The following is a 113,522-nucleotide window of genomic DNA, read 5'->3' on the forward strand; positions in this document are numbered from 1 at the left end:
GCCCCTTAACAACCCACTTTTTCGGGTTCCCCCCCCCCCGCCCCCCCCGCCCCCCCCCCCCCACCCCCACCCCCAAAAACCCCCCCCGGGGGGGGGGGGCCCCCCCCCCCCCCCCCCCCCGGGCCCCACCCTCGGCCTCGTTGATCAAGAGGTTTGCGTCATCCTGCCTGGCGTGTCATGACGCAAACCTCTTGATCACCGGGGACTTCCTCCGGCTTGCCCCTCGGCGTCGTGCAGGACCGCGCAGTGGCCGGAACGCCAACGACGATGGGTCAGCCCGCCGTACGAACGGCAGCCTGACCCACACCGTGAACGTTCATGGTCAGAGCACTAGCAGGGCTTGGCGTACCAGTACGGGTCGAATTCCACCCAGCTTGCGCCGGCTCCGTCGACGAAGCCGTGGGCCTCATTGCCGTTCTGGTCCAGCAGATAGGCCCAGTAGCTCGGAGTCTGGTTGTTGTAGACGGACCCCCAGCCGTTCCAGTTGAACAGCGCGTAGTTGCCACAGGCGTAGATCACGAACATGCGGCCGCGGAAATCGCCCTCGGTGTAGAGGCACAGGGCGGTGTAGGGGCAGGAGCCAGCGGCCTGCGAGGAGATCCCGGAAACGCTTGCGTTGTTGTTGTCGTCGGGGCCGGCCCGGAGGGCCTGCGCGGAGATTCCGGCAACGCTCGCGCGGTTGCTGTCGTCGGGGGTGGCGTGGGCGGCCGAGGGCACCGTGAGGGTGGCGACGACAGCGGCGAGTGCGGCGATGAGGAACAGCCGTGGTTTCATGCGACTACAGTGATCGACAGATAACGCTGCGTCAATATGTTGGATCTGTGGGGAAAATAACGCATGCGTCCCGTTCTCGTGGCCATCAACACCCACCACCGTCCGGACGGATGCCACCCGGCGTGTCACCAACCCGGTGAACGTTCATGGACAACGCACTAGCCGTCGATGCGGGTGATGTTGCGGATCTTGTTGGACGCGTCCAGGGCGGCGACCTTGTACGCCTCGGCCAGCGTCGGGTAGTTGAACACCGCGTCGACCAGATAGTCGATCGTGCCGCCGCAGCCCATCACCGCCTGACCGATGTGGACGATCTCGGTGGCGGCGGTGCCGAACACGTGTACCCCGAGCAGTCGACCGTCGTCGGGGGAGACGAGCAGCTTGAGCATGCCGTACGAGTCGCCCACGATCTGACCCCGGGCCAGCTCGCGGTACCGGGCGATGCCCACCTCGAACGGCGTCGAGCTCTCGGTCAGCTGCGCCTCGGTCTGCCCGACGAAGCTGATCTCCGGAATCGTGTAGATGCCGATCGGTTGCAGGCCGTGCATCTCCCGGATCGGTTCGCCGCAGGCGTGCTGCGCGGCCAGCCGGCCCTGCTCCATCGAGGTGGACGCGAGCGCGGGAAAGCCGATCACGTCGCCGACGGCGTAGATGTTGTCCACTGAGGTGCGGTAGTTGGCGTCCACCGTGATCCGGCCACGTCGGTCCGCCTCCAGCCCGGCCGCCTCCAACGCCAGGTCGTCGGTCTGACCCTGCCGCCCGGCCGAGTACATCACCGTGTCCGCGACGATCTTCTTGCCGCTCTTGAGGATGCACAGCGCCGCCGTCTGGTGCTTCTCCACGGCGGCGACCTCCTCGCCGAAGCGGAACGCCACGGACAGGTCGCGCAGGTGGTACTTGAGTGACTCGACGACCTCGTCGTCGCAGAAATCCAGCATCCGCTCGCGGCGTTCCACAACGGTCACCTTGGTGCCGAGCGCGGCGAACATGGAGGCGTACTCCATGCCGATCACGCCCGCACCGACCACGACCATGCTGCGGGGTACGGCCTGAAGGTTGATGACGCCGTCGGAGTCCACGATCGTCCGGTCGTCGAAGTCGACGCTGTCCGGGCGGGCCGGGCGCGTGCCGGCGGCGATGACGATCTTGTCGAAGGTCACCTTGGACTCGCGGCCGGAGCCGCCGTCGACCCAGATCGAGTGCGCGTCGGCGAAACGCCCGGTGCCGGTGATCATCGCGACCCGGTTGCGGGCCAGTTGGTTACGGATGACGTCGGTCTGCCGGGTGATGACGTGTTGGGTCCGGGCGGCCAGGTCGCTGACCGTGATCTCCTCCTTGACCCGGTAGCTGCTGCCGTAGAGGTCCCGCTGGCTCAGGCCGGTCAGGTAGAGCACGGCCTCGCGCAGGGTCTTGGAGGGGACGGTGCCGGTGTTGATGCACACCCCACCGATCATGTCGCGGCGGTCCACGATGCCGACCCGCCTACCGAGCTTGGCGGCGGCGATCGCGGCCTTCTGACCGCCGGGTCCGGAGCCCAGCACCAACAGGTCGTAGTCATACACAACCGCTAGCGTCGCAAGATGTCGTGGCTGGCGCCAGACCCCGGAGTCGAGCGTTATTCGTCTGCCACCGTGCAGAGGCCGCCGTTGAGCGTGATCTCCTCGGGCAGTTGCGTGCCGGTGGCGACGAGCCCCAGCGACACGGTGCCGCCCGGCGGGATCACCGCGTTGCGGCTGGTGTTGCCCACCCGCAGGTAGCTGTTGTTGAGACGGTCGACGACCTTCGCGCCCCAGATGCCCTGGACCTGTTGGCTGGCCCAGAATCGCCACGTCATCGTCCACCCGTCGACCGCCGTCGACCCGGTGTTCTCGACGACGAGGTGGGCCACGAAGCCGTCCGGCCACTGCCGCACGACGGATCGGACCGCGCAGCTCGGTGGTGGCGGCAGGGTGGTCACGGTGACCGGTGCGGACAGGGGGGACAGGTGTCCGACCTCGTCGCGGGCCTGCACCACGAAGGTGTACGTGGTGTTCGGCGTCAGCCCGCTGATCTGGGCGCTGTTCACCGGCGGGTACTGGTACACCTCACGGACCCGGGTGAGAGTGCCGCCGGCGTCGACCCGGAACACCTCGTACCGGTCGAGCGCGACGTTCTCCACCGAGTGCGCCCACCGCAGCCGGACCGCCGTGGCGGCGACGTCGTACGCCACCGGTTGACCCGGCGCGCTCGGCGGTTGGTCGTCCCCCGGTGGCATGGTCAGCCGCAGGGTCGGGTTGGACAGCGAACTGTTGCCGGCCGCGTCCAGAGCCCACACCGAGAAGGTGTACGTGCGCGAGGGCCGCAGATCGGTGATCCGGATGCTGTTGGTGTCGGTCGAATACTGGGCGCCGGTGTCCTCGAATCGCGCGCCGACCGGGTAGCGGACCACCCCCACGTCGTCGGTCGAGGCTGCCCAGGTCAGCTCGACCCAGGTGGTGTCGATGGCGACGACAGTGATCGGGCCGGGGGCGGTGGGGCGTTCGGTGTCGTCGGCGGCGTACGCCGGGGTCGCGCCCGCCGCCACCAGAGTCACTGCCAGCGCGCCGGCCGCCAGCGCGGCGACCGTGGAACGGATTCTGCGGAACGGATGATTGGGCACGGTGATGACCTCACTTCCGGTTGACCGCAGCGGACCAGTAATTGACTGCCATTGATGTTAGGGCAGTGTCGGTCGCACCGGTGTCCCGTCAGCCGACGAGGCGGCGTTCCCAGGCCCAGGCGGCGATCTCGACCCGGTTGCGGGCCTTGAGTTTCATCTGCACGCTGGCCAGGTGGGTCTTGACCGTGCCCACGGCGATGAAGAGCTGGGTGGCGATCTCGGCGTTGGTCAGGCCCCGGGCGACGAGCTTCACCACGTCGAGTTCCCGTGGTGACAGGCCACCCGCGTCGCGCGCCGGGGCCGGTGAGCTGAGGTGTTCCAACAGCCGTACCGTGATCGAGGGGCTGATCAGCGCGTCGCCGGACACGGCCGCGCGGACCGCCTCCACCAGCAGGGCCGGGCCGGAGTCCTTGAGCAGGAAGCCGCACGCGCCGTTGGAGAGCGCGGTGTGCACGTACTCGTCGAGGTCGAAGGTCGTCACGACGACCACCCGGACCGGGTCGGCGACGCCCGGCCCCGCGAGCAGCCGCAGTGCCTCGAGACCGTCGAGGCGGGGCATCCGGATGTCCAGCAGCACCACGTCCGGGCGCAGTCGTCGGGCCAGTTCGACGGCCTGGACGCCGTCGGCGGCCTCGCCGACCACCTCCATGTCCGACTGGGCGCCAATGATCATGCCGAAGCCGGTCCGGACCATGGCCTGGTCGTCGGCGATCAGCACCCGGATCACCGGGCCACCGCCACCCGGAGCGGGAACGCCGCGTCGAGCACCCAGCCACCGGCCACGCCGGGCCCGGCGGTGATCGTGCCGCCGAGGGCGCGTACCCGCTCGGTGAGACCGATCAGGCCGAAGCCGTGCCCACGGGCCGGCGCGGTGCGTGGCGACGCGCCGTCGTCGGCGACCCGGACCAGCAACCAGTCCGGGGTACGCCGCACGGCCACGTCCACGGACCGCGCGTCGGGCGCGTGCTGGCGGGCGTTGGTCAGCCCTTCCATCACCACCCGGTACGCCGACGTCGAGACCTCCACCGGCAGTCCGTTCAGGTCGCCGTCGACGTGCAGTCGTGCCGGCGCGTTCGCCGCGCCGTTGAACCCGGTCAGCAGGGGCTCCAACTCGGTCACCCCGGCCAGCGGAGCCAGCGGCGCGTCCGGCGGGGCGTCCGGGTTGCGCAGGATCCCGACCATCCGCCGCATCGAGGCCATCGTCTCCGCTCCGGCCCGCTCGATCTGCTCCAGGGCGACGATCACCCGGTGCGGGTCCTGCTCGGCGACGAACCGGGCGCCCTGTGCCTGCACCACGATGCCGGTGACGTGGTGGGCGATGAAGTCGTGCAGATCCCGGGCGAACTCGGCACGCTGCTCGGCCCGGACCAGCGCGATCGCCCGCTCCCGGCCGGCGGCCACGATGCGCAGGTAGAGCCCCACCCCGGCGGCGCCGGCCGCGGCGAGCACCTGGAGCAGGCCGAAGATCACCAGCAGGTTCCCGGTGCCGACGCGCAGCGGCATCGCGGCGACGGCGAGCCCGGCGGCCACCGCCGCCCACGGGGCGAGCCGCGGCGCGCCCCAGCGGCTCACCACGAAGACCACGCCGATCAGCCCGGCCGACTCGGCGAGCCCCCAGGTGCGGGCGAGCAGGATGCCGCCGCCTCCGGAGAGGAGGACCACCCCTGCGGTCACGGCCAGTGAGGCGGTGGCGAGTGCCAGCGCGGCCAGCGGCAGCCGGCGGGAACCCAGCCGGTGCACCGGCAGCCACAGCGGCACCGTCGCCACCGCCAACCCCATCGGCACCAGCAGGAGCAGGAGCGTACCGATGCCAGAGTCATCCGCCGTGCTGGCCGCAAAGTCGAAGAGGGCGAGCAGACCGAAGGCCACCAGCCCGGCAGCTTGGGCCAGGCGTACCCACAGACGTCGAAGATCCGGCGTGCTCATGGTGACCCAGCGTAGCCAGCCGGGTGGAGGTGGCGGATCGGCCGAAAGGCAGACCCTGCACCGGCGATACCCGGCCCCGGGCCGATGCGCCCACCCGTCGACGGCGGCGAGTCTTTCCGGGTCACCACGCAGCCACTGGAGGAACGATGACAACCCACGCCCCGCCGGAGACCAGCCACGCCGCGGTCGCCGCGGTCGACCTGGTGAAGGTGTACGGCAGCGGCGACACCGCCGTCCGTGCCCTGGACGGGGTCTCGGTCGGCTTCGGCCGGGCCGAGTTCACCGCGATCATGGGCTCGTCCGGGTCCGGCAAGTCGACCCTGATGCACTGTCTCGCCGGCCTCGACACGGCCACCTCCGGTCGCGTCCTGCTCGGCGGCACCGAGCTGACCGGCCAGTCGGACCGGACGCTGACCCGGGTACGCCGGGAGCGGATCGGGTTCGTCTTCCAGTCCTTCAACCTGCTGCCGCAGCTCACCGCCGCGCAGAACATCACCCTGCCGCTGGACCTCGCCGGTCGGCAGCCCGACGCGGAACTCCTCGCGCACCTGGTGCGGGTGCTGGGCCTCGGCGACCGCCTGAACCACCGGCCCAGCGAGCTGTCCGGCGGCCAGCAGCAGCGGGTGGCGCTGGCCCGGGCGCTCGTGGCACGACCCGAGGTGGTCTTCGCCGATGAGCCGACCGGCAACCTCGACTCCCGCTCCGGCGCGGAGGTGCTCACCATCCTGCGCGACTCGGTACGCGACCTCGGCCAGACCGTCGTCATGGTCACCCACGACCCGATCGCCGCCGCGTACGCCGACCGGGTGGTGCTGCTCGCCGACGGGCGGCTGGCCGGCGAGATCGACAAGCCGAACCAGGTGTCGGTCACCGACGCCCTGCGTGACCTGGCGGCCCGCCGATGAGGGCGACCGTGCTGCGTACCCAGACGACCGCCGCGGCCCGGCGGCCCGGCCGGCTGATCCTGACCGGTCTGGCGATCCTGGTCGCGTCGTTCGTCGTCTTCGGCACCGTGCTGGTGCAACAGATCACCGAACGGACCGTGCGGGACAACCTGAGCGGCACCCCGGCCGTCACCGACCTGGTGATCGGCAGCGTCGATGTGCCGCCACCGACCGTCGCGGACGTGCGGCAGATCCGGGCCGTGCCCGGTGTGGCCGAGGCGGTGGCCCGGGTCTCGTCCGGGGTGTCCGTCGGCGAGGGATACCTCAACCTCCAGTCCGATCCGGGCACCGGCCCGCTGACCATGGTCCGGGTGATCGAGGGCAGCTACCCGGACCAGCCCGGCGAGATCGCCATCACGCCGCGTACCGCCGAACGGCTCGGGCTCTCGGTCGGCACCACCACCAGCGGTATGGGCGGTGAACTCACCGCGCCTGCCCCGCTCACCGTGACCGGCGTGGTGGACTCCGCCGCCGACGCCGGCTACGACGCGTACGCCCCGGACAGCGCGGTGATCGCCTGGGCGCGGCTGACGACGGTGGAGCGCGTCGACGTGCGGGTGGCCCCCGGCGCCTCGACCGACGCGGTACGCCAACGGGTGACCGCGGCGGTCGCCGGCCAGCCGATCCGCTCCGGCGCCGAGGTACGCGAGGCCGAGGCCAACGCGGCGGCCGAACAGGTCGGGAAACTCTTCATCCTGGTCGGCATGTTCGTCTCCATCGCGGTCGTCGCGGCGGCTCTGGTGGTCACCTCGACCTTCCGCATCGTCTTCGCCCAGCGGATGCGGCAGCTCGCGCTGCTGCGGGCGGTCGGCGCGGGTCGGGGCACCCTGGTGGCGGCCCTGACCGCCGAGGGAGCCCTGACCGGGCTGGTCGCCGGCGTCGTCGGAGTCGCCAGCGCCCTCACTCTCGGGTACGCCCTGCCGGCCATCCTGCGCGCCACCGGCCGCGCGGTCTCCTCGCCGGGCCTGCCGCTGGCGGCGGCGGTCACGGTGGTGATCGGCGCCGTCGTGATCACCGTGTTGGCCGTGCTGGCACCGGCGCTCTCGGCGGCCCGGGTCTCCCCGCTGGAGGCACTGCGGGCGGCGAGCACCACCGCCGGCCGGCGCGGCATCGGGGTACTGCGTCTGGTCTTCGGGCTGCTCCTGGCCGTCGGCGCGATCCTGGCGGCGGTCGCGACGGTCAGCCAGTTGCCGAAGCCGGACCAGTCGAACTACGACCCGTCGATGCCCCTGCTCCTGCTGGTCGGGTCCGGGACGCTGGCGTTCTTCGCGCTGGTGGCCCTCGGTCCGCTGCTGGTACGCCCGGTGCTGGCCGTGGTGGGTTGGCCGCTACGCCAGCTCGGGCCGCTCGGGCGGATGTCGGTCGGCGGGATCGGTGGGGCGCCGCGCCGGGCCGCCGCGGTCTCCGTCGTGGTCGCGCTGGGCGTGACCCTGATCTCCGGGGTGGTCATCGGCGGTGCGTCGTTGCAGATCCTCGCCGACCGCGAGATGGCGCTGTCGGCCCCGACCGACTTCGAGGTCACCAGCAACGGTGGGACGCTGCCGCCGGCTGTCGTGACCCGGGCCGAGGCGGCACACGGCGCGCTGGCGAGGGTGGTGCCGTACCGGATGGTCGACGACGCCCGGCTGCTGCGCGCCGCCGACAAGCTCGGCGACGTCGAGTCCGGTTACCCGACCAGCGACCTGAACCTGGCGGCGTTGCCGAGCACCGGTGACCTGGACGTGGCCCAGGGCAGCCTGACCGATCGTGGCCCCGGCCGGATCGTGCTCAACAGCTGGGTCGCGCGGGACGCGGGTCTGCGGGCCGGCGACACCGTCACGCTCGCCGTCGCGACCCGCAGGGTCGACGTGCGGGTGGCCGCCGTCCTGCCCGGTGACGGGCCGCTGCACGCGGGCATCCTCGCCGATCCGACCGACCTGGACCGACTCGGTGTGCGGGCCGCGTACACCGGTCTGCTGGCCGACGCGGCCGGTGCCGGCGAGGACGGTCGCACCGCCGGCGTGCGGGCGCTGCGGCAGGCGATCGGGGGCAGCGACGGGGTGGGCCTCGCGGTGCTCGCCGACGAACGCGACCGCAACGACGCGTTGGTGCGCACCCTGGTCTGGATCGCGGTCGGTCTGGTCGGCCTGACCGTGTTGATCGCGGTCGTCGGCGTGGGCTCCACGACCGCGCTCTCGGTGGTGGAGCGGGTCCGCGAGTCCGGGTTGCTCCGGGCGATCGGGCTGTCCCGGACCGGTCTACGCACCATGCTGACCGTCGAGTCCGGCCTGTACGGGGTGATCGGCGCGACCATCGGCCTGGTGCTCGGCATCCCGTACGCCTGGTTGGCGGTCCAGACCCTCGGGATCGAGGCGCCGCTGACCGCGCCGCTGCTGCCGCTGGCCGGGCTCTTCGTGGCCCTGGTCGTGCTGACCGCGTTGGCCGGGGTGTTGCCGGCCCGTCGGGCGTCGCGGGTCAGCCCGGTGGTGGCCCTGGGGGCCGACAACTGAACACCGTCGTGGGGTGGCGCCGCGCGTTCGGCGCCACCCCACGGCGGCCTGGTCAGTTGGGGTTGTTGGCGTGGGTAAGCGTCTCCCAGGCGACGAAGAGGTTGTTGGTTCCGGCCGGACGTTGTTGCAGCGTGAGGGTCTGGGTGTTGGTCATGACGTTGCCGAACCGGGTGCTCATCGCGTTGAAGCCGACCTCGGTGATCGGTCCGAGGCCCCGGGTGAGGCTGCCACCACAGAGCCAGGAGGGCGGCGCCTCGCCGAGCTGGTAGCGCGAGTGGAAGCCGAGTGCCTGACGCAGCCGCTCACCGACCTGTGGGTACAGGTCCCGTCCCTGGATCCGGGAGGTCTCCGCGACGTGCGAGATGGCGGAGATCCCGTACCCGGTGTGCACGAAGTCGCGGCAGGTCTCCTGGGCGAGGCCGGCGACGAAGGTGGACTGGCCCTGCCAGTAGCCGATGATCTCCGCACTGGTGTCCAGGCCGCTGCCGGGCATCGTGTACGGCAACGCGCCGTCGCTGGGCAGGTAGACGAAGGCCTTGGTGCGGTTGAGGAAGCGGGTGGCCGCCGCGTCGTACGCCGCCCGGTCCTCCAGGAACACCGCGATGCCGACGGTGGCCTCCATCATGGTCAGTTCCCAGTTGCCGTTGCTGTTCGAGCCGTTGCGCACCATCGGCAGGTAGACGTTGCGCAGCATGGTGGCGAAGCGGTTGGCGTTGGGCCAACTCGTGTACGTGTACTTGATGATCTCGGCCGCCCGGGGCCAGACCGAGGCGGCCCAGCCGGTCTGCAGCGGGGCGTTGCTGCCGGTGTGCGCGGTGATGGTGGCCGACCACGCGTCCATGATCTGGATCGACTTCTGCGCGTACCGGGCATCCCCCGTGAAGTACCAGGCGAGCGCGTCGGTGTACGCCGCGATGGCGTCCTCCCGCTCGTCGGTGCAGCCGTTGTTCGGGTTGGAGTAGGAACCGCACTCGACCACCGAGCGGGGCGCCGGGGTGCGCGACAGGGAGGCGTAGCGGCTGCTCATCATCTGGTTGTAGGCCGCCGCCCACGGCTGCGCGCCGGCCTGCACCCGGCCGCGGACGAAGTCGAGCTGGCCCCGGCTGACCAGCACGCCGGGGTGGGTGAAGCCGCCCGACGACGGTGGTGGTGTGGTGCCGCCGCCGGTGGGCAGCGTCCACGCCTGGTTGGCGGTGCCGGTGCAGCTCCAGATCTGTAGCGGGGTGCCGTCGGCCGAGCTGGGGCCGGTCGCGTCGAGGCACTTGCCCGAGGCCGGGTTGACCAGTTGCCCGGCGCTGGGCGACCACTGCTGCGCCCCGGTGCCGTTGCAGTCGTAGATCTGCACCCGGGCGCCGTTGGCGGTGCTGGCGGCGGCGATGTCCAGGCACTTGCCCAGCGCCCGGATCGTGCCGTCGTCCGCCACCGTCCACTGTTGCGCGGCGGAGCCGTTGCAGGTGAAGAGCTGGACCGGGGTGTTGTTGGCCGGGCTCGCGGCGGCCACGTCGGCGCACTTGCCGCCGTACCCGGTGATGGCACCGGTCGCGGCCGCCGTCGCGGGCGACGCGCCGACGACCAGGCCGGTCGGTACGGCGAGCAGGGCCGCGGCGAGCGCGATGGTCAGTCTGGTGCGGGGGCGGCGGGGTACGAACCCGGCCAATCGTCGCGCCATGTGGGGGTCCTTCCGGGCGGCGAAACAACTGTAAAGTGTGTTAATCATTACAGTCGTACACACCGATATCAATGTCTTCGTCGCCACGGATGCCGTTACGGGTGCATGGACGCACCGTTGAGCACCTTGTCCACCACGGTGCGCGGCGCGTGCGGCGCCAGGCCCGGCAGGTCGAGCCTCTCCCGACCGACCGCCTGGACGTCGGCGCCCGGAGTTGGCCTGTGCTCAGACGAGTTGGGCGCCGATGACGGAGAGCAGCCGCAGCTTCTCGTCGCTCGGCGACCCGGGCACGGCGGTGAAGACCAACAGGGTCTGGGACTGGTCGGGGTCGACAAGCGTCTGACAGTGCAGCTCCAACGCCCCGACCTCCGGGTGCACGAAGTGCTTCGGCGGGCAGTAGCCGCCCGGCACCGGGTGCTCCCGCCACAGCTGCGCGAACTCCGGGCTCCTGACCAGCAGGTCGTCGACGAGCGCGGCGGCCCGCGAGCCGCGCCCGTCACGGGTGTACGCCGCGTGCAGGTGGGCCACGAGCAGGCGACTCTGCGTCTGGTGGTCCTCGGCGGGGTGCAGCCGCCGTGCCGTCGGGTCGGTGAACCAGCGGTGGTGCGCGCTGCGCGCCAGGCCGGTGTACCGGGTCTCGTCACCGAGCAGGGCGACGGCCGGCGCGGTCTGCGCCAGGGTCTCGCCGAGGTGGTTCACCACCTGGGCCGGGGTGTCGGGCATCCGGTCGAGGATCCGCATCATGCCCGGGTTCACGTGGTCGGCCCGTACCGCGCGGTGCGGAACGGCGTGTCCGGCGAGCCGGAACAGGTGGTCCCGTTCGGCGAGGGAGAGCCGCAGGCCCCGAGCGAGGGCGGCGAGCATCTGCTCCGACGGGTGCGGCCCGCGCTGCTGCTCCAACCGGCTGTAGTAGTCGGTGGACATCCCACTCAACGTGGCGACTTCCTCGCGGCGTAGCCCACCGGTGCGTCGACGCGCGCCCCGGGGCAACCCGACGTCCTCGGGCTGGAGCGCCTCGCGGCGGGTGCGTAGGAAGCTGGCGAGTTGGGCGCGGTCCACGGTGTCTCCGATCACTGCGTGCCGGCAGGGTCCGGCCTGTTCACTGCAACAGGCGAGCGCCGGGTTGGTGTTCCGCCTCCCCAAGATCGCACTGGATGTTGGTGGTAGTGGGGTGCCGACCACTACATCCCGGATCCAGCACGATCTTGAGGCAGGCGGGGGGAAGGTTCGGTCAGCGCTGGATGGACTTGGTCTCCAGGAACTCCTCCAGGCCGAAGCGGCCGAACTCGCGGCCGTTGCCGGAGTGCTTGTAGCCGCCGAATGGGGCGAGCGGGTTCCAGTGGCCGGCGTTCACGTCGACCTGGCCGACCCGCAGGCGCTTGGCGACCGCGAGTGCGTGCTCCGGCGCACCGAAGACGCCGCTGGTCAGGCCGTACAGCGTGCCGTTGGCGATGGCCACGGCCTCCTCCTCGTCGGCGTAGGGGATGATCGTCAGCACCGGGCCGAAGATCTCCTCCTGGGCGATCGCGGAGGCCGGGTCGACGTCGGCGAAGATCGTCGGCTGGACGTAGGCCCCGACGGTCAGCCCCTCGGGCCGCTGCGGGCCGCCGAACACGAGCCGGGCGCCGTCGGCGATGCCCCGCTCGATGTAGCCGAGAACCTTCTGCCGGTGGGTCTCGGACGCCATCGGGCCGATCCGGGTGGCCTCGTCGCCCGGGTCCCCGACGGTGTACTGCTTCGCGGCCTCGACTGCCAACGCCACGACCTCGTCCTGACGGGAGGCGGGCACCAGCATCCGCGGCCACGCGCCGCAGACCTGACCGCCGTTGCTGAACGCCATCATGAGACCCCGCTCGACCGCGGCGGGCAGGTCGGCGTCGTCGAGGATGATGTTCGCGCCCTTGCCACCCAGCTCCAGCGCGACCCGCTTGACGGTCGCGGCGGCCACCGCGGAGATGCGCTGCCCGGCGCGGGTGGATCCGGTGAACGAGATCATGTCGATGTCCGGGTGGGCGGAGATCGCCTCGCCGACTGTCGCGCCGGTGCCGTAGACGACGTTGAAGACACCCGCCGGTACGCCGGCCTCGGCGGCGACCTCGGCGAGGATGCGCGCGGTCAGCGGGGCGTTCTCGGACGGCTTGAAGACCATCGTGTTGCCGGCGAGCAGGGCCGGCGCCAGCTTGGAGACGATCTGCTGGAGCGGGAAGTTCCACGGCGTGATCGCGCCGACCACGCCGATCGGCTCGCGGACGATCAGCGAGTTGCCGACCTCCTCGGTCCAGGCGAAGTCGTCGGCCAGGCCGGCGACGGACTCGACCACAGCGGCCGGGAAGGCGACCTGGGCGGTCCGGGACATACCGATCGGAGAGCCCATCTCGGCGGTGATCGCCTGGGCGATCTCCTCCGTGCGGGCGGCGAGGCCGGCGCCGACGCGGCGCAGCACGTCCGCCCGGTGCTGCGGGGTGGTCGCCGACCAGGCCGGGAAGGCGGCTCGGGCGGCGGCGACGGCGCGGTCGACGTCGGCGGCGGTGCCGGCCGGGGTCTCGGCGACGACCTCGCCGGTGGCCGGGTTCACGACGGGAAGGGTGCCGGCGGAGCCGGTGACGGTCTCGCCACCGATCCAGTGGCCGGCGACGGTGTAGGTGGAAGGTGTCATGGACCGACCGTCGCACCGCTGCCGAACCCCAACCAGGTGCGGTTTATCCACGGTTCCGCGATCCCTGGCTGGCGCCCGGCCCCCCTCAAAGCGCGAGGACGATCCGCCCCGCGGTGGCGCCAGCGTCCTGCCGGGCCCAGGCGTCCGCGATGGCCTCGAACGGCACGATCTCGTGGTCGACGGTGAGCCGGCCGGCCGCCGCATGCCCGGCCACGACGGTCAGCGCCGCGGCCCGCTCGGCGGTCGACAACCCGTTGTTGGTGTAGCCGACCATCCGCAGGGCGCCGCTGCGCAGCACTGCGGATTCGATGGGTGCTGTCGCGCCGGCGGCGCTGCCCAGGTTGACCAGCCGCCCACCCGGGCGCAGCACCCGCAGCGCCGCCGCGGCCGGGACGCCGAAGACCGGGTCGAGGACGAGGTCGACCGGCCCGTCGGCGGCGTGGCGCAGCCGGTCGGCCATCGACGCGACATCGTCGTCGGGGAACAGCGGGACGGCGACGGCGGCGCCGAGCTTCTCGGCGCGGGCCCGCGCCGCGGCCGACCGGGCCACGGCGATGACGCGGCGGGCGCCGCCGAGCAGTGCGAGCTGGACGGCGGCCTGACCGACCACACCCCCGGCTCCGAGCACGATGACCTGCTCGCCGGCCGCCAGGCCGCCGGCGTGGGTCAGCGCCGCGTGCGCGGCGACCGCGGAGAGACCGAGGGCCGCGAGAAGGGTCAGCGGTACGCCGGCCGGCAGCGCCACCACGTCGGCGGTGGGCACGGTGACCGTGCTCGCCATGCTGCCGTCGACACCGGAGCGCATCCCGGCCGACGTGCCGAACCAGACCGCTGTGCCGTCGGCGAGCCGACCAACCCCCTGCACGCCCGGCACGTACGGGGTGCTCGGCGGGCCGAAGTAGCTGGTGCCGCTGGAGCAGAGCACGTCCAGCGGGGTGATCGGCACGGCCTCGACGGTGACCGCCACCGTGCCGTCGGCCGGCACGGGCACCGGCCGCTCGGCGATCGTCGGCGGCGTGCCGCAGGTGGTGAGCACTGCCGCGCGGATCACGTCGCGATGTCCGGGTAGGGCATCGAGAAGTGGGCCAGCCGTGCGCCGTAGGACTTCTGGTATTCCAACGGCTCGGTGTTGTCCCGCTCGAAGAGGGCGATGAAGAGGGTCAGGGTGAGGAACGGGTGCGCGCCCAACTCGAAGAGCTTCACGTGGTCGTGGGTGGCCAACGCCTCGCGCTCCACGTCGTCGAAGCGCAGCCAGGTGCTCGCCTCGCCGGTGTGGCAGTTCAGCACCGTGTTGGCGCACTCGGCCTCCCACCAGGCGACCAGCTCGCGCGGCTCGCTGCGGTAACGCTCGACCAGCTCCGGGTCCCGGTCGACCATGAAGAGGAACTTGTTCAGCAGATATTTGCTCATGCCGTCGGCGCTCCGTCCGGGTACCAGGTGAAGTACGCCTCCATGGTGTGGAACAGGTCGAGGGTGTCGACGTAGTCGGCCTTCACGCCGGCACCGGCCACGCCCATCATGAGCATGAAGTCCATGAAGCCGTGGGTGGCGTTGCCCGGTGAGTGCAGGCTGTCCAGGGTGACCTCGCGCAGGCACTCGTCCAGGTCGCCGTTGGCGATCCACTCGACGGCCCGCCTGTCGAACTCCGGGTCCGGGCCGTGCGGGCCGAACTGCCGGGGGCCGCCCAGCTCCAGTGAGAGGTGGCCGGTGCCGATGACGGCCACCCGCAGGTGCGACGGCCACGACTCGACGATCTCCCGGATGCTCTGGCCAAGCTGGACGAAGCGCTTCGGCTGCGGCAGCGGCGGCGCGAAGATGTTGGTGTAGATCGGCACGATCGGCAGGTCGGCCTCAGGCCGCAGCGTGATGATCGGGCAGGTGATGCTGTGGTCGATGCGCAGCTCGTTGCTGAACGCGAGGTCGAACCCGGCGTCGAGCCCGGCCCGCAGGATGTGCCCGGACAGGTCCTCCTGACCCTTGAGCAGCATCCGGGGCAGCCCGAACTCGCGCTCCTCGTTGTACCAGTTGGCGTCGTAGTGGGGCGCCTTGCCGACCAGGAACTGCGGCATGTTGTCCAGCCAGAGCTGGTGGAAGTGGTCGGAGCCGACCATCACCAGCACGTCGGGTCGGGCCCGGGTCAACGTCTCCCGGAACGCCAGGATCTTGCGGGTCCACTCGTCGGCGAACGGTGGTCGATCCTCGCCGGTGGCCGTGCTCGCCCGGTAGTAGAAGGGGTGGTGGGTGGAGGCGATGACCGCGACGATGGAGGCCATTCCCGCTCCTTTCGGGGGTGGAAGAGGGGTCAGGGTTCGTAGACGGCGTTGCGGTCGACGGTGCGGTAGATGTCCATGCCGAGCGGCCGGCGTCGCTCCTCGGCGAGGTGCCCGAGCAGTCCCGCCGCACGGGCCAGCAGGGCGAAGCCGCGCAGCATCTCGACGGGAAGCCCGAGGTCGGCGAGGGCCGCCCCGCAGACTCCGGCGCCGTTGAGCGGCAGGGTGCGGCCGAGCACCTGCGGGTGTACGCGGCCGATCGCCTCGAACAGCCGTAGGTGCGGGCCGTGCAGACCCTCCTCGGTGGCGATCCGGATCAGGACGGGGGTGCGCGGGTCCTGCTCCTTGTGCACGGGGTGCCCGAGCCCGGGGACCAGCCGGCGTTCCTGTTTGGCCCGGGTGACCGCGTCGAGCGCCACCGCGTCGTAGTCGGTCACCTCGCCGGCCTGAGCGAGCGTGTCGGCGAGGAAGCGTCCACAGTCCTCGGTGACACCCAGGAAGCGGGAGCCGCCGCCGAGCAGGCCGGCGGCGAGCGCGCCCTGCAACGACTCGGGCGCGGACAGGTACGTCAGCCGGGCGGCGATCGCCGTCGGGGTGAAGCCGTGGTCGGCGAGTGCCACCAGCACCGCCTCGAAGACCCGTACCTCACCCGGGGTGGGGCGCCGGCCGGCGACCAGCCAGTACGCCAGCTCGCCGAAGCCCACAGTGCCCATCAGGTCGGCGGCCAGATCCTGCCCGAGCAGGGAGATGGTGGTCGGGTCGGAGGTGCCGATCCCGGTGGGGAAGCTCAACTCTTCAGCCACGCGCGGATCTCCTCGCCGTGTTCGTCGAGCCCCGGCGGCGGCAGCTCGTACCGGGCCGGGGTGTCGGAGAAGGTGATGGGGTTGCGGACACCGGGCACGTCTCCGACGGTGACGACCGGGTCGAGCCCCAACTCCTCGGCGAGCGCCACACCACCGTCGATGGTGTTGATCGGCGCGCACGGGACGCCGGCGGCGAGCAGGTCCCGAAACCACTCGTCCTTGGTCCGCTTGGCGAGCCGTTCGACCAGCAGGGGCCGCAACTGCTCGCGGTTGGCCGTGCGGTCCTGGTTGCGGCCGAAACGCGTGTCGTCCGGCAGGTCGGGCAGGTCGAGCACCTGGCAGAGCTTGCGGAACTGCCCGTCGTTGCCGGCGATGACGATCAGCTCCCCGTCGGCGGTGGGCAGTGGCTCGTACGGGAAGAGGCTGGGGTGCGCGTTGCCCATCCGGAACGGGACGGTGCCGCCGGCCACGTAGCCGCTGGAGTGGTTGACCAACCCGGACAGCGCCGAGCTGAGCAGGTTGACCTCGACGTGCTGGCCTCGTCCGGTCTCGCCGCGGTGGTGCAGCGCGGCGAGGATGCCGATGCTCGCGTGCAGCCCGGCCATCACGTCGAAGACGGAGATCCCGGCCCGGTACGGCGAGCCGTCCGGGTCGCCGGTGAGGCTCATCAGGCCCGAGATGGCCTGCACCATGAGGTCGTAGCCGGGGAAGTCCCTACCTGCGCCGGTGCCGAAGCCGCTGATGCTCGCGTACACGATCTTGTCGTTGGTCGCGGTGACGGTGTCGTAGTCGAGGCCGAACCGGGTGAGGCCACCGGGCCGGAAGTTCTCGATCAGCACGTCGGCGCGGCGGGCCAGCTCCTGCGCGGTGGCCAGGTCGTCGGGCTTCCTGAGATCCAGGGCGACCGACCGCTTGTTGCGGTTGATGCCGAGGTAGTACGTCGAGACCCCGTCGCGGGTGGGCGGCATCCAGGTGCGGGTGTCGTCGCCACCGGGGCTCTCCACTTTGATCACCTGGGCGCCCAGGTCGGCCAGGAGCATCGTCGCGTACGGCCCGGCGAGGATCCGGGAGAAGTCCGCGACGAGCAGGCCGGCCAGTGGGCCTGTCGAATGCTGCACCATGTTTCCGCCCGTCCTGCGGACACCTGTCCGCCGGGACAGCTTGCGACACCGGAGGGTGCCTGTCAACGGCCCGTTCGTCGTGCGAAACCACGCCCTTGACACCAATCGTGACCGGAGCCACACTCGTGCCACTCGGGCTGACCGCACAGCGGACAACGGTCCGGATCCCCCTCGTACCCCCGAAAGGAATGGGTGGCGATGAGCGCAACCGACCGGCCGGTGGTCTTCCGTAACGGCCTGGTTCTCACCATGGACGACGCGCACACGGTGCTGCCCGGCGCCGACGTGCTGGTCATCGGCGGCCGGATCGCGCAGGTAGGCGTCGGCCTCACCGCACCCGACGACGCCCTGGAGATCGACGCCACCGACGGCATCCTCATGCCCGGCATGGTCGACACCCACCGGCACCTGTGGCAGACCGCGATGCGCGGGTACGGCGCGGACTGGACCCTGACCCAGTACTTCGTCTGGTACTACCTGGAGTCGGGCAGGCTGTTCCGACCCGAGGACGTCTACGCCGGCAACCTGCTCGGCGCGATCGAGGCGATCGACGCCGGCGTCACCACCACCGTCGACTGGTCGCACGGCTTGCAGACACCCGAGCACGCCGACGCCGCCGTGGACGCCCTGGAGGCGGTCGACGGACGGTTCGTGCTCGCCTACGGCAACATCCAGCAGGGGCCGTGGGAGTGGGCCACCTCGCCGGAGTTCCGCGACTTCCACCGCCGCCGCGTCGACGGTGGCAAGCTGGCCGGCTTCCAGTTGGCGTTCGACGTCACCGGCGACCCCGCCTTCCCGGAACGGGCCGCGTTCGAGGTGGCCCGGGAGCTGGGCGTCGCGGTGACCACCCACGCGGGCGTGTGGGGCGCCACCAACGACGACGGCATCCGGCTGATGCACGAGAACGGGTTCATGAACCCCTCGACCGTGTACGTGCACGCGGCGACGCTCACCCAGGACTCGTACAACCGGATCGCCGCGACCGGCGGCTCGGTCTCCGTCTCCACCGAGAGTGAGCAGAGCGCCGGCCAGGGTTACCCACCCACCTGGCAGCTGCGCCACCACGACATCCCGGTGTCGCTGTCGATGGACACCAGCGTGTGGTGGAGCGGCGACCTCTTCTCCGCGATGCGGAGCACGCTCGGCGCGGACCGCTCCCGGGAGCACCTGGAGGCGCACGCCAAGCAGGAGACCATCACCCACTGCCACCTGCGCGCCGAGCAGGTCGTCGAGTGGGCCACCCGAGGCGGCGCCCGCGCGCTCGGCATGGACGCCACGATCGGCGCGCTCACCCCCGGCCGCCAGGCCGACGTCGTCCTGATCAAGAACGACGCCTCGCCGGTGATGTTCCCGATCCTGAACCCGCACGGTCACGTCGTCTTCCAGGCCCAGCGTGCCGACGTGCACACCGTGCTGGTGGGTGGCCGGGTCGTGAAGCGGGACGGCCGCCTCGTCGGCGTCGACCTCGCCGCCGCGCGGGCCAGGGTGGCCGCGACCATCGACCACCTCCGCGAGACGATGGGGGAGGAGGCGTGGCAGCGGGGCATGAACCCGGACGTCCCCGAGACCGCGATCCTGGAGAACCCGTACCAGTACACCGAGTGGGACGCCGGGTCGGCGCAATGGAAGCATTAAGGACATGAGTGACAACGGAAGGGGCGCCGGGCCCGACTTCATCGAGGCCCTCGCCCGTGGCCTCGACGTCCTGCGCTCCTTCCGTCCCGCCTGCCCCTCGATGACGCTCAGCGAGCTCGCCGCCGCCACCGGTCTGGCCCGCCCCACCGTCCGGCGCATCCTCATCACGCTCGAATCGCTGGGCTACGTCCGCGCGGTCGGCCGCGGCCACACCCTCACCCCGCGCGTCCTGGAGCTCGGGATGGCGTACGTCAACGCGCTGAACATGTGGGACGTGGCCCGGCCGCACATGGAGAAGCTCGTCGCGCAGACCAACGAGTCGACCTCGATGGCCCAGCTCGACGGCAGCGACATCGTCTACGTCGCCCGGGTGGCCGTGCCCAAGATCGTCACCCTGGGCGTCACCATCGGCACCCGCTTCCCGGCACCCGCGACGTCGATGGGCAAGGTGCTGCTCGCGGCCCTCCCACCGGACACGCTGGCGGCCGTCCTCGCCGAACCCAGCCGCTCCGGCATCACGCCGCGCTGGCAGCCCGCACCGGGCGACCTCGACGCGGTGCTGCGCGAGGTCCGGGCCAAGGGTTGGGCGCTCGCCGACCAGGACCTGGCGCCGGGCATCCGGTCCGTCGCCACCGGTGTACGCGACGGCGACGGGCGGGTCGTCGCCGCCATCAACGTGACAGTGCACGCCGCCGAGACCTCGCTGGAGACCCTGCGCGAGGAGCACCTCCCGAGGCTGCTGCGCGCGGCCGCCGACATCGGGCACGACTGGGCGCTCACCGCCGCCGTGCCGGTGGTCACGACCTAGACGAGCATCGGTTTCGCCGGGGCCCAGGTGATCGGCAGGCGGGGCCCCAGAACCAGCGTGGCTAGGGCGGCGCGGAGTCCCCGTCAGCCCGCTGGCCTGCCGCTGGGCCGGGCCCGCCGCGGATTGATCATGATGACTGAAAAATGTCGTACACCTGTTCTAGATTCGGGTCGTGGTCGAAGAGTTGACGCAGGCAGAGGGCGCCATCGCGGCCTTTGCCGACACGGCCGCCTGGGCACACCCCGAGGGCGAGCTGATCGCCGCGCTCGACACCGCGTACCGCATCGAGCAGCGTCTCGCCGCACTGAAGCTGGCCCTGATCCGTGAGCTCGACGGTCGAGGCACCGCCACCGCGCAGGGCGCCTCCTCCACCGCGGTCTGGCTCCGCGAACGGTTACGCCTCACCGTCCCGGCCGCCCGCCGCCTCGTCGACCTCGCCGCCGTCCTGGACGTCGGCAACCCTGGGGTACGCCACGCACTGGCCAATGGCCACATCACCGTCGACCAGGCTCGGGTCATCGCCGACACGGTCGACAGCGTGCAGACCGCCGCCGGTCCCGAGGCCGCTGACAAAGCCCTCGGAGTGCTCGTCGATTGGGCCGGGCAATTCGATCCCACCCTCTTACGCAAACTCAGCACCCGCGTCCTCGACCACGTCGCACCCGACATCGCCGACGCCGCCGCCAAAGCCGCCCTGGACGCCGAGGCCCGCCGCGCCACCCGCGACCGTCACCTCACCCTCTCCACCCTCACCGACGGCCGCCTGCGACTCACCGGTATCCTCGACAGCGAGACCGCCGGGCTGCTCCGTGCCGCCATCGACCCACTCGGCGCACCCTCGGGCCCCGACGACCAGCGCTCTCCCGGGCAACGCCGGCACGACGCTCTCGGCGACGTGTGCCGCCTCGCCCTGCGCACCGGCGAGTTGCCCGAGCACGGCGGTGATCCCGCCCAGATCGTCGTCACCACCAGCTACGACGGGTTAACCCGGCAACTGGGCACCGGCACCCTCGACACCGGCTTGCACCTCACCCCCGAGGCCGTGCGCCGTCTCGCCTGCGACGCCGCCATCCTTCCCGCCGTTCTCAGCGGAGCCGGCCAACCACTCGACCTCGGCCGACAACGTCGTCTCATCACCGGCCCTCTCCGGCGAGCTCTGGTGCTGCGGGACGGAGGCTGCGCCTTCCCGGGCTGCGACCGACCACCGCGCTGGTGTGACGCCCACCACCTCCACCACTGGGCCGACGGCGGCGACACCAACCTCACCAACGCCGTCCTGCTCTGTGGACACCACCACCGTTACCTGCACCACAGCGACTGGGCGGTGCGATTGGCGGGCGACGGCCACCCCGAATTCGTGCCACCGGCCTGGCTCGACCCCGAACAGGTCCCCCGCCGCAACCACTACCACCGACGAACGTGAGCACCACCAGCCCACAACCATCACCCCGGTCAGCGGGCCAATCGAGTGGCCGGCCCAGCACGCCCCCAATCCCGCGCGGCCACCGACGGGATGAGAGGCGCGCGACCAGGGCCCCACTCCGGTTCAGCTGTCGAGGCGGTGGGAGGCGCGGGGCCAAGGTCGCCACGCGCCACTCCGCCTCAGCTACCGAGGCGGTGAGAGGCGCGCGACCAGGACTCGGCACGCAGGTCGGCCGCGATCTCGTACCCGATTCGCATGTCCGCGCCGGGACCAGCGCGATCGTCGTTTCGACCTCGCCGCTGTGCCGGTGGACGCGCCAGCCGATCCCCGGCCCTCACCGCGCTAATCCGGACCGCGACCCGTCCCTAGCTCGCGGCTCTGCCGGATGAACGCCACCCCGACGAGCGGCTGTAAATGGGCGGCCGTTCGGATACGCGGCCGGCCGGTCACGAAATCCGGCGGCGAATCGTCACAACTGGCGGTTAGTCTGCCTCGGCGCGTCGCTGCTCCGGCACGTCGCGCCCCGCGCCCGGTAGGCGCGGCATCGCCGCCACCGCCCACCATCGGCCGGCTCAATCGACTTCGGGAGAGTTAGTGACACAGCAATCCATCGCGACATCGGACAAACTCGACGCTGCGGTGCTCAAGGTGGCGGGCGTCGTCGTCCTTGGCGCGATCATGTCGATCCTCGACGTGACGGTGGTCAGCGTGGCGCTGCCCAAATTCCAGAGCGAGTTCGACGCGTCCTACGCCCGCGTCGCCTGGACCATGACCGCCTACACCCTCGCCCTCGCCACCGTGATCCCGCTCAGCGGGTGGGCGGCGGACCGGTTCGGCACCAAACGGCTCTACATGGTGGCGCTGACCCTGTTCACCATCGGGTCGGGCCTCTGCGCCATGGCCGACACCATCGGTGAGCTGATCGGCTACCGGGTCCTGCAGGGCCTCGGTGGCGGCATGCTCATGCCGCTGGGCATGACTATCATGACCCGGGCGGCCGGCCCGCACCGGATCGGCCGGTTGATGGCCGTCCTCGGCATCCCGATGCTGCTGGGGCCGATCGGCGGCCCGATCCTCGGTGGTTGGCTCATCGACACCGCCAGCTGGCACTGGATCTTCCTGATTAACCTGCCGATCGGCGTGATCGCCCTGATCTACGCGCAGTTCGCGCTGCCGAAGGACGCGCCCGAGCCGTCCGAGTCGTTCGACTTCGTCGGCATGCTGATGCTCTCGCCGGGCCTCGCCCTGTTCCTCTACGGCGTGTCGTCCCTGCCGGAGGCGGGCACCTTCGGCGAGGCCAAGGTATGGGCCCCGATGCTGGTCGGCGGCGCGTTGGTGGTGGCGTTCGTGCTCTACTCGTTCAAGCCCCGGCACCCGCTGCTCGACCTGCGGCTGTTCCGCAACCGCAGCCTGACCATCGCGTCGGTGACGATGTTCGTGTTCATCATCGCGTTCATGGGCGCCGGCCTGTTGTTCCCGAGCTACTTCCTGCAGGTGCGCGGTGAGTCGACGCTGGCCGCCGGTCTGCTGATGGCCCCGCAGGGCATCGGCGCGATGATCACCATGCCGATCGCCGGCACGCTGGCCGACCGGGTGCCGATCGGGCGTACCGTCCCGTTCGCGCTGGGTCTCATCGTCGTCGGGTTCTTCGGCTTCACCCAGGTCGACCCGCAGACCTCGTACTGGCTGCTCGGCGGTTCGCTGTTCGTGATGGGCCTGGGCATGGGCGGCACGATGATGCCGATCATGACGTCGGCCCTGCGGACATTGTCGGCCAACGACGTGGCTCGCGGCTCGACGCTTGTCAACATCCTCCAGCAGATCGGCGGCTCGGTCGGTGCCGCCGTGATGTCGGTGATCCTCACCAACGAGCTGAACGGCTCCCGGCCGATCCCCGGCCTGGTGGACGAGAGCGGCAAGCCGGTCACCGAGGCCGGGCTGGCCATCGCCTCCCAGCAGCGGCCGGAGCTGCTTCAGCAGATGCCGGTTGACCCGTCGATCATCGAGCGCGGGCTCGACTTCGCCGCCAAGTCGTTCGCCAACACGTTCTGGGTCGCGTTCGCGTTGGTCGTGCTCACGATCATCCCGGCGGCGTTCCTGCCGCGCCGACGTCAGCCGGCGCAGCTCGACGACCCGCAGGGCGAGCAGGTCAAGACGCCGGTCGTCATCCACTGACCGGCCCCGCCGCGCCCGGCACCCCGCGAGGTGCTGGGCGCGGCGGGTACGGCGTCAGCGCAACGGGCCGTCGCCGGTTCCGTCCGGGTCCTCGACCACGTGGATCGCCGCTTCCTCCGCGCTGGCGGCACCCGCGTCGATGCCCGCGTCCCACGCCACCGACTCGGCCTCGTCGTCCTCGCGGACTCCCTCGTCGTAGGCGACGAGACGGCCGGCGCGCGCCTCCGCCTCGTACCCCCGACGGGTCAGCTCGTCCTCGTCGTCGCCACCCTCGGCGTACGGGTCGACATCCGGCACCTCCTGGGCGAGGTGTTGCTCCAGGGACTCGCCCGCCCGCTCCTCGGCCGGCGTGGTGCCGAACCGGTTCGCCGCCGTCCAGTGGTCCTCGGCGATGATGCCGGTGTCGAGGGGGTCGCCGACCCGGTCGTCGTCGAGGGTGTCGGAGGCGTCCAGCACCCCGTCGTCCTCGGCCACGTTCCACTCGTCGACGGAATCCATCCGTTCGGTCTGGCTCACGGCGGTCTCCTCTTCGTCACGGTGCAGCAAAGCGCTCAGCCTATGACCGTGCAACGCCCCCGCACCCCGAGGCCTGCCCGCTGTGACGAACGGACCTCGGGGCGGGTGTTGCCACCGTGGGTCAACGCTTCAGCAGCTCCGCCACGGCGTCGGTGAACTCCACCGGCTGCTCGACATGCGCGAAGTGTCCGCTTCGCTCCAGCGTCACCAGCCGCGAGTCCGGAAGCCCCGCGTGCAGTTGCTCGGCCCAGCGGGGGCCGCAGATGAAGTCGTACGCCCCGACGATCACCACGACCGGCACGGTGATCTCACCGAGGTTCTCCCGTACGTCGAAGGGCGTGGGGTCCTGCGCGCCGGCCGGCGTCGACCAGATCCGGACGGCCGCCTGAAACGGGGCGAACTCGTCCTGTCGGCCCCAGAAGTCCGCGAAGTAAACCGGCAGGGCGGCGCGCAGGGCGGCCCCCAGCGACTCGTCGTCCGTCGCGCCGCCGATCTGCCCGAAGGCGGCCGGCACCGCCGCCGCCTCCGGCCGGTCCGGGTGCCGCTGCGGGTAGGCGGCGAGGCCGGCCATGGCCTCGGCCCAGAACTCGGCGCCGGTGACGGGTGAGGTGTCGTACAGGGCGAGGCCGGCGACCCGGCCCGGGTGGGTGAGCGCGTACCGCTGGACGACGAAACCGCCGTGCGAGTGCCCGAGGAGGTACACCCGGGGTTCGCCGAGGTGCTCGACGACGGCGTGCAGGAACCGGACATACGTGTCCAGACGGTAGTCGTCGGGATTGTCGAGCTGCCCCGACGCGCCCGTACCCACCGGCTCGACGTAGACCATGGTGAAGTGCGCCTCAAGGCTGGGCGTGCGCAGGTACGCCCACTCGATGCCCGGGCCGCCGGAGTGCGCCACGCAGACCGGGCCGGTGCCGGCGACGTGGTAGACCTGCCGAACGCCATCCACGGTGAACGTGTGGGCACCGGGTGCGAGGGCGCTGACGTCGTGGCTGGTGGAACCCATGAACTATCTCCCGATCCGAGACCCGCGCGGCGTCCGCCGGCGCGGCAACTGGTGCCTGACGCGGACCAGATGCGCGGGTCGAGGGGAAAGTTCGCTCGGTCGGGGAAGTTTTTTCAGACCCGCGCCGGGACGGGGTGGAAGAGGGTGAGTTGGCGCACCCGGCCCTGGCGCAGCACCTGCAACCACAGCGCAGCGGGTGGGCAGTGCTCCGGGTCGTCCGGCGGGCTGATCAGGTCGGTCTCCCAGATGAGCACGTCGCCGCTGGCCACCACGTTGCGCAGCCGCTGACGTACCCCGGCGGCCAGGTCGCGGTTCATGCCGTTGATCGCCAGGTCACGGCCACCGCGCGGGCCGCCCGGCACGACCATCTCGGCGTCCGGCCACCAGCTCTCGCGGACCACCCGCTCGAAGTCGCCGTCCATCGCCGTGGCGATCATGTCGCGGCCCTCGCGCCACCGCGAGTCGTTCGAGGTGGTGACGTCCGCGTGCGCCGCGCTCGCCGCCGTCCGGAGGCCGCCGGCGAGCGCACGGCGGGCGTGGTTGAGGCGGCTGCGGACGGTGCCGACCGGCACGCCACACACGGCCGCGATCTGCTCGTACGAGGACGCGTCGCTGAAGTAGCGCAGCAGGGTGACGAGCCGGTCAGGTTCGGACAGTTGCCCGACGGAGTGCCACACCCAGTCGCGCATCGCGGCCCGGTCCAGCGCCTCCTCCGGGGTGGGTGTGTCGGCGGGCCGGGCGAACCACTCCGGTTCGGCGACCGGGACGGCTCTGGGGCCGCGCGACGCCATCCGGCTGTTGTTGCGGACGATGGCCCGCAACCAGGGGCCGACGGCGCTCGGGTCGCGGACCTCGCCGATGCGACGCAGGGCGACGACCATGGTGTCCTGCACCGCGTCCTCGGCGTCCGGCCCGTAACCGAGGACGCTCAGCGCGACGGCCCGCATCCCGGCCTCGTGCCGTGCCAGCAGCGCCCCCAGTGCGGCCGCGTCGCCCGCCTGCGCGAGCACGACCAGCTCCGCGTCGCTCTGCGTCACGCGTACGTCCTCCCGGGCTTCTTATTTGTGGGGTCTTGGGCGATTTGCTTGGTGCCCGCCGCCGCTACCAGCCTACGACGGGTGAACGTCCTTGTTCTGAGCCGCGGGAGAGGCGAGGGTCACCGCCGCCGAGGCCGACGACGGTCGCCGGAAAGTGACACACGTCGGTCGTAGCGTGGGCGGCATGAGGACCTGCCCTGTCGAAGCCCTTCGGTGCTGCGCGGTCGGCGTCCGCCCCTGCGACGGGCGCCGGCGATGACCGAGCTGAGCTGGGCTCAGGTGTCCGCCCGACGTCTTGCACGGCACCGGCTCTGCGCACCGGCGGCGGGCGTGGCACCGGCCGCCGGACACGTCGCCGACGTGGTGTCGGCGATCTGCGGCGCGCACGCCCAGATCGCGTCGGCCGCCGAGCTGTCCATCGGGCTGCGGGTGCCGGGCGCGTCCCGCGACCTGGTGCGCCGGGCACTGTGGAGGGACCGCACCCTGGTCAAGACCCGTGGGCCGCGCGGGACCGTGCACCTGCTCGCCGCGGCGGACCTGCCGATGTGGGTCGGCGCGCTGACCGCGTTGCCGACGCCGTCGTGGGAGCGGAGTGTGGTCCTGCTGACGCCCCGGCAGACCGAGCAGGTCCTCGCGGCCATCGCCGACGCGGTAGCCGAGGCCGACCTGACCACCGCCGAGCTGACCGAGGAGATCGTCGCCCGCATCGGCTCGTGGGCGGGCGACCTGGTCATGGAGGCGTTCCAGGACAAATGGCCCCGGTGGATGGCCGCGATGACCGCCGCCACCCGGGGCGGGGTGATCTGCTTCGGCCCGAACCGCGGTCGGGTCAGCACGTACACCAGCCCGACCCGATGGCTGCCCGACTTCACGCCGATGCCCGGCCCCGCCGCCCTGGCCGCCCTCGTCCGTGGTTACCTGCACGCGTACGGGCCGGCCACCCCGGCACAGTTCGCCCGGTGGCTGGCCGTTCCGTCGGGGTGGGGGACGTTGCTGTTCGACTCGCTCGACCTGACCGAGGTGACGGTGGAGGGCACCCGGGCCTGGGTGGCCGCCGACGACACCGAGTTCCCCGACGACCGGCCGTCCGGGTTGCGGCTGCTGCCGTACTTCGACGCGTACGCGGTCGGCTGCCACCCCCGCGAGCGGCTCTTTCCCGGTGCCGCCGCCGAGCGGGCGCTCGCCGGTGGCCAGGCCGGCAACTATCCGGTGCTGCTGGTGGACGGGGTGGTCGCCGGCGTGTGGCATCAACGCCGCTCCGGCCGCTCGATCCGCGTCACCGTCGAGCCGCTGCGGACGCTCGGTGCCGCGCAGCAGCGGGCGCTGGCGGAGGAGGTGGACCGGATCGGCGAGATCCTGGAGGGCAAGGCGTCGCTGACCATCGGCACCGTCAGTGTCGGTCCGCACGCCTGAGACCACACCGGCCCACCGCTTGGGCCACGATGAGAGCGTGCACCCCGAACCGGTCGACCACTCACCCCGGCAGACGTTCCCCTGGGCGCTCCTGCGCCAGCGCTGGGAGGACCTCACCTTCCTGCACTGGGCCGTCGCTCCGGAGGCGGTCGCGCCGTTGCTTCCCGCCGGCACTCGCCCGGACACGGTGGACGGGGTCAGCTACGTCGGCCTGATCGGTTTCCGAATGGTCGGGCTGGGCTTCGGCCGTGGCCCGGGAGTGCCGTACTTCGGCACCTTCTGGGAGACCAACGTCCGGCTCTACTCGGTCGACGACGCCGGCAGACGAGCGGTCGTGTTCCGGTCGCTCGACGCATCGCGCCTGCTGCCGGTGCTGGTGGCGCGGGTGACGCTGCGCCTGCCGTACCTCTGGTCGTCGATGCGGATGGACCGCGACGGCGACCGTCGCACCTACCGTTGCCGGCGGCGCTGGCCGGGGCCGGCGGGTACGATGAGCCGCATGGTGGTGCGGGTGGGGGAGCGGATCGTCGACCCGACCCCGCTCGAACACTTCGTCACCGCCCGCTGGGGGCTGCACACCCGGGCGTACGGGCGCACCCTGCACCTGCCGAACTGGCATCCGAGCTGGCCGCTGCACCGGGCCGAGGTGCTGCACCTGGACGACGAGTTGGTCGCCGCCGCCGGGCTGCCGGCGCCGGTCGGACCGCCGGTCAGCGTGCTCTACTCGCCCGGTGTCGGGGTGAGGTTCGGCCCGCCGGTGGCGGCCCGGCCGCGCGGTGCCGGGCCGCCCGAATCTCAGTAGCGGCCACCCTCGGGGGCGGGCAGCGCGTCCAGGTCGGCCAGGTCCTCGGCACTGAGCCGAACGTCGGCGGCAGCGCAGTTGTCCACCAGGTACTTCGGGGTCTTGGTGCCGGGGATCGGGATGACCTGCTCACCCTGGGCGACCACCCACGCGAGGGCGACCTGCGCGGGGCTGAAGCCCGCCCGGTCGGCGATCTCCCGGACCCGGGCGACGATGGCGAGGTTGGCGCGCAGCGCGTCCTGCTGGAAACGCGGCAGGCCGCGCCGGAAGTCGTCGGCGGGCAGGTCGTCGAACGAGGTGAACCGGCCGGCGAGGAAACCGCGGCCCAGCGGGGAGAACGGCAGGAAGGCGATGCCCTGCTCGGCGCAGTACGGCAGCACCTCGGCCAACGGGTCGCGGGTCCACAGTGACAGCTCGGACTGCACCGACGCCACCGGGTGCACCGCCTGGGCCCGCGCGATCTGCGCGACAGTCACCTCGGACAGCCCGAGCTGCCGTGCCTTGCCCGCCGCCACGACCTCGGCCATCGCACCCCAGGACTCCTCGATGGGCACCTCCGGGTCGACCCGGTGCAACTGGTACAGGTCGACGTGGTCGGTGCCGAGCCGGCGCAGGCTCTCGTCGATCGCCGCGCGGATGTGCTCCGGGCGGCCGTTGTTACCGATCTTCGGTGAGTTGCCGGGGCCGCCGGAGAGGGAGGTGGCCACCAGGCCGACCTTCGTGGCCAGGACGGCCCGCTGCCGATGACCTCCGGCCAGCGCCCGCCCGACCAGTTCCTCGTTGGTGTACGGCCCGTACACGTCCGACGTGTCGATCAGCGTCGCGCCCAGGTCCAGTGCCTGACGGATGACCGAGATCGACGTGTCGTCGTCGCGAGGGCCGGTGATGTCGTAGCCGTGGCTCATGCCCATGCAGCCGAGGCCGATGACGCCGACCTCGGGTCCGGTGCTGCCCAACGTGGTGGTTCGCATGCGCCCCACGCTACGACCGGAGCCGCCGACCCGCACCCGCCCAGGGCCCAGTCCGACCGGGTCCTGATCTGCCGGTCGGAAAATTCGGCGTACGTGTCGAGGACTGCCGCGCCGGCTTCGACCATGGGTGAGGGCCGGGGATACCCGGTCCCGCCGACGAGCCGACACGGCACGGACCGAGGAGTGGATCGATGACGAAGGTGACGACCGGGGCGACGATGTCGTTGGACGGCTACATCGCGGACGCGTCCCACGGTGGCTTCGAGTACCTCTTCCAGTGGTACGCCAACGGCGACGTCGAGACGCCGACGGCCAATCCCGAGATGACCTTTAGGACGTCCGCCGCGAGCGCCCGGCACCTGCGGGATCTCAACGAGCGGACCGGCGCCCTCGTCGTCGGCCGGCGGCTCTTCGACATGACCAGCGGGTGGGGCGGTCGGCATCCGATGGACGTGCCCGTCGTGGTGGTGACGCACAGCGTGCCCGAGGGCTGGGCACCCGAGAACGACTCCTTCGTCTTCGTCACCGACGGCATCGAGAGCGCCATCGCCCGGGCCAAGGCGATCGCCGGCGACAAGCAGGTCGGTGTCAACGGCGGCACCATCGCCGCCCAGGTCGTCGAGGCCGGCCTGCTCGACGAGGTGCACGTCGACCTCGTGCCGGTCCTGCTCGGTGCCGGCGTCCCGCTCTTCGCCGACCTGAAGATCGCGCCACTCCAGCTGGACGGCCCGTTCAACGTCGTCGAGGGCGACGGTGTCACCCACCTGGCCTACCGGGTACGCCCAGCGGCCTGAACGCCTCGGGGGCCGGCCCGCTCGGGGCCGGTCCCCGTTGCGCCCGCCGAAGGTCGGGCGCGCCGTCCGCCGCAAGGCTGACGCCGAACAGCCCGCCGAGAACCTCCGGGTGGCCGCCGAGCTGCTGGGCCGGGACAGCGTGCCCACGGGTGGCGTGGCCGGTCCACGTCGGTTCCGTTGGCGGCGGCGCTGACCCCTGCGGTCAGCGCCCCCACCTTGCTCGCATAGGCGCTGATCGATACTGTGCGCGAAGGCGCCGCCCCGCCTCAGACCACCACCGTCGATCCGAAGCGGGTTCAGCATGCGCACACTGAGACTTGTCACGACTCTGGCCGTCGCCGGCCTGCTCGCCGGTGGGGTGGCCCTGGTCGCCGCCACACCGGCCAGCGCGGCGACCGCCGTGTTCGCCGTCACGAACAACTGGGGCAACGGCTACCAGGGGCAGGTCACCGTCACCAACGACACCTCCGCACCGATCACCAGCTGGCGGGTCGAGTTCGACCTGCCGTCCTCCTCGACCGTCAGCCAGTCGTGGAACGCGCAGCAGACCACCTCGGGCAGCCACTACACCTTCGCCAACGTGTCCTGGAACGGCACCCTCGCCGCCGGCGCCTCCACCTCGTTCGGCTTCCTCGTCAACGGCACCGGCACGCCGCTCAACTGCACAGTGAACGGCGCGTCCTGCGCCGGCGGCCCGCCCCCGACCACCCCGCCGCCCACGACCCCGCCGCCGACCACCGGCACTCCGGTCGAGCGGTACGGGCAGCTGCGGGTCTGCGGGACGACGATGTGCGACAGGTCCGGCGCCCGGGTGCAGTTGCGGGGCATCAGCAGCATGTGGCTCAACTGGGAGACCGCCCCGTACGCCGAGAACCTCTCCGCGTTGACCTGGATGCGCGACAACTGGAACCTCCAGGTGATCCGCGCGGCCATGGGTGTGGAGCCGGCGGGGGCGTACCTCAGCGACCCGGCCAAGGCGCGCGCGCAGGTGGAGACCATCATCAACAACGCGGTCACCGCCGGGGTGTACGTGATCGTCGACTGGCACGCGCACGAGGCGCAGAACAACCAGTCCCAGGCGGTCGCGTTCTTCGGTGACCTGGCCCGCCGGTACGGCAACCTGCCCAACGTCATCTGGGAGCCCTACAACGAGCCGCTCCAGGTCAGCTGGACCAACGTCATCAAGCCGTACCACCAGGCGGTGGTGTCCGCGATCCGCGCCGCCGACCCGGACAACATCATCGTGCTCGGCACCCCGACCTGGTCGCAGGACGTGGACGTCGCGGCGGCCAGCCCGGTCACCGGCACCAACCTGATGTACACCCTGCACTTCTACTCCTGCACGCACGGGGCCTCGCTGCGCGCCAAGGGCGACGCGGCGATCCGCGCGGGTCTGGCGCTGTTCGTCACGGAGTGGGGCGCCAGTAACGCCGATGGCGGCCTCGACGGCCGGGCCTGCCTGCCGGAGGCGCAGTCCTGGATCGACTGGATGAAGACCAACGGCATCTCCTGGACGGCCTGGAAGCTCGACGTCGGCACCGACACCACCAACCTGCTCAGCCCGGGCGCGCCGGTGACCGGCGGGTGGACCAACTACCTGCACGGCCACGCGCCGTTCGTGGTGGCGAACATGAGGTGACGCCGGGCGCTCCTTGACCGCGATTGATCGAATCGGAACTGCTGGTGTCGGGGTGTCCAGGCCGGCGGGACACCCCGACATCACCAACTCCGTGTCGATGACGGCTGCTCGGCCTCGGCCTCGGCGAGGGCGGAGCGCAGCCCCCGATCACCCGTCGCTGAGCAGCCCGGACAGAACGGGCGCGCCACCTTAACGCGCCGGAAACACCCCCGGTACCAACCCTGGGAACGCTCGTCGGACAGTCGAGACCACCGACACGCGAACCGGGGTGACCATGGCCGACAACACCACGAACGCGCCGACGTACGACGGGCCGGTGGGCCGGTCCGGCAACGGCCGGACGCTGCCCACCCCCCGCCCGAACCCGGCCCTGTCGCTGGACGACGACGATCCGGCGGACCTGGCCACGATCGGTGTGGAGGAGGAGTTCCACGTCGTCGACCTGCACACCCGGGAGTTGGTGCCCCGCGCCGGGGAGTTGCTCGACCGGTTGCCGGCGGCCTCGTTCACCGCCGAGCTGCACCGCAGCGTGGTGGAGACCAACACCGCGGTCTGCCGCACCCTGGACGAGATCCGCGCCGAGCTGACCCGGCTGCGGCAGGCCGCCGTCCAGGTCGCCGACCGCGCCGGGCTGGGCATCGTGGCGGCCGGTACGGTGCCGCTGCGCGCCGACGGCGACCCCAGTGTCACTCCCACCTCCCGGTACCGGCGGATGCTCGACGAGTACCAGATGCTCGCCCGGGAGCAGCTGATCTGCGGAGCGCAGGTGCACGTCGGCGTCTCCGACCGGGACCTGGCGGTGGCGGTCACCCGTCGGGTCCAGCCGTGGCTGCCGGTGCTGCTCGCCCTCTCCACCAGCTCGCCGTACTGGATGGGCCAGGACAGCGGCTACGCCAGCGTCCGATCGCTGGTCTGGCAGCGCTGGCCCACCGCGGGGGACCCGGGCGAGGTGACCAGCGCGGCGGACCACGAGGCGCTGGTCGCCGAGCTGATCGCCTCCGAGACCATCAGCGACCCCGCCATGATCTACTTCGACGTCCGGCCGTCGGCGCACGTGCCCACAGTGGAACTGCGGATCACCGACGCCAACGCCGACGTGGAGACCATTGTCCTGCTCACCGGCCTGTTCCGGGCGCTCGTCCGGCGGGAGGTCGCCGCCCTGCGCGCCGGGGTGGAGCGCACGGCCGTGCGACCACCGGTGCTGCGCGCCGCAGTGTGGCGGGCGGCCCGCTCCGGGCTGGAAGGCGACCTGCTCGACCTGCCCCGGTCGGCCCGACCGGTGTCGGCCGCCCAGGCGGTCCGCCGCCTGGTGACCGACCTGCGCCCACAGTTGGCGGCGACCGGGGACTGGGAGCAGGTCAGTGAGCTGACCCGGTACGCGTTGGAACGCGGCAGCTCCGCGGCCCGGCAGCGGCGGGCGTACGAGCGACGTGGCCGGTTGGCCGACGTGGTCGACCTGCTGCTCGACGAGACCCGGGGCCGGGTCCGCGGGCCGCTGCCGGGTGCGCCCACACCGCCGGCGCTGCCCACGTACGCCGACGCCGGCGACGAGGTCTTCGGACCGGCCGGGCCGCAACCGGCGTACGCCCCGATGCTCGCGGCCCTGCGCCAGCTCGGCGCCGGCGTCCTGCGTCAACGCGAGCACGACCGGGACGAGGAGCAGCGGGCCCGTGGGGTGACGTTCAGCGTGGCCGGCGAGGCGAGCACCCGGCTCTTCCCGGTGGACCTGGTGCCCCGGGTGGTGCCCGCCGCCGACTGGCGGACCCTGCGTACCGGCCTGGTGCAGCGCGCCCGCGCCCTCGACGCGTTCCTGCGGGACGTCTACGCCGACCGGGCCGTGGTGGCCGACGGCGTGGTGCCGGCGTGGGTGGTGGAGTCCTCACCCGGGTTACGCCCGACCGGGGCGCTGATGGGCCGGCGGGGCACCCGCGCCCAGGTGTCCGGCACCGACCTCGTCCGGGACCCGGACGGCGGCTGGTACGTGCTGGAGGACAACCTGCGGGTGCCCTCCGGGATCGGCTACGCGGTGCAGAACCGTCGGCTGACCCGGGCGGTGTTGCCGGAGCTGCCGGTGCCGGAGGATCTGCTGCCCGCCGACGAGACGCCGGCGATGCTGTACCGGGCATTGGTCGCCGCGGCGCCCGCCGCGGCCGACGACCCCGCCGTGGTGGTGCTCAGCAGCGGCCCGGGTGACCCGGCGTGGTTCGAGCACCGGCTGCTCGCCGACGAGATGGGCGTGCCGCTGACCGAGACCAGTGACCTGCTGGTGGAGGAGGGCCGGGTCCGGCTGGTCCGCGAGGGCTGCCGCCGCGAGGTCGACGTGATCTACCTGCGGATGGACGAGGAGGCGCTGCTGCACGCGCCGGGCGCCGACGGGGTGCCGCTGGGGTGGCCGCTGCTCGCCGCGGTGCACGCCGGGCGGCTCACGCTTGCCAACGCGCTGGGCAACGGTGTCGGAGACGACAAGGCGCTGTACGCGTACGTGCCCCGGCTGATCGAGTACTACCTGGGCGAGAAGCCGCTGCTGGGGGACGTGCCGACGTACCTGTGTGGGCTGCCCGAGCAGCGGGCCGAGGTGCTGGGCCGGCTCGACGAGCTGGTGCTCAAGCCGGTCGACGGGTACGGCGGTGACCGGGTGGTGATCGGCCCCCGGGCCGAGGCGGAGGAGTTGGACGCCGTCCGAGAGCAGATCCTCGCGGCCCCGCACCGGTGGATCGCCCAGGAGATGATCGCGCTCACCACGCACCCGGTCTTCGACGGCACGGCGCTCGCCCCCCGCCACGTCGACCTGCGGGCGTTCGTGTTCCTCGGTGACACCGCCGAGGTCGCGCCGGTGGCGCTGACCCGGGTGGCGCCGGCCGGCAGCATGATCGTCAACTCGTCGCGAGGTGGCGGGTCGAAGGACACCTGGCTGCTCGGCGGAGCCGACGAACCGTCGGTGTAACCCACGCTTGACCCATCCGTCATCGGGACGCAACCCGGTCCGCCAAGCCTGGACCGGTCAGCGGCCCCAGCCGATGAGAGGTGCGTGCCATGTGCGGTATCGGAGGCGAGTTCCGCCTCGACGGGGCGCCACCGGACGTGGCCGCCGTCGAGCGGATGCTCCCCGAACTGGCCTCCCGGGGCCCGGACGGCGAGGGCCGGTGGCAGCAGGGGTCGGTGGCCCTGGTGCACCGCCGGCTGCGCATCATCGACCTGTCCGACGCGGGCGCCCAGCCGATGGTCGACCCCGAACTGGGCCTGGCCCTGGTCTTCAACGGCTGCATCTACAACTACCGTGAGCTGCGCGACGAGCTTACCGCCGCCGGTTACTCCTTCCGGTCCACCTCGGACACCGAGGTGATCCTCAAGGCGTACCACCGGTGGGGGACGGCCTGCGTCGAACGGTTCTACGGGATGTTCGCGTTCGCCCTGGTCGAGCTGGCCACGCACACCCTGGTGCTGGCCCGGGACCGGCTCGGCATCAAGCCGCTCTACCTGGCCGAGGGGCCGGGGCGGGTGCGCTTCGCCTCGACCCTGCCGGCGTTGCTCGCCGCCGGTGACGTGGACACCGACCTCGACCCGGTGGCGCTGCACCACTACATGAGCTTCCACTCGGTGGTGCCGCCGCCGCGCACGATCCTCGCCGGGGTCCGCAAACTGCCGCCGGCCACCGTGCGGGTGATCACCGCGGACGGCCGGAGCACCGACACCACCTACTGGCGGCCGGAGTTCAACCGGGCCGCCGCCCCCGCCATGTCCGCCGACGAGTGGCAGGAACGACTCATGGCGGCGCTGCGCACCGCCGTACGACGGCGGATGGTCGCCGACGTGCCGGTCGGCGTGCTGCTCTCCGGCGGTCTCGACTCCAGCCTGATCGTCGCCCTGCTGGCCGAGCAGGGCCAGACCGGCCTGGCCACCTTCAGCATCGGCTTCGAGGCGGCGGCGGGGGAGAGCGGCGACGAGTTCCACTACTCCGACCTGATGGCCCGGCACTTCGGCACCGACCACCAGCAGATCCGCATCGGCGCGCAGCGGTTCGTCCCGGCCGTGCACCAGGCCATCGCGGCGATGAGCGAGCCGATGGTCAGCCACGACTGCGTCGCGTTCCACCTGCTCTCCGAGGAGGTCTCGCAGCGGATCACGGTGGTGCAGTCCGGGCAGGGCGCCGACGAGATCCTGGCCGGCTACGACTGGTACCCGCCGATGGCCAACGTGGCCCGCGCGGACGCCGTCGAGGCGTACGCCCGGGTGTTCTTCGACCGTCGCCACGACGCGCTCGGCGGGCACCTGGCGCCCGAGTGGATGCTCGACCACGACGCCAGCCTGGAGTTCGTGGCCGCGCACTTCGGCGCGCCCGGTGCGGACACGGCGCTGGACGCGGCGCTGCGCCTGGACAGCCTGGTGATGCTTGTCGACGACCCGGTCAAGCGGGTCGACAACATGACGATGGCCTGGGGGCTGGAGGCCCGCGTGCCGTTCCTCGACCACGAGGTGGTCGAGCTGGCCGCCGCCTGCCCACCCGCCCTGAAGCTGGCGCAGGGCGGCAAGGGTGTGCTGAAGGCGGCGAGCCGAGGCATCGTCCCGGACGAGGTGATCGACCGGCCGAAGGGCTACTTCCCGGTGCCCGCAATCCGGCACCTCTCCGGCCCCCTGCTCGACGACGTGCGGGACGCGCTGACCGCCCGACCGGCGCGCGAGCGGGGTCTGTTCCGCAAGGACTACCTGGAGGAGTTGCTGGACGCGCCGAACGCCCGGCGGACCACGCTGGGCTCCAACGCGCTCTGGCAGCTCGGGCTGCTGGAGCTCTGGTTGCAGCGGATCGGGGTTTAGATGAGCGTACGGACCGAGGCGCCGCGTACCACCCGGCGGGCCCGACCCGCGAGCCACCGGCCGGCGTCGTCGCCGGTGCCCGCCAGCGAGGACTTCGCCCCCGCGCCGTCCCCCGACGGCCGCCGGGTGGCGTTCCTCTCCGACCGGGCCGGCACGCCCGCGGTCTGGGTCTGCGAGGTCGACGGGGGTGTGCCCGTCGCGCTGCCCGTGGGCGACGAGCCGGTCCTCGCGCTGAGCTGGTCGCCGGACGGCCAGTGGCTGGCTTGCGTCGTCGCCCCGGGCGGAGCGCCCCGCACCGAGCTGTGGGTGCTGAGCCCGGACGGCACGCGACGCCACCAGGTCGCCGGGTTCGGCCGCCGCAGCGCCGCGCTGGCCGGCTGGTTGACCGACGGCGCGGTGCTGGCGGTCACCGAGACCGACGAGCACGGGCAGGCCCTCCTGGTCGACGCGGCCACCGGGCACCGGCGGGTGCTCGCCCAGGGTGACCTGCTCACCCTCCTGGACGTGACCCCGGACGCCGGTGTGGCGCTGCTGCGTCGCGGCCCGCGCAACGCCCGCTGGCTGGAGCTGCTCGACGTGGCGACCGGCGTTCGACGTCGGCTGTTCCCGGACACCGGGCGGGGCAGCACCGACCAGGGTTGGTTCGGCCCGGACGGCACGAGCGTGCTGGCCCGCACCGACGCGTACTCCGAACTCGCCGCGCTGGTGCGGGTCGACCTGACCCGACCGCAGCGCCCGCCGACCCGGCTCGCCGGGCGACCGGACGCCGAGCTGGAACACGTCACGCCCAGCGCGGACGGGCACCGCGGCGCGCTGCTGTGGAACACCTACGGCGGGCGCAGCGAGCTGAGCCTGATCGACTTCACCACCGGTGTGCAGCGGGCCGTCACCGCCCCCGGCGAGGTGCTCGGCGACGCCGTCTTCGCCGCCGACGGCGGCCTGCTCTGCCTCACCGCCCAGGGGCCGGTGCAGCCTCGGGAGGTGTGGCTTGTCGACCCGTCGACCGGGGCGCCGCGCCCGCTGCGGCCGGACACCGCCGCCCTGCGTGCGGACGATGCCGGTGTCGCGCCGCAACTTGTCGACCTGCGCGCCCGCGACGGGCTGCCGCTCTCCGGCTGGCTCTACCGTCCGGCCGGGCCAGGCCCCTGGCCCACCGCGATCAGCCTGCACGGTGGCCCGGAGGCGCAGGAGCGTCCCGGCTACAACCCGCTGTTCCAGGCCCTCGTGGCGCAGGGCGTCGCGGTCTTCGCGCCGAACGTCCGTGGCTCGTCCGGGTTCGGCCGCTCGTTCGTCGCCGCCGACAACCTCGCCGGCCGGTACGGTGCGATCGCCGACGTGGCGGCCTGCGCCGACCACCTCGTCGACGCCGGCGTCGCCCGGCCCGGTCAGCTCGGCTGTCTGGGCCGCTCCTACGGCGGTTACCTGGTCCTCGCGGTGCTGGTGAACTTCCCCGGGCTGTTCGCCGCCGGGGTCGCCGAGTGCGGCATCTCCGACTTCCGGACCTTCTTCGCCGGCACCGAGCCGTGGATCGCCGCCGCCGCCGTCAGCAAGTACGGCGACCCGCAGCGCGACGCCGACCTGCTGCGCGACCTCTCCCCGCTGACCCACATCGACCGGCTGGACGTGCCGGTGCTGCTGATCCACGGCGCCAACGACACAAACGTGCCGGCGGGCGAGTCCGCGCAGGTAGCCCAGGCCCTCGCCGCCCGGGGCGTGCCGCACGGTCACCTGGTGCTCACCGGGGAGGGGCACGACTTCCTGGCCCGGTCCAACGCCGAGGCGGCCCGGACGGCCACCACCGCCTGGCTGACCCGGCACCTCGCCGCCACCGCGACCGTCGTCGGCTGAGGCGTTATCCTGCGCCGGTGGAGGTCACGGCGCAGGGCGAGCGGTTGGCCGCGGACCTGGGTCGCTGGCTGGCCGAGGTGACCTTCGTCGACCTGGACACCGACGAGGTCACCGCGCGGGTGATCGACGCCGTGGTGCGGTGGGCCGAGGCCCAGGGCTGGCGGGTCTACCGGCGCGCGCCCAGCGTGCTGCCGTTGCCACCGCCACTCCAGGAGCGGCACTCGGTGCTCGACGTGGCGTGCGCCCGTCCCGACGGCCCGCCGGTCGTGGTGGAGGTCGACCACACCGACCGGGCCCGTACGGTGCAGAAGCTGCGCGCCGAGGCGGACGCCGGCCGGATCCCGATCTGGGTGCGGTGGGGCGTCGGGCGTTTCACCGCGCCGCCACCGCCGGTGCGGATGGTGACCGTCGAGGTGACCCGGCGGGCCGGGCCGGCCGGACGCGGGCGTCTGCACAGCCGCGTCGGTGACCGCCCCGCCCCGGCCCACTCGACCGGCGCCGGCACGGTGACCCCGCAGGCGCTGCCGATCCCGTTGACCGACCAGGCGCCGGGCCCGACCGACGACGCGGGTAAGGCCACCTGAAGCGAATCGTAAGCGGGTGCCGGCAGAGTTCTGGGTGTCACCGGAGAGCACGACAGACATCCAGGAGATCCCGATGCGCAAGCTCGTCAACTCGACCTACATCACCCTCGACGGCGTCATCGACAACCCGATGTGGACCATGCCGTACTTCGACGAGGAGGCCGCGAGCCTCGCCGGGGCGCAGACCGAGGAGGCAGACGCGATGCTGATGGGCCGGGCCACCTACGACGGCATGTCCGCCGCCTGGCCGACCAGGGACGAGAGCGACCCGACCACCGGCGCCGCGTACTTCAACAACGTCAAGAAGTACGTCGCCTCGACCACCCTGACCAACCCCACCTGGAACAACACGGAGGTGCTCCAGGGCGATCTGGTCGAGGCGGTCACCGCGCTCAAGGCCCAGGAGGGCAAGAACATCATCCAGTACGGCTTCGGCTCGGTCACCGCTCAGCTGATCCGGGCGGGATTGGTGGACGAGGTCCGGTTCTGGATCCACCCGGTGCTGGAGGGCGGCCCCAGCCTCACCGCCCCGCTGACCGACCTCAAGGCGTCGTTCGACCTGGTCGACACCCGGGTGCACAAGAGCGGCGTGATCATCGCTTCGTACCAGCCGAAGGTGACCTCCTGAGCACCGGTCAGAGCTGGGCCCGGGCCTCGCCCGGGCTCAGCTGCGCGCCCGCGGCGAGCAGTGCGTCGAAACGTTCCGGCCCGAGTTCGGCCCGCAGCCGTGCGGTCACCCGGTCGGTGTCGTCGCGTTCGGCCGGCGCGGCGGGGGACTGGGTGGCGAGCCGGGCGGCGGCCGCGGCGCCCAGCAGCCGGGCGGCGACCTCGGGGCAGCGCACCGCCGCCGCCATCCCCTCCAGGGGGCCTACCGCGTCCCGCATCGTCGCCATCGCCTCGGCGACCTCGAACGCCTCGATGTGCAGGGCCAACGCCGCGTCCGGGTCGCCGCCCAGCTCGACCGCGTAGCCCAGCTCCACCAGCACCATCGGCAGGTAGAGCGCGGGTTGGCTCTCGCCCCGGCCCAGGTCGGCGAGGCGACTGAGGTGGGTAACGGCCAGGTCGAGCTTGCCGTCGCGGCGGGCGGCCAGCCCGAGGCTCATCTCCGCGAAGATCAGCGCACCGGGCGAGCCCTGCTCCACCGCCAGGTCGTACGCGCGTTCGGCCAGCTCCCGACCCTGGGTGTAGTCACGGGTCTGCACGGCGAGCCAGGCCAGCCAGGACAGCTCGGCGCAGACCTGCGGCCACAGCGCCAACTCCTCGGCCCAGCGCAACCCCTCCCGGTGCAGCGCGGCGGCGCGCTCGTGCTCGCCGCGCATGTCGGCCAGCCCACCCACCCACTCGGTCGCCCGGAGCCGACCCCACCGGTCGCCCAGGTCGGCGAAGAGCGCGGCGCTGCGGGTCGCGGTGCGCTCCAGGACGGTCTGGTCACCGTTGGCGTGTGCGATGTGGGCCAGGGAGGTGAGCACCGCGGCCTCGGTCCACGGGTCGTCGACGGCGGTGGGCAGCAGCTCCGACACCAGGGCCAGGTCGCCGTGCTCGATCAGCGCGTTGGCCGCGAACCAGGCGGCGTGGCCGTTCGGGTCGGCCGCCACCGCGGCGCGTACGTCCTCCGGTGCGATCGGCACACCCTGGGAGAGGGCGAAACCCACCCGCCAGGGAGCCGCGCGAACCTCCTGCTCCGGGTCACCGGGCAGGGCCAGGGCCCGCCGTGCCTCGGTGAGCCGGCCGCGCAGGAACCAGTACCAGCTCAGCGCGATCGCCAGGCGCAGCCCACCACCGTGCTCCAGCGCCGACCGCAGGTTCGCCATCTCGGCGTCGAGCAGCGCCAGCCACCGCTGCTGGTCGGCGCCGCGCAGCCCCGGGTCGGCGCGCTCGGCCAACTCCGTGTAGTAGGCGGCGTGCCGCCCGCGTACCTCGTCGGCGTCGGTGAGGCGTTCCAGGCAGAACGCGGCCACCGATTCGAGGAGCCGGTAGCGGGGGGCCACACCGGAGTCGTCGAGCACCACCAGCGACCGGTCCACCAGCCGGGCGAGGGTGTCCAGGTCGGTTCGGCAGACCTGTTCGGCGGCCTCCGGGGTGCAGCCGTCCGGGAACACCGCAAGCTGGGCGAGCACCACCCGGTCGGACTCGTCCAGGAGGTCCCAGCTCCAGCCGATCACCGCGGTCAGCGTCCGCTGCCGGGGTGGCACGTCCCGCTGCACGGTGGTGAGCAGCCGGAACCGGTCGTCGAGCCGCTCCACCACCCCGCGTACGCCCAGCGCGCGGACCCGCGTCGCGGCCAACTCCAGCGCCAGCGGCAGACCGTCGAGGCGGCGGCAGAGCTGGGCCACGGCGGTCGCGGTCTGCCGGTCGAGACGGAAACCGCGCTGCTGTGCGGCGGCGCGGGCGACGAACAACCGGGCCGCCGCCGAGCGCCGGACCGCGTCCAGGTCACCGTCGTCGGGCACCGGCAGCGGGGGTACCTCCCAGAGCAGCTCACCGGCCAGCCCGAGTGGTTCCCTGCTGGTGGCCAGCACGCTCACCCCGGGTACGTCGCGCAGCAGCCGGGCGACCAGCTCGGCGACCGGTTCGATGACGTGCTCGCAGTTGTCCAGCACGAGCAGCAACTGCCGGTGCCGCAGGGCCGTGACCACCCGGTCGGCGGGGGACAGGGTCGTTCCGGCGGCCTCGTGGGCACCCAGGGCGCCGAGCACCTGTTCGGCGACGCGCGCGTCACCGGCCGAAAGCGGGGCCAGCTCGACCAGCTGGACTCCGTCCGGGTAGGACTGTGCGCGGGCCGTCTCGGTGGCCAGCCGGGTCTTGCCGACGCCACCCGGCCCGACAAGCGTGACCAGCCGCTGCCGGGGCAGCAGCGCCGCCAACTCGGCCAGCGCCTCGGCCCGCCCGATCAACTCGTCGAGCGGGGCCGGAAGGTTGTTCCGGATGATCGTCGCCTTCGGCGGGGCGCTCAGGCCGGCGTCCTGTTCGAGGATCCTGCGGTGCAGGGCGACCAGCTCCGGGCCGGGGTCGAGGCCCAGCTCCTCGGCGAGCCGGGCCCGCAGGTCGGCGTAGCTGTCCAGGGCCTCGGACTGCCGGCCGGCCGCGTACAACGCGCGCAGCTGCACCGCCCGCAGGCCCTCACGCAGTGGATGCCTGGCGACCAGCTCGGCCAGGTCCGCGGCCACCAGGTCGTGCTCACCCCGGGCCAGCCGGGCCTGCGCCAGCCGCTCCTGCACGACGAGGCGCTGCTCGGCGAGGCGGGCCGCCTCGGCACGCACGAACTCGGCGTCGGCCACGTCGGCGTACGCCTCGCCGCGCCACAACGCGAGAGCCTCGGTCAGCCGCTCGACGTCGGCGCAGCGGGCCAGGTCGTCGAAGCGGCCGGCGTCGACCGCGTCGACCCGCAGCAGGTAGCCGGGTGGCCGGGACTCGACCAACTCGCGGGCCCCGGGCTCGGCGTCGTTGAGCGCCTTGCGCAGCTGCGACACCCGCACCTGGAGGGCGCCGGCCGGGTTGGCGGGCGCGTCGTCACCCCACAGGTCGTCGATGAGGCGGTCCGCCGAGACCACCTGGTTGCGGTTGGCCAACAGGTCGGCCAGCAACGCCCGGACCTTCGTGCCGGGCACCACCACCGGCTCGCCGGCGTCGGTGGTCACGGCGAGCGGCCCGAGCACCCCGAACTGCACGGCGATCATCCTAACCGCGTGGCACCGAGCCGAAGTGGACCATAAGCGCGTTGGCCAACTCCACGATCTTGCGCTTTGTGCAGTGCCATAAGACACGAAAGCCGCGTAACGGCCGCAGAAAGTGCAAGATCGCGGGGAGGGGGCTCGCGTCGCGGCCCGGCGCGAAGGTTCGCCACCCCTGGTCGTGGCGTACGGCCGAATTAACGGGTAGAAACATGTCAACCCCTTCCGGCCCGGCCCAACCTCCGGCGGCAAGGGTCAGAGAGCGCTCTCACCGCCCCAGCTGCGCCGGAATCACGCCCGGCCAGCGGAGAGGACGAACCACATGACAGCCCCGTCCCGACGGGTTCGCCGGACCTCCGGTCGTACCCTCCTTCTTGCTGTGCTGGTGACCACCGCCGTCGCGGTGACCAGCACGGCCGCCAGCGCCGGCCGCCCGACGCACGGCGCGCCCGACTTCGGCCCGAACGTGACGATCTTCGACCCGTCCATGCCGGTCGGTGAGATCCAGCAGACCCTCGACGCCGCGCACGCCCGGCAGGTCGACAACGAGATGGGCACCGAGCGGCACGCCTACCTGTTCAAGCCGGGCACGTACGGCACGGCCGCGCAGCCGTTGCAGGCGAAGGTCGGCTACTACACCGAGGTGTCCGGCCTGGGCGCCTCGCCCACCGACGTCACCGTCAACGGCAAGCTGGAGGTCTACAACCGCTGCCTCGCCGACGGTGGCACCGGCAACTGCCTCGCGCTTGTCAACTTCTGGCGCACCCTGTCCAACCTCTCGCTCACCATCAACGCGGCCGGCCAGGACGGCTGCCGGTCGTCGGCGAACTTCTGGGCGGTCTCCCAGGCGGTGTCGATGCGCCGACTGAACATCGGCGGCGGTGGCCTGTCGCTGATGGACTACTGCACCGCCGGCCCGCAGTACGCCAGCGGCGGGTTCATCGCCGACTCGCGGCTGCCAGCCACGACGAACGGCTCGCAGCAGCAGTGGCTGACCCGCAACAGTGAGGTCGCCGGCTGGTCCAACGCGGTGTGGAACCAGGTGTTCGCGGGGGTCGAGGGCGCGCCGGACGACGCCACCTTCCCCGACCCGCCGTACACCACCCTGGAGACCACCCCGATCAGCCGGGAGAAGCCCTACCTCTTCGTCGACGGGAAGGGTCGCTACCAGGTGCGGGTGCCCGCCGCGCAGCGCGAGAGCCGGGGTGTCTCCTGGGCCGACGGCATGACGCCGGGGCGGACCATCGGGATCGACGACTTCTTCATCGCCAAGCCGTCCGACTCGGTGCGCGTCATCAACAGCCAGTTGGCGCGCGGCAAGCACCTGTTGCTCACCCCCGGCACGTACGACATCGCGCGCAGCATCGAGGTCCGGCGTCCGAACACGGTGGTGCTCGGGATCGGGCACGCCACGCTGACCGCCGTGAACGGCGCGATCCCGCTGGACGTGGCCGGTGTTCCCGGGGTGATCGTCGCCGGCGTCACGATCGACGCCGGCCTCGTCGAGTCGCCGGTCCTGCTACGGGTCGGACGCCAGCACGGCCACGACGCGAGCAGCCCGAACAACCCGACCACGCTCTCCGACGTGTACTTCCGGGTCGGCGGCCCGCACATCGGACGCACGAACACCGCGCTGGAGGTCAACAGCGACAACGTGCTCATCGACCACACCTGGGTGTGGCGCGGCGATCACGGCGTCGAGGGCTTCACCGAGGGCGTCAACGGTGACACCGACCGCTGGCGTACCAACACCGGTCGCTACGGCGCCGTGATCAACGGCGACCACGTGACCGCGACCGGCCTGTTCGTCGAGCACTTCCAGCGCTACAACACGGTCTGGAACGGCGAGCACGGCACCACGATCCTCTACCAGAACGAGTTGCCGTACGACCCGCCGACGCAGGCCGACTGGATGAACGGCGCGGTCGAGGGCTGGGCCGGGTACAAGGTCGGTGACCGGGTGCGTCACCACACCCTGTACGGCGGCGGGGTGTACGTCTTCAACCAGAACAACCCGTCGATCCACACCGAGAATGGCTTCGAGGTCCCGAACCGGCCGGGGGTGCGGCTGCACCACATCATGACCGTCAACCTCAGCGCCGGCACGATCGACCACGTCGTCAACGGCGTCGGTGACGCGGCCGACATGACCAAGGTCGGCGCTCCGGTCTATCTGACCCAGTACCCGACCCCGTAGCGACATCGGACGAACCGACGGTGCCGGAGCCGGTGTTGGCTCCGGCACCGTCGTCGGTGGTGCCATGCGCGGAGAAACCGCGTCGACGGTCTTGAATTCCTATCGAGTCGGTAGGAAAATACGTGAATGCCGGTTGGTCCGCTCCTCACCTCGCGTCGGGTCGTCGACCTGATGCGGACCGCCAGCGAGCTCTGTCCGGGCGCACCAGGCACCGACTGAGCACCGCACTCCCTCTTCAGCCGCCCTGCCGGCTCGCGCGCTGACCCGTGACCCCCGCGCATCGATCCGGCTCCGCGCGGCCCCGCACCGCACTTCCGACCGATCCGGCGCTGCCGGATCGGTTCACAACCATGGAGGTACGCCATGACATCCGACCCTTCGCCGTCCACCCCACCGACGGCCGGTGCGTCCCGGCTCGCGTTCAACGAGGACTGGGTGGCGACCATCCTCGGGCTGGCCCTGCTCGCCCTGGTCCTGCTCGGCGCCATCCCCGCCGGGCTGGTGCCCTGATGACCGCCGACGCGACCCGCACGGGCAGTGAGCCCGGCACGACCGATGCCACAGGCGTCGACGACGCCACTCGCGCCGACGACGTGGGCGAGCCCAGCAGTTCGTCGACCACCGCCGATCCCGCCGAGCCGACCAGGGTCACGCGTGACGGGGCCTTCTGGGCCTGGACGGCGCTCGGCCTGCTGATCGTGGTCGGTCTCGCCGCGCTCACCCGCTACCTGGAGCAGAACGTTCCGGCCTGGGCCGAGGGCACCGCCGTCGAGGACATCGGCGCGGCGATCGAGTACCCGGTCTACGCGATCCTGCTCGGCCTGCTCGGCAACGTCGCTGTCACAGTGCTCGGGTGGCGGGACCGGATCGCCGCCGCGTTCCGGACCGAGTTCTTCATCAAGACCGGTCTGGTGCTGCTCGGGGCGTCGATCAACCTCGCCGTCATCGCCAGCGCCGCCGGCCCGGCGATCGCCCAGGCGATCCTGCTGATCAGCGGGGTGTTCCTGTTCACCTGGTGGTTGGCCGGCAGGTTCGGCCTCGACGACAAGCTGCGGGCGCTGCTCGCGTCGGCGGTGTCGATCTGCGGGGTCAGCGCGGCGATCGCCGCCGCCGGCGCGGTGCGGGCGCGCCGTGAGCAGCTTGCCTACACGGCGAGTCTGGTCATCATCTTCGCGCTGCCGTCCATCTTCATCCTGCCCTGGCTGGCCGACGTGTTCGGGCTCTCCGACGCGGTTGCCGGCGCCTGGATCGGTGGCAACATCGACACCACCGCGGCGGTCACCGCGGCCGGAGCGCTCGCCGGTGAGGAGGCGCTCCAGATCGCCAGCATCGTCAAGGTCACCCAGAACGCCCTGATGGGTGTTGTCGCGGTCGCGCTCACCGCGTACTTCACGCTGCGGGTGGAACGACGGCCCGGCGCGGCCCGACCGGGCCTCGGTGAGCTGTGGACGCGGTTCCCGAAGTTCGTCCTCGGCTTCATCGCGGCGTCGGTCATCGCCACCTGGTACCTCGACGGGGCTGGTGCGGACGGCAAGGCCACCATCGCCATCGTCAACGACCTGCGCGTGTGGTTCCTGATCCTGGCCTTCGTCAGCATCGGCCTGGAGGTCCGGGTCGCGTCGCTGCGGGAGGCGGGTTGGCGACCGGTGGCGGTGTTCGCCAGTGCCACCGTGTTCAACCTGGCGTTGGCGCTCGCCCTGGCGTCCCTGTTGTTCCGCAACTTCTCGGCCTGAGTCGGCCGCTCGGCCCGCCCCTGCGGACCGTGCTGGGGCCGGAGCCACGCTGGCTCCGGCCCCACCGCCATCAGCGGGGTGGTGTCGCCGAGGTGGTCGGTGCGCGGTGTGACCGGCTCGATCGGGCGCGCGTAATGGGTGTCTTCACCGGGTCGAACGGAAGGTCCTTCCTGGTCCGTTCGGGCACCGCCAGGAACGACGCGGCCGTCTCGGCGGGCCGCTTGGCGCGGCGCGGCGTGGCTGCCGTGGCCAGGATGTCCTTCGTCGACCGGCTGTGCCGGGCGCCGGCCTTGTGCCGGCCGGTGCCGCTGCGCGCCTCGGCGCCCGCGACGGTCACCGGGCTGGGGATCAGCACCGGGCGTGGGCTGGCGGTGCGGCCCGCGCGCCGGTGCCGTGCGCGCCCGCTGCCGGTCTTGAACCCGAGGGCGGGCCGTTCCACCAGGTGCCAGGAGAGGACGGCGAACACGAGGGCGCCGAGCAGGCTCAGCGCGATGTAGCCGAGCATCCCGAACCGAGCGCCGCCGAGCAGCGCGATCATCTGCTGCACGGGGAAGCCGTAGATGTAGATGCCGTAGGTGTAGTCGTGCCGGCGGCTGATCCCGGACCACCGCTTCGGCAGCGCGACCGCGGCGAACAGCACCAGGTAGGCGAACGCCGGCAGACCCACCGCGAAGAACCCACCCAGCCACAGCGAGCCGACCAATGCGACGCCGGCCAGCACGGCCAGTTGATTGGTCACCGGAATCCGGTGTGCGTACAGGCGGGCGGCGGCGCCCAGCAGGAACAGGAAGCCGAGCATCAGCGTCCAGTCGGCGGCGAACGCGCCGAGCAGCGGGAACGGCCCGATCGCGCCGTGTTGCGGCGGGCGGGAGCTCCAGGTCGGTGCGGTGAAGAAGTCGCGCAGGACCAGGGCGTAACAGACGCCGGTCAGGACGAGCACCGCGCGGGGCGCCCGGTGCAGCACCGAGGTCACTACGAGGATGCCGACGATCCCGTAGAACGCCAGGTCGTAGCGGAGAGTCCACAGTGATCCGTCGAACGCGCTCGGCCCGCCGACGATCAGGCCGTACGGGGTGTCGGCCAGCAGCCCGGAGATGGGGAACTGCTCCATCGAGGCGAGGAGGTTCGTCGTGACATAGTCGAAGGGCCCCTCCGGGTGCCCCCAGAACCCGTCGAGGTTGCCGTTCTCGTACAGCGCCGCCAGCGGCGCGAAGACGAACGCGGTGACCAGCAGGCAGGCCCACAGCCCCGGGAAGACCCGCAGCAGGCGGGCGCGGACGTACTGGCGCAGCGTGGAGCGCAGGGCGCTGTCGGTGATGAGGAATCCCGAGATCAGGAAGAATCCGTACAGGCACATGGTGCCGAGGTCACTCTGCCGGCCGAACGTGGCCGCCCCGACGTTCGACTGGCCGAAGCCGAGCGGGCCGGCGTGCGCGATGATCACGCCACACGCCATCGCCAGGCGAAGGACGCCAAAGGCGTTGTGCTGGGCGGAGTATCTGCCCTGCAACGTCGTGGAACGCTGCCCGTTCACCTTGGCCTGCACCTGACGACTCCTCTGATCACTGAACTGTTCGGACGACAGATCGGAGCGCTGCCGATCGATGTGCCAATTATCAGTGGGTTAGGGAGCTTTGTCCGGATAACGGGATGATTGTCCAGGTTGCTCGGAGTCAGCTGACGGCGGCGGCGGTGCGGCGACGCTGCACGACCCGACGGGCCGGTACGTTCAGGAGCCCCGCCAGGGCGACGACCGAACGGTCACTCGCCCGCCCGTCACCGAACGGCGAGCCGACGACGGCGGCCCGTCCGCTGGCCAGGTGGCGGAGCCCGGCCGACAGGAGCCGTTCGGGGTCGGTGCCCACCAACTCGCCGCGGCCCGGCGTCAGGGCCTCCGGACGTTCCGTGGTGTCCCGGGTGACCAGCAACGGCACCCCCAGGGTGGCTGCCTCCTCCTGGAGCCCGCCCGAGTCGGTGACGACCAGGTCGGCCGCCCGCAGCAGGCCGACCATCTGGGGATAGGGCAGTGGTGGGGTGACCCGGGCGTTGGTGACGCCGGCGAGGCCCGTGGTGACCTCCGCACTGAGCTGCGGGTTCGGGTGGGTGACCATCACGATCTGGACGTCGGGGCGCGCTCGCGCCAGGCGGCGGAGGCCGTCCACAGTGGCAGCCACTCCGTGGCCCCAGTTCTCCCGTCGGTGCACCGTGGCCACCACCAGCTTGCGGTCCGGTTCGACCCAGTCCGGTGCCTGGGCCACGCCGCGCTCGACGAGGTCGTGAAGGGCGTCCACGACGGTGTTGCCGGTCACCACGATCGCGCCGGAGCGGATGCCCTCACCGATGAGGTTCGCCCGGGCCGCCCGGGTTGGCGCCAGGTGCAGCGCGGCGATCCGGGCGAGCATGGCCCGGTTGGCCTCCTCCGGAAACGGCCGGTCCAGGTCGTTGGTCCGCAGTCCGGCCTCCAGGTGGACGACCGGGACATGCCGCCAGAACGCGGCCGTCCCGCCGGCCAGGGCGGTCGTGGTGTCCCCTTGCACCACGACCGCCGCTGGACGGTGGTGTGTGAGCAACTCGTCGATTCCCGTGATCAGTGCCGCCGCCAGTTCGGCGAGCGAGCCGGTGCGCCGTTCTGGGCGCATGCTCACCTCCGGGCGGAGGCCGAACGGGGCGAGTGCCTCGGCGACGCGTCCCGGCTGTTGACCGGTGTCCGCCACCCGTACCGTGAACCTCGGATCATCGAGGAGACGGCGGATCAGAGGCGCGGTCTTCACTCCCTCCGGCCTGGTGCCGGCCAGGATCAGGACCTCTCGCGGTGTCGACCTGCTCGCACACATGTCGGGGTCAGCTCCTGGCAGCCGCGCGGCGACGCCGGTAGAGCGAGAACCCGCCGGTGGTGCCGGCCACGAGCGCGCCGATACCGAGCGCGAGCGGCGCCCCGGCGAGCGGGATCACCGGAATGGGGGGCGCGACCGCGTTGGCCCCGCAGCTCGACGTGCCGATGGTGACCCCGGCCAGCGCTCCACCGAGCGCCGTCAGGTTCAGCGCCGTCACGGTGAGCTGACCCACGCCGGAGCTGCTCTGGCCGTTGAGGGTCAGGTCGATCACGCCCGGCACGCTCAGGCCGGTGTTCGGCGCCGGATTGACCGGCAGGCTGAGCAGGGTCGTGTCGACACCCAGGATCGTCGAGACGATCCGGGCGTTGACCAGGCTCGCGGTGCCCGTCGCCGACGGGCTGCTGGTGGCGGTGCACGACGAGTAGATGGCGTCGGCGACAAGTGAGATCGTGGCGAGACCGCTGGTCCCGAGGGTCAGCGTCACCGCGGCGCCCGGCGTGACGAGGCACGATCCGCCGGGACCGATGGTGATCGAGCCGCCGGTGCCGAGCACACCGGCGCAGGCCGCCGACGTGCCGTCGTTGAACGCCCGGACGCTCTGGCCCAGCACGCCGGCCGTGATGACGGTCTGCCCGCCGAGCACGGCCAGCGGGGGATTCTGGTTACCGGAGATCGACTCGGTGGTGCCGTCGTTGCTGGCCGACGCGGTGCCGGAGCTGGCGATGCCACCACCGAGCAGGCTGATCTGTAGCGCCGAGGCGGAGGACTGGGAGGTGTCGGCCATCGCCGGTGAGGCCGCCAGGACGACCATGGCGAGGCCACCGGCCAGCACCGCGGCGGTGCGGGCGAGGCCGGATCTAACTCGTGGCATAGATGTCTACTTTCTGGTGTGGGCGATTGCGGGGCGGTCTGTGGTGGGGGTGGTGGGGGTGGTGGGGGTGGTGAGATGTGTGAGGTGACTCAGGTGCCGGGGTGGTCGGATCGACCGTGGCCCGTCGCCGCGGCCCGACCGACGTGTGGGTTGGGCCCGGCGTGGCTGGGCTGGCACGGCGGCCCGACCCACGGCCGGCACGCCGACGGCCACCCGGCCCACGGCCCGAGCCGCAGTCGGCTGGGGCGCCGGGTCGGCGGCGCGGGCGGTCTTCTGCCAGTCCGTGCGGGCCGTCACCATGCGGGCGAAGGCCAACCAGACCGCCAGCGACTGGGCGTAGCTGTACAGCCAGTGGCAGACCCCGAGCAGCAGGGCCTTGGGAATCGACAGCTGCGGCTCACAACGGATCCGGTAGACGATGCCCCACAGGGCGAACGGTCCGATGCCGAAGACGAGCACCAGCGGGGGTACGCCCCAACCACCACTGCTCCACCAGCCGCGCAGCCCACCCATGGTGTTGTCGATGTAGTAGGACATCACCACCAGGCAGGCGACGTAGATCGGTGTGCCGAGCAGTTGGGTCCACGGCGCGGCCAGGAAGTGGGCGATCTCCAGGGTGGCCGAATTGCGGATTCGCGGCGAGCGCAGCACCTTGCCGAGGTAGCGGCCACACTGCATCGACCCCTGGGCCCACCGGGTGCGCTGCCGCACCAGCGGGCGGATCCGGGTCAACGCCTCCTGGGCCACCCAGCTCTCCGAGCAGTACTCGGTGCGCCCGCCGGCCAGCAGGATGTGCAGGCCCAGCTCGAAGTCCTCCAGGAGGGCGCCGTGCCACGGTGTGCCGTGCTGGTCGGCGATCTCGTTGAGCAGGGACAGTCGGGTGAACTGCCCGTTGCCGCCCATCGCCACGCTGCCGGTGCGCCGTCGCAGCGACTGCATGGCCGCGATCGGGGCGCGGAACTCCATGTCCTGTAGCCGGATCAGTAGCCGTCCCCAGCGACTGACCTCAGTCGTCGGGGCGTACCGGCGCGGCGCGCACTGGAGCATCCGCACCTCCACCTGTACGGCGCCGACCTCGGTCGAGCCGAAGTACTGACGGCCGGAGAGGGCGACGGGACCCTGCGGGTCGAGTCGGCTGTCCGCGTCCAGCACGCCGACGATCACCCGGGTACGGTCCGCGTCGGCGGGCAACGACTGCTCGATGCGTCGCCAGGCGGCGTTGAGCGCGGCGCCCTTGCCCTGCCGGGCGTCCGGCAGTTGACGCCGGACCACGTGCACCCGCGGCTGGTCGGCGAAGGCCGCCAGCTCGGCCAGCGTGCCGTCGTCGGACGCGTCGTCGACGCACCAGACGGTCGCCTGCGGGAAGTCGCACAGCAGACGCCGCACGGTGTCGCCGACGACCGACGCCTCGTTGCGGCACGGCACGATGATGTGCCAGTCGAAGCCGTCCGGGCTGCCGCCCCGACTACGCCCGCTCTTCAGGTGGAACACCAGGATGCTCAGCACGTACGCGCAGAAGCTGACGCACAGCAGGAACGCCGCGGTGTTGAGCAGGGCGAGGGACTGCGTCTCAGTGGACACCGGCGACCGTCCCGGAGATCCGCTTGGTCCGGCTGACCAGGACCACGAACAGGATCGTGACGGCGATCAGGCCGGCGGTCGTGATCACTGAGCCGATCAGCACATGGCTGCGTTCGTAGCCCAGCTTGAAGCCCCAGGTCTGCATCGAGACCACCACGGCGCCGAGGCGGACCTGGTTCACCGTGACCAGCAGCACGACTGCCGCCGCCAGGGCGTTCAGTCCACGCGTCAGTGAGATGCGGCGGAACCCGATCAACGTCGACGCGAGCACGATCGGCGGGATCAGCAACATGGCGACCGAGCAGCCGCTGGAGACCATGAAGCCGACCCAGCGCTCGTCCAGTGGAAAGATCACGGCCGCGCCGATGGACTTGGTGTCCGCCAACCCGACGGCGTTGACGAGATGAGCGTTCAGCCACGCCTCCGCGCTGGCGATGTCGTGCCACCGCCAGAGCATGGCGACGGCGGTGGCGACTCCGATCAGGCCACCTGCGCTGGCGCTCAGCCACGACCCGCGTCGGGAACCGGTCATCGCTCGCGGCCCAACATGGCTACGAGCCACAGTGCCAGACCCAGCACGACCAGCCCGACGCCGACAAGCAACCAGGATTGAACGGCAACTCCGGTGGCCGCAAGGCCACCTCCGATGTGTGGCCCCTTGGTGGGTACTCCGTACATGGCGACTCTCCCTCGCTCACTCGAAGGCCAGAATCGCACCGACGAATCGGGCAAAGAGGATAAAGCGGCATAGAAACCCTAAAGAGTGATTAAATGCTTCACGGGTGGGGTGGACGGGTTGCATCCCTTGCCCCGCAACAGGTTCAGCGTCCCGAGAGTTCGTGCAGAGGTGGTCAAGATGGTGACCGGTATCCCCGGCCGCACGGTCACGCCGGCGCCGTTGAGGTGGCGGGCGTTGGCGGGCTGGAAGAAGGCGGGCCTCGCCCTGCTCCTGGTGTTCGGCGTGCTCTGCGCGGGTCTCGTCACCGTCGGCTTCGGCCTGAAGCACCGGTACGAGAGCCGGGTGCAGCGCGAGGACATCCTCGGCCAGGGCACCCACGACGAGCGCCGGTGGGAGTCGGGACCGCTGAACCTCCTGCTGCTCGGGTCGGACTCCCGCGACGGCGAGCCGGACCAGGCCCTCTACCCCGGGCAGCGGTCGGACACCATCATGCTGGTGCACGTCAACGCCGCGCGGGAGGCGGCCACCCTCGTCTCCATCCCCCGGGACAGTTACGTCGACGTGCCCGCGGCGGGGCAGGTCTGGGCCGGTGGCCCCAACAAGATCAATGCCGCGTTCGCGTTCGGCGGGGCCGCGTTGGCCGCCGAGACGGTCGCCAAGCTCACCGGGCTTCCACTCGACGGCGTGCTGGTGGCCAACTTCGCCGCCGTCCGCAAGCTCGTGGACGCGGTGGAGGGGGTCAACGTCTGCCTGCCGTACACCGTCAAGTCCTCGGACACCGGCGTCACCTGGCCCGCGGGCTGCCACGACCTGGACGGCAAGGCGGCCGACGACCTGATGCGGCAGCGGCACGGCGTGCCCGGCGGCGACTTCGGCCGCATCTACGACCAGCAGCTCGTGGTACGCGCCCTGGCCGAGCGGGTCACCGCGACGAGTCTGCTCACCAGCCCGACCCGACTCGACCGGGTGCTCACCACGGCGGCCGAGTCGCTGATCGTCGACCGCGACCTGAACCTGACCGACCTCGCCCTCGCGCTCCGCAAGGTGAAGCCGGAAACGGTCCAGTTCGTCACCGTCCCGTTCAGCGACGCGAACCTGCAGACCCCGGCCGGGTCCGCGGTGCGGCTGGACGAGGCCCAGGCCCCGGCGCTCTTCACCGCTCTGCGCGAGGACCGGGTGGCGCAGTGGCTCGCGGCCAACCCGCAGACACCGCCGGCCAACTGAGCCTCGACCACGGCAACGAAGACGGCGGGTGGTAGGTCCTGGGACCTCCCACCCGCCATTGCCTGGTCGGCGCGGGTCTAGCGCGACCGCCGCCAGTAGCGGCAGGTCCAGTCCACCTGGTGCAGCTCGTCCACGATGCCGTGCTCGGCGCGGAAGTCGTCGACGGCCTGCTTGCAGCCGCGTACCGCGTGGTAGTCGTCGATGATGACGTAACCCCCGACGGACAGCTTCGGGTAGAGCGAGCGCAGCGCCACCATCGTCGAGTCGTAGAGGTCCCCGTCGAGACGCATCACCGAGATCTGCTCCACCGGCGCGGTCGGCAGGGTGTCCGAGAACCAGCCCTTGAGGAACCGGACCTGGTCGTCGAGCAGCCCGTACCGCTCGAAGTTCGCCTTCACCTGCTCCAACGACACCGCCAGGAAGGGCACCTGCCAGAGCGCGTCCTCGACGTCCTCGACCCGGTGGGCAGCCGGCTTCGGCAGGCCGCGGAACGAGTCCGCGACCCACACCGTCCGGTCCCGGTCGCCGTAGGCGCGCAGCATCCCGCGCATGAAGATGACCGCCCCGCCCCGCCACACGCCGGTCTCGATCAGGTCACCGGGTACGCCCCGCTCCAACACGTCCTTGACGCATCGCTCCAGGTTGTCCAGCCGGCGCAGCCCGATCATGGTCTCGGCCTCCGGCGGCCAGTCCCGACCGGTGGCCCGCGCCTCTTCGTCGAAGGGGAACTGGAGCACCAGCTCCAGGCCCTTGCGTCGCAGCAGGTGCCGGCCCCGCTGGAGGATCCGCCCGTGCAGGGACCCCTGGCGCGGCTGGTAGGGCATCCACGTCTCGCGGAAGACGTACCGGGTCAGCGCCTTCTTGAGCAGGTCGCAGTAGAGGGCGCGGGGGTCGTCCAGCGACGGCCCGGACGTCTGTGTCGGTACCAACATCTCACTCATCGGCCTATCTCCTTGTCAGTGTCGTTCGTGGCCAGCTGGGCGGGCGGCCCGTCGCGGACGGGCCGCCGATAGTCGTCAGCCCCAGCGATCGGCGTCGCCGACGGATACCGCCCGCCGCAGGACGACCGGCCCGGTGGAGGGTTGTTCGGCACTCGACCGGCCGGCGGCCAGCAGTTCCTGCCCGAAGTGCGGCCAGCAATCCGTGAGGTTGGCCGTCGAGGCGTCCGGGGACGACTTCGGCGCCGCCGCCTCCGCCACCGGTGACCGCCAGGCCGACTCGGGCCGAGCCAACGGTCGACCGAGAACACCTCCCACGGCGGGAGCGCCGCCCCAGGCCGGAGCCGTGGGCTCGGGCTGGGCGGTGGCCGTCGGGACCTGCTCGGGCCGGTCCGGGACGTCCGTCACCCGCGGGTTCGGCTGGGTGATGGCATCCTCGATCCGGGTCGGCTCGGCCGACGCCTCGGCGGGCGGCGCCATCGTGCCCACCGGGGTGCGCTCGGCCGTCGTACTCTCGGCCGAATGACGCTCGACCGGGGCGCTCTCGGCCGGCTTGCGCTCGACGGACTTACGCTCGACAGTCGTGCCCTCGACGGTCCGGCCGGCCGGCTCACCAGAGCTGTTGCTCTGTCGGCGGTGCCGTCCGGGTGGCCCGGACTTGTCCTCGACCAGGGCGCTGACCAGCTCACGGATGACCGCGCCCTGAGCGCCCGCCTTCGTCGCCGGCAGCACCAGGGCGTCCTGGGCCGCGCCCGGCACCAGGGCCGGTTGCTCGCTGCTCGGCCGGTGGTCCGTACGGGACACCGCCCCGATCACCACGACACCGGCCAACGGAAGCCCGAGCTGTTGCACGAGCCGGGCCGCCCGGGTGCTGTCGTCCAGGTTCGTCCGGCCGGCGCGGACGACCAGCAGCACGCCGTCCGCGTGCTGGGCGAACGCCGAGATCTCCCGTCCGGCCAGGATCGGCGGCGCGTGGACGATCACGCAGTCCTCGTCCTCGCCCAGCGCGTTGAGCAGCCCACCCAGCTCGTGCAGGGCCTCCGTGTCGGCGCCCTCGCGGGGCTCGGCCGGCAGCACGGTCAGGGTGGGGAAGTCGACCAGGCGCACCGGCGGGCGCTTCTGGGTCAGCACCTGCTGCCAGGTGTGCGGCGCCTCCGGAAAGTGGCCCGACAGCACCGGGTCCCGTACCGCCCCGTCCACAAGCGTGGCCCGGCAGTGCTCGTCGGCCATGCCGAGACCGAGCAGGGCGGTCACCAACGCCTTGCCGTCGTCGTCGTGTGCGCTGGTGACCAGCAGCCGTCGACGGGGCAGGGGAGCGGTGAGCACACTGAGCGTCGAGATCGTGGCGCGTACCGCGTCGGCGACGTCGGTGCGGGCGTAGAGCGCGGCGGCGTGGTGGCGGGCGAATCGGCGCGGCAGCTTCGGCAGCACGCCGATCACCGGGAGGCCCAGGCGCGCCTCGATCTGGCCGATGTCGCGCAGCCGGCTGTCGAACCGGTCGCGCAGGATGGTCGCGCCCCAGCCGGCCAGCAGCCCGGCCAGTGCCCCGAGCACGCCGTTCAGCAGCGGCTTCGGGAAGGCCGGTCGTGCCGGCGGGCTGGCGGTGTCGAGAACCCGGGCGTTGATGCTTGTGGAGCCGCCCATGTCCAGCCGGCCCAGCTGTTGACTGACGGCGCGGGAGGCGGCGTTCGCGATCGCGGCGGCCTGCGTACCGGTGCCGGCGCTGGCGTGCACGGTGATGATCTGGAGACCGAGTTCGTACTCGCCGCTGACGTGCCCCAGTACCGCCCGTTCGGGCAGTTGCAGCGACCGTGCCGCCTCCAGCGCGACCTCCCGGGACCCGACCAGTCGGGCGATGGTGGGCGTGAGGTTCTGCGCGAGGGCCAGATCCACCGGTCGGTCCTCGTCGGTCTGCTCGGCGCTCACCAGCACCGAGGCCTCCGCCTCGTAGCGCGCCGGAAGGAGCTGGGTCACTCCCTGGGCGGCGGCCAGGCCCGCGCACAGGCCGAGCAGCGGTACGCCCACCCGGCGCCAGGAGGCACCGAGCAGACCTTTGACATCTATCGACGCGCTCATCAGGCGATCGCCTCTCTGGTTGGGTGCCCGGCCTCGGCGGGCGATGTGCGGAGGGACCGGGCCGGGGACCGCAGTCCCCGCCAGGTCGTGCAGAGGGTCTCGGCGATGCGGTCCCAGCCGAACTCGGCGCCGGCGCGGGCCAACCCCCGGTTGGCCAACTGGCCGGCGAGTGCCGGGTCGTCGCGCAGTCGCGCGAGGCGGGCGGCGAGCGCGGGCACGTCGCCGGCCGGGAAGACGAGACCGGCGTCGCCCACCACGTACGGGATTTCGCCGACGTCGCTGCCCACGACGGGTACGCCACAGGCCATCGCCTCGACCAGTACCCGGCCGAACTGCTCGCGCAGCGGAATGCCGATCCACGGCAGGGTGTTGCGCTGCACCACCTCGACCGACGGCATCGCCAACACGTCCATGTCGTTGAGCAGAGTGGGCAGCTCGGCGTGCCCGGCCCAGCCGTGCCGGTGCACCCGGCCCGGCCGGCGCGCGGCGGCCCGCGCGATCTCGTCGCCGAGGCTGCCGTCGCCGACCAGCGACACGTCGCAGTCGATCAGCTCGGCGGCGCGCAGCAGGTCGACCACGCCCTTGTGCGGCTCGAACCGCCCGACGAGCCCGACCGTGAACGGGCGCGCGGCCGGATCGGTGGGCAGTGGCCGGAACATCCGGGTGTCCACGCCGAGCGGCACGATGGTGGCCGGGCCCCGGTAACCCTTGACCCGCAGCACGTTCAGCGCCGCGGGCGTGATCGGGAAGGCGTGGTCGACGGACAGGTAGGACTGCCGCTCGATGCGGGGGAACGGCACCGGAAACCGGGTGACCACGTTCTGCGCGGCGTACAACGTGGTGGGCACCCCGGCCCAACAGCGTTGCCGCAGCCGCAGGGCCTGCCAGGTGGTCAGGTACGCGGCCTCGCCGATGACGTGCAGGATGTCCGGGCGGGCGGTGGTCACGTCGTGCTGGCCGGGCAGCCGGAACAGCACCGAGGCCATGTGCCCGGTCAACGACTCACCGAGCAGGTGCGGAACGACGTGGTACCGCAGCCGGTGGTGTCGGCGGGCCAGCCGGGCCAGTTCGCGTCGGGTCGCCGGGGACACGTCCGCGGCGAGCACGGTGAGCGTGACGTCCGGTTGTTCGCACAAAGCGTCGAACAGGTCCGTCCAGTGTTCGGTGCGCTTGCCGACGACCGTTGTCAGGACGTGCATCACGCTCCTCCTCTCGTTTCAGGTCGGGTGACCGCGATTCGGCCGACGCGGGTCCAGGCCCGCAGCCGGGCCGTCCCGGCTCGGGGTTGCAGGGGCATCCGCGCCCCGGCCAGTCCGATACCGATCAGCGCGCGCAGCAGCACCACGCCGCGTACGGCGCGCAGGGTGCCGGCTCGGTGGCGGGCGAAGTACCGCAGCATGCTGCGGTACAGGTGGGGCCAGATCCAGGCCGGGTCGGAGCTGCTCGCCCCGCCGGTGTGCACGGCGGTCACCGAGGGCACGTACAGCACCTCGGCGCCGCGCCGGGCCGCCTGGAGGCACAGCTCCTCGTCCTCGTAGTACAGGAAGTAGCCCTCGTCGAGGCCGCCGACCGCCACGAACAGCTCGCGACGCACCGCCAGGCAGGCACCGGAGAGCCAGTCCACCGCCACCGGTTGCGCTCCGCGCACACACGCGTCGTACGCGGCCCGGCGCTGCCGGCCACTGAGCAGCCGCCGTAGCGAGACCGGCACCAGCGCCCCACCGAACCGGCTGGCCAGCACCGTGACGAGGGATTCGAACCGGTGGGCGCTGATCGCGACCCGGCCGTGCGCGTCGATGAGCCGTGGTCCCGCGATGCCCACCGACGGTCGGTCGCGCAGAACCCGGACCAGTTCCGCCACCGTGCCGGGGGTGACCACGCAGTCCGGGTTGACCAGGAGCACCACGTCGGTGTCGACCCCGGCGGCGGCCCGGTTCACGGCGGTGGCGAACCCGCTGTTCGTGGGGCTGGCGAGGACCGTCACCTCCGGGAAGCGGCGCCGGACGAGGTCGACCGTGCCGTCGGTGGAGGCGTTGTCCACCAACCGCACCGGCACCTGCGCCTGCCGCAGCGCGGTCAGGGCGGCGACGATCTGTCGCTCCGAGTTGTGGGTGACCACCACGGCGGTGGCGTCGGCCACGCTCATGCCGGCACCTCCGTTCGGGCCAGGGCGCCGCGCGGCAGCGGCGGCCGGACGGGTCGCCGCAGCCGCGCTCCCTCGTGGTGTGCGGTGAGGAGGGTCAGCGCCGGCAGCAGGCCCAGCTCCCAGTGCCCGTCGGTCGGCGCCGCGAAGAGGGCGGCGGCCAGGAAACCGCAGGACAGCGCCGCGAACGGCAGGGCTATCCCGTCCCGACCGCGCAGGCCGACGCGGATGCTGCGCAGGATCGGCCAGAGAACCAGCAGGAGCCCGACCAGCCCGAGGTTGGCCAGCACGGTGACGTAGAAGGCGTGGTACACCGGCCCGACGTCGGTGAACGTGAACCCGGACAGGTAGATGTCCGGCGTGGTCTGCCCGAGGCCGGCCCCGACCAGCGGCTGGTCGGCGAAGACGCCCAGGCCCACCTCGGACTCCACCCCGCGGTAACCGGCGGACTGCTCGAACCCCTTGGTGATCTCGCCGGCCCGCTCCCGTACCCCCGGTTGCAGGGCGAGGATCGCCGCCACCGCGACCGCGACTGCGGCGGTGGCGGCCAGGCCGGTCCGGACCGTGCGACCGCCGCGAACGAGCATGATCAGCGCGGTCAGCGCGGCGGCGAGCCAGATCCCCCGGTACGACGCGAGGAGCACGTCGACGGCGAAGAACCCGCCGAGCAGGAGGGCGCCCGCTCGACGCCAGCCCCGCACCCGGCCGGCGATCCAGATCAGCGCGGGAATGGCCATCAGGGTGATGAGCCCGCCGTGCCGCCCCGGCGCCGCGACCGAGATGGCGGTGAAGATCCCCGCCAGCACCACGTACAGGATGCCGGCGGCCAGGATCCGACGGGTCGTGGTGAGGGTGTACGTGGCGACGAAGAAGTACACCGGGATCGTGGCCACCTGGTACGCGGCGACCAGCACCTCCGCCGGGAGGTTGCCGACGGCCAGCCCGTAGGTGGCCGCCACCACGGTCAACCCGACCAGGAGCAGCATCCCCACGTCGGCGACGGTGCGTCGGCCGCTCGTCTCCACCCCCAACCAGTGGCGCACGGCCAGCGCGGCGCCGCCAGCGGCGAGCAGCAGGACCTTCACCGCGATGTAGCCGCGCACGTCACCGCCGCTGAGCAGGGCGCCGACCACGGCCCCGCCGATGACGCCGACGGGCAGCACGGCCCAGGGCCAGAGCAGAAACGCACCGAAACACAGCACTCCGATGGCGGCGGCCAGGCCGACCGGTCCGGGTAGCAGGGTGACCACGGTGACCACACCGCCCAGCGCGGCGCCGGCGAGCACCACACCGGGCGCGACGATCGGCACTCTCATCGCGGCAACCCCGCCAACAGGGAACGCAGCTGGACGCCCCGTACCGACCAGCTGTTGCGGGTGGCGACCTGCCGGCGTCGGGCGGCGTCGTCCGGCGCGCTCGCGCGCTCCAGCGCGTCGGCCAGCGCCGCGGCGAAGCTCGGCGGGTCGGCGGCGAGGGCGATGGTGTCGGACAGCCCGAGAAGCGCCGGCAGCGGTGTCGCGACGACGGGCTTGCCGAGGGCCAGGTACTCGTAGCACTTCTTCGGGTGCACGTAGTCGATCAGCCCGCCCACCCGGTAGGGAATGATGGTGACGTCGCAGGCGCGCAGGATGCGCGGGACGTCCGCGAAGCCGACGGCGTCGACCAGCTCCACGTTGGACAGCCCGGTGAGCGGGGCGCGGCCGGCCCGGGTGGACGGACCGATCAGCACGAACGTCCACTCGGGGTGGGCCCGCGCCACCGCGGCGACCAGATCCGCGTCGAACGCCCGGGTGTCGACCGCCCCGCTGTAGCCGATCAGTGGTCGGCGTAGGCCCAGCAACCAGGGCGCGACCGGGCCGTCCGGTGAGAAGCGGTCCGGGTCGCAGCCGTTGGCCAGCACCACCGGTGCCGGGTCGGAGGCGGGCATCCGCTCCGGTAGCGCGGTGGAGGAGGCGAGGACGAGGTCGGCGGCGCCGACGGCGGAGCGCAGCGCACGGCGCAGGTGCCAACGGTTCCAGGGTCGGGTGAACGTCCAGTCCAGGTCGGTGGCGTCGTAGACGACTGCGGACGCGTCCAGCCGGGCGGCGACCGGCGCGGCCAGGTCCTCGTCCAGCCACAGCAGTCGTACGGACGCCGCCCGCCGCCGGAACCACCGGCGCAGCACGCGCGCGGCGAGCCAGCGGTTGGCACGGTTGACCGGGGGCAGGTGCCGGCCGAACGGCAGCAGCGCTGGCCCGGCACACTGCCACAGACCGTCGGCCACCTGCCGGATCTGCACCCGCCAGCGCGGGAGGTGCCCGGCCGGGTCGACGAAGAGCACCCGGTGGTCGACGGTCAGCTCGCGGGCCAGCGCGTGCTGCCGGTGGGCGCCGTTCGCCCACGGTGTGCCGCTGAAGATGACCACCCAGTCGCTGTCGTCGGCGGGCGGGACGACCGTTGCGGCCGCCGGTTGCCGAGTCGTCTGCTCAGCCACGGCCCGACCACTCCATCGGCCGTGCCGTTCCGGCGGGCAGGACCTCGTCCTCGCCGAGGCGGCCGAGCACCGGGCGGGCGCGCTCGTCGTCGAGTCGTAGCAGGCGGGCGCCGGCGTGCCGGTCCAGAAAGCCCCGCAACGCGCCGGCCGCGATCCGCCGGTTGATCCAGTTGACCAGCGGTACCGAGTCACCCAACGGCAGCGCGGTCGGTGCGACGGCGTGCCAGGCCGCCGAGCCGATCGGCGTCACCTCGCACCGCCAGCGCGGTTGGCGTCCCGGCGGGTCGACGACGAGCAACCGTTGCCCGGGTGCCAGCTGCCCCAGCACCGCCGAATGCCCGTCGACGGACCATCGGGTTCGGCTGAACAGGACCACCCAGTCGCGGGTGTCACCGTCGGGCAGCGGGCCGACGTCGCCGCGCAGCGCGGCGAGCAGGTCGCCCAGGCCCAGCTGTACGGATCGACCGAAGAGCCGCTTGACCAGGTGGTCGGCGAGCAGCGCGGCCCGGAACACCGGCAACCGGTACCGGGGCTGGGTCATCCGCAGATATCCGACCAGGCTGCCCAGCAGGTGTCGGAAGCGGATGGTCGGCCCGAGCAGCCGGCAGGACGCGCCCCGGCCGTGCGTCACCACCGCGTCCGGGAGCATCCACAGCTCGTGCCCGGCCTGGTCGAGCTGCCGCGCGAGGACCGCGTCGTTCCAGTAGACGGGGAACGTCTCGTCGAAGATGGTCTGCTGTCCGAGCACCTCGCGGCGCAGCAGCATGCAGCTGCCCGAGGCGAGTCGCCGGGGACGGCTGAAGTCCTCGCCCCGCATCTGGAACCGGTGCAGCGCCTGGCGGAACCCGGGCAGTCGGCGCAGCGCGGTCACCAGGGCGATGGTGGCGGTGAAGCTGGGCTGTTGGACGTAGTGCTGCTGGAAGCTGCCGTCCGGGTTGAGGTAGAGCGGGCTGACCCCGGCCACGTCCGGCCGCTCCCGCAGGTGGTCGACCATCCGGGACAGCGCGCCCGAGTGGAACCGGATGTCGCTGTTGAGCAGCAGGATCAGCCGCCCGTTCGCCCGGCGGTACGCCTGGTTCACGGCGGCGGCGAACCCGGTGTTGTGGTTGTTGCGGATCAGTCGGACCCGGGGTTGGTCGGCGAGCAGGTCGGCCGAGCCGTCGGACGAGCCGTTGTCGACGGCCACCACCTCGTAGTCCAGCTCGGGGTCGACGGTCGCCGCCAGCGACTCCAGGCACTGCCGGGTCTGCTCGCGGGTGTTCCAGCTGACCAGCAGCACCGACAGCAACGGAGCGCCCATCACGACACCGCCCGGTCGTCGCGGCGGGCGAAGATCCGCAGCAGGTCGCCGAGCTGTGGGTGCGTCACCCGGGGCGAGCGGCTGGCGGCGACATCGGCGACCAGCAGGTTGCGCGCGTTGCGCAGTCGCGCCGCCGGTTGCCAGTAGAAGCGGGAGAAGACCGTGTCGTGGGAGATCACCCGGAACCCGGACTCCACCAGCATCCGGCTCAGCGTGTCCGGCGTGAAGTGCCAGCGGTGGTACGCGGGAGCGATCGCGGGCCAGTCGGTGCCGAGTCGGTGGGCGGCGGCCGAGGCGATGTTGGGTACCTCGAGGGCGAGCCAACCGTTGGGGGTGAGGGCGGTGTGGGCGGCGCGGAGGAAGGCGCGGGGGTCTTCGACGTGTTCGAGGACGTGGAAGGCGCAGACGACGTCGGCGGTGAGGGTGGGTGCGATGGTTTCGAAGTAGCCCTGGCGTACGGGCATGTGCAGGTGGTCGCGGGCGAAGCTGGCGGCGGCGTGGCTGACCTCGATGCCGCTGACGTCGATGCCGGCCTGGTGGGCGGCTTCGAGGAAGTAGCCCCCGGCACAGCCGGCTTCGAGCAGGACGGTGGGACGGACGCCGGACAGCAGCCAGCGCAGCCGCCGGCTCGCCTCGAACCGGCGCTGACCGGCGGAGGCGAAGTAGTCCTGGTACCCGTCCGTCGTGTAGTACGCCTCGTCGTAGAGGTCCTCCGGGGCCGGGGCGGTGCCGGCGGTCCAGACGAAACCGCAGTCCGGGCAGCTCCACAGCAGGTCGCCGAGGGTCGGCGAGTGCCCACCGGCGCGGCCGCAGAGCTGGCAGCGGACCAGCTCGATCCCATCGAGTTTCATCAGGTACTCCGTCTGGTTCGTGGCGCCCGGGCGATCACCCGGAGTAGGTCGCCGAGGCGTGGGTGGGTCAGCCGCGGTGAGCGGAGCCCGACCACGTCGGCGGGGAGCAGGTGTCGTGCGTGCCGCAGTCGGTAGGCCAGCGGCATGTAGTAGCGGAAGACCGTGGTGTCCTGCCGGACCACCTCGAAGCCGAGGTCGGTCACCAGCCGGACCAGGGTGTCGGGGGTGAAGTGCCAACGGTGGTAGCGCGGTTGCAGGCCCGGCCAGTCGGCACCGAGTCGGTGGGCGGCGGCGGAGGCGATGTTGGGCACTTCGAGGACGAGCCAGCCGCCGGGGGTGAGGGCGGTGTGGGCGGCGTGCAGGAAGGCGCGGGGGTCTTCGACGTGTTCGAGGACGTGGAAGGCGCAGACGACGTCGGCGGTGAGGGTGGGTGCGATGGTTTCGAAGTAGCCCTGGCGTACGGGCATGTGCAGGTGGTCGCGGGCGAAGCTGGCGGCGGCGTGGCTGACCTCGATGCCGCTGGCGGTGATGCCAGCGCGGTGCGCCGCTTCGAGGAAGTAACCACCGGCGGGACCGGCTTCGAGCAGCACGGTGGGGCGGACGGTGGAGAGCAGCCAGCGCAGCCGGCGCCGTGCCTCGAACCGGCGTGGCGCGGCCCGGAAGTAGTCGTCGTAGCCGCCGTCGGTGAAGTAGTCCTCGTCGTAGCGCCCGTCCTCGGCGGCCTGCTCCTGCGCGGTCCAGCTGAAGCCGCAGCCTTCGCACCGGCGCAGCAGCCCGCCGAGTCGGGGCAGGTGGGCCTGCCGTGGCCCACACAGCACGCACCGCGCGGTGCGGTGGTCGACGCTCATCGCGGACCGCCCGTGCTCGGCGACAGCACGGCCGTCGGTGCCCGCAGCAGCCGGTGCAGCCGTATCCGGTCGCTCGCGCCGACGTGTCCGCCGGCGACCAGCAGCGTGCCGGCGACGAGCAGGGTCAGACCCGCCCGGGTGGACACCGCGAGGGCGGCGTCGAGTCGTCCCGGGCCGTCCGGCAGGTACTGGCTGGCCGCCGCGGTGACCAACCCGGCCGCGACGGCCGCGGCGAGCGGCGGCCAGATCACCCGCGCCAGCGGGGCCAGCGGCCGGGCCGTGGCGGTGTGGAAGTAGACCAGGAAGTACCCGGTGCTGAGCACCACCGCCAGCGCGGTCGACAGCGGTACGCCGAGCGGCCCGCACAGCAGCAGCATCGGCACGGTGAGGGCCAGGTTGAGGACGACGGAGAGCAGCACGTACCGCGTCTCCAACCCGGGCCGGCCCTCGGCGCGAGCGGCGATCGTCGCCGCCCCGCTGATCAGGTTGAGGGCGTACGCGGGCGCCAGGATCATGATGTTCGCCGCGGCCCAGGGGACCTGGTGACCCAGCCACAGCCGGACCAGCGGGTCGGCGCCGACCATCAGGGCCGCGGTGGCCGGGGCGAGGAACAGCGCGAGGTACCGGGTGGCGGCCAGGTAGAACCGGTCCAGCCAGCCGGTTCCCAGGGTCACCGTGCGGGCGACCGCCGCGGGGAACAGCACGATGAGGGCGAAACCCGGGGGGAGGCGGAGCAGGTTGAGCAGGCGACCGCCCAGGTCGAAGCCGCCGGCCACGGCGGGGCCGAAGGCGCCACCGAGGACGAGGCGGTCGAGCTCCACGTTGACCATGCCGGCGCCACTGGAGACCTGCACGCGCAGGCCGTAGCCGCCAATCCGGCGGATCTCGGCCAGGTCCGTCCGCCCCCATCGTGGGGACAGGTCCGGGCACTGGCGGTGGGTCGTCGCGGCCAGCAGGAGGGTGCGGATCGCCCCGGTCGCGGCGGCCGAGGCGGCCAACGCCACCAGGCCACCGCCGAGGCGTACCACCAGGATGGTGAGGATGGCCGCGAGGATCGCGGTGCCGGCGCTGATCGCGGCGAGCGACCCGTACCGTTGGCCGCCTTCGAGCACGGCCCGCCACGGCAGCTCCACGGCACCGGCCACCAGGCCGACGACCAGCCAGAGGGTGGCCTGCCACGCCTCGTCGGCCAGGTCACCGAGGCGCAGCAGCCCGACGAGCCACGGCCAACAGGCACCGAGCACTCCCAGGGTGAGAAGGCCCAGCAGCACGGCCCAGCCCAGCCCCAGCCCGAGCAGTCGGCGCACCACGTCCCGGTCGGCCGCGTTCTCGGCCCGGGCCACCTCGCGTACCAGTGCGGAGCCGAGTCCGAGGTCGATCAGCGCGGCCATCGCCAGCAGGCCGGCGAGCACGACCCAGATCCCGAACTCCCGCGGTCCGAGCCGCTGGTAGACGACCGGGACCGAGACCAGCCCGGACACCGCCATGACCACCCGCGCGGCCAGCATGCTGGCCGTGTTGCGGGTGACCCGGGTTTCGACCGCGTGGGCCGTACTAGCCACGGGGGAACCCCCGGAACAGCTCGACGACGGTCAGTAGCAACAGGGTCAGATCGACACGCATCGAACGGCAGTTGAGGTAGAGCAGGTCACACCGGAGCTTGTCCTCGACGGTGGCCGCGTATCCGCCGGTGAGCTGCGCGATGCCGGTCAGCCCCGGCCGGATCAGGTGCCGCAGGTCGTAGTCGGGCAGCCGGTCGAAGCCGGCGATGAACTCCGGCCGTTCCGGGCGAGGCCCGACGAGGCTCATCTCGCCGCGCAACACGTTCCAGAGTTGGGGCAACTCGTCCAGCCGGGACCGTCGTAGCCAGCGCCCCAGTCGGGTGACCCGGACGTCGTCCGGAAGGGCCAGGACCGGGCCGGTGGCCTGCTCGGCGCCGACCCGCATGGTCCGGAACTTGACCACCCGGAACGGCCGGCCACCCGCGCCGACGCGTTGCTGGAGGTAGAACGGTGGGCCGGTGACCGACACGACGGCGGCGACCACCGCGATCAGCGGGATCACCACGACCGCACTGAGCAGGATCACGCTGAGGTCGAAGAGCCGCTTCAGCCGCTCGCCACGGGGGCGGCCGGTGCCGCCCGATCCCAGCCGGATCCAGGGCAGCCCACCGAAGCGCGCCATCGCGGGTGCCCGCAGCAGCCCGTAGACGGGTCGGGCCAGCACCATGATCTCGACGCCGGCACTCAGGCAACTGGTGATGATGCGGTCGTCGATGCTCTCCAGGGAGTGCTTGAGCAACAGGAGTCGAGGGCGGACGCGGGCCAGCACCCTCGCGAACTCCTCGGCGCAGGTCGGCACCGGGAGTCGGACGGCGACGTCGAACTCCTCGTCGAGGCGGTCGGGCGTGGTGGCCGCGTCGTTCGCCTCGAGCACCACCACGCGGGTCCGCCGTCGGTGCTGGTCGGGTCGGGTGGTCTGCTCGTGGCGGGCGAACAACTCCTGGAGCTGCAGCGGGATCTCCGGGCGTTGTGGCGCTTCGGAGTGCGGTGCGGTGGCGGGGTCGTGCGGGGTCGCGCTGTCGTTGCCCGGCACCGGAGTCGAGTCCGCGGTCACGGGTCCCGGGGTCTTTCTCAACGCGCCGACCTCCTTCTCCGTCAGGTGCTTCGAGGGCATGCGGGCGAGCACCCCGGGAGTAAGCTACTAGTCACAAATGCCCCAATAGTCCCGGATAGGTAAAAACGGGACGTCTCGCGCCGAACCTCGCATATCCGACTCGTGCGTTGGATGAAACATCCGTTTAAGGGGTATTTGGTGGGTTACGGTCGTGCCCGGTCGTCCGGTGCCCGCTGAGGGCCGACAGCCCCGTCGTACCAAGGAGTTCCACATGGACCTGCCAGTTGTTGCCGTCGGTGTCGACCCGCCGACGGACCTGATTCCCGGGCGCGTGCTCGTGACCGGGGGCGCCGGCTTCATCGGCAGCCACGTGGTCGCCCGGCTGATGCTGATGGGCAGCCAGGTCCGGGTGCTCGACAACTTCTCCACCGGCCGGATCGAGAACCTGGCCGACGCCGCGTACGGCGGGCTGACCGAGGCGGACGTCGTGTCGGGTGACATCCGTACGCCGGAGGGTGTCGAGGTCATCCACCAGTGGCAGCCGGACGTGGTGGTGCACCTCGCCGCACAGCCGAGCGTTCCCGCGGCCCGTCGTTCACCCCTGTACGACGCCGACGTGAACGTGTTCGGCACCGTCAACGTGCTGGACGCCTGCGCCCGCGGCGGCGTACGGCTGGTGATCAACGCGTCCAGCAGCGCCATCTTCGGCAGCGTCGCCGCGCACGACCTGCCGGTCCGGGAGGACCATCCGATCGCTCCGGTGAGCCCGTACGGCGTCAGCAAGGCCGCCGGCGTGCACTACCTCGACTGGTACGGGCGTCAGCACGGCCTGTCGTACACCTCGATGGTGTTCGGCAATGTCTACGGGCCCCGGCAGGAGGGCAGCGACTGCGGCGTGGTGTCCCTGATGGCCGACGCGCTGCTCGGGGGTCGGCAGGTGGTGATCTACGACGACGGTACGCAGACCCGGGACTTCATTCACGTCAGCGACGTCGCCGAGGCGATCGCCGTCGCCTGTCACCAACCCGGGGTGGGTATGGTCAACATCGCGTCGGGTCGGCAGACGAGTGTGAACGAGGTGTACGACACGGTCCGGGAGGCGTCCGGCGTCGGCAACGCGGCCCGCTACGAGCCGCTGCCCTGGCCGGGGGAGGTGCGCAACATGGCGCTGGACACCAGGAAGGCGCGCGATTTGCTCGGCTGGTACCCCAAGATCGGCTTCACCGAGGGCGTACGGATGACGGTGCGCGACGCCCGACGCCGCCAGGCCGGCAGCCAGATCCTGTCGCCGGTGCGGGCGCTGGAGCGGGCCATCAGCCACTGACGGGCTAGCGCGTAATTCCCGTCATCTGATTGGTAATTTCATCGATCAGTCTAACTCTTGCGGGTCGGCATCCACTGCTGCCACGATGGCCGTCAATGCCTTCCGTCCCGAAGGAGTGGTCGTCATGGCGGTCTCCCGCCGCAGGTTCGTCACATCGGTGCTGGCCGGGTCCGCCCTCGCCACCGCCTCCACCACCGAGCTGCTCACCAGCATGTCCAGCCCCGCGCAGGCCGCCAGTCCCCCCGGGGACGTGGTCGGCAAGGTGACGGTCGGCTACCAGGGCTGGTTCAGCGCACCCGGCGACGGGGCGCCGATCGGCGGATGGTGGCACTGGAGCCGCGACCGGTTCCAGCCGCCGTCACCCGCCAACACCACGATCGTGTCCTGGCCGGACATGCGCGAGTACACGCGCACCTACCCCACCGCGTACCCCAACCTGGGCAACGGCCAGCCGGCCACCCTCTTCTCCTCGTACGACCAGCAGACTGTGGACACCCACTTCCGCTGGATGCAGGAGAACGGCTGCGACACCGCCGCGCTGCAACGGTTCAACCCGATGGGCGACGAGGGCCCGACCCGCGACGCGATGACCCAGAAGGTCCGCTCCGCCGCCGAACGCTACAGCCGCAAGTTCTACATCATGTACGACGTCACCGACTGGCTGACCTTCCAATCGGAGATCAAGACCGACTGGACGACGAAGATGGCGGCGCACACCGCGTCCTCCGCGTACGCCCGGCAGAACGGCAAACCGGTCGTCTGCATCTGGGGCTTCGGCTTCAGCGAGCCCAGCCGACCCTTCACCCCGGGCCCCTGCCTGGAGGTCATCAACTGGTTCAAGGCCCAGGGCTGCTACGTCATCGGCGGCGTGCCCACCTGGTGGCGGCAGGGCATCGAGGACTCCCGCCCCGGCTTCCTCGACGTCTACCACGCGTTCAACGCGATCTCGCCCTGGATGGTCTACCGGGCCAGGACCGTGGAGGAGCTGGACTCGTACTACAACAACGTCAACGTCGGCGACATGGCCGACTGCGCGGCGCGCGGCATCGACTACCTGCCCTGCGTGATGCCCGGCGACCTCGCCGGGGGGCACCGCAAGCACGGCGACTTCTACTGGCGGCACATCTACAACATGGTCCGGCTCGGCTCCCAGGGCCTGTACGTGTCCATGTTCGACGAGTACAACGAGGGCAACCAGATCGCCAAGACGTCCGAGACCCAGGCCACCACCCCGGCCGGGGCGAACATCCGGGCCCTGGACGAGGACGGCGTGGCCTGCTCCTCCGACTACTACCTGCGGATCACCGCCGACGGCGGCCGGATGCTCAAGGGCCAACTCGCGCTCACCGCGGTACGCCCCACACCGCCGATGGTCGGCACCCCGCCACCGGCCACCGGGAACCTGGCCGCCGGCCGACCCACCTCGGCGAGCAGCCAGGGCGGCGGGTTCCCGGCGTCGAACGCGGTGGACTCGAACGCCAGTAGTTACTGGGAGAGCGGCGGCGGCTCCTTCCCGCACTGGTGGCAGGTCGACCTCGGCGCCAGCCACCAGGTCAACAAGCTCGTGGTGCGGCTGCCCGCCGGCTGGGGAGCGCGCACCCAGACCATCACCGTGCAGGGCAGCGTCGACGGCAGTTCCTTCGCCACCATCGCCGGGGCGTCCGCGTTCGCCTTCGACCCGGCCACCGGCAACACCGTCACCCGCACGCTGACGACCACCACAGCCCGCTACGTCCGTCTCAGCATCAGCGGCAACACCGGCTGGGCGGCCGCCCAACTCGCCCAGGTCGAGGTGTACGCCGGGAGCACCGTCCCGGACAACCCGCCGACCACGCCGAGCGGCCTCACGGTCACCGGCAAGACCTCGACGAGCGTGTCCCTGGCGTGGACGGCCTCCACCGACGACACCGGGGTGACCGGCTACCAGGTGCGTCAGGGCGGCACGGTGGTCGCCACCGTCACGGGCACCACGGCGACGGTGAGCGGGCTCAGCCCGTCCACCGCGTACACCTTCACCGTCACCGCCCGAGACGCGGCCGGCAACACCTCGGCCGCGTCCACCGCGGTCACCGTCACCACGGACGCCGCGGCCAACGCGGACCTCGCCCGGGGCCGATCCACCACGGCGAGCAGTCAGGTCCAGAGCTACGCATCGGGCAACGTGGTGGACGGTGACGCGAACAGCTACTGGGAGAGCGCCAACAACGCGTTCCCGCAGTGGGTGCAGGTCGACCTGGGCGCGACGCGCACGGTCGGGCGGGTGGTGCTGAAGCTGCCCCCGGCCACCGCCTGGGCCACCCGGACGCAGACCCTCTCCGTGCAGGGCAGCACCGACGGGGGGAGCTTCAACACGCTTGTCGGGTCGGCGGGGCGGACCTTCAACCCGGCCAGCGGTAACCAGGTGACGCTCACCTTCACCGCCGCGCAGACGCGTTACGTGCGGATCTCCGTCACCGGCAACACCGGCTGGCCGGCCGGGCAACTGTCGACGCTGGAGGTCTACGCCAGCTGATTGGACGTGGGCGGCCGCCGGACGCCGACCGGCGGCCGCCCCCGCGACCGAACGCCTGCCCACCGGTGCCGACCGTTCGCATCGGGCTTCTCCGCGCACCCGCTCACATCGGTCAACGGCGTACGCGATAGCGCAGGTGAAGCACCCGGTTGCCCTGAATCACCACGTCAGGATCCTCCAACAGGTGCTGCGCGTGGACCGACCCGAAGTAGCGCTTACCGGACCCGAACACCACGGGTACGACGTCCATGCGCACCTCGTCGACCAGGCCCGCGGCAAGCACCTGGCCACCGACGTCGCCAGCGGCGACCTCGACGAGGCGGTCACCCGCGAGCTCCTGCGCCTTGGCCACGGCTGCCTCGACACCGTCGACGAAGTGGAACGGCGCCTCGGGGTCCCAGCCTTCGGGCTTCGGCCGATGCGTCACGACGACCACGTGGTCGACCCCGCCCGGAGGCTTCCCGTCCCAGCCGTCCGTCATGTCGAAGACGTCGCGGCCGACGATCGTCACCCCGATCTGGTCCCAGTACGCCCGGGTGTAGTCGTAGGACGTCTGCGACACCTTCAACTGGCCGCTCTCGTCCAACGGCACCTCACCGTTGAGCAACCAGTCGAACAGCGGTCCGGGCTGGTCGTTCTCGTCCGCGATGAAGCCGTCCACCGACACCGAGCTGTACATGACCACCGTGCCCATGGGCGCTCCTCTGTTTGGGGATGCCCTCAGATTAGAGTTTCGTGGGCTGTCGCTCTTGTAAGGAATCAATCGGTCGGCAACGGCCAGCCGTCCAGCACATGGCCGGGATGTTCGCGCAGGAACCGCCGCCGGACTTCGACATATCGTGTCGGTGTGAGCCCGGTGAAGGCCCGGAACTCGTGGCCGAAGTGAGCCTGATCGAAGTAGCCCGCGCTACTGGCGAGCTCGGCCCAGTCGATCGGTTCGGTGGGGTTCATCGAGAACACGGCGGCGGTGAAGCGGTAGGTGCGGGCCAACCGCTTAGGCGTGACGCCGACGAGTTCCTTGAAGCGCTGTGCCAGGTGAGTGCTGCTCACACCGGCTGAAACCCTCAGGTCGTCGATGGCCACCGCCCCGCTGGTCGCCGCGATGACGCGGCTCGTATGGCGGACCAGCCCCAGGCCGGCCGCGTCGCCCAGCCGTCGCATCAGCTCCTGCTCGAGCAGCGTCAGCATCTCGTGCGGTCCCTCGGCCGTGGCCAGCCGGTCTCGTAGCTCGGCAATGGCGGGCCGGCCCCAGACCTGCTCTACCGTCACCGGCCGGTCACACAGCTCGGACGCGGGCATCGGCAGGAACGGCGCCAGCCCCCACGGCTTGAAGTGCACGCCGACGGACCGGGTCCGGAGTGGGTAGCCGAAATCGAACGCGCGGGTGGGCGTGGTGACCACACAGCCGTCGGCGTACTCGGCCGTCTCGACGTCGGTGCCGCCCCGAATGAGGAACGGCGGCCCGAGATTGATGATGAGCAGCGCCGCCGGACTTGCCGGCAGCGTCAGCCGGGCGTACGGCGGCGCACCCTCCAGGTAGTAAAGGTCGTCGATGAGCCCGTCCAGCGGCGGTCGCGGCACTCTGGACACGTACTCCACGCCCACAGTATCGCCGACACCTCGCCCACAATCGTGTGCCGAAATGGTCCAGCCGCGCTGGTTTCTGGGCGAGTTCGACGACAAATGGCCTATCAACGGCACCGAAGACACTTCGCATTGTGAAGAGCCTCCGTCTTCTCGGATTCGCTGACGGAAGGCTCATCCGTGCTGAATGCTTGTGGTGTGCCGCACCGGGTCGGGATTTCGGGCCGCCTCGCGGTCGCCATCCAGGCACCCCATCGAACGTTTCCGCCGCTCACCGTCGTGCTTCCACGCCCAGCGGCAGTGTGACAATTCGGAAGGTGATGCTGAATGAACGCAACTCCTGACGCGTCCGGCCAGAAGGCAGGGCTGCCCACTGTCGTGCTCGTGCACGGGGCCTTTGCCGACTCGTCGAGCTGGAATGGCGTGATCGCTCACCTCAAGCGTCGAGGCTATCCGGTCATGGCAGTCGCCAACCCGCTGCGCGGTGTGCAGGAAGACGCCGCTTACGTCCGTTCCGTTCTGGACACCGTGGACGGTCCGGTCGTGATGGCCGCACACTCGTACGGCGGAGCAGTGATGACCGAGGCCGCGGACGGCGCCGCCAACGTGAAGGCTTTGGTGTACGTCGCCAGCATCAGCCCGGACGTCGGCGAAAGTGTGCTCGACCTGACCATGAAGTATCCCGGGAGCCAACTCGGTACTTCCATCAAGATGGTTCCCTGTCGTCTGCCCGACGGTAGTACTGGCATGGAGCAGTACATCGAGCAAGACAAGTTCCCGGCGGTGTTCGCCGCCGACGTCGCACCCGACGTCGCCGAGGTGATGGCGGTTACGCAGCGGCCGCCCACCGAGAGCGCCCAGACCGGGTCCGTGGCCAAGGTCGCCTGGAAGACCATCCCGTCGTGGACCCTGATCTCTACCCGGGACCTGGGCATTCCGCCGGACCTGCAACGCTTCATGGCCCAACGGGCCGGGTCCACCACGGTCGAGATCGAGGCGTCTCACGCCGTGGCAGTGTCGCAACCCGGCCCGGTAGCTGATTTCATCGACAGTGCCGCCCGCGCCACCACGGGCTAGTTCGCCGGTGGTGTTGTTACGGCGGATCAGGAGGCTGTGTCGGCCGGGAGGATGGTGGGACGACCGAACCGCCAGCAAGATACAGCGGAGCGTGTAGGTCACGTGCCCTCATAGCCGCACGAATTCTTGTGGCGACGTTGTCGGGAAGACGCTGCTCGGCCTCCCTGGGCGAGAAGAAGGCCGCGTCCTCCAACTCTTGTCCCGGCAGGACGAGACCATTGAGGTTCGCGATCGACCCGCAGTCGAACGTGAAGCTGACAATCGCGCGTGGCCGCCGCCCGGCGGGCGGTGCCCAGTCCACTACGAGAAGGTCACCCACCACCACGGAGATCCCCAACTCTTCTCGGATCTCGCGGGTACAGGCATCATGCGGGTATTCGCCTCATCGACATAGCCACCGGGGAAGGCCCAGTGGTCGCGGTACGTGGGTTTGACGAGCAGCACGTCGCCGGCCGGATCGGTGATGAAGGCCGCGGCGGCGGCGTAGAAGGAAGCCAGGTTGGCGTACCAGGTGGCAGGCTCCGTCCAGGTCACCTCGGTGACGCTAGCCGACGGTCCAGGTGGTCGCGCCGGCTGAGGTTCGGTGCCGGCCGTTGGCGCGTACCGTGATCGCCGATGTTGCCCGCGCGCGGCCGGCACCGGCCGGCGTGGCGCGACTGGCCACGTTGGTTGGCCTCACCCAGTGACGGACGCGCGCCGGCGCCTGTCGTTCGCCGGGTGGATGGTGCGTACCGGGTTGGGCACCGGCCCTCGGGGCTGCCACTCCCGGGGGTAGCCGAGGGAGACCTCCTCGAAACGGACCCCGTCGTGGAACGTGGTGCGGGGGATGTGCAGGTGCCCGTAGACCACGGTGGCGGCGTCGAAGCGCAGGTGCCAGTCGCTGGTGCGGACCGTGCCGCACCACTGGGCGAAGACCGGGTACCGCAGGACGTCGGTGGGTTCCCGCACCAGCGGGTAGTGGTTGACCAGCACCGTCGGCAGCGCCGGGTCGCGTTCGGCCAGCCGGCGTTCGGTCTCGGTGACCCGGGCCGCGCACCACGCCTCCCGGCTCGGGTACGGGTCGGGGTGCAGCAGCGCCTCGTCGGTGCACACCACGCCGGCCGCGTACGCCAGGGCCAGCGACTCCTGCTGGGTACGCGCCTCCGGCACCCGGAACGTGTAGTCGTAGAGCACGAAGAGCGGGGCGATGGTGGCCGGACCGCCGTCGCCGTCCCACACCGGGTACGGATCCTCCGGGGTGACCACCCCCAGCCGTCGGCACATCCGCACCAGCTCGCGGTAGCGCTCCTCGCCGCGCAGCGTGACCGGGTCACGCGGCGGCGTCCACAGCTCGTGGTTGCCCGGCGCCCAGACGACCCGCGCGAACCGACTGCTCAGCAGCCCGAGTGCCCACTCGATGTCGGCGAACCGGTCGGCGACATCGCCGGCGACCAGCAACCAGTCGCCGTCGTTGTCGGGGCGCAGCTCCTGGACGAACGCGCGGTTCTGCGGGTGCCCGACGTGCAGGTCGCTGACAGCTCGCAGTCGGGGCGGAAGGCTCACCCCCCCGAGGCTAGGCCGTCACGGCCCGATCAGGACACCCCTGTCCCGCCAGTGGGCACGTCAGCAGAACCAGCCGTCCTGCACCCAGCCGCGCCGGTTGATGTACCCGTAGGCGAAGCCGTAGACGTAGCCGCCGCTGCGGGGACCCTCGACCAGGAACGTCTGACCCTGGTAGAGGGTGCCCATCCAGGCGCCGACGGGTTGGGTGCGGACGAACAGGTCGCTCGCGCACACCGTCTCCCGCTCCCCGATCGTGCCGTTGGCGGCCTGTGCGGGGGACGGCAGGGTCACGGTGGCGGCGACGATCCCGGCGAGCAGGCCGGCGAGGGCGCCACGCCGGGTCACCATGAGTCGTACCCGCCGATGCACTCGGCGCGGAGATAACCCCAGTCGTTCGGGCCGAAGTCGAAGGACGCCGCCCACCCGTTGTAGACCGGGTGCGCCCCCGGCGTGTGGCCGATCTTGTTGCCGTACACGAGGGTGCGCTTGAGGCCGGTGGGCCCGCCGGCGGAGTCGTAGTTGGCGTAGAAGCTGGCGCTCTGGCAGACCACGATGGCGTGCCGTGGCACCACCGGGTCGGCCTGGGCCGGCGTGGCGCCCAGGGCGGCCACCGCCGCTCCGACGGCCAATGCGGCGGCCGCCGTGCGGATTCGTCGAAGCATGCCCACCTCCCGTACGCCGAAACTTTCCTACCGGCGACCCTACCGATGAGGTTGATAAATGTCGATGGGGAGGCGGGTGTGTGGGCCGGCTCCCCATGTGCCTCGCTGGCCCGCATATCCGGCGACCCGACGGGAAAGCGCGGGGCGTCCGACAGCCCGAGACCGGAGCAGGAGACAAAACATGCCTTTCATCACCGTGGGGACGGAAAACTCCGCGCCCATCGACCTGTACTACGAGGATCACGGTTCCGGTAAGCCGGTGGTGCTGATCCACGGCTTCCCGTTCAACGGCGCGACCTGGGAGAAGGTGACCACCCAGCTGCTCAACGCCGGATACCGGACGATCACCTACGATCGGCGCGGATACGGCAACTCGGCCCAGCCGACGTTCGGGTACGACTACAACACGTTCGCGGCGGACCTGGACGTGCTGATGACCGAGCTGAACCTGAACGACGTGACCCTCATCGGGCACTCGATGGGCACCGGCGAGGTGATCCGCTACCTGGGCAACTACGGCTCCCAGCGGGTGAGTCGGGCCGTTGTGCTCAGCCCGCTGCAACCGATGTTGGCCAAGGCCGACGACAACCCGGAGGGCGTCGACCGGAGCCTGTTCAAGGGTTTCCAGGACGCCATCATCAAGGACCGGTTCGCCTACCTGACCCAGTTCTGCGACGCGTTCTTCAACTACAGCGAGAACAAGGGCAAGCTGGTCAGCGAGGAGGCGTACCGGGCGCACTGGCAGATCGGCGCGATGGCCTCCGCCAAGGCCAACCACGACAGCGTGACCGCCTGGCAGGAGGACTTCCGCCCCGACCTGCCGAAGGTCGACGTGCCGCTGTTGATCGTGCAGGGTGACAAGGACAACGTGCTGCCCTACCCGGTGACCGGCCAGCGACTCGGGCCGATGATGCCGACCGGCAAGCTCATCACGCTCAAGGGCGCGCCGCACGGTCTTCCGTGGACCAACGCCGACGACGTCAACAAGGCGATCATGGACTTCATGAAGCAGCCGGCAAAGGCTCGCGCCTGATCCGTCCCGGGTAGCCGATCGGACGCCAGCGCCAGCACGGCGCCGCGACACCCGGCCCAGGGTTCGCACCGGGGCCGGGTGTCGTCGTCGGTCAGGGCCGGCGGGCCACCACCGCGCCGTTGGCGCCGGGCGCGTCGAACGGCACCGTCCGTACGTCGACGAAGCCGGCGTCGGTGAGCCAGGCCGCGTACTCGGCGCCCGAGTAGTTCCGGCCGCCCTCGGTCTCGACAAGCATGTTCATCCCCATCAGGGCGGCCTCCGGCGGCCCGGTGCGCTCGTCGTTGAGCAGCAGTTCGCAGACGACGATCGCCCCGCCGGGCGGCAACGCCGCGTGGCACCGGGCCAGTAGCGCCCGGTTCGTCGGCTCGTCCCAGTCGTGCAGGATCATGCTGAGCAGGATGACGTCGTGCCCGTCCGGCAGCGCCGGGTCGGCCAGGAAGTCACCGGCCACGGCGTCGATCCGCCCGATCAGGCCGGCCTCCGCGATCCGCTCCCGGGCCCGCACGCAGACGTGCGGCAGGTCCAGGACTGTCGCCCGCAGCTCCGGCAGGCGGCGGCAGAACTCGATCGGGAACGCGCCCGCGCCGCCGCCCACGTCGAGCAACCGGCGGTGCGCGGAGAAGTCGTACGCGTCGGCCAACGCGCTGGCGGTGAAACTGGACGTGGAGAACATCGCGTCCCAGAACTGCGCCAGCATCTCCGGGTCGGCGGTGTCGAACATCGACTGTTGAGCCTCCGGGTCCCAGGTCAGCGGCCGATCCGTGCGCAGGGCCTCGCCGATGCGGTGCCAGGGCAGGTAGGTGCGCAGGTCCGAGTAGCGGACCTGCGCGCCGAAGTAGTACGGCCGACCCTCGACCAGGAACTGCTCGGCCAACTCGGAGTTGCGGTAGCCGTCGCCGGCCTTCTCCAACAGGCCGAGCGAGGCACTGGCGGCCAGCAACAGGTCCGCGGGCCGTTCGGGCAGCCCGAACTCGGCGGCGGCTTCCTCCACGGTCAGTGTCCGCCCGCCGGCGAGCCTGGTGAACAGGCCCAGCTCGACGCCGACCGCGAGGGTCTTGAACCCCCACACACCGGCCACCAGGCGCATGAGGGGAGTCGGAGTGATCATCACGACATGAGATCACAGATCCATCCCCTCCACTATGGGCGGTTACGCCCGCAGCAGCGTCACCAACCCCGCGGCCACCAGCACCCCGGCCCAGAGCCGGTCCACGTTGAACCAGGCGCGACGCAGCACACCGACCCCGAGCACGTGGTAGACCAGCAGCGCCACGGCCAGGGCGACGCCGAGCATGGCCACGGTGTGCACCCCGGCCGCCGCGAGGCCGGAAAGCGCACCCACCGGCGCGGCGGCCAGGTGCCCGGAGTGAACCCCGGGCACCGGCTCGGCCACCAGCACCGGCAACAACATCAACCCCGCGCCGTGCGCCGACGACATGAGGAACGACCAACCGGCGAGCTGCGCCGCGGACAGTCGCATACCCGCCCAGCGGAAGTGCCGCTCGGAGAGCAGTCGCCACATCCCGAAGGCGACCAGCAGCACACCGCCGACCACCGCCAGGGCGGTGCTCGCCGTCACCGAGCGGGTCGCGGCGACCAACGCGGCGACGATCGCCACCGAGGCGAGATGCCCCACCGCGATCGGCGGCAGGGCGCGCAGCAACGCCAGCCGGCTGCGCTCCTGCAGGCCCCGGGCCACCGCGAACAGCCAACCCATCGCCGGGTTCAGACCATGGAACGCGCCGAGCGCGGCGAGCGTCGCCAGGGTGCCGACGGTCACGGGAAGCAGTACGAGTCGGAAGAGGCGTCCCCGCCCTGCAACCGGGTCTGGTGCACCCGCAGCCCCCGGAACTCCTCCCCGTGCGGAAAGAACCGCTCGTCGGGGGTGAGCCCACCGGCGTCCACGTCGACGTCGAGCTTGGCCAGCCAGGCGCCCACCCCGTCGGGGTAGAACTGGTCGTCCCACGCGCCGTAGAGCGAGTTGCTGACGTAGACCCGCCGGCCGTCCCGGCTGACCTCCACCATCTGCGGGCCACCGGCCAACGCCTCGTCCGGAGCGGACGGGTGCGCGGTCCGGCGGACGATCCCGCCCAGGTGCACCGAGCCCGTCTGCACCGGGTGCAGCGGGTCGCTGACGTCGTACTGGCGCAGCTCCCCGGTGCCCCAGCAGGAGACGTAGAGGAACCGGTCGTCGACCGACAGGTCGATGTCGGTCACCAGCGGCGGCACCGCCCCGAACGGCTTGAGCAGATCGGGCAGGTCCGCCGGATCGGCCGGCTCGGCCGGGATGTCGATCACCTTGGTGACCGCCCAGGCGTCCCCGTCGCGGTGCCAGAGCCAGATCGAGGCGGACAAATCCTCGACGCTGATCACCACCCCGACGAACCCGTACGACTTCGTCGGGTCGTGCGCCGGCCGCAGCTCCAGCGGCATCTGGTACTGGTCGCCGAGGTCGACACGTTGCACGTGCCGGCGTTTGGCGAGGTCCCAGAAGTGGATGGCGTGCCCGTAGCGTCGGCCCAGCAGCAACTCACCGATGATGCCGTCCTCGATCATCGACGGGGTGCCCCACTCGCTGCTCACCAGCACGTCCTGGGTCAGGTGCCACCACACGTCGTACGCCAGGAACTGCGGCCCCCGGTCGGCCTCCCACGCCCCGCGGACCTCGAAGGTGGTGTGGTCGAGGATGGCGATGCCACCCGGACCCTCGGCGCCGTCCGCGCCGCCCAGGGCGGAGAGGTAGATGCCGTCCGGGCCACAGTGCACGGTGTGCGGCCGCGAGTAGCCGGCCCGCTTCGCCAGCTCCTCCGCCCCGATCACCTTGACGATCTGTGGTTGGCGCGGATCGGGCTGGGTATCGAGCACGTGGATGCGCGACGACCGCAGGCCGGGCACGATCAGGTAGCGCCGCTCGACGTGCGGGTGCGGGGCGGTCGGGCAGAGCGCGCTACTGCACGCGTTCCAGCCGAAGTGGTGCAGCTCGTCACCGACGTAGGGCAGGTCGGTCCAGCCGACCACGCGGCCGTAGTCGGGGGAGTCGGGGTCGGTGTCGAGCACCACGATGGCGTCCGGACGGCTGGCCGTCCGATCGAAGGCCGCCACGTAGGCGAGCTTCTCGGCCGGTGCGGTCACCGCCTCGCGGGGCGAGGGGTAGAACGTGGGGTCGGGGGTCCAGCGGGTCATCACAGCTCCGCTCGTCAGGTGGTGGGAACGCCGAGTCGGTCGAGCAGGTGGCGGCGCAGCGCGCCGAAGGCCGGGTCGTCCGGCGTACGGGTGGGGCCGAGGTCGACGGGCAACTCCGCGGCGATGCGGCCCTCGTCGAGGAGCAGGATCCGGTCGGCGAGCAGCAGCGCCTCCTCCACGTCGTGGGTGACCAGCAGGGCGGCGAAGCCGTGCTCGGCGCGCAGCCGGCGCAGCAGGATCTGCATCCGCAGTCGGGTCAGCGCGTCCAGGGCGCCGAACGGCTCGTCGAGCAGCAGCAGGTCCGGTTCGCGGACCAGCGCCCGCGCCACGGCCACCCGCTGCGCCTGCCCACCGGACAACTCCGCCGGCCAGGCGCGATGCCGCTCGGCCAGGCCGACCTCGGCCAGCGCCCGCCGGATCCGCCCCGGGCCGTCCGCGCCGGACAGCCCGAGCCCCACGTTCTCCGCCACGCGTTTCCACGGCAGCAACCGGTGCTCCTGGAAGACCACGGCGGCGGTGCCGTGCACGACGCTCGTCCCGCTGGCCTCGCCGTCCAACCCGGCGAGAATCCGCAGCAGCGTGCTCTTGCCGGAACCGCTGCCGCCCAGCAGGGCCACCACCTCACCGCGGGCGATGGTCAGGTCGACCCCGGCCAGCACGACCGTCGGCCCGAATGCCCGGCGCACCGCGTGGGCGGTCAACACCGGCTCGGCGGCGGTCAGGTGGCCCGCAGTCCGCGACGCCATGTCAACATCCTCCTCTCCAGGACACGCAACGCAAGGTCGGATATCAGCCCGAGCAGGGCGTAGACGAGCAGGCCGAGCACCACCACGTCGGTCTGGCTGAACTCCCGCGCCTCCATCATCAGAAAGCCGATCCCGGTCTGGGCGTTGACCTGCTCACCGACGACCAGGCTGAGCCAGGCCGCCCCGATCGCCAGCCGCAGGCCGAGGAAGAGGGACGGCAGCGCGCCGGGCAGCACCACGTGCCGCAGCCGGGCGGCCTGACCCAGACCACAGGTACGGGCAGCCTCCACCAGCCGCTCGTCGATGTCCCGGATGCCGGCGTAGGTGTTGAAGTAGATGGGGAAGAACGCCCCCAGAGCCACCAGGCTGATCTTCAGTGACTCGCCGATGCCGACCCAGATGATCAGCAACGGGACCAGACCGAGGTGCGGCAGCATCCGGGCCATCTGCACCGGCGGGTCGACCAGGTCGTCCCCGAGCCGCAGCAGCCCGGCCACGGTGCCCAGGACCAGGGCCAGGAGACCACCGATCAGCAGGCCCGCCCCGGCCCGGGTGAGGGAGTCCAGCAGGTGGATGCCGAGCGTGCCGTCCCGGCTCAGCCGCGCGCCGGTGGCCAGGACGTCGCTGGGCGCGGGCAGCTTCTCGGCCGCCAGCAGCCCGGTCCGGGCGGCCAACTCCCAACCCAGGACCAGCACCACCGGGCTCACCACCCGCCGCCAGCGCCGGGCCGGCCGCTGACGACGGGGTACGACCGGGGCCGCCGCCGTGACCTGGTCGGGCGCCTCGACGAGCGTCGTACGACTCACTGGAACACCGCGTTGAACCGGCCGTCGACCCGGGAGCGGAGGTCGACCGGCCCCGGGATGAGTTCCAGGGCGATGAAGCTGTCGGTGATCGCCTGAAGCTCGTCCCCGATGGCCGGGGTGACCGGGGCGAGGGGTTTGGCGCTGCGGGCCAGGGCGCGGCTGGTGACGTCCTGCGGGATCTTCAGCTCCGGCGCGAGGGTGCTGGCTCGCTCCTCGGGGTGGGCGATGCCCCAGTCGGTCACCTCGCGGTAGCGCTGGAGGAACGCCCGGATCTCGTCCGAGCGCTTGTCGACCGCCTGGGGTGCGGCCAGGACGTACTCACGGTTGCTGGCCAGGCCGGTCGCGTCGGCGAGCACCTGGACCCCCGGTTGCTCGGCCAGGGCGAAGTACGGGTCCCAGATAACCCAGGCGTCGATCTGGCCGCCGTCGAACGCGGGCCGCCCCTCGGCGGGCTTGAGGTACTTGACCTGGATGTCCTTCAGGGTCATGTTGTTCGCCTCCAGCAGCCGGACCAGCAGCCAGTGCACGTTGGACCCCTTGTTGAGGGCCACCGTCTTGCCCCTGAGGTCGGCGAAGCTGCGGTAACCCCGGTCGGCCTTGACCAGCACCGCCTCACCCTGCGGAATCGGCGCCGAGGTGCCGATGACGGAGAACGGGATCTTCCCGGCGGCGGCGAAGACCGGCGGCGCCTCGCCGACCTGCCCGATGTCGATGGAGCCGGCCTTGAGTGCCTCGGTGAGCGCCGGCCCGCTCTCGAACAGCGACCACTCCACATCCGGTGCGGCCCCGCGCGCCTTGACCAGGCTCAGCCCGCCGAAGCGCTGGTAGCCGATCCGGAGCTTGCTCTTGCTGCCGCCCGCATCGGCGGACCCGCCGCACGCGCTCACCGCGACCGTGGCGAGCAGCGCCACGGTGGTGAGCACGGCCGTCAGGAGGCGGCGATGCGGGGGACGGCTCGTCGACGGGGTGGGCATGGCGGCTCCTCGGATCGGGGCGTGCGGGCAGCGGCGCATCGACAGGTGTCGGCGCCGGCAGTAGCCTACTAACCCGATAGGTTTTGTGGGTAGGCTGTCGGCGGGATCGTCCCACCCCTCAGGAGGTGCCCGCTCGCCCCGCGCGCACTCGCACCCCCACCCGCCGCCCCCGCACGGAAAGAGCCGAGATGACCCTCACCTTCCACTGGTTCCTGCCCACCAACGGCGACAGCCGGGACATCGTCGGCGGCGGACACGGCGTACCAACCGGTGCCGCCGGTGGTGCCCGCCCGGCCAGCGTCGCGTACCTCGGGCAGATCGCCCGCAGCGCCGAGCAACTCGGCTTCGTCGGCGCGCTCACCCCGACCGGCGCCTGGTGCGAGGACGCCTGGCTCAGCACCGCGATGCTCGCCGAGGTGACCGAGCGACTCAAGTTCCTGGTCGCCTTCCGGCCCGGGCTGCTGGCCCCCACGCTCGCCGCCCAGATGGCCTCGACCTTCCAGCGGCTGTCCCGGGGCCGGCTGCTGCTCAACGTGGTCACCGGCGGCGAGTCGCAGGAGCAGCGGGCCTACGGCGACTTCCTGGACAAGGACGCCCGGTACGCGCGGGCCGACGAGTTCCTGCACGTGGTCCGTGCGCTGTGGCGCGGCGAGACCGTCGACCACGACGGCACCCACGTCCGCGTCGAACAGGCGCGGCTGCATCGGCTGCCCGACCCGGTGCCGCCTGTCTACTTCGGTGGGTCCTCCGCCGCCGCCCTTCCGGTGGCGGTACGCCACAGCGACGTCTACCTCACCTGGGGCGAGCCGCCGGCCCTGGTCGCCGCCAAACTGGAGCGGGTCCGGGAGTTGGCCGCCCGCGCCGGGCGGGAGCTGCGCTTCGGCATCCGGCTGCACGTCATCGTGCGGGACACCGCCGAGCAGGCCTGGGCGCAGGCACAGCGTCTGCTCGACGGGGTCTCCGAGGCCGACATCCGGGCCGTGCAGGAGGGGCTGCGCCGCAGCGAGTCCGAGGGGCAGCGCCGCATGCTCGACCTGCACGGTGGCTCCCGCGACGGCCTGGAGGTCGCCCCCAACCTGTGGGCGGGCGTCGGGCTGGTCCGTGGCGGGGCCGGCACCGCGCTCGTCGGCAGCCACGCCGAGGTCGCCGACCGGATCGCCGAGTACCACGCGCTCGGCATCGACGAGTTCATCCTCTCCGGCTATCCCCACCTGGAGGAGGCGTACTGGTTCGGTGAGGGCGTGCTGCCGATCCTGCGCGACCGCGGGCTGTGGCGGCACCCCGACGGCCCGCGGGGCACGGCGGACCATGTCGACGTCCCGTTCGCCGGCTCGCCCGCGCCGGAGCCCGCCGGGGCCCGCTGACCGGGCCCGCCCGGGCCCGACGCCCGTTGCGGTCAGGCGGGTCGGCCGGCCATCCGTCGGCCGATCCGCCGCCCGGCGAGGCTCACCACCGTGCTGCCGGCCGCCATCCCGACTAGCACCAGAATCCCGCCGACCACCCACAGCCCGCTGTCGTCGGTCGACGCGGCCCGCCACGACCACGCCGCCGTGAACGCCACAGTCATCACCGGTGCCACCAGCCACGGGCTGAGCCGCGTCCCGGCGAGCGCGGCCAGCAGCACGAGCGTCAGCACGCAGCCGACCACCTGCCACGGCTCGTACGGGCCGCTGCTCGCGCCGGTCTGCGCGTCGACCGTGTACTCGTCGTCCCAGCCCAGCCAGAGCAGCCACGCCCCGACCGTGGCCGCCGCCAGGAACAGAACACCGAGCAGTGCGCGGGTACCCCTCGTCGCCGTCATCCGGCGATCATGCCCTGCGAACCCCCGCACCGGAACAGCCGTCCCGCGCCCCGACCTCAGGCGCCGGTGGCATCCCAGACCACCACGTGGACGACGAACACCTGATCCTTGCCGGGCGGGGCGATGGTCGCGAACCCGACGCGCCCCTCCGAGGTGCGGAAGCAGAAGTCCGCCCCCGGCGTGAACGATGCCCGCGCCGACCCGGAGCCGCCGACGGCGCAGGCCGCGTACGCCAGGCGGGGGTCGCCGCCGGAGTACTGGTACACGTTCGGCGGGTTGGCGACCTGGATGTTGTCCGACCGGATGTCCGCCCAGTCGTGGTACAGGTCGAGCCCGTCGGTGGCCCCGCCGGTGTGCTTCGCGACGACCTGCTGATCCGGGCGGTCGACGTCGACCGCCGCGCCGCGCGGCAGCACCACGCTGCGGTCCACGAGGACGCGCGGCGCGTCCGGGTCGACCACGGCCGTACCGTTGACCGTTGGTGTGGCTGGCGTCGGGGACGGCCCCACGGTCGGGGTGGCGGCCGTGCTCGGCGGGGACGCGCCTCCCGACGGTGTGGGCGTCGAGGTGCCACCGGCCGCGGGTGGCGGCGTCGACCCGCGGCCGAGTTGGGTCGCCACGACGCCGCCGAGCAACACACAGCCGAGCGCGAGCAGCGCGATCGCCAGCCGGGTGCGTTGGTACCAGAACCAGAAACCGCCGAGCAGCAGAACGGCGGTCAGGGCGAGGGCGACCAGTAGCGCGTCCCGGCGCAGCACGCCCTCCACCGCCGTGACCACGCCGAGGACGTTGGCGGCCACCCCGACCACGGTGAGCGTCCGCAGCCGCCGTTCACCGTCACCGCTCGCCGCGGGCGCTGACTCCTGCATTGGGTGCCTCCCCTGTGGCCGATACCCGATCGCGGCGCAGCCCGACCGGGCGACGGAAAGCCCGCCCAGATCATGCTCTCACCGCCTCGCACGCCGTCGGGGGTCAGGACACGCGGGTACGCGGGCCGTCCGCGTTGGACTGTTGCCTCGGTCGGTGGCGATCCTCTACGGTCTGCTCAGCGGTGGGCGGTGCGGTCCGCATCCGACCCGACACCGCCGGATGCCCGTCGTGCGGGCCGGGATGGTGGAGTCCCGGGTCGCCCCGTCGGCGGTGACCCGGCGGTCGTGTGACTCCCAGCTCGTCCCCGGGCGCTGATGCCCGGCGCGGCTCCGTGCGGAGCCGACGACGAGCCGGGCACGCCGACCCCACCGGGAGAGCCCCGTGTTCCTCAGCCCGCACGAGCAGGACCGCCTGCTCATCCACGTCGCGGCCGATGTAGCCCGCGCCCGCCGCGAACGCGGCCTGCGCCTCAACTATCCCGAAGCCGTCGCGGTGCTCACCGCGTTCCTCCTCGAAGGGGCCCGCGACGGGCGGTCGGTGGTCGACCTGATGTCGGCCGGCCGGGCGGTGCTCGGCCGCGACGACGTCCAGGACGGCATCCCCGAGCTGCTGAGGGAGGTGCAGGTGGAGGCGACGTTCCCGGACGGCACCAAGCTCGTGACGGTGCACCACCCGATCCCGTGATCCCCGGAGAGATTCTGCCGGCGGCCGACCCGGTCGAGATCAACGTGGGTCGTCCGGTGACCACCCTGCTCGTGGTCAACACCGCCGACCGTCCGGTGCAGGTCGGCTCGCACTACCACTTCGCCGAAGTCAACCCGGCACTGTCGTTCGACCGGGACGCGGCCTGGGGGCAGCGGCTCGCCGTTCCGGCGGGTACCTCGGTCCGGTTCGAACCCGGCATCAACCGCAGCGTCGACCTCGTACCGCTGGGCGGAGCACGGATCGTGCCCGGTCTGCGCGGAGAGTGCGCGGGACCGTTGGACCCGTCGCCGCACGCGGTAACGGCCGACGGGTCGCCGCGGTGAGCGCCGTGCGGCGGGACCGCTACATCGACCTGTACGGGCCGACGACCGGTGACCGGATCCGGCTGGCCGACACCAACCTGCTGATCGAGGTGGAGACCGACCACTGCGTGGGCGGCGACGAGGCGGTCTTCGGCGGCGGAAAGGTGATCCGTGAGTCGATGGGGCAGGCCCGTGCCACCCGCGCCGAGGGGGCACTGGACACCGTCATCACCGGCGCGGTGGTGCTCGACCACTGGGGCGTGGTGAAGGCCGACGTGGGGCTGCGCGACGGGCGCATCGTGGCGCTCGGCCGGGCCGGCAACCCGGACACCATGCCCGGCGTCCACCCCGACCTGGTCATCGGCCCGTCGACCGAGGTGATCGCGGGCAACGGGCGGATCCTCACCGCCGGCGCGGTCGACACCCACGTGCACTTCATCTGCCCGCAGATCGTCACCGAGGCGCTGGCCAGTGGCATCACCACGATGGTCGGCGGTGGCACCGGGCCGGCCGAGGGGACCCGCGCGACGACTGTCACCCCGAACGCCTGGCACCTGGCCCGGATGCACGAGGCACTGGACACCATGCCGGTGAACGTGCTGCTGCTCGGCAAGGGCAACACCGTCTCCGACGAGGCGCTGTGGGAACAGTTGCGGGCCGGTGCGGGCGGTTTCAAGCTGCACGAGGACTGGGGCACCACGCCGGCGGCGATCGACGCCTGCCTGCGGGTGGCCGACGCGTCCGGGGTCCAGGTGTCGATCCACACCGACACGCTCAACGAGGCCGGGTTCGTCGCCGACACCCTGCGGGCCATCGGTGGGCGGGCGATCCACTCGTACCACACCGAGGGAGCCGGTGGCGGGCACGCACCGGACATCATCACCGTTGCCAGCGAACCGAACGTGTTGCCGTCGTCGACCAACCCGACCCGGCCGTACACCGCCAACACGCTGGCCGAGCACCTGGACATGTTGATGGTCTGCCACCATCTCAACCCGTCCGTGCCGGAGGACCTGGCCTTCGCCGAGAGCCGGATCCGACCGTCCACGATGGCCGCCGAGGACCTGCTGCACGACCTCGGCGCGATCTCGATCATCGGTTCCGACGCGCAGGCGATGGGCCGGGTCGGCGAGGTGATCATGCGGACCTGGCAGAGCGCCCACGTGATGAAGGACCGGGTCGGCGCGCTGCCGGGTGACGGGGCCGCCGACAACCACCGGGCCCGACGGTACGTGGCGAAGTACACCATCTGCGCGGCGATGGCCAACGGGCTGGAACGGGAGGTCGGCTCGGTCGAGCCGGGCAAGCTCGCTGACCTGGTGCTCTGGGACCCGGCGTTCTTCGGCGTCCGGCCACACCTGGTCCTCAAGGGCGGCATGATCGCGTACGCCCAGATGGGTGACGCCAACGCCTCGATCCCGACGCCGCAGCCGATGCTGCCGCGGCCGATGTTCGGGGCGTACGGCGCGGCTGCGGCGGCCACCAGCCTGGCCTTCGTGGCCCCGGCGGCGCTGGACGCCGGTCTCCGCCTGGACGTGCGACGCCAGGTGGTGCCGGTGAGCGACGTGCGGTCGCGGGGCAAGGCCGACCTGCCGGAGAACAACGCGATGCCGCGCATCGAGGTGGACCCGGACACCTTCACGGTGCGGATCGACGGGCAGGTGGTGGAGCCGGACCCGGTGACCCGGCTGCCGATGGCCCAGCGGTACTTCCTGTTCTGATGGGGACGCCGAGCCTGCTGTTGCTGTTGGCCGACGGGCGCTTCCCGGCCGGGGCGCACGCGCACTCCGGTGGTCTGGAGGCGGCCGTCGCCGCCGGCCGGGTCACCGACCTGGCCTCGTTGGAGGCGTTCCTGGCCGGACGATTGGCCACCGCCGGTCTGGTCGGCGCGGCCTTCGCGGCGGCCGCACACCGGGTGGCGATGCCCGAGACGGTCAGCTCGGCGCACCCGGCCCGGTCGGCCCGACCATCGGGGGCGCCGGCCGGGTCTGCCGCTCGGTCGGGGGCGCTGGCTCGGCTCGACGCGGAGCTGGACGCCCGTACCGCCGCACCGGCGTTGCGGGCGGTCTCGCGCCGACAGGGCCGGGCGCTGCTGCGGGCCGGCCGGACCATCTGGCCGGACGCCCCGTTCGCCGACCTGCCCGCGACGCCCGGTGGCGCACACCAACCGCTCGTGCTCGGGCTGCTCTGCGCCGCGGCGGGGCTGTCCCGCGTCGAGACCGCCACGATCTCCGCGTACGGGACGGTGACCGGGGCGGCCAGCGCCGGCGTACGTCTGCTCGGCCTCGACCCGTACCAGGTCCAGGCTTTGCTGGTCGGCCTGGCCGACGCCTGCGACGGCACGGCCGCCGACGCGGCGCGGGCCGCCGACGACCCTCCGGAGCGGCTGCCGGCCGCCGCCGCTCCACTCGCCGACATCCATGCCGAAATTCATGCCACCTGGGAGGTGCGTCTCTTTGCGTCCTGACACCGTTGTGCCGAGCGCTGTGCCCGCCGTCGAACCGATCACGCCGCCGCCGGCCACCCCACCCCACGACGAGACCGTTCCGCACACCCATCCGGAGCCGGGGGTGGACCCCCATCCGCCGTTGGCGCGCGCCGGCCGTGCCCTGCGGGTCGGCATCGGCGGCCCGGTCGGCTCCGGGAAGACGGCCCTGGTGGCCGCGCTCTGCCGTGCCTTCGCCGACGAGTTGCGGCTCGGCGTGGTGACCAACGACATCTACACGACCGAGGACGCCGACTTCCTCCGGCGGGCCGGAGTGCTGGACCCGGGCCGGATCCGCGCGGTGGAGACCGGTTGCTGCCCGCACACCGCGATCCGCGACGACATCGGCGCCAACCTGGACGCCATCGACGAACTGGCCGAGGCGGTCGGCCCGTTGGATCTGGTCCTGGTGGAGAGCGGTGGGGACAACCTGACCGCGACCTTCAGTCGAGGGCTGGTCGACCGGCAGATCTTCGTGGTCGACGTGGCGGGCGGGGACAAGGTGCCCCGCAAGGGCGGGCCGGGGGTCACCGCCGCCGACCTTCTCGTGATCAACAAGACCGACCTGGCGCCGATGGTGGGCGCCGACCTCGCCGTCATGGATCGTGACGCGCGGGCGCGGCGCGGCGACCTGCCGACCCTCTTCCTGTCCATCGTGGGAGACCCCACGGCAACATCGGTGGCGGACTGGATCCGGCACGAGCTGGCCCACCACGCCGCCCTGCACCCACTCGCCGCGCCGGTCGGCCCGGCCTGATGCGAGCGTTCGCCCGGCTGGTCGCCCGGGCCGACGGTCGGGGCGGTACGGCCCTCGTCGAGCTGCACGGCGAAACGCCGTTGCTGCTGCGCCAGACCCCGGCCGACGGTGGCGTCGCCACGGTTCACCTCGTCGGAGGGGCGGCCGGACCTCTCGCCGGGGACGACCTGCGCCTGGAGATCGAGGTCGGGCCGGGCGCGGCGGTCCGGGTGCACAGCGTCGCCGCGTCGATCGCCCTGCCGGGTCGCGCGGGTGCCGTCTCCCGGATGGCGGTGCGGGCGGTGGTGCACGCCGGTGCCACGCTGCACTGGCTTCCGGAACAGTTGGTCGCGGCGGCCGGCTGCGCCCACCTCGCCGAGTCCCGGATCGAGCTGGCCGCCGGCGCAAGCCTGCGGTGGCGCGACGAGCTGATCTGCGGCCGGTACGGCGAGGCACCCGGCGGTGCTGTTGTGCACACCCAGGCCGACTACGCGGGTCGACCACTGCTGCGCCAGTCCCTCGCGGTGGGACCGCACGCGCCGGGCTGGGCCGGCCCGGCGGTGCTCGGCGGTGCCCCGGCCACCGGGTCGCTGCTGGTGGTCGACCCGTCGCAACCCGCCGAACCTCCAACGGTCGAGGGCAGCGTCGCCCGGCTGCCGTTGGAGGGCGGCCCGGCGACCCTGTGGACCGCCACCGCCCCCGACGCGCACACCCTGCGCACCCACCTAACGGTCTAAGGAGCCGCTACCGGGCCTCGTGCCGGTCCTGCTGGTCCTGCCGGTCCTGCCGGTCCTGCCAGTCTTGGCGGTCTTGCCGGTCCCGGCGGTCTTGGCGCGATGCCCTCTTGGCCCTGCGCGACGCCGCCATGGCCCGTGTCACTCGCGGCGGCCAAGCGGGGATTGGCCTCGGCCGCCGAGACCGGTCCCGAGGCCAGGTTGGTGCAGATCACGACAGTGCCGGCGGCGGACACTCCAGAGAGCGTGATGTCTGTGAGTCATCGTGATGACTCACAGACATCACGCTCTCTGCCGTGTGGGGTGGGAGGTCGGGCCGCGCTCAAGGCCGTGCCGAACGCCCGCAAGCCCGAACGTTCGCATGCCGACCGCCCGGAAGCCCGGAGCCGGAGCCGGGAGCCGGAGCCCGGAGCCGGGAGCCGGAGCCGGAGCCGGGAGCCGGGAGCCGGGAGCCCAGAGCGGGGAGCGGGGAAGGGGTCAGCGGTGTGGGCCGGCCGCGTCGGCGTGCACTCGTTGCCGGGCCGGGTCGAGGCGGCCGATCAGGTCGTCGAGCTGGCGTACGAGGTTGGCGGCCGGGGGCATGCCCGGCTCGCTGGTCTCCGCGACGCCCACCTCGGCGACGCCCATCTCCGTGATGCCCAGTTCGGCGATGCTGGCTCGGACCCGTTCGTCCAGGCGGGCGTGCTCGCGGCGGCCCCGAGCGGTCAGGTACGCCCGGATGCGTCGGCGGTCGACCGGATCGATCCGGCGGAAGACGAGGTTGCGGTCGACGAGCTGGTCGACCAGCTTGGTGAGGGTGCCCGGCGGCAGCGACGCCTCGGCGGACACCTCGCTCATCGGGTGACCCTGGCCGTCGGCCAGCAGGCAGAGCACCCGCCACGCCTCGATGCTCAGCGCGTCGTCGGCCAGAACGGCGCCCAACCGGCGGGAGAGCAGCCGTTCGGCGCGGGTGAGCGAGCGCAGCAGGTCGGCTGGCGCCCCGGGCACGTCTGACATGAAACTCCCTGGTCCGGTGGCCCTGTCATGGTAGCGAGTCGTCCCGGTCAGTGGTGAGCGCTGGTCTTCCGTCGTGGGTCGGACAATCATGTGCTCATGTCCGCGCCGGCACCGCCGTGGCTGACCGTCGACCGTGCCGTGGTCAGCATCGCGCTGGTCTACCCGATGCGCGGGCCGGCCGGCATGTTCGGCCCCACCTGTGAGCTCTGCGCGCAGCTCGCGGTGGAGGAGATCAATCGGTGCGGTGGCGTGCTGGGCCGGGAGGTGCGGCTGGTGCCGGTCGACGGTGGCGCACCGCCGGCCGAGGTGGCCGCCGAGGTTGAGGCGTTGGTGTCGGTGGGGGCCGTGCAGGGGGTGACGGGGTGGCACATCTCCTCGGTGCGCCAGGCGTTGGCGCCCCGCGTCGCGCACCGGGTGCCGTACGTCTACACCGCACTCTACGAGGGCGGCGAACGCACCGAAGGGGTCTTCCTGACCAGCGAGACGCCGGATGCCCAACTGTGGCCCGCGATGCGGCTGCTCGCCGGGGAGCAGGGCGTGCGTCGCTGGTTCGTGGTCGGCAACGACTACGTGTGGCCGCGCCGGACGTCGCGGGCGGCCCAGCGGTACGCGCTGCGCGGCGGCGGGCAGGTGGTCGGCCGGCACTTCCTGCCGTTGGACGCACACGACTTCACCGAGGTGTTGCGCCGCATCGAGCACAGTGACGCCGACGCGGTGTTGATGCTGCTGGTCGGTGCCGACGCGGTGCGGTTCAACCGTGCGTTCGCCCGATCCGGCCTGGATCAGCGCTGCCTGCGGCTGAGCACCCTGATGGACGAGAACATGCTGCTGGCCAGCGGTGCCGGCGCGACCCGCAGGCTGTACAGCACGGCAGGTTTCTTCGCCGGGCTGGTCACTCAGGAAAATCTCGACTTCCACGGCGAGTTCGCGCGGCGGTTCGGCGTGGAGGCGCCGCCGCTGGGCAGCCTGGGCGAGTCCTGCTACGAGGGCGTCATGTTGCTCGCCGCGCTGATCGGCCAGGCCCGCACACTCGACGTACGGGCCATCGAGACGGCTGCCGACACGGTCGCCTACCACGGGCCCCGTGGGCGGTTGCGGCTGCGTCAGCGGCACGTGCGTCAGCGCATCTACCTGGCCGAGGCCGACGGGCTCGACTTCACCGTGCTCGCCCAGCTCTGAACCGGGCGCCGGCACCCGGCCGAGCGGACCCTTGACAGCGCCACCCGATCCCGTCCTAAGATGCTTCCTGCGTGAAGTATCTGGCCGCGGGGTCAGCTCTCACCATTGTGTGCCCACCGTCGGCGGATTCGTCCGTCGACCATTGTGGTGGCATTTATTCTTGCGTCTTTCCGCACGGCCGACACCGTTTCCTCCCAACGGTGTCGGCCGTTTTTCGTGCGCGCCGCGACGGCCCTGAGGAAACAGTCAATTAAGGACCGGGAAACACCCGCGCAATCATGCCGGTCGACGCTTTCCCTGCCCATATCCGATCCGGTGCCCTGCGCGGCGTCCACCCGTCGACCCCGGCATCGCTCACGTCAGCTCCATCGGACCGCACCGACCGTCCTTTCGCCACTTGAGTGCACCGCAGGGAGAGTAGATGTCATTATTCCGGGGCCGCCGCATCCTGGCGGGTGCCATGACCCTGGTCGCCGCGGCCGCGTTGACCGCGTGCGGCAGCAAGACCTCCGACGAGGGCGGCGCGGCCGGCGTCACCGCCGACGTCTCCGGCGACACCGTCAAGGTGGGCCTGCTCAACTCGCTCTCCGGGACCATGGCGATCAGCGAGGTCACCGTCCGGGACTCCATCATGCTCGCGGTCGAAGAGATCAACGCCGCCGGCGGTGTCCTCGGCAAGAAGATCCAGCCGGTCGGTGAGGACGGCGCCTCGGACTGGCCCACCTTCGCCGAGAAGGCCGAGAAGCTCATCTCCGAGGACCGGGTGGCCGCCGTCTTCGGTTGTTGGACGTCGGCCAGCCGCAAGGCGGTCAAGCCGGTGTTCGAGAAGAACAAGGCGTTGCTGTTCTACCCGGTGCAGTACGAGGGTCTGGAGCAGTCTCCCTACATCTTCTACACCGGAGCGACGACCAACCAGCAGATCGTTCCCGGGCTCGACTACCTCAAGGCGCAGGGCGCGAAGTCGGTCTATCTCGTCGGTAGCGACTACGTCTTTCCCCGAACCGCCAACAAAATCATCAAGGCGTACGCGACCGCGAACGGGATGACCGTGCTGGGTGAGGATTACGCACCCCTCGGCTCCACCGAGTTCGGCACCATCGTCAACAAGGTCAAGTCGTCCGGCGCGGACGCGGTGTTCAACACCCTCAACGGTGACAGCAACGTGGCTTTCTTCAAGGAGTACAAGTCGGCGGGCCTGACTGCCGCCGCGATGCCTGTGGTGTCGGTGTCGATCGCCGAGGAGGAGGTCAAGGGCATCGGCACCCAGTACCTGGAGGGCCAACTGACGGCCTGGAACTACTACCAGACCACCCCGGGCGCGGCGAACTCGAAGTTCGTGGCCGCGTACAAGGCGAAGTACGGCGCGGACAAGCCGACAAGCGATCCGATGGAGGCCGCCTACGTCGGCGTGCACCTGTGGAAGGCGATGGTCGAGAAGGCCGGCGCCTTCGACGTGGAGAAGGTCCGCGCCGCCTCGGACGGCATCACCTTCGACGCGCCGGAGGGTCTGGTCACCGTCGACGGCAAGACGCAGCACATCGCCAAGACCGCCCGCATCGGCAAGATCGGCGCGGACGGTCTGATCACCGAGGTGTGGAACTCCGGCAAGCCGGTCGCCCCGGACCCGTACCTCAAGACCTACCCGTGGGCGAGCGGCCTGAGCTGACGACGCCGGCCCGGGCGGAACGCGTTGCCGCGCGCTCCGCCCGGGCCACCCGACCAGCAGTTCGGAGTACCCACCGTGACAGTCCTCTTCGGTCAACTCTTCACCGGCATCAGCATCGGCGCGGTGCTGCTGCTCATCGCGCTCGGCCTCGCGCTGACCTTCGGCCAGATGAACGTGATCAACATGGCGCACGGTGAGTTCATCATGGCCGGCGCGTACACCACCTACGTTCTGCAACAGAGCATCACCGGCGCCGGCCTGTCGCTGGTGGTCGCGCTGCCGGTGGCGTTCGTCGTCGCCGGCACCATGGGCGTCCTGCTGGAGGTGCTGCTCATCCGCCGGCTCTACGCCCGGCCACTGGACACCCTGCTGGTCACCTGGGGTGTGTCACTGATGTTGCAACAACTGGCCCGGGACGTCTTCGGCAGCCCGAACGTGCAGACCCGCGCGCCCGAGCTGCTCACCGGCAACGTGGCGCTGCCCGGTGGGCTGACCATCGCCAACAACCGGCTGTTCATCCTGGCCCTGGCGCTGGCCGCCGTCGCGGCGCTCACCCTGGCACTGCGACTCACCCCGCTCGGGCGTCGCATCCGCGCGGTGGTGCAGAACCGCGACCTCGCCGCCGTGTCCGGCATTCCCACCGCCCGGGTCGACCGGACGACCTTCTTCCTCGGCTCCGGGCTGGCCGGGCTCGCCGGGGTGGCCCTCACCCTGCTCGGCCCGATTGGTCCCACCATGGGCACCAACCTGATCATCGACGCCTTCCTGGTCGTCGTGGTCGGCGGGATCGGCCAGCTCAAGGGCAGCGTGATCGTCGCCTTCGCCCTCGGCGTGCTCCAGGCCACCGGGGAGTACCTGACCACCCTCAGCGTCGCCAAGGTGATCGTGTTCGTGGCGATCGTCGCGTTCCTCCAGTGGCGGCCACAGGGCCTGTTCACCCTGCGGACCAGGAGCCTCGCATGACCGCCGTCACCCCCGCGCCGCCCGCCGTCCGCCCGGGGCCCGCCGGCGCCGTACCACCGGGTCGGCCGGCCGGCCGCTCGCGGCTTCGGACCCTGGCCGGCTTCGCCTTCGGCGCGGCGGTGCTGTTCGCCGTCGCCCCACTGGTGTTGTCGGACTTCCGGCTGGCGTTGCTCGCCAAGTACCTCTGCGTCGCCATGGTCGCGGTCGGCATCGGGATCGCCTGGGGCCGGGGCGGGATGCTCACCCTGGGCCAGGGTGTCTTCTTCGGCCTCGGCGGCTACGCGATGGCCATGCACCTCAAGCTCGCCGACGCGGGCCCGGGTGGGATGCCCGACTTCATGCAGCTGTACGGGCAACTCGACGAGCTGCCGCTGTGGTGGCGGCCCTTCGCCAGCCCGTGGTTCGCGTTGCCCGCCACGGTGCTGCTGCCGATGGTGGTCGCCTTCGGGCTCGGCTCGCTGGTCTTTCGCCGCCGGGTCCGCGGCGCGTACTTCGCCATCCTCAGTCAGGCGCTCGCCGCCGCGATGGTGATCCTGCTGATCGGCCAGCAGGGCACCACGGGCGGCACCAACGGGCTCACCGACATCAAGGGCTTCTTCGGTTACGACCTGGACGACCCGGTCAACCAGCGGATGGTGTACTTCATCATCGCCGGGACGCTGCTGGCGTTGCTCGCGCTGACCCGTCAGCTCATCCACAGCCGCTACGGCGAACTGCTGGTGGCGGTCCGAGACGGTGAGGAGCGGGTCCGCTTCCTGGGCTACGACCCGGCGTCGGTGAAGCTGGTGGCGTACGTGGTCGCGGCGGGCATGGCCGGGCTGGCCGGTGCGCTGTTCGTGCCGGCGGTGGGCATCATCTCGCCCGCGCTGATCGGCATCGTCCCGTCGATCGAGTTCGTCATCGGCGTCGCGGTGGGCGGCCGGGCGACACTGCTCGGGCCGGTGCTCGGCGCGGTGGCGGTGGCCTGGGCGCGTACCGCCCTCTCCGAGCGTTTCCCGGGCACCTGGACGTACCTGCAGGGTTTGCTCTTCGTGGTCGTGGTGGCGTTCCTTCCCGGCGGCCTGGCGTCGCTGTGGGCGCTGGCCCGCCGCCGTGACGCCGGCGCGCGGCCGGTGCGGCGCGGGTGGTTGGCGCTGGGCCGACGACGGGCCGAGCGGACGGAGGTGCCGGCGGCATGAGCGGCGAGCGGTTGGACGGGTTGTCCGTCCGTGACGTGCGGGTCAGCTTCGACGGTTTCACGGCCGTCGACGGCGTCTCCCTGGAGGTGCCCGCCGGCGACATCCGGTTCCTGATCGGGCCGAACGGCGCCGGCAAGACCACACTGGTCGACGCGATCACCGGTCTGGTCCGGGCCACCGGCTCGGTCCGGTTCGGCGACGAGGAGCTGCTCGGCCGACCGGTGCACCGGATCAGCCGGCTCGGCATCGGGCGGACCTTCCAGACCTCGACGGTCTTCGAGGAGCTGTCGGTGTTGCAGAACCTCGACATCGCGGCGGGCGCCCGACGCAGCTGGGCTACCCTTGCCCGCCGTCGCCGGGGTGTTCCCGACGAGATCGCCGCGGCGCTGGAGACCATCGGGCTGGCCGAGCGGGCCGCGCACCTCGCCGGGACGCTCGCGCACGGCCAGAAGCAGTGGCTGGAGATCGGCATGCTGCTGGTGCAGGACGCGCGGCTGCTGCTGCTGGACGAGCCGGTCGCCGGGATGAGCCATGAGGAACGCGACGCCACCGGCACGCTGTTGGAGACGGTCAGCCGGGATCGCACGGTCGTCGTGATCGAGCACGACATGGACTTCCTGCGTCGGTTCGCGCGCAGCGTCACCGTGCTGCACGCCGGCCGGGTGCTCAGCGAGGGCACGGTGGCGCAGGTCCAGGCGGACCCGCGCGTGCAGGAGGTCTACCTTGGCCACCCGGTCGACGCCGGGTCGGCCCGTACTGGCCTGGAGGCATGATGCTGACGCTGCGCGGGGTGCACGCCGGGTACGGTCGCTCTCGGGTGCTACACGGGGTCGATCTGGCGGTCCCGCCCGACGGGGTGGCCGCCGTGCTCGGGCACAACGGGGCCGGCAAGAGCACCCTGCTGCGGGTCGCGGCCGGGCTCCTGCGTCCGAGTGCCGGCACGGTCGAGCTGGACGGTGAGGACGTCACCCGGGCCGGGCCGCACGAGCGGGTGGCGCGGGGGATGGCGTACGTCCCGCAGGGTCAGCAGTGTTTCCCGCACCTGACCGCCGCGGAGAACCTGCGACTGGTCGCCGACGGCCGGCGCGACGGGGCGGTGGCCACGGCAGAGGTGCTGGATCTGTTTCCGGCGCTGCGCCCGCTGCTGCGGCGTCGGGCCGGGCTGCTCTCCGGCGGTCAGCGCCAGCAGTTGGCCATCGCCCGGGCCCTGATCACCCGGCCTCGGCTGCTGATGCTCGACGAGCCGACCGAGGGCATCCAGCCGTCGGTGGTCGCGGAGATCCAGGAGCGGATCGTCGAGCTGACCCGGCAGTCCGGGTTCAGCGTGCTGCTCGTCGAGCAGCACCTGGGCTTCGCGCTGCGGGTGGCGGACCGCTACCACGTGCTGGAGTCCGGCCGGGTCACCTCGCACGGCGACGGGGGTGTCACGGCGGAACGGGAGGTCCGGGCGGCCCTGGCGGTCTGACCGGCGCGGCGTCGGTCAGGTCTTCGGCGCGGGCCCGGTCGAGTCGCGGACGACCAGCAGGTGCCCGGTGGGGCGGCGGCGGGGGCGGGTCGTGCGCGGCTTGAGCGCGAGGGTGAGCGCCGTGCGGCCCATCTCGGTCATCGGCAGCCGGACGGTGGTGAGGCTGGGTGCGAGGTCGGCTGCCACGGAGACGTCGTCGAAACCGACCACTGACATCCGCGCGGGCACCGGCACGCGGCGGGAGCGCAGCGTGGACAGCACGCCCATGGCCATCACGTCGTTGAGCGCGATGATCGCCGTCGTCTCGGGATGTTCGTTGAGGATCTGCTCGGCGGCGGCGCGCCCACCGCCGCGGGTGAAGTCGCTGTGCACGACGACGAGGTCGGCGGGGGACCGCCCGCGCTGCCGCAGGGCCGACGACACCCCGGCCAGCCGGTCGGCGACCGTGGTGAGGCCGGCGCTGCCCGCGGCGACCGCGATCCGCCGGTGGCCGAGATCCATCAGGTGCTGGGCGAGGGCGTAACCGCCGGCCTCGTTGTCCGGCAGGACGGCGTCGACACCGAGCGCGTGCCGACCGATCGCGGCGGCCCGTCCGCCGTGGTCCTGGAACGCGGCCAGCTCGGCGCGGGCCGCGCTCTCCATCCGTGGGTCGTCGTAACCGGAACCGCTGATCAGGACGATGCCGACCCGTTGGGCGATCAGGTGGCGCAGCTCTTGCAGCTCGTAGTCGGGGTCGCGGCCGGACTGGCAGATCTGCACCAGCAGCCCCTGCTCGGCGGCGAGTTGGATGACCCCGGCGGCGATCTCGGAGAAGTACGGGTCGTCGACCTGATGGACGATCAACCCCACCGTGGAGGTGGCCCCGCTGGCCAGGGTGCGGGCGTACGGGTTGGCCACGTAGCCCAGCTCGCGGGCGACCTGCCGGATCCGGTCGGCGACCTCGGCGCTGACCCCCTCACGGCCGGCGAGGGCGCGGGAGGCGGTCGCCAGCGAGACGGCAGCGTGTTGGGCGACGTCCACGAGGCGCGGACGCTGGCTGGCCCTGGGCATCCGAAACCCTCCGGAAACATTCATGTCACGCGATCTGTTGCGAGCGACATCGATCGAAGCCTAGGGTACGTAAGCGCTTACGTAAGCGCTTACGTGACCGGCATCCGACATGCCGCGAAACGAGGTGACAGCCATGTCCAGGGCCCGACGAGCGGCCGTCTCCCTGCTGGCGATCGGCGCACTGACCGGCGCCAGCGCGCCGGCGGCGCAGGCGGATCGCAGCATCTCGCACGACGTCCACCCGGCGCTGCGCGCGCACCTGGTCGCCGCGTACGACTTCGACCACCCGGTGCCCGGCGACCCCGCCCTGGAACGCGACCAGGGGCGTTCCGGCACCGAGATCGAGCTGGTCAACGGCGGTGCCGCCATGCGGGTGCCGGACCGCGCCTACCGGGGCAGCCGTAACGCGGTGCAGACCCGGCAGGTCGCCCCCGCCGTCGCCGGCAACGACGACTGGAAGGCCGGCACCTGGTCCGCCAGCGGGGTGCGGACGCTGCGCGCGTTCAGCGCCACCGCGGGCACCACCGTGATGGGCTGGTTCAAGCTGAACATGGACAGCCCGTTGCCCAACTCCACCACCGCCGACCCGGACGACAGGTACAACGCCATCGGGCTGGCCGGAGTGCTCACCGGCGACTCCGACGGCCACGGCGTCCGCGCCCTGCTGGAGCTGATCGACGTCGACGGGGAGTTGCGGCTCGTCGCGCTCGGCCGGCGGCTCGACGGCGGCAACTCGCAGACCTTCGCCGCCACCCGGGACTGGCGCGAGCTGCTGCCGGTCGGGGAGTGGGTGCACCTGGCCGCCACCTTCGACTTCGACACCGGCGCGCTCGCCCTCTACCGCAACGGCGAACCGGTGGACGGCTTCTACACCCGCACCGACGACCCGTGGCTGGTATCCGGGCCCGGCCCGCACGTGACCACCGCGTCCGACCCCCGGGGCATCAAGATCGGCGGCAGCTTCCCGCAGGACACCCTCGAACGCAACCCGTGCGACTGCCGGATGGACGGCCTGATGTTCCTCGACAGTGTGGTCTCCGCGAACGACGTGCGGAGGCAGTACCGCCACCTTGCCCGCTGACCACCCTCGGCACCGTCCCACCGAGAAGGAGACACGCGTGCGCACCCTGCACCGCCGCGCCGGCACAGTCCGCCGGCCCACAGTGAGGGCCGGCCTCACCGCCCTCGTGCTGATCCTGTCCACACTGGTCGCCACGCCCGCGCGGGCCGCCGACGCGGTCGACGACCCGATCCCCGAGATGCCGGTCCAGTCCCGACTCGGGCTGGTCCTCAGCGAGTACGCCAGCTTCCCGCAGTCGTACCCGACGCCGGCGCCGACCGATGCGCGGCTCGTGCGTACCGCGCGGATCAACACCATCATGGAGGTGCCCGACGGCTCCGGCCGACGGGCGGTGCCCGACCTCAACGGCAACCTCTACCTGGTCGAGGGCGGCGTGCCGCACGTCTACCTGGACGTGGCGGCGACGTTCGCGCCGCGGTTCTTCTCCGGTCGCGGGCTCGGCCAGGGGTTCGGGTACGTCGCGTTCCACCCGGAGTTCGGGGTGAACGGCCGGTTCTACACCATCCACACCGAGTTGGCGTCGACGACGACGGTCACACCGGACTACGCCCAGCCCAACACGCTCTTCCACGGTGTCATCACCGAGTGGACGGCGACCGATCCGGCCGCCGCCACCTTCGCCGGTTCCCACCGCGAGGTGCTGCGCATCGGCTTCGGCGGCCAGGTGCACGGCATCCAGGAGATCAACTTCAACCCCACCGCCAAGCGTCACGACCGCGACTACGGCCTGCTGTACCTCGCCGTGGGCGACGGTGGCCAGGGCGCGCGCAACACCGACCCGCAGAACCTGGCCCTGCCCCACGGCAAGCTGCTGCGGATCGACCCCAGGGGCACCAACGCCCCGAACGGGCGCTACGGCATCCCACCCGCGAACCCGTTCGTCGGCCGGGCCGGCGCGCTGGGCGAGCTCTACGCCGTGGGGTTCCGGGACCCGCACCGGTTCAGCTGGGACCGGGCGACCGGCCGGATGTACCTCGGGCACATCGGTGAACACGCCGTCGAGGCGATCTACGAGGTCCGCGCCGGGGACAACTTCGGCTGGAGCGAGCGCGAGGGCTCGTTCGTCTTCGACAAGACGGCCACGAACCCCTGCGACCGGCTGCTCCCGCTGCCCGCCGACGACGACAGGTACCGCTACACCTACCCGGTCGCCGCGTACGACCACGACCCCGCGGCCGGCTGGAACTGCACCGACGACGTCGGTGTCGCGGTGGCCGGCGGCTTCGTCTACCGGGGGCGGGCGGTGCCCGCGCTGCGCGGCAAGTACGTCTTCGGCGACCTGGTCGACGGCCGGGTGCTCTACACCGAGGCCAACGAGATGCGCCGCGGTCGGGGTCTGGCCACGATCCACCAGCTCGCGCTCTTCAACGCGGCCGGCACCCCGGTCCGGATGCGCGACCTGTCGTCACCGGGCGCGCCCGGTGACCCCAACCGGGTGGACCTGCGCTTCGGCACCGACGCCTCCGGGGAGCTCTACATCCTCGCGAAGGCCAACGGAAAGGTCTGGAAGGTGACCGGCACCAGGGAGTTCGCCAGCGGCGACGTCGGGGACGTCACCGTGCGCCGTACCGCCGGGGCCGCGAACTGGGCGCCGGTGACCCCGGCGAAGTGGCAGTTCACCCACGACCAGGTCATCCTGGCCGAGGCCGGGGAGAGCCGGCCGGGTCCGCGCCGGCCCTTCGAGTACGCCGTGCTGACCAACGGCCCGGCGTGGTCGTCGGTGCGGGTCGACGCCCAGGTACGACTCGACACACCGGTGGAGGTCACCAACCGGGACGTGATCATCGTCTTCGGCTGGCGTTCGGACACCGAGTTCTACTACGCCCACCTCTCCACCGACAACACGATCTATCCGCACAACGGCATCTTCAAGGTGAACAACGCCGACCGGGAGCGCATCGACCACCAGTGGAACGGTCGGTCCCGGGGCGCCAACCCGGCCATCACCGATGCCAGGTGGCACCGGGTCCGGGTGGTGCACCTGCCGGCCACCGGCGAGATCGCCGTCTACGTCGACGGGCACCGGGACCCGCTGCTGACCGCGAAGGACACCACGTTCGGCTCGGGACGGGTCGGCTTCGGCTCGTTCGACAACGTGGGCCGACTGCGCAACCTGACCGTCACCGGCACCCCGGCCTGAACCGGGTCGCGGTGGGGACGGCGGCGCTCGTGCCGCCGTCCCCACCGATTCATCCGTCGACCTGCCCCGGAGGGGTCTGTCCGGTTCGTAGACTTCCTGCCATGCCGGAGATCGTCGAGTTGCTGGCCTCGCCCGTGCACCGCTTCCTGGGCCGGCCCGCCGATGGCCCGGCCCCGGCCCCGCCCGGTGAGCTGGTCGACGCCGTCCGGATCCGGGCCGGTCTCGGCATCGTCGGCGACCGGTACTTCGGCCAACAGGCACACCGCGACGCCAGCGTCACCGTCATCGCCCAGGAGTCGCTGCCGGCCGGCATCGGCCTGGCCGAGGTGCGGCGCAACATCCTCACCACGGGGATCGCCGTGGACGAGCTGATCGGCAGAGTGCTGGTGCTGGACTCCGGTGACGGCCCGGTCAGCCTGCGGGTCAACCGGGCGGCTCGGCCGTGCGCCTGGATGGACGTCACCGTCGGCCCGGGAGCGTGGAAGGCGCTGCGCACCACCGGCGGCATCCGCTGTACGCCCCTCAACGACGGCACCCTGCGCGTCGGCCCGATCGAGGCCGTCGTGAACTGAGGAAAGGGCGTGAGCGCCGACCTGCGCGGCGTGCATCTGCTCTCGGTCGAGGACGTGATCGGCCTGGCGCAGCCGGTCGAGAGCTGGGCGAGCTGGTGGTGACGGCCCGGCTGGCGGATTCGGCGAGGTGACGCCCGGGCGGGCCGGTGCATGGTAGAACCAAACCGCGCATCGGCTCGCAGGTCTCCGGGCAGCCGGGGGCATTGCCGGACGGGACCTCATCCGAACAGAGGTGGTGCAGTGAACCTCGAGCTGCGGCAGCTGATCGAGGAGCTGCGGGCTGAGCTGGCCGATCTGCCAGCAAGTCTGGCGTACGCCGAGTTCGGCGAGGGTGCGGCCCTCGACGCCGTGCCGGCGGGGCTCCCGGCCGACCTGCGGGATCTCCTGCTGGTGGCCGACGGGCTGCGGGCGGGTCGGGTGGAGCTGGCGTCCTCGTCGACCCTGGCGGGGATCCAGTACCACCTGGACTACGCGCCGGACTTCTCGTCCATCCCGCAGGACCGGGCGGGCTGGCTGGTGGTCGGCACCCGCAGCGACGAGCCGATCTTCATGGATCGTGGCACGGGGGCGATCTGGTACTTCCCACCGAACGGCACCGAGTGGTTCATGTCCGACGCGTTCGAGGAACTGGCCCCCGATGTGGAGTCCTTCGTGGACTACTACCTGCTCGGGCCGGGCTACGCCGACCTGACCCCGGCCGACGACCAGTGGTTCGCGTTCCTCGACGAGCAGGGCCTGCTCGACGAGGACGACGAGGACGAGCGCTGAGTCAGACCGGGCTGATGTGTGCGGCCAGGATCCGCCAGCCGTTCCGGTCGTCGTGGACCCACGTCCGGGTGTAGCGCAGCCGCGCCGCGAACGGTGCCCCCTCGAAGACGCCGGACACCCGGCCCAGGAAGAACGTCACCCCCGTCTTGCCGACGACGAGCAGGTCCAGCTCCTCCTCCACCAACTCCTCGACGACCGAGCGGCGGTCCCGGTGGGCGGTCAGGTCGTCCTGCTTGGAGTGCATACGCCCGTCCGGGCCGATGGCGATCAGCTGGTCGACCAGTAGCTGGTCGAGGGCGGCGACGTCACCGGCCCGTTGGGCGGCCTGCAGGGTGCGCTCGGCGTCGAGCAGCTCAGCCTCGCGTGCGCTGTCCGGCATCGTGCCGTCCTCCCGTTCGGGTCCGACCCGGTGCCACCGTCGGCCCGGGCTGTCCGCATTGTGGCAGCCAAGCTGGCCCGGGCGGGCGGGGATCGCCGCTGACGTTCACAGAGTAAGGCGAATCCGTACGACGGTCTCCCCGGGGCTGGTGAGCACGGCGACCTCGTCACAGATCTGCTCCACGATCGCCAGCCCGCGACCCCGTACCGACTCGGCGGCCGGCATGCTCCGGCCGAACGCCCGTGTCGGCCCGTGGTCGACCACGTCGCAGAACAGCTGGCCCGGCTCGGCCCAGAGCCGGACCCAGCCGCCGCCGGTGGTGTGCTGCAACGTGTTGCTGGCCAGCTCGCTGACCGCCAGCGTCAACAGCTCCACCCGCTCGGCCGACAGGCCGCGGGCCAGCGCCCCGGCGCTGACGAACGCGCGCAGCGCTCGTATGTCGGTCGCGACCTGATAGGCCATGGTGTCCGCGGCGTGGGTGGGGACACTCTGCTCGGCCACGGTCTCCCGTCGCTCGCCCGGCATCAGCCCGCCCGATGTGGCTGCCCGGCCAGCGCCACCGCGATCAACGCGGGTGTCGTGGGCGTGCGAGCCTCGAAGTGCGCCATCGGGCAGCCGGAGACCTTTCGTAGCGAGAGCTGTTGTCGCCACATCATGTCATCCACCGGCCCCTTGACCGTCTCGTCCGTTCGGCGGTTGATCACCCGCGGCCCGGCCCGACCACGCCTCGCCGGTCCGGCGGGGGAGGTGGGTCAGGGAGCCGCGTCGAAGGCGACCGACTCGCTCAACTCCCGCCACCGAGCGTCGGACGCGGCGAGGGCCTCGGCGGCCGCTTCGGCAGCCGCCACGGCGTCGGCGCCGAGCAGCAACCGGAGCGGCGGATCGTCGACCCCGGTGATCCGGATGATCGCCTGGGCGGCCCGGGCCGGGTCGCCCGGCTGGGCGCCGCTGCCCTGGCGCAGCCGCTGCACGGCCGGGTCGATGACCGGCCGGTACGGTTCGCTGATCGGCAGGGCGCTCATCGACGAGCCGGCCCAGTCGGTGCGCAGCCCACCCGGCTCGACCGAGGTGATCCGGATCCCGAACGCCTCGACCTCCTTGGCGAGCACTGCGGAGAAGCCGCTGACCGCCCACTTGGCGGCCTGGTACGCGCCCAGACCAGTGCTCGCGACCCGGCTGCCGACACTGGAGATCTGCACGATGTGGCCGCGTCCCTGCTCGCGCATCACCGGCAGGGCGGCCCGGGACAGGTTGACCACGCCGAAGAAGTTGGCCTCGATCTGCGCCCGGAAGTCGTCGTCGGACATGTCCTCGATCGCGGCGACGTCGGCGTAACCGGCGTTGTTGACCAGGATGTCCAGCCGTCCGAACGTGTCCACGGCGGTGCGTACGGCGGCGCGGGCGGCGGCGGGGTCGGTGACGTCGAGGGCCACCGCGCGGACCTGGTCACCGTGCCGGTCGACCAGGTCGTCGAGCTGGGCCGGGTTGCGGGCGGTTGCCACCAACTGGTCGCCGTCGGCCAGGACGGCCTCGGCGAGGGCGCGGCCGAGACCACGCGAACAGCCGGTGATGAGCCAGACTCGCGGCACGGCGTTCCCTTCGTGTCGGTGGACCAACTCGCCGTCAGGGACGGATGTCCAAGGCGCCGATCAGCCCGTCGCGCAGCGTGAACCGGTACCGCAGCTCGATCGGACTGCCGGGGAAGTCTCCGGACACCCGGGTGACAGCCAGGTACGAGTCGCCCGCCTGCGGTGTGACCCGGACCGGCTCGGCGGTGTACGCGTAGGCGTCCATCGCCTTCTGTCGCCAGGCCCGGATCGAGGCCCGCCCGTCGTACAGCCGGTCCTCGTCGGCGACGCTCGCGGTGTCCGCGAAGCAGGCGACGAAGGCGTCCAGGTCCCGGTCGTTGACGGCCCGGAAGTACCTGTCGATCACGTCGGGCAGGTCGAGGGCCATCTGCTCCTCCTGCGGCACGGGCCGCCGTCGGGCAGCCGTCGGGTTCCCGGTCCGACCTCACCGTACGAGAAGCGGACGGCACCGCGCGGAGCAACGAGCAGAACCCATCCCGCTCCAGGCTGCCGGGTTTGCTGCCGGTGGGCCCGGGTAGCCACGCGTTTCCGAAAGCGAAGGGCGGGGGCATGGCCGAGCTGGCGTTCGTCGACAAGGTTGCGGCACGGGCGGGTGTGTCGCCGGAGCAGGCACGCCCGCTGACCGAGGCGGTCCTGCGGACCCTCACCGAGCGGCTCTCCGGCGGGGAGGCGGCCGCGTTGGCTCCCCACCTGGCCGACGAGCTGAGCCCGCTGCTGGTCAAGGCCGCCGAGCCGCCGGAAACGTTCGACTACGACGAGTTCCTGCGCCGGGTGGCAGACCGGGCCGGAATCGACCGCCCGGCCGCCGAGCGCGGCACCAGTGCGGTGCTCCAGACGATGCACCGGGTGGTCGGGCACCGGGAGTTCGAGGACGCGCTGGCCCAACTCCCGGCGGACCTGCGGGCACTGGCGCAGCCCCTCCCGCACGGCCCCTGACCCACACCTCGGCTGGCATCCGAACGTCGGCATGACCGCCGTCGATGCGGAGACGTGCGTGGTGGCTGTCCTGGTCGATCACCGTCGGGCGACGCGGAGCGTGGCCTGACCCGCCGGTCAGGCCACGCCCCTACGTCCGAGGTCAGCCGTTAACCCCGCTACCGACCACCCACTTCTGGTGTGCGCCGCCCGCGTACGTGCCGAGCTGGATCTGGGTGCCGTCGCCGGTGCCACCGCCGGCGGCCTCCATGATCTTGCCGGACTGCGGGTTGCGGATCGACCCGTCGGCCTGCGGCTGCCAGACCTGCGCGCCGGTGCCGTTGCAGGTCCAGAGCTGGATCTTCGTGCCGTTCGCGGTGCCGGCGTTGTCGATGTCCAGGCACTTGCCGAGCACCCGGTACGTGTCGCCGACCCGCGTCCACGACTGCGCGGCGGTGCCGTTGCAGGTCCAGAGCTGGATCTTCGTACCGTCGGCGGTGCCCGAGTTGTCGACGTCCAGGCACTTGCCGCCGACGCCGGTGATGGTGCCGCCGATCGGCGGCGGGGGACTGCCCGGGATGGAGTTGAGCGTGTACCACGCCTCGGTGCTCCACAGAGACTGGCCGCTGGTGGAGGTGAACGGGCGCGGCGAGCGCAGGTGCACCACCCGGCCCGCCTTGCGGCCGGCCACCGCGAGGCTGACCTTCTTGCCGTCCGCCGAGAGGGTGGCCGAGGTGACGGTCAGCGTCTCCTCGTCGACCTTCGGCCCGCCGTAGTTCGACGTCGCCACGTACCGCCATTGCTTGATCTTGTAGCGCGCGGCCAGCTCGGCGGCGGTCGCCGCCGAGACGGGCTGGGTGTACTCCACCTCGAAGCCGGTCGTGGTGGCGCGCATCGCGAGCATCTCGAACGTGGTGGCGGTGTTCGGGGTGAGCTTCTGCAGGCCGTACGACAGCTTGCCGGTCTGGCCCCAGTTGCCGCCCGCGCCGAGCCCGCCGACGTAGATCGCGCCGTCCGGGCCGACGTTGACCTCGGAGACGCCCGCCTCCAGGCCCTGGGTGAGCCGGAACAGGGCGCCCTGGTACTCGCCGTTGACCTTCTCCACATTCGCCCGTTGTAGGCCGCCGTACGTCACGTCGCCGATGACGAACTGGCCGGCGTACCGGCCGCTGGTCAGGTACATCGGCGTGCTGGGCGAGTTGGCGATCTCGTTCTGCGGCATCCAGAGCACCGGCGGGGTGACCGGTGCGGTGTCGAACGGGCCGGCCGGGTTCGTGTAGTGGTTGAAGAACCGGCCCTGCTTGATGTGCACCAGCTTCGAGGAGGGCAGCCAGCCGCCCTGGTTGTCGGTGACGAAGATGCCGCCCTCCGGGCCCCAGCCGATGCCGTGCGGCGTCCGCAGGCCGCCGGCGACGTAGCTGACCGCGCCGGTGTCCTTGTTGACCTTGAGGGTGGTGCCCCGGTTGGTGGCGGGCTGCGGGTTGGTGGTGGCACCGCCGGAGTTGATCGACACCGACAGGTTCAGATAGAAGAACCCGTCCTGGTAGAGCAGGCCGAACGCGAACTCGTGGAAGTTGCCGCCGTACGGCCAGGTGGCGACGGTCTCCAGGCGCTCGGCGACCTCGTCACCGCCGGTGTTCACCAGCCGGGTCAACCGCTGCTTCTCGGTCACGTAGACCACCCCGTCGACGACCTTCAGGCCCATCGGTTCCTTCAGGCCGCCGGCGATCCTCTTGGTGGTCACGTTGCCCGGGCTCGTCGATCCGCCGGTGTTGCCGAGGATCCAGACCTCGCCGTCCTGGGAGGTGCCGGACTGGTCACTGCCGCCCCAGGTGCTGATGACCAGCCGGCCGTCGGCCAGCCAGTCCATGCCGGTGACCTTCGGCTGGAAGCCGCTGGGCCGCAGGTTGGTCAGCGTGTAGCCGGGGTGCACACCGGTCAGCGGCAGGCCGTCGCCGGGGGAGTCGGAGACCCCCTCGCACTCCTTGCGCCCGGGTGCGGTCACCCGGACCACGCCCGCGTCGGTGCTCAGCGCCGAGTTCGGTACGACCACGAAGGTCGACGAACCGGGCGTCTTCCACTCCAGGGTGATCTGCTGCCCGCCGCCACGCTCGAAGTGGTCGATGCGCAGCGGGTGCAGGCCGGCGGTGAGGGTGACCATGCCCTCCTTGGGCGGGGTCGCGCCGTGCAGGCCGTCATGGTTGATGACCACGGCGTTGTCGATCGACAGCTTGGATCCGTCGTCGCTGCTGAGCCGGAACGTGTAGCTGCCGGCCTGGGTGGTGGTGATGTTGCCGAGCACCTGCGAGACGAAGTTGTCCTCGAAGCCGAAGTCGGCCGCCGAGGTCCAGTTGATGGTGGACATCAGCTTGTCCACGTTCGGCGTCTGGGCGGGCTTGAGGGTGCACAGCTCGGACAGCGGCACCTGCACGTCGAAGACGCGCAGTGTGACGCCCGGTTCCTGCGCGGGGGCGGCGCTGGCGGGGACGGCCCAGAGGCCGGCGGCGAGGACGAGTGCCAGTGCACCCAGGACGGGATGGTGGAGTCGGCGTAGCAGGGGTGTGGCCATCGTTCCTCCAGGAGGCAGTGGAGTGTCCGACGGCCGGCGTGGATCAGCGGTGAGGATGACCGTCGGCCCGGGTCCGTAACGTCCTCGACGCCGACGAGTGACGTTGCGGAAACACCGGGTGGATGGCTCGGAACATTAAGGCGTTTCGATGGGAGTGTCCATGGCTTCGCCTCGATACATCAAAAGTTTCGAATGTCCGTGCGAAAGTTCGGGACAGTACGCGAAGAATGCCCGGCCCTGCGGCGGCCTACCGCCGTCCGCGCCGCGCCGGACCGCCGGCCCGGTTGCCGGTCTTCCGAGTCGGGTTGGCGGCCTTGCGGCTGGCGGCGCCGCCCCGACCCGCCGCGCCGGCGGCCCGACGGTCCGACGTGGAGGCTCCCCGCGCCGCGGGCCGACGGCGGGCCGCCACCAGCACGATCGCCGAGACCACGACGACGATCAGGGCCGGAACCAGCCAGGCCGGGAACCCGCCGCCACTCTGCTCCTGCCTGGCGCCGGCCGGGTCGTCCGCCGGAGCGCCGGTAGGGGCGACCGCGCTGCCGCTGGCCCCGGAGTTGGTCGAGCCCTCGCCCTCGGCCTGCGCGAGCAGCGCCGGATCCGGCCCAGCCGTGGGCGCCGACCAACCGGCCGGCGCCGCCGTGCCCGGGCCCTGGTAGTCGAAGGTCACCTCGCCCCGCACCGCCTCACCGTCCGAGGCGACGGAGAGGTAGCTGGCGGTGTAGCGGCCCTTCGCCGGCCAGTGCGCGACGGTCACCATGGCCGGGAAGCCGGTGTGGTACAGCCGGGGCTCGAACACGCCGTTGACCATGAAGTACTCGGTGACCGGCTTGTCCAGTCGCTTCGGCTCACCGTAGGACCAGCCATTGTCCACTCGCGACCCGTTCGGCCCGCTGATGGCGAAGTGCGCGTTGGACGCCGGCTTCTCGGTGAAGTACAACGCCAACTGAGTGAGCGGCTCGCGTACGACGGTGCCTTTCAGGGGAGTGGACGTCGCCAGCTGGCCGTGCGCGGACGCCGGGGCGACCGGCAGCAGCAACGACACCACCAGGGTCGCCGCCAGCGCCGCCACGACACGGCTCAGGACCTTACGCACAGTGACCAGCTTCGATCGCATTCGTTCATCATGGTCATTTCCCCGGCACCGAACAAGACGTAGAGTTCTCCTCCCCGACGATCAACCCGACACCCGCCCCCCTCGCGTCGTTCGGAGTCCGCCCGTGCTCGTCCGTACCCCCGCCGCCCGCACCGCCGCCACCCTCGCCGCCACCGCCCTCGCCGCCCTGCTCCTCGCCGGTTGTGGGCAGGACGACGACCCCTCCGTGGCCACCCCCTCGACGGCCCCGACGTCCGCCGCGCCTCCGAGCGCCACCCCCACCGCACCGACCCCGACGGCCACCGGCACGCCCAGCCCCTCGGCCAGCACCGCCGCGGTGGATCGACAGATCACCGTGACGATCGCTAAGAAGCGGGTCGACCCGCCAACCGGACGGGTCACTGTCGGTAAGGGCCAGCTGGTCCGGATCACGGTCACCTCCGACGTCGCCGACGAGTTGCACGTGCACGGCTACGACCTCGGCGCCCGGCTGCCGGCCGGCACGCCCGGCTCGGTGGAGTTCCGGGCCGACAAGACCGGGCTGTTCGAGGTGGAGACGCACGAGTCCGAGCTGGTGCTGTTCCAGCTCGTCGTCCGCTGAGCGGCATGACGGCCGTTCCCACGCTGCTGGCACACGGCGTCGGTGGCCGCCAGGACCTGCCGATCACGCTGCCGCAGCTCGTCGTCGCCGCCGCGCTGACCCTCGTCGTCACGTTCGTGGCGCTGGGCCTGCTCTGGCGCGAACCCCGGCTCGACCGGGACGCCACCGGCGGTCGCCCGGTGCCGCGCTGGCTCGCCCGACTCGTCGACGGGCCCGCGTTCCGGTGGGCGCTGCGCGGGCTCGGCCTGCTCGCCGCCGCCTGGTTCTGCCTCGGTCTGCTGGGCGGGCCGGACACCGCGGACAACCCGACCGCCGGCGCGCTCTACGTGCTGCTCTGGGTCGGGCTGGCCCCGCTGTCGCTACTGCTCGGCCCGGTCTGGCGGGCGGTCAACCCACTGCGTACGGTGCACCTGCTGGCGGTGCTGGCAACCCGGCGCGACCCGAACCGTGGGCTCCGCGAGCTGCCCGACATCGTCGGGTGGTGGCCGGCCGCCGTCACCCTGTTCGGGTTCGTCTGGCTGGAACTGGTCGCCCCCGACCGGGCCACCCTGCCGGTCATCACCGCCTGGCTGGCCGGGTACGCGGTGGTCCTGCTGGCCGGCGCGGTGCTGTTCGGCGCCGGCTGGTTCGACCACGCCGACCCGTTCGAGGCGTACAGCACCCTGATCGGTCAGCTCGCCCCGCTCGGCCGGGCCGCCGACGGCATCCTGGTGTGGCGCAACCCGCTCGACGGGATCGCCGGCCTGCGACCCCGCCCCGGACTCGTCGCCGTCGTGGTCGTGCTCCTCGGCTCGACCATGTACGACAGCCTCTCCAACGCGCCGGGCTGGTTGCGCTTCAGCCAGGAGAACGGCCTGCACCCGGCGGTCACCGGCAGCGCCGGTCTGAGCCTCGTCATCGCCGCCGTCGCGGTGGCGTACCTCGCCGCCACCGGCGCGGCGGCGCGCATCGGTCGCGCCGATGCGGCCGACGCCCGCGCGGTGCCGGGCGAGATCGCCCACTCCATCGTGCCGATCGCGGTGGGGTACGTGGTGGCGCACTACTACTCACTGCTGATCCTGGAGGGCCAGCGCACCGTCGCGTTGCTCTCCGACCCGCTGGGCACCGGCGCCAACTGGCTCGGCACCGCCGACTGGGAGCCCCAGACCGCGCTGGTCACGCCCTCCGGGGTGGCGTCCGTGCAGATCACCGTCATCGTCCTCGGGCACCTGCTCGGCACACTGCTCGCCCACGACCGCGCCCTGTACCTGTTCCCCCGGGCCCGGGCGGTGGCCGGCCAACTACCCCTGCTGGCCCTGATGGTCGCGTACACCGTCGCCGGTCTGCTGCTGCTCTACGCGGGGTAGTCCCGCCGGGTCCCAACCCGTGCGTCATGATGGCCCGTGGACTCCGATCTTCAGCGCTACCTCGATGACCTCGTCGGCACTGCCCGCGACGTGCTCGGCGCCGACCTGGTCGGCGCCTACGCGGCCGGTTCGGTGGGGCTCGGGGCGTACCAGGCCGGCCGCAGCGACGTGGACGTGGCGCTACTCAGCGCCGGGCCGCTCACCGAGGCCGCCAAGCGGACGTTGGTGGCCCGACTGCGGCACGAGGCGCTGCCCTGCCCCGCGCGCGGGCTGGAACTGGTCGTCTACGACCGGGCGGTCGCCGCCTCCGGCACCCCCGAGCCGGGCTTCGAGGTCGAACTCAACACCGGGGCGGGCATGCCGTTCCGGCGCACCCTCGACCCCGCCGACCGCCCGGTTGCCGACGGCCGATTCTGGTACGGCCTCGACCGCAGCATCCTGCACCAGAGTGGGCTTCCACTGCTCGGGCCGCCAGCCGGGGAGGTCTTCGCCGACCTCGCCCCGGCCGACCTGCGCCGGCTGCTCATCGAGGCCCTGACCTGGTGGCTGGCCCTGCCCACCCCGCCGGACGACCAACCCGCGCCCGGCACCGAGGACGCCGTACTCGGCGCCTGCCGGTCGCTGGTGCGCCACCGCGACGGTGTCTGGCTCGCGAAGGTGGCCGCCGGTCAACGGCTGATCGACGCCGGCGACCGGGCCGAGGTGATCCGTCAGGCGGTCGCCGCGCGGCACGGCGGGCCGCCGCCCACCGGGGCGCAGGCCCGCGCCTTCCAACAACGGGTACGCGACGAGATCGCCGCGTAGCCCGTCGCTACCCACCGTTCGTCGTCTCGACGCGGGCGATAAGCTGCTTGAGTCGCACGATCTCCTCGGTGAGCGCGACGTCGCCCGCCGCGGTGAGCGTGACCCAGGTCCGGCCACGTCGGCCGGCGTAGCCCTTCTCGACCTCGACCAGACCGGCCGATTCCAGGACACCGAGATGCTGGGACAAGTTGCCGGCGGTCAGCTGCAACTGGGTACGGAGAAAGCCGAACTCCGCCCGCCGGGCCTCGTGCACGATGGTGAGGATGCCGAGCCGTACCCGCTGGTGTACCAGGTCGTCGAGGCCGGTGACGGGATGTGCTGGCGTGGTCCCGTCGGGATCGGTCATCGGGACCGCTGCCGGTGTTGCGCCAGGGCGAATCCGGCACTGCCCAGCAACAGCACGCCGCCGCCGATGACCAGCATCGGCACGAACTGCCACTGGCTACGGGCTTCCCAGCCGAGGTCGATCGGCACCAGCACCACGGCCAGGTACAGCAGGGTAAACAGCAACAGCGCGACGTGCCGCTCCAGCCAGGCCAGCACGAGCAGGGCCACCCCGATCGCGCCGGCCGGTCCGAGCAGCCGGAACAGTACCTGGGCGAAGGCGGGTGGCGGCAGGTTCGTCCGTCCGTCGAAGATCCAGTCCGCAGCGCCGACGGCGACGGCGATGGCGATCACCACCAACAGCGTGAGACCGGTGAGGACGTAGGGCATCACCCGAGCGTCCACCCCCCGGGCCCGGGCTACTCGGATGTACCCGGCGGCGATCGCCACGTACCCCCCGACCAGGGCGGCCAGCCAGTAGAACTCCGCTACCGGGAACCATGCTTCGCACACCTGAGCCCCGTCGATCGGCTGGCAGTTGCTGAGGTGCGGGTCACCGAACAGGTAGGCAGGAATCGCCCCGAAGGTCACCAGGGCCAGCACGAGCAGCGGTAACCACGTGACCCGCTGGGCAATTCGGACGCGGCGTGTGAGGCCGCGCAGATCCGTGAGGAGCCGGCGGGGGTCACCGCCGGCAGGGAACGTTTGTGAAGTCATGCAGATAGGTTTCCATAACAAACCAGTTTGCGCTAGTGCCCTTTGTGGTTGGGGGGCCGACCCGCACAGACCGGGCTCAACGGACCGGACCGGCCTGGAGCGAGGCGAAGAGCAGGTTGAGACCCTCGGTCATGGTCGGGTGGGTGATGACCGCGTCCCGCAGGGCGGTCCACGGCATTCCGGCGAGCATGGCCAGCTGCACGGAGGTGATCACCTCACCGGCCTCGGCGCCGAGCAACGCCGCGCCGAGGATCCGGTCGGTG

105 protein-coding genes (1 of these 105 cut by a window edge) are annotated in these 113,522 nt (G+C 71.8%); 45 read left to right on the top strand and 60 right to left on the bottom strand.

Features of this window, described 5'->3' with window-relative positions; translation table 11 throughout:
• Positions 1 to 330 precede the first annotated feature (330 nt).
• The 5 genes from ACFYL6_RS01160 to ACFYL6_RS01180 form a co-directional block, all read right to left on the bottom strand.
• Positions 331 to 774: a peptidase inhibitor family I36 protein gene (locus ACFYL6_RS01160; protein WP_387165897.1), complete on the bottom strand. Its 444-nt coding sequence runs from the start codon at positions 772 to 774 to the stop codon at positions 331 to 333.
• A gap of 158 nt (positions 775 to 932) precedes the next feature.
• A complete protein-coding gene (gene sthA / locus ACFYL6_RS01165; protein ID WP_387165899.1) occupies positions 933 to 2,336 on the bottom strand; it encodes a Si-specific NAD(P)(+) transhydrogenase in 1,404 nt (467 codons plus the stop codon).
• A 53-nt stretch (positions 2,337 to 2,389) separates the two neighbouring features.
• Positions 2,390 to 3,412 carry a fibronectin type III domain-containing protein gene (locus ACFYL6_RS01170; protein WP_387165902.1) on the bottom strand — a complete coding sequence of 341 codons (1,023 nt, stop codon included), beginning with the start codon at positions 3,410 to 3,412 and terminating at the stop codon, positions 2,390 to 2,392.
• Between the two features lie 88 nt (positions 3,413 to 3,500).
• On the bottom strand, positions 3,501 to 4,139 hold the full coding sequence (locus ACFYL6_RS01175) for a response regulator (RefSeq protein ID WP_387165904.1): 639 nt from the start codon (positions 4,137 to 4,139) through the stop codon (positions 3,501 to 3,503).
• Complete coding sequence (locus ACFYL6_RS01180) at positions 4,136 to 5,338, bottom strand: sensor histidine kinase (RefSeq protein WP_387165906.1); 1,203 nt, start codon at positions 5,336 to 5,338, stop codon at positions 4,136 to 4,138. The genes ACFYL6_RS01175 and ACFYL6_RS01180 overlap by 4 nt, the downstream gene beginning before the upstream one ends.
• A 146-nt stretch (positions 5,339 to 5,484) precedes the next feature.
• Here ACFYL6_RS01180 and ACFYL6_RS01185 point away from each other — a divergent pair, with 146 nt between their 5' ends.
• Positions 5,485 to 6,243, top strand: a complete 759-nt coding sequence (locus tag ACFYL6_RS01185; protein ID WP_238682516.1) for an ABC transporter ATP-binding protein — start codon at positions 5,485 to 5,487, stop codon at positions 6,241 to 6,243.
• A complete protein-coding gene (locus tag ACFYL6_RS01190; RefSeq protein ID WP_387165908.1) occupies positions 6,240 to 8,771 on the top strand; it encodes an ABC transporter permease in 2,532 nt (843 codons plus the stop codon). The genes ACFYL6_RS01185 and ACFYL6_RS01190 overlap by 4 nt, the downstream gene beginning before the upstream one ends.
• A gap of 52 nt (positions 8,772 to 8,823) precedes the next feature.
• On the opposite strand, the gene ACFYL6_RS01195 is transcribed toward ACFYL6_RS01190, so the two are convergent.
• The 8 genes from ACFYL6_RS01195 to ACFYL6_RS01230 form a co-directional block, all read right to left on the bottom strand.
• The gene (locus ACFYL6_RS01195) at positions 8,824 to 10,440 is read right to left on the bottom strand and encodes a ricin-type beta-trefoil lectin domain protein (RefSeq protein ID WP_387165910.1); all 1,617 of its coding nucleotides are present in this window, start codon (positions 10,438 to 10,440) and stop codon (positions 8,824 to 8,826) included.
• Positions 10,441 to 10,665: 225 nt separating this feature from the next.
• Positions 10,666 to 11,499 carry a helix-turn-helix transcriptional regulator gene (locus tag ACFYL6_RS01200; RefSeq protein ID WP_387165912.1) on the bottom strand — a complete coding sequence of 278 codons (834 nt, stop codon included), beginning with the start codon at positions 11,497 to 11,499 and terminating at the stop codon, positions 10,666 to 10,668.
• 172 nt (positions 11,500 to 11,671) lie between these two features.
• A complete protein-coding gene (locus ACFYL6_RS01205; protein WP_387165914.1) occupies positions 11,672 to 13,096 on the bottom strand; it encodes an aldehyde dehydrogenase family protein in 1,425 nt (474 codons plus the stop codon).
• Positions 13,097 to 13,181: 85 nt separating this feature from the next.
• Positions 13,182 to 14,147 carry a zinc-binding alcohol dehydrogenase family protein gene (locus ACFYL6_RS01210; protein WP_387165916.1) on the bottom strand — a complete coding sequence of 322 codons (966 nt, stop codon included), beginning with the start codon at positions 14,145 to 14,147 and terminating at the stop codon, positions 13,182 to 13,184.
• Positions 14,144 to 14,506, bottom strand: coding sequence for a hypothetical protein (locus tag ACFYL6_RS01215; protein WP_112672887.1), 363 nt, complete (start codon positions 14,504 to 14,506; stop codon positions 14,144 to 14,146). Before ACFYL6_RS01215 ends, ACFYL6_RS01210 begins: the two co-directional genes overlap by 4 nt.
• Positions 14,503 to 15,369, bottom strand: a complete 867-nt coding sequence (locus ACFYL6_RS01220; protein ID WP_387165918.1) for an extradiol ring-cleavage dioxygenase — start codon at positions 15,367 to 15,369, stop codon at positions 14,503 to 14,505. The genes ACFYL6_RS01215 and ACFYL6_RS01220 overlap by 4 nt, the downstream gene beginning before the upstream one ends.
• A 29-nt stretch (positions 15,370 to 15,398) precedes the next feature.
• Positions 15,399 to 16,169: a citryl-CoA lyase gene (locus tag ACFYL6_RS01225; protein WP_112672888.1), complete on the bottom strand. Its 771-nt coding sequence runs from the start codon at positions 16,167 to 16,169 to the stop codon at positions 15,399 to 15,401.
• Positions 16,154 to 17,290: a CaiB/BaiF CoA transferase family protein gene (locus tag ACFYL6_RS01230; RefSeq protein WP_387165920.1), complete on the bottom strand. Its 1,137-nt coding sequence runs from the start codon at positions 17,288 to 17,290 to the stop codon at positions 16,154 to 16,156. The genes ACFYL6_RS01225 and ACFYL6_RS01230 overlap by 16 nt, the downstream gene beginning before the upstream one ends.
• 198 nt (positions 17,291 to 17,488) lie before the next feature.
• Here ACFYL6_RS01230 and ACFYL6_RS01235 point away from each other — a divergent pair, with 198 nt between their 5' ends.
• The 4 genes from ACFYL6_RS01235 (at position 17,489) to ACFYL6_RS01250 (ending at position 23,331) form a co-directional block, all read left to right on the top strand.
• Entirely contained in the window at positions 17,489 to 18,925 is a 1,437-nt protein-coding gene (locus ACFYL6_RS01235; protein ID WP_387165922.1) for an amidohydrolase family protein, read from the top strand.
• A 4-nt stretch (positions 18,926 to 18,929) separates the two neighbouring features.
• A complete protein-coding gene (locus ACFYL6_RS01240) occupies positions 18,930 to 19,733 on the top strand; it encodes an IclR family transcriptional regulator C-terminal domain-containing protein (protein ID WP_387165924.1) in 804 nt (267 codons plus the stop codon).
• A gap of 172 nt (positions 19,734 to 19,905) precedes the next feature.
• The gene (locus ACFYL6_RS01245) at positions 19,906 to 21,156 is read left to right on the top strand and encodes a DUF222 domain-containing protein (RefSeq protein WP_387165926.1); all 1,251 of its coding nucleotides are present in this window, start codon (positions 19,906 to 19,908) and stop codon (positions 21,154 to 21,156) included.
• A 594-nt stretch (positions 21,157 to 21,750) separates the two neighbouring features.
• Positions 21,751 to 23,331 carry a DHA2 family efflux MFS transporter permease subunit gene (locus ACFYL6_RS01250; RefSeq protein WP_387165928.1) on the top strand — a complete coding sequence of 527 codons (1,581 nt, stop codon included), beginning with the start codon at positions 21,751 to 21,753 and terminating at the stop codon, positions 23,329 to 23,331.
• Positions 23,332 to 23,385: 54 nt separating this feature from the next.
• Here ACFYL6_RS01250 and ACFYL6_RS01255 read toward each other — a convergent pair whose 3' ends face one another.
• The 3 genes from ACFYL6_RS01255 to ACFYL6_RS01265 form a co-directional block, all read right to left on the bottom strand.
• The gene (locus ACFYL6_RS01255; protein ID WP_387165930.1) at positions 23,386 to 23,847 is read right to left on the bottom strand and encodes a DUF5709 domain-containing protein; all 462 of its coding nucleotides are present in this window, start codon (positions 23,845 to 23,847) and stop codon (positions 23,386 to 23,388) included.
• Positions 23,848 to 23,968: 121 nt separating this feature from the next.
• Positions 23,969 to 24,853, bottom strand: coding sequence for an alpha/beta fold hydrolase (locus ACFYL6_RS01260; RefSeq protein ID WP_387165932.1), 885 nt, complete (start codon positions 24,851 to 24,853; stop codon positions 23,969 to 23,971).
• A 113-nt stretch (positions 24,854 to 24,966) separates the two neighbouring features.
• Complete coding sequence (locus ACFYL6_RS01265; protein ID WP_387165934.1) at positions 24,967 to 25,890, bottom strand: RNA polymerase sigma factor; 924 nt, start codon at positions 25,888 to 25,890, stop codon at positions 24,967 to 24,969.
• 255 nt (positions 25,891 to 26,145) lie between these two features.
• On the opposite strand from ACFYL6_RS01265, the gene ACFYL6_RS01270 reads away from it, so the two are divergent.
• Together ACFYL6_RS01270 and ACFYL6_RS01275 are read left to right on the top strand one after the other, a co-directional pair.
• Complete coding sequence (locus tag ACFYL6_RS01270; protein ID WP_387165936.1) at positions 26,146 to 27,303, top strand: winged helix DNA-binding domain-containing protein; 1,158 nt, start codon at positions 26,146 to 26,148, stop codon at positions 27,301 to 27,303.
• 37 nt (positions 27,304 to 27,340) lie between these two features.
• Positions 27,341 to 28,105 (top strand): YqjF family protein, encoded by a 765-nt coding sequence (locus ACFYL6_RS01275; protein ID WP_387165938.1) that lies wholly within the window; start codon positions 27,341 to 27,343, stop codon positions 28,103 to 28,105.
• Here the strand turns inward: ACFYL6_RS01275 and ACFYL6_RS01280 are convergent.
• Positions 28,099 to 29,076, bottom strand: a complete 978-nt coding sequence (locus ACFYL6_RS01280; RefSeq protein ID WP_387165940.1) for an aldo/keto reductase — start codon at positions 29,074 to 29,076, stop codon at positions 28,099 to 28,101. The genes ACFYL6_RS01275 and ACFYL6_RS01280 overlap by 7 nt on opposite strands.
• A gap of 191 nt (positions 29,077 to 29,267) precedes the next feature.
• Here ACFYL6_RS01280 and ACFYL6_RS01285 point away from each other — a divergent pair, with 191 nt between their 5' ends.
• From ACFYL6_RS01285 to ACFYL6_RS01315, 7 genes are all read left to right on the top strand, one after another.
• Positions 29,268 to 29,870 (top strand): dihydrofolate reductase family protein, encoded by a 603-nt coding sequence (locus ACFYL6_RS01285; RefSeq protein WP_387165942.1) that lies wholly within the window; start codon positions 29,268 to 29,270, stop codon positions 29,868 to 29,870.
• Positions 29,871 to 30,171: 301 nt separating this feature from the next.
• Entirely contained in the window at positions 30,172 to 31,509 is a 1,338-nt protein-coding gene (locus tag ACFYL6_RS01290) for a cellulase family glycosylhydrolase (RefSeq protein ID WP_387165944.1), read from the top strand.
• Between the two features lie 274 nt (positions 31,510 to 31,783).
• Positions 31,784 to 34,453: a glutamate--cysteine ligase gene (locus ACFYL6_RS01295; protein WP_387165946.1), complete on the top strand. Its 2,670-nt coding sequence runs from the start codon at positions 31,784 to 31,786 to the stop codon at positions 34,451 to 34,453.
• Between the two features lie 89 nt (positions 34,454 to 34,542).
• Positions 34,543 to 36,321 carry an N-acetylglutaminylglutamine amidotransferase gene (locus ACFYL6_RS01300; protein ID WP_387165948.1) on the top strand — a complete coding sequence of 593 codons (1,779 nt, stop codon included), beginning with the start codon at positions 34,543 to 34,545 and terminating at the stop codon, positions 36,319 to 36,321.
• Complete coding sequence (locus ACFYL6_RS01305; RefSeq protein WP_387165950.1) at positions 36,322 to 38,169, top strand: S9 family peptidase; 1,848 nt, start codon at positions 36,322 to 36,324, stop codon at positions 38,167 to 38,169.
• 17 nt (positions 38,170 to 38,186) lie between these two features.
• Positions 38,187 to 38,753 carry a hypothetical protein gene (locus tag ACFYL6_RS01310; RefSeq protein ID WP_387165952.1) on the top strand — a complete coding sequence of 189 codons (567 nt, stop codon included), beginning with the start codon at positions 38,187 to 38,189 and terminating at the stop codon, positions 38,751 to 38,753.
• 16 nt (positions 38,754 to 38,769) lie between these two features.
• Entirely contained in the window at positions 38,770 to 39,381 is a 612-nt protein-coding gene (locus ACFYL6_RS01315) for a dihydrofolate reductase family protein (RefSeq protein ID WP_387165954.1), read from the top strand.
• Between the two features lie 7 nt (positions 39,382 to 39,388).
• Here the strand turns inward: ACFYL6_RS01315 and ACFYL6_RS01320 are convergent, their stop codons facing one another.
• Entirely contained in the window at positions 39,389 to 42,430 is a 3,042-nt protein-coding gene (locus ACFYL6_RS01320; protein WP_387165956.1) for a BTAD domain-containing putative transcriptional regulator, read from the bottom strand.
• A 316-nt stretch (positions 42,431 to 42,746) separates the two neighbouring features.
• Here ACFYL6_RS01320 and ACFYL6_RS01325 point away from each other — a divergent pair, with 316 nt between their 5' ends.
• The 3 genes from ACFYL6_RS01325 (at position 42,747) to ACFYL6_RS01335 (ending at position 46,354) form a co-directional block, all read left to right on the top strand.
• Positions 42,747 to 44,621, top strand: coding sequence for an adenylyl cyclase (locus ACFYL6_RS01325; protein WP_387165958.1), 1,875 nt, complete (start codon positions 42,747 to 42,749; stop codon positions 44,619 to 44,621).
• Between the two features lie 363 nt (positions 44,622 to 44,984).
• Positions 44,985 to 45,131: a hypothetical protein gene (locus ACFYL6_RS01330; protein WP_387165960.1), complete on the top strand. Its 147-nt coding sequence runs from the start codon at positions 44,985 to 44,987 to the stop codon at positions 45,129 to 45,131.
• A complete protein-coding gene (locus tag ACFYL6_RS01335) occupies positions 45,131 to 46,354 on the top strand; it encodes a YeiH family protein (RefSeq protein ID WP_387165962.1) in 1,224 nt (407 codons plus the stop codon). Before ACFYL6_RS01330 ends, ACFYL6_RS01335 begins: the two co-directional genes overlap by 1 nt.
• Before the next feature lie 70 nt (positions 46,355 to 46,424).
• On the opposite strand, the gene ACFYL6_RS01340 is transcribed toward ACFYL6_RS01335, so the two are convergent.
• The 5 genes from ACFYL6_RS01340 to ACFYL6_RS01360 all read right to left on the bottom strand — a co-directional run bounded on the left by ACFYL6_RS01340 (position 46,425) and on the right by ACFYL6_RS01360 (position 52,172).
• Positions 46,425 to 47,900: an acyltransferase family protein gene (locus ACFYL6_RS01340; protein ID WP_387165964.1), complete on the bottom strand. Its 1,476-nt coding sequence runs from the start codon at positions 47,898 to 47,900 to the stop codon at positions 46,425 to 46,427.
• A gap of 127 nt (positions 47,901 to 48,027) precedes the next feature.
• Positions 48,028 to 49,188: a non-hydrolyzing UDP-N-acetylglucosamine 2-epimerase gene (wecB, locus tag ACFYL6_RS01345; protein ID WP_387165966.1), complete on the bottom strand. Its 1,161-nt coding sequence runs from the start codon at positions 49,186 to 49,188 to the stop codon at positions 48,028 to 48,030.
• 7 nt (positions 49,189 to 49,195) lie between these two features.
• Positions 49,196 to 50,059: a choice-of-anchor P family protein gene (locus ACFYL6_RS01350; RefSeq protein WP_387165968.1), complete on the bottom strand. Its 864-nt coding sequence runs from the start codon at positions 50,057 to 50,059 to the stop codon at positions 49,196 to 49,198.
• A 6-nt stretch (positions 50,060 to 50,065) separates the two neighbouring features.
• Complete coding sequence (locus ACFYL6_RS01355) at positions 50,066 to 51,640, bottom strand: glycosyltransferase (protein ID WP_387165970.1); 1,575 nt, start codon at positions 51,638 to 51,640, stop codon at positions 50,066 to 50,068.
• Positions 51,630 to 52,172, bottom strand: coding sequence for a hypothetical protein (locus ACFYL6_RS01360; RefSeq protein ID WP_387165972.1), 543 nt, complete (start codon positions 52,170 to 52,172; stop codon positions 51,630 to 51,632). The genes ACFYL6_RS01355 and ACFYL6_RS01360 overlap by 11 nt, the downstream gene beginning before the upstream one ends.
• 324 nt (positions 52,173 to 52,496) lie before the next feature.
• On the opposite strand from ACFYL6_RS01360, the gene ACFYL6_RS01365 reads away from it, so the two are divergent.
• Positions 52,497 to 53,543 carry an LCP family protein gene (locus ACFYL6_RS01365; protein WP_387165974.1) on the top strand — a complete coding sequence of 349 codons (1,047 nt, stop codon included), beginning with the start codon at positions 52,497 to 52,499 and terminating at the stop codon, positions 53,541 to 53,543.
• Positions 53,544 to 53,620: 77 nt separating this feature from the next.
• On the opposite strand, the gene ACFYL6_RS01370 is transcribed toward ACFYL6_RS01365, so the two are convergent.
• The 11 genes from ACFYL6_RS01370 to ACFYL6_RS01420 all read right to left on the bottom strand — a co-directional run bounded on the left by ACFYL6_RS01370 (position 53,621) and on the right by ACFYL6_RS01420 (position 66,848).
• Positions 53,621 to 54,484 carry a TylF/MycF family methyltransferase gene (locus tag ACFYL6_RS01370; RefSeq protein ID WP_387165976.1) on the bottom strand — a complete coding sequence of 288 codons (864 nt, stop codon included), beginning with the start codon at positions 54,482 to 54,484 and terminating at the stop codon, positions 53,621 to 53,623.
• A 75-nt stretch (positions 54,485 to 54,559) separates the two neighbouring features.
• Positions 54,560 to 56,557, bottom strand: coding sequence for a hypothetical protein (locus ACFYL6_RS01375; RefSeq protein WP_387165978.1), 1,998 nt, complete (start codon positions 56,555 to 56,557; stop codon positions 54,560 to 54,562).
• Positions 56,557 to 57,756, bottom strand: coding sequence for a glycosyltransferase family 4 protein (locus ACFYL6_RS01380; protein WP_387165980.1), 1,200 nt, complete (start codon positions 57,754 to 57,756; stop codon positions 56,557 to 56,559). Before ACFYL6_RS01380 ends, ACFYL6_RS01375 begins: the two co-directional genes overlap by 1 nt.
• Positions 57,756 to 58,703, bottom strand: coding sequence for a glycosyltransferase family 2 protein (locus ACFYL6_RS01385; RefSeq protein WP_387165982.1), 948 nt, complete (start codon positions 58,701 to 58,703; stop codon positions 57,756 to 57,758). Before ACFYL6_RS01385 ends, ACFYL6_RS01380 begins: the two co-directional genes overlap by 1 nt.
• On the bottom strand, positions 58,700 to 60,016 hold the full coding sequence (locus ACFYL6_RS01390; RefSeq protein WP_387165984.1) for an O-antigen ligase family protein: 1,317 nt from the start codon (positions 60,014 to 60,016) through the stop codon (positions 58,700 to 58,702). Before ACFYL6_RS01390 ends, ACFYL6_RS01385 begins: the two co-directional genes overlap by 4 nt.
• A complete protein-coding gene (locus tag ACFYL6_RS01395) occupies positions 60,013 to 61,173 on the bottom strand; it encodes a glycosyltransferase (RefSeq protein ID WP_387165986.1) in 1,161 nt (386 codons plus the stop codon). Before ACFYL6_RS01395 ends, ACFYL6_RS01390 begins: the two co-directional genes overlap by 4 nt.
• Positions 61,166 to 62,473 carry a glycosyltransferase family 2 protein gene (locus ACFYL6_RS01400; protein WP_387165988.1) on the bottom strand — a complete coding sequence of 436 codons (1,308 nt, stop codon included), beginning with the start codon at positions 62,471 to 62,473 and terminating at the stop codon, positions 61,166 to 61,168. Before ACFYL6_RS01400 ends, ACFYL6_RS01395 begins: the two co-directional genes overlap by 8 nt.
• Positions 62,473 to 63,324, bottom strand: coding sequence for a class I SAM-dependent methyltransferase (locus tag ACFYL6_RS01405; protein WP_387165990.1), 852 nt, complete (start codon positions 63,322 to 63,324; stop codon positions 62,473 to 62,475). Before ACFYL6_RS01405 ends, ACFYL6_RS01400 begins: the two co-directional genes overlap by 1 nt.
• The gene (locus ACFYL6_RS01410; protein WP_387165992.1) at positions 63,324 to 64,172 is read right to left on the bottom strand and encodes a class I SAM-dependent methyltransferase; all 849 of its coding nucleotides are present in this window, start codon (positions 64,170 to 64,172) and stop codon (positions 63,324 to 63,326) included. The genes ACFYL6_RS01405 and ACFYL6_RS01410 overlap by 1 nt, the downstream gene beginning before the upstream one ends.
• A complete protein-coding gene (locus ACFYL6_RS01415; protein ID WP_387165994.1) occupies positions 64,169 to 65,734 on the bottom strand; it encodes a lipopolysaccharide biosynthesis protein in 1,566 nt (521 codons plus the stop codon). Before ACFYL6_RS01415 ends, ACFYL6_RS01410 begins: the two co-directional genes overlap by 4 nt.
• Positions 65,727 to 66,848 carry a sugar transferase gene (locus ACFYL6_RS01420; protein ID WP_387165996.1) on the bottom strand — a complete coding sequence of 374 codons (1,122 nt, stop codon included), beginning with the start codon at positions 66,846 to 66,848 and terminating at the stop codon, positions 65,727 to 65,729. Before ACFYL6_RS01420 ends, ACFYL6_RS01415 begins: the two co-directional genes overlap by 8 nt.
• A gap of 211 nt (positions 66,849 to 67,059) precedes the next feature.
• Here ACFYL6_RS01420 and ACFYL6_RS01425 point away from each other — a divergent pair, with 211 nt between their 5' ends.
• Positions 67,060 to 68,112, top strand: coding sequence for a GDP-mannose 4,6-dehydratase (locus ACFYL6_RS01425; RefSeq protein WP_387165998.1), 1,053 nt, complete (start codon positions 67,060 to 67,062; stop codon positions 68,110 to 68,112).
• Between the two features lie 124 nt (positions 68,113 to 68,236).
• Positions 68,237 to 70,624 carry a discoidin domain-containing protein gene (locus ACFYL6_RS01430; RefSeq protein ID WP_387166000.1) on the top strand — a complete coding sequence of 796 codons (2,388 nt, stop codon included), beginning with the start codon at positions 68,237 to 68,239 and terminating at the stop codon, positions 70,622 to 70,624.
• Between the two features lie 112 nt (positions 70,625 to 70,736).
• On the opposite strand, the gene ACFYL6_RS01435 is transcribed toward ACFYL6_RS01430, so the two are convergent.
• Positions 70,737 to 71,318 carry a dihydrofolate reductase family protein gene (locus ACFYL6_RS01435; RefSeq protein WP_387166002.1) on the bottom strand — a complete coding sequence of 194 codons (582 nt, stop codon included), beginning with the start codon at positions 71,316 to 71,318 and terminating at the stop codon, positions 70,737 to 70,739.
• Between the two features lie 65 nt (positions 71,319 to 71,383).
• On the bottom strand, positions 71,384 to 72,223 hold the full coding sequence (locus ACFYL6_RS01440; RefSeq protein ID WP_387166004.1) for a helix-turn-helix domain-containing protein: 840 nt from the start codon (positions 72,221 to 72,223) through the stop codon (positions 71,384 to 71,386).
• 312 nt (positions 72,224 to 72,535) lie between these two features.
• Here ACFYL6_RS01440 and ACFYL6_RS01445 point away from each other — a divergent pair, with 312 nt between their 5' ends.
• Entirely contained in the window at positions 72,536 to 73,285 is a 750-nt protein-coding gene (locus ACFYL6_RS01445; protein WP_387166006.1) for an alpha/beta fold hydrolase, read from the top strand.
• A 16-nt stretch (positions 73,286 to 73,301) separates the two neighbouring features.
• On the opposite strand, the gene ACFYL6_RS01450 is transcribed toward ACFYL6_RS01445, so the two are convergent.
• The 5 genes from ACFYL6_RS01450 to ACFYL6_RS01470 form a co-directional block, all read right to left on the bottom strand.
• Positions 73,302 to 73,610 (bottom strand): hypothetical protein, encoded by a 309-nt coding sequence (locus ACFYL6_RS01450; RefSeq protein WP_387166008.1) that lies wholly within the window; start codon positions 73,608 to 73,610, stop codon positions 73,302 to 73,304.
• Positions 73,586 to 73,819 carry a hypothetical protein gene (locus tag ACFYL6_RS01455; protein ID WP_387166010.1) on the bottom strand — a complete coding sequence of 78 codons (234 nt, stop codon included), beginning with the start codon at positions 73,817 to 73,819 and terminating at the stop codon, positions 73,586 to 73,588. The genes ACFYL6_RS01450 and ACFYL6_RS01455 overlap by 25 nt, the downstream gene beginning before the upstream one ends.
• 141 nt (positions 73,820 to 73,960) lie before the next feature.
• Positions 73,961 to 74,827, bottom strand: a complete 867-nt coding sequence (locus tag ACFYL6_RS01460) for a metallophosphoesterase family protein (protein WP_387166012.1) — start codon at positions 74,825 to 74,827, stop codon at positions 73,961 to 73,963.
• Between the two features lie 60 nt (positions 74,828 to 74,887).
• On the bottom strand, positions 74,888 to 75,175 hold the full coding sequence (locus ACFYL6_RS01465; protein ID WP_387166014.1) for a hypothetical protein: 288 nt from the start codon (positions 75,173 to 75,175) through the stop codon (positions 74,888 to 74,890).
• Positions 75,169 to 75,489, bottom strand: a complete 321-nt coding sequence (locus tag ACFYL6_RS01470) for a hypothetical protein (RefSeq protein ID WP_387166016.1) — start codon at positions 75,487 to 75,489, stop codon at positions 75,169 to 75,171. Before ACFYL6_RS01470 ends, ACFYL6_RS01465 begins: the two co-directional genes overlap by 7 nt.
• Before the next feature lie 181 nt (positions 75,490 to 75,670).
• On the opposite strand from ACFYL6_RS01470, the gene ACFYL6_RS01475 reads away from it, so the two are divergent.
• Positions 75,671 to 76,522 (top strand): alpha/beta fold hydrolase, encoded by an 852-nt coding sequence (locus tag ACFYL6_RS01475; protein WP_387166018.1) that lies wholly within the window; start codon positions 75,671 to 75,673, stop codon positions 76,520 to 76,522.
• A gap of 91 nt (positions 76,523 to 76,613) precedes the next feature.
• Here ACFYL6_RS01475 and ACFYL6_RS01480 read toward each other — a convergent pair whose 3' ends face one another.
• From ACFYL6_RS01480 to ACFYL6_RS01505, 6 genes are read right to left on the bottom strand one after another with little or no spacing between them, the layout of a single operon-like run.
• The gene (locus tag ACFYL6_RS01480; protein WP_387166020.1) at positions 76,614 to 77,630 is read right to left on the bottom strand and encodes a methyltransferase; all 1,017 of its coding nucleotides are present in this window, start codon (positions 77,628 to 77,630) and stop codon (positions 76,614 to 76,616) included.
• A 42-nt stretch (positions 77,631 to 77,672) separates the two neighbouring features.
• A complete protein-coding gene (locus ACFYL6_RS01485) occupies positions 77,673 to 78,302 on the bottom strand; it encodes a hypothetical protein (protein WP_387166021.1) in 630 nt (209 codons plus the stop codon).
• A complete protein-coding gene (locus tag ACFYL6_RS01490; protein ID WP_387166023.1) occupies positions 78,299 to 79,705 on the bottom strand; it encodes a selenium-binding family protein in 1,407 nt (468 codons plus the stop codon). Before ACFYL6_RS01490 ends, ACFYL6_RS01485 begins: the two co-directional genes overlap by 4 nt.
• A gap of 14 nt (positions 79,706 to 79,719) precedes the next feature.
• Positions 79,720 to 80,451, bottom strand: a complete 732-nt coding sequence (locus tag ACFYL6_RS01495; RefSeq protein WP_387166025.1) for an ABC transporter ATP-binding protein — start codon at positions 80,449 to 80,451, stop codon at positions 79,720 to 79,722.
• Complete coding sequence (locus ACFYL6_RS01500; RefSeq protein WP_387166027.1) at positions 80,424 to 81,257, bottom strand: ABC transporter permease; 834 nt, start codon at positions 81,255 to 81,257, stop codon at positions 80,424 to 80,426. Before ACFYL6_RS01500 ends, ACFYL6_RS01495 begins: the two co-directional genes overlap by 28 nt.
• The gene (locus ACFYL6_RS01505; protein WP_387166029.1) at positions 81,254 to 82,231 is read right to left on the bottom strand and encodes an aliphatic sulfonate ABC transporter substrate-binding protein; all 978 of its coding nucleotides are present in this window, start codon (positions 82,229 to 82,231) and stop codon (positions 81,254 to 81,256) included. Before ACFYL6_RS01505 ends, ACFYL6_RS01500 begins: the two co-directional genes overlap by 4 nt.
• Before the next feature lie 188 nt (positions 82,232 to 82,419).
• Between ACFYL6_RS01505 and ACFYL6_RS01510 the strand changes: the two genes are divergently transcribed.
• Entirely contained in the window at positions 82,420 to 83,595 is a 1,176-nt protein-coding gene (locus tag ACFYL6_RS01510) for an LLM class flavin-dependent oxidoreductase (protein WP_387166031.1), read from the top strand.
• A 32-nt stretch (positions 83,596 to 83,627) separates the two neighbouring features.
• On the opposite strand, the gene ACFYL6_RS01515 is transcribed toward ACFYL6_RS01510, so the two are convergent.
• Positions 83,628 to 84,032, bottom strand: a complete 405-nt coding sequence (locus tag ACFYL6_RS01515) for a hypothetical protein (protein ID WP_387166033.1) — start codon at positions 84,030 to 84,032, stop codon at positions 83,628 to 83,630.
• Between the two features lie 56 nt (positions 84,033 to 84,088).
• Positions 84,089 to 84,901 carry a hypothetical protein gene (locus tag ACFYL6_RS01520; RefSeq protein WP_387166035.1) on the bottom strand — a complete coding sequence of 271 codons (813 nt, stop codon included), beginning with the start codon at positions 84,899 to 84,901 and terminating at the stop codon, positions 84,089 to 84,091.
• 154 nt (positions 84,902 to 85,055) lie between these two features.
• On the opposite strand from ACFYL6_RS01520, the gene ACFYL6_RS01525 reads away from it, so the two are divergent.
• The 7 genes from ACFYL6_RS01525 to ACFYL6_RS01555 all read left to right on the top strand — a co-directional run bounded on the left by ACFYL6_RS01525 (position 85,056) and on the right by ACFYL6_RS01555 (position 89,867).
• Positions 85,056 to 85,217, top strand: a complete 162-nt coding sequence (locus ACFYL6_RS01525) for a hypothetical protein (RefSeq protein WP_266302291.1) — start codon at positions 85,056 to 85,058, stop codon at positions 85,215 to 85,217.
• Positions 85,218 to 85,283: 66 nt separating this feature from the next.
• Positions 85,284 to 85,586, top strand: coding sequence for an urease subunit gamma (locus ACFYL6_RS01530; protein ID WP_030491505.1), 303 nt, complete (start codon positions 85,284 to 85,286; stop codon positions 85,584 to 85,586).
• Positions 85,583 to 85,930 carry an urease subunit beta gene (locus tag ACFYL6_RS01535; RefSeq protein WP_387166038.1) on the top strand — a complete coding sequence of 116 codons (348 nt, stop codon included), beginning with the start codon at positions 85,583 to 85,585 and terminating at the stop codon, positions 85,928 to 85,930. Before ACFYL6_RS01530 ends, ACFYL6_RS01535 begins: the two co-directional genes overlap by 4 nt.
• Positions 85,927 to 87,630 (top strand): urease subunit alpha, encoded by a 1,704-nt coding sequence (locus tag ACFYL6_RS01540; RefSeq protein WP_387166040.1) that lies wholly within the window; start codon positions 85,927 to 85,929, stop codon positions 87,628 to 87,630. Before ACFYL6_RS01535 ends, ACFYL6_RS01540 begins: the two co-directional genes overlap by 4 nt.
• Positions 87,630 to 88,376 (top strand): urease accessory protein UreF, encoded by a 747-nt coding sequence (locus tag ACFYL6_RS01545; protein WP_387166042.1) that lies wholly within the window; start codon positions 87,630 to 87,632, stop codon positions 88,374 to 88,376. The genes ACFYL6_RS01540 and ACFYL6_RS01545 overlap by 1 nt, the downstream gene beginning before the upstream one ends.
• On the top strand, positions 88,366 to 89,151 hold the full coding sequence (gene ureG, locus ACFYL6_RS01550) for an urease accessory protein UreG (protein WP_387166044.1): 786 nt from the start codon (positions 88,366 to 88,368) through the stop codon (positions 89,149 to 89,151). The genes ACFYL6_RS01545 and ureG overlap by 11 nt, the downstream gene beginning before the upstream one ends.
• On the top strand, positions 89,151 to 89,867 hold the full coding sequence (locus ACFYL6_RS01555) for an urease accessory protein UreD (protein WP_387166046.1): 717 nt from the start codon (positions 89,151 to 89,153) through the stop codon (positions 89,865 to 89,867). Before ureG ends, ACFYL6_RS01555 begins: the two co-directional genes overlap by 1 nt.
• Positions 89,868 to 90,341: 474 nt before the next feature.
• Here ACFYL6_RS01555 and ACFYL6_RS01560 read toward each other — a convergent pair whose 3' ends face one another.
• A complete protein-coding gene (locus ACFYL6_RS01560) occupies positions 90,342 to 90,860 on the bottom strand; it encodes a MarR family winged helix-turn-helix transcriptional regulator (RefSeq protein ID WP_387166048.1) in 519 nt (172 codons plus the stop codon).
• Between the two features lie 96 nt (positions 90,861 to 90,956).
• Between ACFYL6_RS01560 and ACFYL6_RS01565 the strand changes: the two genes are divergently transcribed.
• The 6 genes from ACFYL6_RS01565 to urtE all read left to right on the top strand — a co-directional run bounded on the left by ACFYL6_RS01565 (position 90,957) and on the right by urtE (position 97,311).
• Positions 90,957 to 92,039 (top strand): substrate-binding domain-containing protein, encoded by a 1,083-nt coding sequence (locus ACFYL6_RS01565; RefSeq protein ID WP_196926391.1) that lies wholly within the window; start codon positions 90,957 to 90,959, stop codon positions 92,037 to 92,039.
• A 421-nt stretch (positions 92,040 to 92,460) separates the two neighbouring features.
• Positions 92,461 to 93,705: an urea ABC transporter substrate-binding protein gene (urtA, locus tag ACFYL6_RS01570; protein ID WP_387166050.1), complete on the top strand. Its 1,245-nt coding sequence runs from the start codon at positions 92,461 to 92,463 to the stop codon at positions 93,703 to 93,705.
• 75 nt (positions 93,706 to 93,780) lie between these two features.
• Positions 93,781 to 94,668: an urea ABC transporter permease subunit UrtB gene (urtB, locus tag ACFYL6_RS01575; protein WP_387166052.1), complete on the top strand. Its 888-nt coding sequence runs from the start codon at positions 93,781 to 93,783 to the stop codon at positions 94,666 to 94,668.
• On the top strand, positions 94,665 to 95,846 hold the full coding sequence (urtC, locus tag ACFYL6_RS01580; protein ID WP_387166054.1) for an urea ABC transporter permease subunit UrtC: 1,182 nt from the start codon (positions 94,665 to 94,667) through the stop codon (positions 95,844 to 95,846). The genes urtB and urtC overlap by 4 nt, the downstream gene beginning before the upstream one ends.
• Positions 95,843 to 96,619: an urea ABC transporter ATP-binding protein UrtD gene (gene urtD, locus ACFYL6_RS01585; RefSeq protein ID WP_387166056.1), complete on the top strand. Its 777-nt coding sequence runs from the start codon at positions 95,843 to 95,845 to the stop codon at positions 96,617 to 96,619. The genes urtC and urtD overlap by 4 nt, the downstream gene beginning before the upstream one ends.
• A complete protein-coding gene (urtE, locus tag ACFYL6_RS01590) occupies positions 96,616 to 97,311 on the top strand; it encodes an urea ABC transporter ATP-binding subunit UrtE (protein ID WP_225855394.1) in 696 nt (231 codons plus the stop codon). The genes urtD and urtE overlap by 4 nt, the downstream gene beginning before the upstream one ends.
• Positions 97,312 to 97,326: 15 nt before the next feature.
• Here the strand turns inward: urtE and ACFYL6_RS01595 are convergent, their stop codons facing one another.
• Complete coding sequence (locus tag ACFYL6_RS01595) at positions 97,327 to 98,361, bottom strand: LacI family DNA-binding transcriptional regulator (RefSeq protein ID WP_387166058.1); 1,035 nt, start codon at positions 98,359 to 98,361, stop codon at positions 97,327 to 97,329.
• 133 nt (positions 98,362 to 98,494) lie between these two features.
• Here ACFYL6_RS01595 and ACFYL6_RS01600 point away from each other — a divergent pair, with 133 nt between their 5' ends.
• The 4 genes from ACFYL6_RS01600 to ACFYL6_RS01615 all read left to right on the top strand — a co-directional run bounded on the left by ACFYL6_RS01600 (position 98,495) and on the right by ACFYL6_RS01615 (position 102,922).
• Positions 98,495 to 99,442 (top strand): LamG-like jellyroll fold domain-containing protein, encoded by a 948-nt coding sequence (locus tag ACFYL6_RS01600; protein WP_387166060.1) that lies wholly within the window; start codon positions 98,495 to 98,497, stop codon positions 99,440 to 99,442.
• Between the two features lie 37 nt (positions 99,443 to 99,479).
• Entirely contained in the window at positions 99,480 to 101,582 is a 2,103-nt protein-coding gene (locus ACFYL6_RS01605; RefSeq protein ID WP_387166062.1) for a PQQ-dependent sugar dehydrogenase, read from the top strand.
• A 101-nt stretch (positions 101,583 to 101,683) separates the two neighbouring features.
• Positions 101,684 to 102,154 carry a molybdenum cofactor biosysynthesis protein gene (locus ACFYL6_RS01610; RefSeq protein ID WP_387166064.1) on the top strand — a complete coding sequence of 157 codons (471 nt, stop codon included), beginning with the start codon at positions 101,684 to 101,686 and terminating at the stop codon, positions 102,152 to 102,154.
• 240 nt (positions 102,155 to 102,394) lie between these two features.
• Positions 102,395 to 102,922, top strand: coding sequence for an SUKH-4 family immunity protein (locus ACFYL6_RS01615; RefSeq protein WP_238662472.1), 528 nt, complete (start codon positions 102,395 to 102,397; stop codon positions 102,920 to 102,922).
• Position 102,923: 1 nt separating this feature from the next.
• Here ACFYL6_RS01615 and ACFYL6_RS01620 read toward each other — a convergent pair whose 3' ends face one another.
• The 4 genes from ACFYL6_RS01620 to ACFYL6_RS01635 all read right to left on the bottom strand — a co-directional run bounded on the left by ACFYL6_RS01620 (position 102,924) and on the right by ACFYL6_RS01635 (position 105,257).
• Positions 102,924 to 103,301, bottom strand: coding sequence for a nuclear transport factor 2 family protein (locus tag ACFYL6_RS01620; RefSeq protein WP_387166066.1), 378 nt, complete (start codon positions 103,299 to 103,301; stop codon positions 102,924 to 102,926).
• Between the two features lie 105 nt (positions 103,302 to 103,406).
• The gene (locus tag ACFYL6_RS01625) at positions 103,407 to 103,826 is read right to left on the bottom strand and encodes an ATP-binding protein (RefSeq protein WP_387166068.1); all 420 of its coding nucleotides are present in this window, start codon (positions 103,824 to 103,826) and stop codon (positions 103,407 to 103,409) included.
• A 227-nt stretch (positions 103,827 to 104,053) separates the two neighbouring features.
• A complete protein-coding gene (locus ACFYL6_RS01630) occupies positions 104,054 to 104,890 on the bottom strand; it encodes an oxidoreductase (protein WP_387166070.1) in 837 nt (278 codons plus the stop codon).
• Positions 104,891 to 104,924: 34 nt separating this feature from the next.
• On the bottom strand, positions 104,925 to 105,257 hold the full coding sequence (locus ACFYL6_RS01635; RefSeq protein ID WP_387166072.1) for a nuclear transport factor 2 family protein: 333 nt from the start codon (positions 105,255 to 105,257) through the stop codon (positions 104,925 to 104,927).
• A 182-nt stretch (positions 105,258 to 105,439) separates the two neighbouring features.
• On the opposite strand from ACFYL6_RS01635, the gene ACFYL6_RS01640 reads away from it, so the two are divergent.
• Positions 105,440 to 105,826 carry a DUF2267 domain-containing protein gene (locus ACFYL6_RS01640; protein ID WP_387166074.1) on the top strand — a complete coding sequence of 129 codons (387 nt, stop codon included), beginning with the start codon at positions 105,440 to 105,442 and terminating at the stop codon, positions 105,824 to 105,826.
• Positions 105,827 to 105,968: 142 nt separating this feature from the next.
• Here the strand turns inward: ACFYL6_RS01640 and ACFYL6_RS01645 are convergent, their stop codons facing one another.
• A complete protein-coding gene (locus ACFYL6_RS01645; RefSeq protein ID WP_387166076.1) occupies positions 105,969 to 108,374 on the bottom strand; it encodes a ricin-type beta-trefoil lectin domain protein in 2,406 nt (801 codons plus the stop codon).
• Between the two features lie 247 nt (positions 108,375 to 108,621).
• Positions 108,622 to 109,488, bottom strand: a complete 867-nt coding sequence (locus ACFYL6_RS01650) for a copper resistance protein CopC (protein WP_387166078.1) — start codon at positions 109,486 to 109,488, stop codon at positions 108,622 to 108,624.
• A gap of 103 nt (positions 109,489 to 109,591) precedes the next feature.
• Between ACFYL6_RS01650 and ACFYL6_RS01655 the strand changes: the two genes are divergently transcribed.
• From ACFYL6_RS01655 to ACFYL6_RS01665, 3 genes are read left to right on the top strand one after another with little or no spacing between them, the layout of a single operon-like run.
• Entirely contained in the window at positions 109,592 to 110,068 is a 477-nt protein-coding gene (locus tag ACFYL6_RS01655; RefSeq protein WP_387166080.1) for a hypothetical protein, read from the top strand.
• Between the two features lie 5 nt (positions 110,069 to 110,073).
• A complete protein-coding gene (locus ACFYL6_RS01660; protein WP_387166082.1) occupies positions 110,074 to 111,414 on the top strand; it encodes a hypothetical protein in 1,341 nt (446 codons plus the stop codon).
• A gap of 36 nt (positions 111,415 to 111,450) precedes the next feature.
• Positions 111,451 to 112,218 carry a nucleotidyltransferase domain-containing protein gene (locus tag ACFYL6_RS01665; protein ID WP_387166084.1) on the top strand — a complete coding sequence of 256 codons (768 nt, stop codon included), beginning with the start codon at positions 111,451 to 111,453 and terminating at the stop codon, positions 112,216 to 112,218.
• Positions 112,219 to 112,225: 7 nt separating this feature from the next.
• On the opposite strand, the gene ACFYL6_RS01670 is transcribed toward ACFYL6_RS01665, so the two are convergent.
• From ACFYL6_RS01670 to ACFYL6_RS01680, 3 genes are all read right to left on the bottom strand, one after another.
• Positions 112,226 to 112,564, bottom strand: coding sequence for a transcriptional regulator (locus ACFYL6_RS01670; protein WP_387166086.1), 339 nt, complete (start codon positions 112,562 to 112,564; stop codon positions 112,226 to 112,228).
• Positions 112,561 to 113,259, bottom strand: a complete 699-nt coding sequence (locus ACFYL6_RS01675; protein ID WP_387166088.1) for a hypothetical protein — start codon at positions 113,257 to 113,259, stop codon at positions 112,561 to 112,563. Before ACFYL6_RS01675 ends, ACFYL6_RS01670 begins: the two co-directional genes overlap by 4 nt.
• A 76-nt stretch (positions 113,260 to 113,335) precedes the next feature.
• On the bottom strand, positions 113,336 to 113,522 hold the 3' portion of the coding sequence (locus ACFYL6_RS01680) for a dihydrolipoyl dehydrogenase family protein (RefSeq protein WP_387166090.1). The gene runs 1,208 nt beyond the window's last position; only the last 187 of its 1,395 coding nucleotides appear in the window; the start codon falls outside the window, past its right edge; its stop codon occupies positions 113,336 to 113,338.

Source organism: Micromonospora sp. NPDC007208, assembly GCF_042869175.1.
GTDB classification, from domain to species: Bacteria; Actinomycetota; Actinomycetes; order Mycobacteriales; family Micromonosporaceae; genus Micromonospora; species Micromonospora foliorum.

Coding starts and splice junctions, on each gene's coding strand:
- ACFYL6_RS01160 (WP_387165897.1), bottom strand. CDS start 774: ATGAAACCACGGCTGTTCCTCATCGCCGCACTCGCCGCTGTCGTCGCC.
- ACFYL6_RS01180 (WP_387165906.1), bottom strand. CDS start 5,338: ATGAGCACGCCGGATCTTCGACGTCTGTGGGTACGCCTGGCCCAAGCT.
- ACFYL6_RS01185 (WP_238682516.1), top strand. CDS start 5,485: ATGACAACCCACGCCCCGCCGGAGACCAGCCACGCCGCGGTCGCCGCG.
- ACFYL6_RS01190 (WP_387165908.1), top strand. CDS start 6,240: ATGAGGGCGACCGTGCTGCGTACCCAGACGACCGCCGCGGCCCGGCGG.
- ACFYL6_RS01195 (WP_387165910.1), bottom strand. CDS start 10,440: ATGGCGCGACGATTGGCCGGGTTCGTACCCCGCCGCCCCCGCACCAGA.
- ACFYL6_RS01205 (WP_387165914.1), bottom strand. CDS start 13,096: ATGACACCTTCCACCTACACCGTCGCCGGCCACTGGATCGGTGGCGAG.
- ACFYL6_RS01215 (WP_112672887.1), bottom strand. CDS start 14,506: ATGAGCAAATATCTGCTGAACAAGTTCCTCTTCATGGTCGACCGGGAC.
- ACFYL6_RS01220 (WP_387165918.1), bottom strand. CDS start 15,369: ATGGCCTCCATCGTCGCGGTCATCGCCTCCACCCACCACCCCTTCTAC.
- ACFYL6_RS01230 (WP_387165920.1), bottom strand. CDS start 17,290: ATGGTGCAGCATTCGACAGGCCCACTGGCCGGCCTGCTCGTCGCGGAC.
- ACFYL6_RS01235 (WP_387165922.1), top strand. CDS start 17,489: ATGAGCGCAACCGACCGGCCGGTGGTCTTCCGTAACGGCCTGGTTCTC.
- ACFYL6_RS01240 (WP_387165924.1), top strand. CDS start 18,930: ATGAGTGACAACGGAAGGGGCGCCGGGCCCGACTTCATCGAGGCCCTC.
- ACFYL6_RS01260 (WP_387165932.1), bottom strand. CDS start 24,853: ATGGGTTCCACCAGCCACGACGTCAGCGCCCTCGCACCCGGTGCCCAC.
- ACFYL6_RS01270 (WP_387165936.1), top strand. CDS start 26,146: ATGACCGAGCTGAGCTGGGCTCAGGTGTCCGCCCGACGTCTTGCACGG.
- ACFYL6_RS01280 (WP_387165940.1), bottom strand. CDS start 29,076: ATGCGAACCACCACGTTGGGCAGCACCGGACCCGAGGTCGGCGTCATC.
- ACFYL6_RS01285 (WP_387165942.1), top strand. CDS start 29,268: ATGACGAAGGTGACGACCGGGGCGACGATGTCGTTGGACGGCTACATC.
- ACFYL6_RS01290 (WP_387165944.1), top strand. CDS start 30,172: ATGCGCACACTGAGACTTGTCACGACTCTGGCCGTCGCCGGCCTGCTC.
- ACFYL6_RS01295 (WP_387165946.1), top strand. CDS start 31,784: ATGGCCGACAACACCACGAACGCGCCGACGTACGACGGGCCGGTGGGC.
- ACFYL6_RS01300 (WP_387165948.1), top strand. CDS start 34,543: ATGTGCGGTATCGGAGGCGAGTTCCGCCTCGACGGGGCGCCACCGGAC.
- ACFYL6_RS01305 (WP_387165950.1), top strand. CDS start 36,322: ATGAGCGTACGGACCGAGGCGCCGCGTACCACCCGGCGGGCCCGACCC.
- ACFYL6_RS01320 (WP_387165956.1), bottom strand. CDS start 42,430: ATGATCGCCGTGCAGTTCGGGGTGCTCGGGCCGCTCGCCGTGACCACC.
- ACFYL6_RS01325 (WP_387165958.1), top strand. CDS start 42,747: ATGACAGCCCCGTCCCGACGGGTTCGCCGGACCTCCGGTCGTACCCTC.
- ACFYL6_RS01330 (WP_387165960.1), top strand. CDS start 44,985: ATGACATCCGACCCTTCGCCGTCCACCCCACCGACGGCCGGTGCGTCC.
- ACFYL6_RS01335 (WP_387165962.1), top strand. CDS start 45,131: ATGACCGCCGACGCGACCCGCACGGGCAGTGAGCCCGGCACGACCGAT.
- wecB (WP_387165966.1), bottom strand. CDS start 49,188: ATGTGTGCGAGCAGGTCGACACCGCGAGAGGTCCTGATCCTGGCCGGC.
- ACFYL6_RS01350 (WP_387165968.1), bottom strand. CDS start 50,059: ATGCCACGAGTTAGATCCGGCCTCGCCCGCACCGCCGCGGTGCTGGCC.
- ACFYL6_RS01360 (WP_387165972.1), bottom strand. CDS start 52,172: ATGACCGGTTCCCGACGCGGGTCGTGGCTGAGCGCCAGCGCAGGTGGC.
- ACFYL6_RS01365 (WP_387165974.1), top strand. CDS start 52,497: ATGGTGACCGGTATCCCCGGCCGCACGGTCACGCCGGCGCCGTTGAGG.
- ACFYL6_RS01370 (WP_387165976.1), bottom strand. CDS start 54,484: ATGAGTGAGATGTTGGTACCGACACAGACGTCCGGGCCGTCGCTGGAC.
- ACFYL6_RS01375 (WP_387165978.1), bottom strand. CDS start 56,557: ATGAGCGCGTCGATAGATGTCAAAGGTCTGCTCGGTGCCTCCTGGCGC.
- ACFYL6_RS01380 (WP_387165980.1), bottom strand. CDS start 57,756: ATGCACGTCCTGACAACGGTCGTCGGCAAGCGCACCGAACACTGGACG.
- ACFYL6_RS01385 (WP_387165982.1), bottom strand. CDS start 58,703: ATGAGCGTGGCCGACGCCACCGCCGTGGTGGTCACCCACAACTCGGAG.
- ACFYL6_RS01390 (WP_387165984.1), bottom strand. CDS start 60,016: ATGAGAGTGCCGATCGTCGCGCCCGGTGTGGTGCTCGCCGGCGCCGCG.
- ACFYL6_RS01400 (WP_387165988.1), bottom strand. CDS start 62,473: ATGGGCGCTCCGTTGCTGTCGGTGCTGCTGGTCAGCTGGAACACCCGC.
- ACFYL6_RS01405 (WP_387165990.1), bottom strand. CDS start 63,324: ATGAAACTCGATGGGATCGAGCTGGTCCGCTGCCAGCTCTGCGGCCGC.
- ACFYL6_RS01410 (WP_387165992.1), bottom strand. CDS start 64,172: ATGAGCGTCGACCACCGCACCGCGCGGTGCGTGCTGTGTGGGCCACGG.
- ACFYL6_RS01420 (WP_387165996.1), bottom strand. CDS start 66,848: ATGCCCTCGAAGCACCTGACGGAGAAGGAGGTCGGCGCGTTGAGAAAG.
- ACFYL6_RS01425 (WP_387165998.1), top strand. CDS start 67,060: ATGGACCTGCCAGTTGTTGCCGTCGGTGTCGACCCGCCGACGGACCTG.
- ACFYL6_RS01430 (WP_387166000.1), top strand. CDS start 68,237: ATGGCGGTCTCCCGCCGCAGGTTCGTCACATCGGTGCTGGCCGGGTCC.
- ACFYL6_RS01435 (WP_387166002.1), bottom strand. CDS start 71,318: ATGGGCACGGTGGTCATGTACAGCTCGGTGTCGGTGGACGGCTTCATC.
- ACFYL6_RS01445 (WP_387166006.1), top strand. CDS start 72,536: ATGAACGCAACTCCTGACGCGTCCGGCCAGAAGGCAGGGCTGCCCACT.
- ACFYL6_RS01465 (WP_387166014.1), bottom strand. CDS start 75,175: ATGGTGACCCGGCGTGGCGCCCTCGCCGGCCTGCTCGCCGGGATCGTC.
- ACFYL6_RS01470 (WP_387166016.1), bottom strand. CDS start 75,489: ATGCTTCGACGAATCCGCACGGCGGCCGCCGCATTGGCCGTCGGAGCG.
- ACFYL6_RS01475 (WP_387166018.1), top strand. CDS start 75,671: ATGCCTTTCATCACCGTGGGGACGGAAAACTCCGCGCCCATCGACCTG.
- ACFYL6_RS01480 (WP_387166020.1), bottom strand. CDS start 77,630: ATGATCACTCCGACTCCCCTCATGCGCCTGGTGGCCGGTGTGTGGGGG.
- ACFYL6_RS01490 (WP_387166023.1), bottom strand. CDS start 79,705: ATGACCCGCTGGACCCCCGACCCCACGTTCTACCCCTCGCCCCGCGAG.
- ACFYL6_RS01495 (WP_387166025.1), bottom strand. CDS start 80,451: ATGGCGTCGCGGACTGCGGGCCACCTGACCGCCGCCGAGCCGGTGTTG.
- ACFYL6_RS01505 (WP_387166029.1), bottom strand. CDS start 82,231: ATGCCCACCCCGTCGACGAGCCGTCCCCCGCATCGCCGCCTCCTGACG.
- ACFYL6_RS01510 (WP_387166031.1), top strand. CDS start 82,420: ATGACCCTCACCTTCCACTGGTTCCTGCCCACCAACGGCGACAGCCGG.
- ACFYL6_RS01515 (WP_387166033.1), bottom strand. CDS start 84,032: ATGACGGCGACGAGGGGTACCCGCGCACTGCTCGGTGTTCTGTTCCTG.
- ACFYL6_RS01520 (WP_387166035.1), bottom strand. CDS start 84,901: ATGCAGGAGTCAGCGCCCGCGGCGAGCGGTGACGGTGAACGGCGGCTG.
- ACFYL6_RS01545 (WP_387166042.1), top strand. CDS start 87,630: ATGGGGACGCCGAGCCTGCTGTTGCTGTTGGCCGACGGGCGCTTCCCG.
- ACFYL6_RS01555 (WP_387166046.1), top strand. CDS start 89,151: ATGCGAGCGTTCGCCCGGCTGGTCGCCCGGGCCGACGGTCGGGGCGGT.
- ACFYL6_RS01560 (WP_387166048.1), bottom strand. CDS start 90,860: ATGTCAGACGTGCCCGGGGCGCCAGCCGACCTGCTGCGCTCGCTCACC.
- ACFYL6_RS01565 (WP_196926391.1), top strand. CDS start 90,957: ATGTCCGCGCCGGCACCGCCGTGGCTGACCGTCGACCGTGCCGTGGTC.
- urtA (WP_387166050.1), top strand. CDS start 92,461: ATGTCATTATTCCGGGGCCGCCGCATCCTGGCGGGTGCCATGACCCTG.
- urtC (WP_387166054.1), top strand. CDS start 94,665: ATGACCGCCGTCACCCCCGCGCCGCCCGCCGTCCGCCCGGGGCCCGCC.
- urtD (WP_387166056.1), top strand. CDS start 95,843: ATGAGCGGCGAGCGGTTGGACGGGTTGTCCGTCCGTGACGTGCGGGTC.
- urtE (WP_225855394.1), top strand. CDS start 96,616: ATGATGCTGACGCTGCGCGGGGTGCACGCCGGGTACGGTCGCTCTCGG.
- ACFYL6_RS01595 (WP_387166058.1), bottom strand. CDS start 98,361: ATGCCCAGGGCCAGCCAGCGTCCGCGCCTCGTGGACGTCGCCCAACAC.
- ACFYL6_RS01600 (WP_387166060.1), top strand. CDS start 98,495: ATGTCCAGGGCCCGACGAGCGGCCGTCTCCCTGCTGGCGATCGGCGCA.
- ACFYL6_RS01610 (WP_387166064.1), top strand. CDS start 101,684: ATGCCGGAGATCGTCGAGTTGCTGGCCTCGCCCGTGCACCGCTTCCTG.
- ACFYL6_RS01620 (WP_387166066.1), bottom strand. CDS start 103,301: ATGCCGGACAGCGCACGCGAGGCTGAGCTGCTCGACGCCGAGCGCACC.
- ACFYL6_RS01625 (WP_387166068.1), bottom strand. CDS start 103,826: ATGCCGGGCGAGCGACGGGAGACCGTGGCCGAGCAGAGTGTCCCCACC.
- ACFYL6_RS01635 (WP_387166072.1), bottom strand. CDS start 105,257: ATGGCCCTCGACCTGCCCGACGTGATCGACAGGTACTTCCGGGCCGTC.
- ACFYL6_RS01640 (WP_387166074.1), top strand. CDS start 105,440: ATGGCCGAGCTGGCGTTCGTCGACAAGGTTGCGGCACGGGCGGGTGTG.
- ACFYL6_RS01645 (WP_387166076.1), bottom strand. CDS start 108,374: ATGGCCACACCCCTGCTACGCCGACTCCACCATCCCGTCCTGGGTGCA.
- ACFYL6_RS01650 (WP_387166078.1), bottom strand. CDS start 109,488: ATGCGATCGAAGCTGGTCACTGTGCGTAAGGTCCTGAGCCGTGTCGTG.
- ACFYL6_RS01660 (WP_387166082.1), top strand. CDS start 110,074: ATGACGGCCGTTCCCACGCTGCTGGCACACGGCGTCGGTGGCCGCCAG.
- ACFYL6_RS01670 (WP_387166086.1), bottom strand. CDS start 112,564: ATGACCGATCCCGACGGGACCACGCCAGCACATCCCGTCACCGGCCTC.
- ACFYL6_RS01675 (WP_387166088.1), bottom strand. CDS start 113,259: ATGACTTCACAAACGTTCCCTGCCGGCGGTGACCCCCGCCGGCTCCTC.